This is a genomic window from uncultured Aquimarina sp., from assembly GCF_947495315.1.
In the GTDB taxonomy this organism is placed as follows: domain Bacteria; phylum Bacteroidota; class Bacteroidia; order Flavobacteriales; family Flavobacteriaceae; genus Aquimarina.
In genome coordinates, this window is sequence record NZ_CANLYD010000021.1 from 1 (window position 1) to 110,007 (window position 110,007).

The window sequence follows — 110,007 nt, forward strand, 5'->3', positions numbered from 1 at the left end:
GCTAGAAGAAGACTCGGTAATGAAGTATTTAGTGCATCAGGTTTAGAAGGTTTAAAGGACAATTTTGATCCTAATCAAGATTATTTATTCCCATTACCCGCAGAGGAATTAGCAAGAAATCCAAATCTAGAACCGCAAAACCCTGGATATTAATTGATATCTATGCTATGATAAAGGAAAAAAGATTTAGAGCTCATATCGCACTAATGTTAATCATGCTAACATTTTGTGTAGGATGTAAAGATGCTTCATCAGAAAATAAGGAAGAAATAATAGAGCAAGATACTGTTCTTAAATATGCTGATAGGTTTTCTTATTTACTAGAGTATCCATTAGATTCATTAGCTTTTCCGAGAAGTGCTGATGAAAATGGAACCATAAAAAAAGTACCATCAAAGGATTGGACAAGTGGTTTTTTTGCAGGGAATTTATGGCTTATATATAAAATAACCGGTGATGCTAGATACAGTAATAGAGCCAAAGAGTGGACAGCTTTTATAGAGAAAGAAAAATATAATGATAGAACCCATGATATGGGGTTTAAAGTGTTCTGTAGTTTTGGAAATGGATATAAGATAACTAATGACGAATCTTACAAGAACATTATTATAGAAAGTGCTCAGACGCTATTTACACGATACAATAGTACTGTTAGATCCATCCGATCGTGGGATTTTAATAAAGAAGAATGGCAGTTTCCGGTGATTATTGATAATATGATGAATCTGGAATTACTTTTTGAAGCATCTAATTATTCCGAAGACTCTAAATATTATGAAATAGCAGAGCAACATGCCAAAACAACATTAAAAAATCACTTTAGAGGTAACAATAGTAGCTATCATGTGGTAGATTATGATACTATAACGGGAGATATAAGATCTAAGGTTACACATCAGGGGTTTGGAAATGAATCTTCCTGGGCACGTGGACAGGCTTGGGGGCTTTATGGATTTACAATGGCATATAGATACACCAAGAATGTTGAATTTCTGGAACAGTCTAAAAAGATCGCCAGTTTTTTAATGAATCACGTAAATCTACCTAAAGACGCTGTACCCTATTGGGATTTTGATGCACCTAATATTCCTAGTGAACCTAGAGACGCTTCTGCGGCAGCAGTAATTGCTTCAGGATTGATTGAGTTGTACGAATATACTGGTGATAAAAAATATTTAGATTTTTCTGATCGAATTATGGGTAATCTTTCGTCGATGAAATATGTGATACAAAATGAATCAAACATACCGTTCATTCTAAATCATAGTACAGGAAACTGGCCAAAAAATGACGAGATTAATGGCCCAATTAGTTACGCAGATTATTATTTTTTAGAAGCAATTCTAAGAAGAGCAAATATTAAATAAAGCTTTAGAACCCTATGAATAATGCTATTTTGTCTTCTTGTAATTTAATTAGGATTGTAGTGCTTGTTTTTCTCTCTACATATGGTTCTGCACAGGAATTCAGATCAAAAGAGAATATTAATAATGATTGGGAATATCTGGAATTGAATTTAGAAAGCATAGATCAGGTACATAAACAAACCGATTGGGTGTCAATTAATTTACCGCACACCTGGAATAATTTTGATACCATGGATCTTCAACCTGGTTATAGAAGAAGTGCCAGTTGGTATCGAAAATATATCCAAATAGACGCTATAGATAAGGAACTAGTGTATCAATTGTATTTTGAAGGTGCAAACATTACTACTCAGGTGTATGTAAATGGTGAACTTTCTGGAGAACATATTGGAGGTTATATCGGTTTTTCCTTTGATATTTCGGATCAGTTAAAGATTGGAAAAAATGAAATATTGGTTCGTGTAGATAACAGCTATAATCGGGAAATAATACCTTCTCAGAAAAGTGATTTTTTTATTTATGGAGGAATTACCAGGGATGTATGGCTTATTAAAAAGCATACATCTAGTATTGCGAATCTAAAAATTACCACTCCAGATGTTTCTAAAGAAGAAGCATCACTGAAATTAGATTTAGAAATAGAAGGTATAACGGCAAAAGAGAACTATGATTTAGTAGCCAATTTATTTGAACCAAGTGGAAAAAAGATACAAACTGTTTCGAAAAAAGTAGATAACAGCCAATTAACAATAGATTTCAAAAACACAAATAAACCATTACTCTGGGATATTAACGCTCCTAATTTATATAAAATAGAAGTTTTATTATTAAAATCCGGAAAGCAAGTTGATAAGTTAATAGATCGGTTTGGTTTTCGTTGGTTCGAATTTAAGAAAAACGGACCATTCTATCTAAACGGTAGGAGAGTACTATTACGGGGAACACATCGTCATGAAGAGCACGCAGGATATGGTGCAGCTATGCCTAATACATTACATCGCAAAGATATTAAGGCTATTAAGGAAATGGGGGCTAACTTTATAAGGTTAGCCCATTATCCGCAAGATCCTGAGGTTTATAAAATGTGTGATGAATTAGGAATTCTGGTATGGGATGAATTGCCATGGTGTAGAGGAGGAATAGGGAATGAAAAATGGAAAACCAATACTAAAAATATGTTATCGGAGATTATTAATCAGAACTATAATCATCCAAGTGTGATTATATGGTCTTTGGGTAATGAAATTTATTGGTTACCGGATTTTGAAGATGGTGATAATGAAGAGAAACTAAATAACTTTTTAATAGAATTAAATACATTGTCTCACACCTTGGATCCCACAAGAATGACAGCTATCAGGAAATATTACGCAGGTTCTGATATTGTTGATGTATTCTCCCCCTCAATCTGGTCAGGTTGGTACTCTGGTAGCTATACAACATATGAGAAAGCATTAAAAAAGTATATTAAAGAATATCCTCATTTTCTTCATGCAGAATATGGAGGTTCTAGTCATTATGGTAGACATACTGAAAATCCAATTGATGGTCAAGGAGCTGTGGATTCTGATGGATGGACAGAAGCAATAACCCAAACTTCTGTCACCAATATTGCAAAGATTGGTGATTGGAGTGAAAATTATATTGTAGATCTTTTTGACTGGCACCTAAAAATAGCAGAAACTAATGAATCTTTTGTAGGTAACGTGCAATGGGCATTTAAGGATTTTGGAACTCCATTAAGACCAGAAAATGATATTCCATACATGAATCAAAAGGGTATTATGGATCGGGAAGGAAATCCTAAAGATGCATACTATGTTTTTAAAAGTTATTGGGCAAAAGATCCTTTTGTATATATAGAATCTCATACATGGACAGAAAGACAAGGCCCTAATGATACACCAAGAACAGTGAATATTTATAGTAATTGTGATAACGTAGAGCTATATTTTGAGGGTAAGACTTTAGGTACAAAGAAAAAAGACATAAGTGTATTTCCTGCTTCTGGACTTACCTGGGAAGTGCTTTTTAAAGAGGGCGCTAATAAACTAAAAGCGGTTGGTTTTAAAGATGGGAAAAAAGTTACAGATAGTCTTAATATTAATTATAGATATAAAAAGAATGATGTCGCTAATTCGTTAGCACTTTCTTATAAAAAATTAGAAAACGGAAACTATTTGGTCATTGCTACTGCAAGGGATAAAACTGGATTACGATGTTTAGATTATGAAGAAAGAATATATTTTCAATGTTTGTCTGGAGGAAAAACCAAAAAGCATTTAGGTACTCCGATGGGTAGTGAATCCATAAAAATGTCTAATGGACAAGCTTCTATTGAAGTTATTCCTGATAAAGGAAGTACTGCGATGGAAATGACGGTGCTAAACCAAAGTTTTAAAGGAACATATTTAACGATACTTAAATAATAATAAGAGTTTACATTTTGTTAGTTTTTGAATTGTTTGTAGGGGAGGTTTTTGTGATACCTTCCCTACTACTTTTAAAAAGGAAAATACTCTTTGGCGTTATTATAACAAATATCAGAAACAATTTTTCCTAACCACTTTTCATCGCTGGGCAACATTCCATTTTTTACATCTTCGCCAAGTAGATTACAAAGAATACGGCGAAAATAATCATGTCTTGGAAACGATAAAAAACTTCTTGAGTCGGTAAGCATTCCCACAAAACAACTTAGCATGCCAAGATTGGATAAAGTGTTTACATGTTTTTCCATACCATCTTTTTGATCTAAAAACCACCACGCAGCGCCATATTGAACTTTTCCTTTAACGCTCCCATCATTAAAATTACCTACCATAGAGGCAAAAACTTCATTGTCAGAAGGATTTAGATTGTAGATAATGGTTTTAGGTAATTGATCTGTTTTGTCCAAAGAATTTAAAAAACCACTTAGATTTTTGGCTTGAGAATAATCTCCGATAGAATCAAATCCGGTATCTGGTCCAAGCTTTTGCAAAAGCCTTTCGTTGTTGTTTCTAATAGCGCCTAGGTGGAATTGTTGCACCCATCCTCTTTTATGGTAACAAGTACTTAGATAAGATAAAACCTCGAATTTAAAATAATGAATCTCTACAGTGTTGAGTGGTTTTTGAGATGTTACTTTTTTGAAAATTTGATCAATATTATAAGCTTTTGCAGAGAAGTAATATAAATTCTCTAAACCGTGATCGGATAATCTACATCCAGCACTGTGAAAATAATCAATTCGATTTTCAAGTGCTAACAGAAGATCTCCAAAACTTTTAATCTGGATATTGGATTTTTCACCGAGTTTAGTAAGATAGTCCGTGTAGGACAAAGAATTTTCTACAGCATATGATTTGTCTGGCCTAAAAGTAGGTAGTAGCTTCATTGGTTTTTCTTGAGTAGCGTATGTGCTATGAAAATCAAGAGTATCAATTGGATCATCGGTAGTGCAGACTACATCAACGTTGTTCATTTTTAGTAAGCCTTGAGTTGAATGATTAAGATTTTGAAGTTGTTCATTACTTATTTCATAAATTTTTTCGGCTGTATTTGGTGACAATAAATCGTTGATCGAAAAGTGTTTTTTAAGTTCCATATGTGACCAATGAAACAATGGATTTCTTATCGTATATGGAACGGTTTCTGCCCATTTTAGGAATTTTTCTTTATCAGTAGATTTTCCTGTGATAAAATCCTCACTAATACCCAATGTTCGCATAGCTCGCCATTTATAATGATCTCCTTGTAGCCAGGCTTCGGTAATATTATTAAATTTTCTGTTTTTGCAAATATCTTCTGGAGATAAATGATTATGATAATCTATGATAGAAAGATTTTTAGCATACGTATGATAGAGAATTTTGGAAAATTCATTTTGCAGTAAAAAGTCATCAAGGATGAAAGTAGATGTTGCTTTCATATGGTTAGAAGGTTTGTTTTTATATTACAATTGCAATATACCTAGCGTTTGGTGTCTAATGATGTGTTTTTAGGTAGAGAATTGTACAATGCTTGTAAATCTTCTTAAGTAAAATAGCTAGAATGATTATTTTCAAATTAATAGCTTTTGTTCTCGTCGTAAAACAAAAAAGGCCTCATTAAAATAGGCCTTTTTTGTTTGTATGATTATTTAACATTATGAACATGAATATCTCTTTGCGGATAAGGGATCGAAATTCCAGCAGCATCCAATGCGTTTTTAGAATCTTCCAGAGCTCCAAAGTAAACATCCCAATAATCTGCTACATTTACGTTAGGTCTTACTACTAGATTTATTGCATTATCACCAAGTTCACTAACAGCAACTGTAGGAGCAGGATCTTTTAAAACTTTAGGATTGTCTGTAAGGACTTTCATAATAACGTCCTTTGCCTTTTTAATATCGTCTCCATATCCAATACCGATATTTAGATCTACTCTTAGTGTTCCCTGAGAGGAATAATTAACAATATTTCCGTTTGATAATGTTCCGTTAGGAATAATAGCTTCTTTGTTTTCTGGAGTAGACAATTTAGTAGTAAAAATTTCTATTTCTTTTACAACACCTAAAACTCCTTGAGCTTCTATTAAGTCTCCAATTTTAAAAGGTTTAAAAATCATAATGAGTACACCTCCGGCAAAATTTGCCAAAGATCCCTGCAAAGCTAAACCAACGGCTAAACCGGCAGCGGCTAATATCGCAGCAAAAGAAGTGGTTTCTACACCTACTGTGCCAAGTACGGCAAGTATTAATAAGATTTTTAAGATCCATCCTAGTAGATTGGTAAGGAATTTTTGTAGGCTTTCATCATAATTTCTTATGGTCATTATTTTAGAGATTCCCTTCATTAATTTTTTAATAACCCAGGAACCTATAATCCATATAAGAATTGCGCCTATAACCTTAGGTCCAAAATCTACAATAAAATCTAACCCTTTATCTAACCATTTTTGAATATCCATATACAAGTTTTTTAAATTTATGATTTGTGAATCTTAAAATTAGTGATTTATGTTTTTGAAAGACCAATACGCTCTTTAAGAATAATAAAAATTCGATAAATGACCATTCAATTACTTTAAATGGTTAATATTCCTAAAATTTTTATAAGACTTCTTACAAAACTTCTAGATTGTTCTTTTTAATTGTACATTAGACCACCTCAAAACCCTAAAATTATGTCAGAATTTTGGCTTTATGTAAAGCTCGGCTTATATCACGTTCTGGATTGGCAGGCCTATGATCATATCCTATTCTTAATAGTGCTTACTGTTGCGTATACTTTTGATAACTGGAAAAGGATTCTTTTACTAGTAACTTTATTTACGCTAGGTCATACTACTTCTTTGTTTTTAGCAGTATATGATGTGGTTTCTGTAAACTCTAAACTGGTCGAGTTTTTAATTCCTCTAACAATTTTAGTAGCAGCAATATTTAATGTTTTTACCGCCGGAAAAACCGCAGGTAAAAACAAAATAGGTGTCTTATATGCCACTACAATTTTCTTTGGACTAATTCATGGATTAGGCTTTTCTAGTTTTTTTAATGCAGTTAGTAGTAATGTTAGTTCCAAAATTTTACCATTGATAGAATTTGCTTTGGGGATAGAACTCGCACAACTTATTGTAGTGATCATAGTTCTTATAATCAGTTTTATTATTCAAACGATTTTTAGATTCTCTAAACGAGATTGGATGCTAGTCGTTTCTTCAATAGTGATAGGGATGGTTATTCCAATGATAATTTCAAACAAAATATGGTAATTTATTGTCAGTTAGGGTTGTATTTGACACATAGTCATAATATATTCGTATTTTAATAAATATGGATACTATCCAATTTTTTATATGTCAAAAAAAAAACAACTAAAATATGACAAAGCGTATCTTAGGATAGCAAGAGAGTGGGGAAAGTTATCTCATTGTGACAGAAAAAAAGTTGGTGCGGTTATTGTTAAAGATAGAATGATTATTTCTGATGGATTTAATGGAACTCCCACGGGTTTCGAAAATCCTTGTGAAGATGAAGAAGGATATACAAAATGGTACGTGCTTCATGCAGAAGCTAATGCAATTTCTAAAGTTGCTTCTTCGACACAATCTTGTAAGGGAGCCACGTTATATATTACGCTATCACCGTGTAAGGAGTGTAGTAAACTGATTCATCAGGCCGGAATTAAGAGGATAGTATATCAAAAAGGATATAAAGATAATTCAGGGCTTTCATTTTTAGAGAAAGCCGGAGTAGAAATAGAACAGATTAGTGATTTAGACGATTAATGGGTTATTCAAAAAAATACTTGCCATTATTTATTGGTTTGGCGATGGGAGCGGGAGTTTTTTTAGGAAGTAAACTCGATTTCAGCAATCCATCAGCTAAGTTATTTTCCTATAACGCAAAAAAGGAAAAATTAAACCGCCTTATTGATTACATAGATTATGAATATGTAGATGAAATCAATACCGATAGTATTGTAGATGTTACCGTAAACAGAATTCTTGAAAATCTGGATCCACATTCCGTATACATACCTCCAGAAGAACTAGAAGGGATCACAGAAAGCATGCAAGGTGATTTTATTGGTATTGGAGTAAGTTACTATCCTTATAGAGATACCATTTCTGTGATTAATACCATAAAAGGTGGTCCAAGTGAACGATCAGGAATTATGGCCGGTGATCGAATTCTTATGGCAGATAATGATACCCTTTATGGAGAACGTTTAAGAAGAGATGGATTAGCAGATAAGCTAAAAGGAGAACTAAACAGCCAGGTTCAGTTAAAAGTTTATAGAAAAGGGAAAGGCATATTTGATGTAGTTGTGAAACGGGGTAGAGTGCCACTACGAAGTGTAGATGCTAGTTATATGCTAAAAGAAAACTTAGGGTATATAAAAGTAAATCGCTTTGCAGAAACTACATACAAGGAGTTTAAAAATGCATTGGATTCCTTACAGGATCTGGGAGCAGAGACTTTAGTTGTTGATCTCAGAGATAATGGAGGTGGTTTTATTGCTCCTGCTTTAAAAATGGCAGATGAGTTCTTAGAAAATGATAAACTTATCATGTTTACCAAAAACAAAAAAGGATCCATAGAGAATAATTATGCCACGCGTAACGGAAGTTTCGAAAAAGGAAAAGTCTATGTGTTAATTAATGAGAATTCTGCGTCTGCAAGCGAAATTTTTGCGGGAGCCATTCAGGATAATGATAGAGGAACAATTGTAGGAAGACGTTCTTATGGAAAAGGATTAGTTCAAAGAGAAATGGCGTTAGGAGATGGTAGCGCGATTAGATTAACAATTTCCAGGTATTATACCCCAACAGGACGATCCATTCAGAAACCATATGAGAACGGTAATAAGGAGTATTTTAATGAATATTTAGAGCGCTATAAAAACGGTGAATTGCAAAATGTAGATAGTATACAAGTTGCAGATTCTTTGAAATTTAAAACACCAGGAGGCAAAACCGTATATGGAGGAGGAGGAATTATACCCGATATATTTGTAAGTAAGGATACCACTAGAGTTGGAGAGACACTGGATTATATGCTAAGATCCGGAAGAATGGGCGGATACATATTCGAAGAGCTTGATAAAAAAAGAGATTTTTATAACAAGTTAACTGAAGAACAATTTAAGCAAGAAATAGAAATTGATGATGATTTTGCAGATGGATTTCTGATGTATACTAGAAAAAGAGGGGTGGATATTAATTTACAAAATTATAGAGATCAATTAAAGAAATATCTAAAAGCTATTATGGCTCAGCAGTTATTCGGAACTAGTGCGTTCGAAAAGATTATTAATAAAGATGATAAAATGATTCAAAAAGTTTTATCTATATCTGATAGTACTTAATTAAAAGAAAGAGATATGTTAATTTCTGATGATTTTCTGGTTGTTACAGCATTTATATCTTTTATTGCTGCTGCGGTACTTCGGTTAATGGATAATAGTGGTTCTATTTTGCTTAAACATAGCATCTATATAGAATCCTCGTACGTATCTCGATCATTACTAAAAGAGTATATCTTTAATGAGAATGGAATAGATTTCAAAAAAAGTTTGAAAAGAGTGCTCGTAATTAGAAGTATTCATAATTTTTGTTTGCTAGTATCGATAATGACTATTGGTTGGGTGATTACAAGAAATATTTTCTTCGGGTAGTTTTGGCAAAAATAGAATACAAGTGTAAATAAATATAAGCCCCCAAAATATGTCAGAATTAACAGAATATCTGATAGCAATTGCAATTTGCTCTCCACTTTTTTTCTTTATTGTAGCTGTAGCATTTAGGCTCTTAGATAATAGTGCTTCTATCTTTTTAGATAATGAAATTCTTGTAGATTCTTCATATGTGTCCGGAGATTTAATTAGGGAGCATATTGAGAATACCGAAGATGTAAAACTAAAAAAGTCTTTAAAAAAGGCACTTATCTTTAGAAAATTGCATAACCTGTTTATGATTCTTGCAGTCATATCACTACCGCCAGTAATCATAGCCTGTTTCTTAATACCATTTATTGCTTAGATATCTTTATTAATCTATCTATTTCCACGTTTTTGTTGGATAGCTCTGGAAACCAATAAAATCAATAGTAAAATAATAACACAGGCAGAGGCCAGAATACTAATAAGCGCAGTTTTACTATCTCCTTCTAGGAGATTATTAAAATCTAAAACGGTAGCATTGTATATAATCAAAGAAGTAGCTACTATAATCAGGAGGTAAATAAAATACTTCATTTAGAATAGGCCTTTTATATTAGTTGCAAATAATTTTACGGCAATAGCCAACAAAATTACACCAAATATCTTACGGATAACGTTAATTCCTTGTTTACCTAATACCTTTTCAATTTTTCCAGAAGATTTTAAAACTATATAGACAAAAATGATATTGATAACAATGGCAATTACGATATTAATTGGTTGGTATTCTGCTCTAAGAGATAGAATAGAAGTCATGGTTCCAGCTCCGGCTATAAGTGGAAATGCTAGCGGGACAACCGCAGCCGTTTCTGGTTCATCATCTTTATACAATTGAATACCTAGTATCATTTCTAATGCTAGAAAGAATATAATAAATGCACCAGCTACTGCAAAAGAATTCACATCGATACCTATAAGATTAAGGATCTCTTTCCCTACAAATAGGAATAGAATCATTAATATAGCTGCTACCAGAGAAGCTTTTTCACTTTGTATATGTCCTACTTTCTTACGCAGATCAATAATAATAGGAATGCTACCTACAATATCAATTACTGCAAAGAGGATCATACTCGCAGTCAGTATCTCTTTTAAGTTAAAGTTCATTTTAGTAGATTTTTAAGGTTGGCGCAAAAGTACATAGACTTCGCAAAGTAAAAGTAGCATAAAAAGATAAATAATCAGTAAAATTTATCTTTCATAAAAACTATCTTCGCAATATGTTTCAATTAGGAAAAACCATAGTTTCAGAAGAAATCATAGAAAAAGATTTCGTGTGTAATCTTTCTGCATGTAAAGGAGCCTGTTGTATTGATGGCGAAGCAGGAGCACCATTAGAAGAGTCAGAGGCACAAAAACTTGAGGAAATCTATCCTATTCTAAAATCGCACCTTCGGAAAGAAGGAATTGAAGCGATTGAAAAACAAGGAACGTATATCAAAACGCCACACCAGGAATTAGAGACTCCACTAATTGATGGAGCTGATTGCGCGTATGTAATATTTGATAAAAAGGGGACAGCATTGTGTGCTATTGAAGAAGCCTATAATCAAGGAGAAGTAGATTGGAAGAAACCAATATCCTGTCATTTATACCCCGTTAGAGTCCAGGATTACACAGAGTTTTCTGCTGTAAATTATCATAAATGGGAAATATGTGATGATGCCTGTACACTTGGAAAAGAACTACAAGTACCGGTATATAAATTCGTAAAACAAGCATTGATCCGCAAGTTCGGAGAAGATTGGTATATGGAATTAGAAAAAGTAGCTGAAGATCTTAGAAAATAAAATTTCTACTATATCAGAGGTAACATTTGTATTACTTAAGACATCTATAAGTAATAACCTTTAATATTTATAATATGAAAAAATTAAATGTATTGGGCCATACTGTTTAGTATTGGTTTGTTTGCTTCGTGCTCTACTGCGGAAATTGAGGAGGAAGTTGGATTAGAAGATAATCTCGAATTAAAATCAACTGAAAGACCCAAAGGTCCGCGACTTCCACCTGTTCCACCACCACCATTGCCAGGGCCTTGTGGATTTGCTTTTAATTGTCTGCCAAAATATTGATGGATATTGAGTTTTCTATAAATTTAGAGTCCTCAAGAAATCATTCTTGAGGATTTATCTATTATAACTTTGGTATGACTCATTTTTCAAAAATTCAAAATAATAGTTTCAGGAAATAAATTTCATTATTTTTATTGTCGTCAATGTTAACCTTGTAGGGAAAAGGGGTACTAACAAAAAAACCAAAACAATAATTTTATGAAAACAATTCAAGTATGTATCGGACTTTTTATGCTCGCTGTAGTTCCTTTTGGCTGTAGTGATGATGATTTAGAAATAGAAGTTATCGAAGAAATTGCAAATGGGGAAACTGTTTTAGAATTACAGTTTGAAGATTACGCATTAGGTGTGGAAGAAATAGGTCTTAACCAAAGAAAAGAAGAGCTTCTTATTATTTTGGAAAATGATCCTCAAAATGATAATGCGCTCGGAGAATTAGAAATTGTAAACAATAGATTAAGTTTTATTGAAGAACGAGGTGGCATGATCGAAGCAAGATTGGTAGGGTTTGGTCTCGGTCCAATTCCTCCACTTCCTCCATGTTTCGATCCAGGGCCAGATAATAACTGCCCCATACTACTTAATGTTGTGAACAAAATTTTGATAGAACAGAATCTTAATGGGTTTGGTTTTCAGATTGTTGACCCTCAAAGTGAAGAAGTTTTATTCGCTTTAGAAGAGTTTGAAGCTAGTGAATTAAATGAAAATTTATTACAAAGTCCATTTAATACAGAGGGCATACAACTTCCAGAAGAGTTTTTGGTGGTTGTTAAGAAATTTGAGGGAGAAATGGATCTATCATATAATTTCTATGGCACTCTATAGTTGATAAATTATTATTAACTATAAATCATTAAATTAGCCTTTGTTCATACAAAGGCTTTTTTTATGAAATATGTACTACTTGTGATTTATTGTTTTTTACCGAGTCTTTTATTTTCTCAGCAAGAAACTCGGATAGATTCAGTTTTAATTAAGAAGATAGAAAAACTTAACCAAAAGGGGATGAGTTTTTTGTATAGAAACCCTGATAGTACTCGTTTTTATTTACAGAAGAGCTATGGTCTGTCCAATCAAGATATTAATGGTTTAGACAATAAGTTAGGAGTGCTTAGTTTGTTGATTAATTCCGATGGTTTTCATTTTGATTTGAAAAATCTAAAGAAAGATATTAATACCATGGATTCAATTATGGTTAATGATCCTCTAATTAACTCTTTAGTTTCAAAAAATGATTATCTGAAATTTCTAAATACTAATAAAGGAAATTATCATTTTAAATTAAATAACTTATCGAAAGCAAAAAAGTATTTTGAAGAACTTTTGGATACGTTTTATACAAACGTAGATAGTTTAACTCCTTTTGATATTGAAACAAAAATTAATATACAACAATACTTAGCATCAATTTATAGAAGAGAAGGTAAAAATGATTTAGCAGAAGAATATTACAACAGAATAATAAGTGATATAGAAAATCATAAAATCCCAAGATGGCAAAAACAATCAGTTGGTGTTAAATATAGGCTTTCTCAGGTTTTAATGGCACAAAAAAAGTATGATGAAGCAAAAAAAATACAACTAGAATCGTTAGATTTTTTTGAAACGATGGAGAATAAGCCTGGAACCATTAATTCAATAAAAGCTATTTCTCAACTTTTAATCAAAAACTACCTAGCGCAGGATAGTGTTCTGGTTGCTATAAAGTATATTGAGAAGAGTAAGAACCTTTATAAAAAAGAAGATATTTTGTTCGCTAAATTAGAGGTGTTAACAGGTGATGCTTTTTTGCAAAATATGGAATTCGAAAAGGCAGAAACTTTTTACCAATCATATCTTTCTAAAACTAAAGTGTATAGCCAAAATCAAAAAAACCAAGATGTGGCAGATGCTTTTTCGAGATTAGGAAGCTTGTATCTAGCAAAAGAAAATCCAGAAAAAGCATTAGAGTTTTACCAAAACTCTTTAATACAGATAGCACCAAGTTTTAATGATACTGATATTAAAAGTAATCCTAACCCCAAAAAAGTGTTATCTAAATTGGAGTTAGTCAAGCTGTTGAAAGAAAAACTAGAGGCGCTACAACTATTATATAAAAAAGAGAATCAATTAGAAGATCTTAAAATAGCGTTAGCAACGTCTTATGCCATTATAGAAGCATTAGATTTGTTAAAACCTGAGTTCGAAAGTAAAGTGGATAAACAATTCCTGATATCAGAGATGTACCCTGCTTTTCATAAGATGGTAGAAGTGGCGTATGATCTTTATAATAGTACTAAAGAATCATCCTATATTGCTGATGCTTTTTACTTTACTGAAAAAAGTAAAAGCGTTCTGTTGTTAGAAGCTGCCAGAAGCGCACAAGCCAATTCTTATGGAGGCGTACCCGAAGAAATTATAGATAAAGAGCAGCAGCATAGAGCAAATATTATTCATTTAGAGAAAAAGTTTTTTAATCAAAAATCTAACATGGTAGTTTTTGATTCCTTATTTCAACTTAAGAATAGATATTATAATTTCATCTCGGATCTGGAACGTGATTATCCAAAGTACTATGATCTAAAGTATGACAATGAAGTAGTAAGTTTAGAGGAGGCTACCTCTAAGATTATAAAAAATAAAGCATTAATAAGTTATTTTGCTACAAACACTGATTTCTATGTTATTACTTTAGAAAATCAAAACAAAAATTTCTACAAAATACATTTAGGAAATGATGGGCGAGAAAAAATAACAAGTTTTTATTCTTTGTTATCCAAGCTAAATATAAAAGAACTGCCTGATATTTATGGAATTGGTAATTCCATTTACGAACAAATTCTAAAGAAACCTTTAGAAACAATTGAATCAAAAGAATTAATAATAATTCCAGATGATATTTTGAATTACCTGCCATTTGAGGCTTTATCAACCTCCAAGAGTGCTGGTGACTATTTGATTAGAGAATATCAAATATCCTATACAAATTCTGTGACTTTACTTAGAGAGCAACAAAATAAATTGAAGCTAGAACAGAACAAGTTATTGGCATATGCTCCTAGTTTTGAAAATAGTAATGAAAATGTTTCTCAAAACAGACCGAATTTCGGACCGTTACTTTATAATACTGATGAAGTTACACAGATAACGGAATTTTTTGATGGCAAGGCTATTACCGGAAAAGAGGCCTCGTTGGCATCTTTTTCTAAAAATTCACACGCCTATAATATGCTTCATTTTGCTTCACATGCGGCAACTAATGATGAGTATCCGGATTATTCGTATTTAGCATTTGCTAAAGATGATAGTAGCGAAAATGGTTTATTATATGTAAAGGATCTTTACGGATATAGTATCAATGCTGATTTAGTAGCACTAAGTGGTTGTCAAACGGGATTAGGGAAACTTCAAAAAGGGGAGGGAATGCTTAGTTTAGCAAGAGGATTTAGTTATGCCGGTGCTAAATCTCTAGTCACCACGTTATGGAAAGTTAACGATCGGACTACTTCAGAATTGATACAAGAATTTTATAAAAATCTAGATGCATCATTCCCAAAAGACAAAGCGTTACGTGAAGCGAAACTAACGTATTTAAAAACAGCCGAAGACAAGTTGCTGACTCATCCTTATTATTGGTCTGGATTTATGATTTCAGGTGATACTACAGCGCTTCAAACGGATGCTTCTTATCTTTGGTGGCTGCTATTGTTGGGAATTCCAATACTTTTTGTAACCATTAGAAAAGTAAGAAGTTTGCTGTAGCTTTATTATTTTAACTGTTTTAGAAGTTTTTCGGCTGTACCTTTTTTGAAACTTCCTTTTTCTACAATTTCTTCTAATAAAAGGATAGCTTCATTTTTCCTGTTCTCTTTTAGGTAAGCCAGGGATAAATACCATTTTCCTCTTTCTGATAGTTCATCTTTTAGCGCAATATGTTGTTCTAATAATGGAATTGCCTCCTTGACATTGTCGGATGCTAGTAAAGAATTTGCTTGATATAAAAGAAAATAAGGTCTTTTTGTTGTTTCATACAATTTTGCAAACTGATCAGTAGCTAGTTCGTATTCTTTGCTTTCGTAAGAAGTGAATGCAATAATTTCTTCATTTTCATCATTCTCACCACGAACAATTGGAGTTACCACGTTTTTATAAGGTTCGAAATTATCTGCATACAATTCATTAGTGTTTACCGAAAAAGGATTTAGGAACATAATTCCACCAATGGCTACTACTAATAATATGGAAGCTGCAACCAATAATTTTTTGTAATTAAACAAGGGCACAACTTTAGTTTCATTAGCTGCAATTTTAGCTTCAAAATCTGCCATACTTTTTCTTAACTGATCTCTATCTTCAGCGCCAGAAACTATCTTTAAGTTCTTATGTAATTCAACATCTTCTCTGAATGATGGGTCATTTTCTAATAAGCTGTCAAACTGATCTTTTTCCGCCGGAGTCAGTTCTGACTGTAAATACTTGTCTATTAACTCTTCTCGTTCCATTTATGCGGGGGTTTTAATTAATTCTTTTAGGGATTTTAAGCAACGAGATTTCTGGCTTTTTACTACATTTTTACTTTCATAGCCTAAGCTTTCAGCAATCTCATCAATAGTTAGTCCCCGATAATAGAATAAGGTTAACATTTCCTGACAACGTTTCCCCAGGTTTTTAAAATGCTGTCGTAATAATTGTTGTTCTGGAGTTAACTGTGGTTCTTCAAAAATTTCTATTGTATCAGAAGTTTCTTTATAATCCACGCTATTTTCATAAGAAATAGTTTTTTTCTGCTTTTTGAGCTGATCGTAGATCATGTATTTCCCAATACTGAATAAATATGTTTTGACAGAGCTTTTTATATGATCTAGTTTCCCATTTATCGCATGCTCGCGTAATGCAATAAACGCCTCTTGGTATATATCTATAAGAGCATCGTGATCTAGATCAAATTTTTTAGCAAACTGCAAAAAAGCATTACGGTATTCATTGTAAATCTTTTCTAAAGCTTGATTATGGCCTTTTTTTAGCGTTAAGAGTTCTTCCTTCATACGTTGTAACCTGACTATAGGGTAATAGGTTCATTCTTATTTTCCGAAGATAAAGTTAACCTTTTTTATAAAAAGCACACAAAGAGATAAAACCAAACATAAGAATTATGAAACGAACATTAATAAATTTTAAAAATTCCTTTGGGAAAGAGGATGTTTAAAATTTTTAATGTGAGAGCGTAGCGGTTACATACGTTCTCAATTTTTTAATCAATAATTAAAAAGATTTAAACGTATGAAAACTGTAAAACAAATAATAGGAATAGCCGTGTTGCTTTTACTCTTGTTAGTGCCTCAACACGCAGAAGCTCAGTTCTGGAAAAAAGTGGCAAAAACTGCAGAAAAAGCTGCTGAGAAAACCGTTTTGAAGAAAACAGAAGAGAAAGTATCAAAAAAAACAAGTAAGACTATTGACGATACAGTTGATGGAAAACCTAAAAAAAAGAAGAAAAGCAAGAATAAAAAAAAGAAGAAAAAAGGAGCAGTCATTTCTTCTGATAATGAAGAAGAGAGCGTAATAAATGAAACCGAAAGTCGAGAACCTTCTTTTGCTGCATATTCTAAGTTTGATTTTGTGGCAGGAGAAAAGATAATTGCCTTCGAAGATTTTAGTCAGGATGAAATCGGTGATTTACCTGCACGTTGGAATTCTTCTAATTCGGCAGAGGTAGTTACGCTGAATAATCAAGAAGGCCGTTTTATCCAAATAGGAACTGGAACCGGATCTTATGTTCCCGAATTCATAGAAGAATTTCCTGAAAATTTTACTTTAGAATATGATGTAGTGTTTGATTTTGATGTCTCTAAATATGCTTATAAGCGAGATCTTTACGCTATTTTTTCTGATGTAGAGAATTCAGGATATGAGTTACAAAAAGGGACTCCTGGAAAAAATGGATTCTCTTTTATTATTAAAGGAGGAATAAGCGGAGGCGGACAGGTTGATATTCAGAAATACTGTTCAGATCGTAATTTAAATCTACGTTCTGAGAAAAAATTCGGAAAACTAAATAAAGATAATAGTGGTAGAGGTAAAAAGATGCACGTTTCCATTTGGAAACAAAAGCAAAGAATGAGGGTATATATAGATGAACAAAAGGTATTTGATATACCTAGAGCATTTGAAAAAAGTACAGTAATTAAAAATTTAAAATTTTTCTCAGAAACAACAACCGAAAACACATTTTACTATCTAGGTAATGTTAGATATGCAGTTGGTAAACCTGATATGCGAAATAAGTTAATTACAGAAGGTAAGTTGGTTACTTACGGAATTACTTTTGATACCGGAAAAGCTACCGTGAAACCTAAGTCTTACGGTACAATCAAAAAAATTGCCAATGTCCTTTCTGAGAATGCTGAGGTAAAAGTTCTAGTCACAGGTCATACCGATACAGATGGAGATGATACTTTTAATCAAAAGCTTTCCGAAAAAAGAGCAACATCAGTCAAAGAAATACTTGTTAATGAATTTGGAATTGATGCTTCTAGATTAAAAACGGATGGTAAGGGTGAAAGTGATCCGATTGCTACAGAAAATACTCCAGAGGCTAAAGCGAAGAATAGAAGAGTAGAGTTTAAAAAGATTTAATTTTTTCTAAAAAATACTATCAAAATGTTTACCTCGGAATTTCTGAGAACACTAAACAGTAAACTGCTTCAAGGCAAGCCTCAGAGCATTTAAATCTCGATTATCGAGTAAATTATCTAACAATTAAAATAGAAAACAATGGACTCAAAATTAAAGAAAGTAAGTATATTATTAATGATCGCAATTGCCGCTGTATTTCAATCTTGTAGTAGCGAAGATGATGGATTAGTTATAGAGAACGAAAATCAATTGGAAAATGTTCAAGAGCGCATAGAACAATATCAGACATCTATCGAGAATATTAAAGTTCCTGATCGCATGCTGCAATATGCGGAGGGAAACACCTATGCATATAGTGCTGGTTTCTCACTTACAATATTACAAACACAAGCGTTAACATATTCATCTATTTTTCTATCAATTCCGAATGATGCAGAACAACAAAATAGTATTGGTAAAAGCGGCAGAAGTACTACTACTTGGGTTTGGAGTGCTGGAGGAGTAACACTTTATTATACAGTAACATCAGATGCTACTTTTTATTATTTTACTTACGATATTGAAGAAGGTGGTGTTCGTAGAACTTTTTATGAGGGGAGAATTAGTAAAGATGGTAATTCTTATGAGGTTAGATTTAATGCAGAGGAAGGAGAGTTCTTGTTAATGACATATAATAAAACAGGAAGTATAATTGATCTTACAATTGAAAATAGTAATAATGAGAAAGCTGAACTCGTTTTCAATGAAGCAGATCGATCAGGATCTATCAAGATATATGAGTTCGGAACCTTGACCGAAAGTTTTGTTTGGTTATCTGATGGAACGGGTTATTATATAAACCATGCTACAGGAGACACTTTTTCTTGGCCTTAGAATTGAAAATATACTAAAAAGATTATTAGGAAAAATCATATGCATCATTTGTATATGATTTTTCCTTTTTTTGCAGTAAATATTAAAAAAAAGTAATTTTTTTTCGCATTTATTAACCTGTGGTTTTACCGTAAAATTGATGGTTTTTAAGTTTTATTTTTTTAGTATAAAAAACCTTGTTAGCAGGTGAAAAATAAGTAGTTGATGAGGTTACTAACAACGTTGTTTATATCTTTTGGTTTATGGTTAAATATCTTAAGATCAGGGTTTTAAATAGAAGTGGTGAATTGTTGTGTTTTAACCGTTAATTCCCGTCGTGTTGAAAACTTTGTTGAAAACGTTTGCTAACTTTTTGTGAAACTTCTAGCACATTTTTTGATCTTTGTTAGTCCGTAGCGGAAAAGAAAAAAACATAAAACTAGCTAAAAGAAAAAAGATGAATGCAGTAGAGCCAATCTTGCAAGAAAATAAAGACCGATTTGTAATTTTTCCTATCAAACATCATGATATTTGGGATTGGTATAAAAAATCAGAGGCTAGTTTCTGGACAGCTGAAGAAATTGACTTACATCAGGATATTACTGATTGGGCAACTAAGTTAACAAATGATGAACGATATTTCATTAAACATATTTTAGCATTTTTTGCTGCTTCAGATGGAATTGTAAATGAAAATCTTGCGGAGAACTTTGTAAACGAAGTTCAGTATAGTGAGGCAAAATTCTTTTATGGTTTTCAGATTATGATGGAGAATATCCATTCTGAAACTTATTCTTTATTGATCGACACTTATGTGAAGGACGAAAAAGAAAAGGATATTTTATTTAGAGCAATTGATAACTTTCCTGCCATTAAGAAAAAAGCAGATTGGGCACTGAAATGGATAGAATCTGATTCTTTTGCAGAGCGTTTGATTGCTTTTGCTGCGGTAGAAGGTATATTCTTTTCTGGAGCATTTTGTTCAATTTTTTGGTTAAAGAAACGTGGTTTAATGCCAGGTCTTACTTTTTCTAATGAGCTAATTTCTAGAGATGAAGGAGTTCATTGTGATTTTGCAGTGCATTTGCATAATAAGCACTTGGTAAATAAAGTGCCGAAAGAAAGAATTCGCGAAATTATAGTGGATGCTTTAAATATAGAAAGAGAATTCGTTACAGAATCACTTCCTGTAAGTTTGATAGGAATGAATTCTAAATTAATGACTCAGTACTTAGAGTTTGTTACCGATAGATTATTACTAGAACTAGAATGTGAAAAGGAATATGGAACTGCTAATCCATTTGATTTTATGGATATGATATCATTACAAGGGAAGACTAATTTCTTTGAAAAACGAGTTTCAGAATACCAAAAAGCAGGAGTACTTAATAAAGATACAGAAGAAAATAAAATAAGTTTTGATGCCGATTTTTAATTAGAAAGATTTTTACCGATTAGGGTGAATATCCAATAATTTGTCATTCCAGCGTAGGCTGGAATCTGAAATCATTTCAGAATTAAAGATACATTCATTCTGAGCTAATCAGGAATAGGACTTCTATTTAAATAACGATTAGCTCAGTTTGATAAAGCTTTCTATAAGCTTTATAAAAAAAACAAAAGAAGGCGAAAGTCATATAATTATATTTTACTTAATAAGAATAACTCTGGTTATTGTAATACAGAGGTTTCTTTTTAGTATCTGATTTCTGGGGGAGTCATTTATAATTATCTATTACGGATTTCAGTAAAGGAGAAAAATAACACAAATTAATATTACGTTCTTCAGAAGGAGAATTTTATAAAAACCAAAAGCGTATGTATGTAGTAAAAAGAGACGGTCACAAGGAGCCAATTATGTTTGACAAAATTACCGCAAGGGTAAGAAAGTTATGTTATGGGTTAAATGCTCTGGTCGATCCGGTGAAAGTAGCAATGAGAGTGATAGAGGGATTGTATGATGGAGTAACTACTAGTGAACTGGATAATCTGGCTGCAGAAATTGCTGCTACGATGACGATTGCGCATCCTGATTACGCTAAATTGGCAGCTCGTATTTCGGTTTCAAATCTACATAAGAATACGAAAAAGACATTTTCTGAAGTAGTTACTGACTTATATGAATATGTAAACCCGAGAACAGAGAAAAAAGCTCCATTGATCTCTGATGAGGTGTATGAAGTGATTATGGCTAATAAAGAGAAGTTAGACTCTACAATTATCTACAATCGCGATTTTGGTTATGATTATTTTGGTTTTAAAACATTAGAGCGTTCGTACTTGCTAAAAATTAATGGTAAGATTGCAGAACGTCCTCAGCATATGCTAATGAGAGTTTCTATAGGAATTCATCTAAATGATTTGGATGCAGCCATAGAGACTTATGAGTTAATGTCCAAAAAGTATTTTACACACGCTACACCAACATTATTTAATTCTGGAACACCAAAACCACAAATGTCATCTTGTTTTCTTTTGTCAATGAAAGATGATAGTATAGATGGTATATATGATACGCTAAAGCAAACCGCTAAGATTTCTCAATCTGCAGGTGGAATTGGATTGTCTATACATAATGTACGTGCTACAGGTTCATATATTGCAGGTACGAATGGAACCTCTAACGGGATTGTTCCGATGTTACAAGTGTTTAATGATACTGCACGTTATGTGGATCAAGGTGGAGGAAAACGTAAAGGTTCTTTTGCAATCTATGTAGAGCCTTGGCATGCTGATATCTTTGATTTCCTTGATCTTAAGAAGAATCATGGTAAAGAAGAAATGCGAGCACGTGATTTATTCTATGCGATGTGGATTCCGGATTTATTCATGAAACGTGTACAGGACGATGCAGAATGGACTTTAATGTGTCCTAATGAATGTCCTGGATTGTTTGATATCCATAGTGACGAGTTCGAAAAAGAATATTTACGTTTCGAAGCTGCTGGGAAAGGTCGTAGAACTATAAAAGCAAGAGAATTGTGGGAGAAGATTCTGGAATCTCAAATCGAGACTGGAACGCCATATATGCTATATAAAGATGCTGCGAACCGTAAGTCTAATCAGCAGAATTTAGGTACAATCCGTTCTTCTAACTTATGTACCGAGATTATGGAGTACACAAGTCCTGATGAAATAGCAGTTTGTAACCTGGCTTCTATTGCATTACCGATGTTTGTGAAAAATGGGGCATTTGATCACGAAGAACTTTTTAAAATTACAAAACGAGTAACTAAAAACTTAAATAAAGTAATAGATCGTAACTATTATCCTGTAAAAGAAGCAGAAAATTCTAATATGCGTCATCGTCCTATTGGATTAGGTGTGCAAGGATTGGCAGATGCATTTATTATGTTACGTCTACCTTTTACTAGCGATGAAGCTAAGAAATTAAACCAAGAGATTTTTGAAACTTTATACTTTGCGGCTGTTACTGCGTCTATGGAAGAAGCTACGGCAGACGGGCCTTATCAGAGTTATGAAGGATCTCCTATTTCTAAAGGAGAATTCCAGCATAATCTATGGGGAATTAAAGATGAAGAGTTAAGTGGTCGTTGGGACTGGGCTGGTCTTCGTAAGGAAGTTTTGGAAAATGGAGTGCGTAACTCATTATTAGTGGCACCAATGCCTACAGCATCGACTTCTCAGATTTTAGGAAATAATGAAGCCTTCGAACCATATACAAGTAATATATATACAAGACGTGTGTTATCAGGAGAGTTTATCGTAGTAAATAAACACCTTTTAGAAGATCTTGTACAATTAAATCTATGGAGTGATGATCTTAAGGATGCGATTATGCGTGCCAATGGATCTATCCAAAATATAGATATCATCCCTCAGGATCTTAAAGAGCTTTATAAGACAGTTTGGGAGCTGAGTATGAAAGATATTATCGATATGTCTCGTCACAGAGGATATTTTATTGATCAATCTCAATCACTGAACTTATTTATGGAAGGTGCTACGATGGCAAAACTTACTTCGATGCATTTCTATGCCTGGAAGAGTGGATTAAAAACAGGTATGTATTATCTAAGAACAAAATCTGCGGTTGATGCTATTAAGTTTACACTTAAAACGGAAAAGAAAGAGCAACCACAAGCGGAACAAGTAGCGGTTGCAGCGGCACAAGTGATGGAAGCGCAATCTGCTACTAAAACACAACCAGAACCTGAAGCAGTGCAAGTTGCTGCTGAAGGCACAGCGTTAACTCCAGAAGAACTTCGTGCAATTATTGCACAATCTAAAGAAGCCGAAGGAGATGATTGTTTAATGTGTGGGTCGTAGTGATACGTTGATTTCAAAAGTGTAATAAGCGAATTGAAATCAATTAGTAGCATTAATCCTGATAAAAATTGGGAGTTTTTGAAAGTATTTATCGTTTATAACTTGAAATTATAGGGATCAAGTATAGACATTTATATAGGGCAAAAGGGGAGTTTTCTATATAGAAGCTTCCCTTTTTTGTTTTAGTATAAATTGTTTTTAAATACCAATTGTAATTTTTTTATATCAAAATACGATAGTAACAAATCTTGTATTTATGACACTTACATAATAGAAGAGCTTTTTTGATTCTTTGACTAAGAACAAAGAAAGAAATATTTTACTATTTTTGAACACCCTAGATTTAATATAACTTACTCATATGGAAGAAATTACTATCCAACATCCATTGTGCTCACAGTGTAGCACTGAGATTACTTCAGAAACAAAATTTTGTACACATTGCGGTTTCCCGGAAAACGGAGATGAAAAAGAAAAAGCTGTTTTTCATGCCAAAAAGGCGATGAAGAAAAATCAAACCATAGACGATCATAAAAAAATTAACTCTGCTAGAAACACACTGTATTGGATAGCTGGAATAAATCTTGTGTTTGGGTTTATTTATTTCTTTACGTCACAAGATGTAGCAAGTCTTATCGTGCAAATTATCGTTGGAGCCATATACTTAGTATTGGCATATTGGTCTCAGAAAAAGCCATTTGCAGCTATACTATCGGGATTGTTGTTCTATCTAACAATGATTGCAATTCTTGCTATCGCAGAACCAGCTACTATTTTTAGTGGTATTATATTTAAGGTTATTATTATTGCTTTTCTAGTAAAAGGAGTATACTCTGCATCCCAAAATTCTAAAGAATAACATTAGTATGGTTTGTAAAACGTGCAATGAATCATTAGAAGCAGTGGTGAATTTTTGTCCTAGTTGCGGAACATCTGTGACAAAAATCGGGAAAAGAGATAAAAGTGAACATCTTAATTTGGTGATTGCTTTTTATATAGTGATGCTGGTTTTTTTGGTAATTAATTTCTTTTTATACCAAGATGACAGCTCATTAATGCAAGAAATTGCTACAGAAAGTATTTTTGCACTTATAATCATTGGCTTTACTTTTTTTGATTTTAAAAACATCATTAAGCTATATAGATTTCCTAAGATTGATCTTTTACCACTTTTGGGATATATAACAATACCTTTTGCCAGTGCTTTTCTTGTCTATTACGCTGTAGAATTTATCAATGTTCAATTGTCTGATGAAACCTATAATTATTATTTTGGATATGTAGATTATCCAAACCCTATGTTCTGGGCGGTTCTTTTTGTGGCTATTTTTCCTCCTATTTTTGAAGAATTAGGGTTCAGAGGGTTTTTGTACAATCAATTAAATAAAATTGCTAGCACTAAGGTCACTATAATTCTGACTGCATTTATTTTTGCTTTGGTTCATTTTTCGGTGATATCGTTATTGTGGATCTTTCCGTTTGGACTGTTATTAGGGTATTTAAGACATAAATACAATACTTTATGGATCGGAATGATAATTCATTTCATACATAACTTCATAGTGTTATATTTGGACTATTATTATTTTGATAGCACATTGTTAGAATTCTGATTGTATGATGAACTGGGAACAGCTCCTATCTTTAAAAAGACAAGGAGATACGAATAAAAGATTACGTAAAGAACAAGATGAAACTCGATTAGGTTTTGAAGTAGATTATGACAGAATCATATTTTCTTCGGCGTTTAGAAGTTTACAGGATAAAACACAAGTAATCCCTTTGTCCAAAACCAGCTTTGTACATACCCGATTAACACATAGTTTAGAAGTTTCTGTCGTAGGGCGCTCCTTAGGTAGAGTAGTGGGGAAAAAGATTTTAGAAAAACACCCGCATCTTTCCACTATACATGGATACCAGTTTAATGATTTTGGAGCCATCGTCGCAGCAGCGTCACTGTCACACGATATCGGTAATCCTCCATTTGGACATTCAGGAGAAAAAGCTATCGGAGAATATTTTGCTACAGGAAAAGGTAAGAAGTATCAAGAGTTTTTAACTCCAAAGCAATATCAGGACCTTATAGATTTTGAAGGAAATGCTAATGGATTTAAGATCTTAACCGAGTCCAGACAAGGAATAGAAGGAGGATTGCGATTGTCTTATGCTACACTAGGTGCTTTTATGAAATACCCAAAGGAATCCTTGCCTAAAAAGCCAACTTCGCATATTGCACATAAGAAATTTGGATATTTTCAGAATGAAAGTTCTTTTTTTAAAGAAGTAGCACAGGAAGTAGGTTTACTTGCACATCAGATAGGAAATGAAACTACCTATAGTCGACATCCATTGACGTTTTTGGTAGAAGCGGCAGATGATATTTGTTATACAATTATCGATTTTGAAGATGGTATTAACCTGGGATTGATACAAGAAGAATATGCTTTAGAATACCTTATTAAGTTAGTAAAAGACACGATTAATACTGCAAAATATAATAGTCTGGCCACTACCGCAGATCGTCTGAGTTATTTAAGAGCATTGGCCATTAATACATTGATACAAGAAGCTGCACGTACTTTTGTTCAGTATGAAGAGGAAATATTATCAGGAAATTTTGATATGGCATTAATTGATAAAAGTAAATATCAAGCTCAAATTGATGATATTATTCGAATTAGTATAGATAAGATATATCAAAGTTCAGAGGTAGTAGAGAAAGAGATCGCAGGATATGAGATTCTTGCTACTTTATTGGATCGATATTGTACTGCAACGGATAATTTTAATAATGAGCGAGCGTCTAATTATGATAAGCTTATTCTAAAAGCCGAAGGAAACAATTTCGATCATAAAAATGATAATCTGTATACCAGATTAATCAGTATTAGTAATTATGTTGCCAGTCTCACGGATGGAAATGCATTACTGAAATTTCAGAAAATCAAAGGATTAGAGATTTAGTATTTTATTTTTATAACAACTTTCTAATTGAGAATAATGGTTGTTTCTCTAATGCGTCTGAGGACGGTTGGGTGTTCTGATCCTAAAAGTGATCAGTTTGAAGAAGGTTTAGTGGTATTTGGGCCTATAAACACATTCTATAATACAGTTGATACTCAATACAAAAAGGACTATAATAAGTTAATCTTCTATAACTAATTGATCTAGTGTCATTATTAAGAGCGTTGATGATTCTTTTGATTTAGGTATATTTCGTTGAACATATGTTAATTTTTAAGGCTTTTTGGCCTTATAAACAAAAAATATTCAATAAAAGTGGGTAGTTGAAAGGGAATTATATATTTTAGCGATTAAAATTTAGTATTTTTTTAAGAGAATTTTGGTTAGTCAATTCTTAAAAAAAAATATTTTGTCATAAAAATTTAATTACTTTTTTTGTTATGAATAAAAATTATTTTAAACTCTTCATTTTTATAATTGGAGTACATCTTGGTTTTGCCCAAAATCAGGATAACGTAAGTATTATTAAAGACTATTTAGTCACATCTGGAATGGATCAAAAAGATATTCTTGATCTTGAAATACAGTCAGAATCTTTTTCAAAAAGCATGAACTTAACGAATGTTTATGTGGTGCAAAAATACAATGGAATTCCCATTAAGAATAATGTAGGTAATTTTGCTATTAAAAATGGGAAAGTTGTACATTTTTCTGGTAAACTTGTTAATGATGTACAATCTAAGGTTAATACCAGAGCTGCACAGTTATCTGTAACGAGTGCGGTACAAAAAGCTGCAGTAGCGCTTAATCTTACTGATGTAAGTAGCGTAGCGATTTTAAAAAAGTCTAGTAGTTCTAAATTTACAGTGTCTAAGTCTAATATCTCGGTTGATGAAATTCCTGTAGAGTTAATATATGAACTAAAAGATGATCAATTAATATTATCTTGGGATTTAAGTATACACGCTAAGGATGGTAAGAATTGGTATAGTGTTAGAATTGATGCTAACAGTGGAGAAATGATTAGTAAGATCAATTGGATGACTAAGTGTACTTTTGATCACAATACTTCTATTAAAAAAGAAACAAATAATAATAAAGCACATTCATTTGGTTTTAGTGCTAAGTCTGAGAGTTCACCATTAATAATGGATGGTACATACAATGTGTTTCAGGTTCCAGCAGTAGAGAGTCCTAATCATGGTAGCAGAACAATGGTAACCAATCCGGCTAATACAGCTGCTTCTCCATTTGGATGGCACGATACAAACGGAGTAGCTGGTGCAGATTTTACAACTACAAGAGGGAATAATGTAATATCATCTGAAGATTTTGATGGTAATGATGGTGTAGGTTATATGCCAGATGGTGGAGCAAATTTAATATTTGATTATGTATATGATGGTAGTGCAACCGTAGCTGATAATAGAGACGCATCAATAACAAATTTATTTTATGTTAATAATGTAGTTCATGATGTTTGGTATCAATATGGTTTTGATGAAGCTTCAGGAAATTTTCAGTTTAATAACTATGGAAATGGAGGGTCAGATTTTGATCAAGTCTTTGCACAAGCTATTGATGGATCAGGAGTTAATAATGCTAATTTTGGAACACCGCCGGATGGTAGCAATCCTACCATGCAAATGTTTCTTTGGAATCCAGAACCAAATGTTCCGACTTTAACTATAAATAATACAGGCGTAGCTGGAGAATATACTGCGCTAGATAATAATTTCGACCCTGGTCATGTTGACGCACCACTTTTTCCTGATGGAATAACAACGGACTTGGTTCTAGCTATTGATAATAATGCTACACCAGATCCTAATGATGCTTGTACTGCAATAACTAATACTGCTGAAATGGCTGGTAAAATAGCTGTGGTTAGAAGAGGAAGCTGTAATTTTAGTGCTAAAGTGGTAGTTTGTCAGAATGCTGGCGCAGTTGCAGTGCTCGTTGTGAATAATGAAGCTGGTAATATTGTATTAGGTGGAGGAGATGCATTAATAACCATTCCTGCCTATAGTATTAACCAAGCAGAGGGAGAAGCTATAATTACAGAAATGGCTTCAAATACGGTTAATGTTACTCTTACTAATGTTGGTCTTAATTTAAACGCAGAAGATGGTTCTTTTGATAATGGTATTGTAATTCATGAATATGGACATGGTATATCTACGCGTTTGGCAGGAGGTCGACTTAATTCTAATTGTCTTGTAAGGTGTGCCCAAGAGGATGCAGAAGGAAATTGTATTCAATTTACTGAGCAGATGGGAGAAGGTTGGTCTGATTGGTTTGCATTGATGATGACTATTGAAGCTGGAGATACTGCTGAAGATATTAGAGGAATTGGGACTTATGCTGTAGGACAACCAACTAATGGAGGAGGAATTAGACCTTTCCCTTATAGTACAAATACAACAATAAACCCAGTTACTTATGCTGATACTAATAATACAGCTTCGTTTTCCGCACCTCATGGAGTTGGATCTGTATGGGCAGCTATTTTATGGGACATGACGTGGGCTCTTATTGATAGAGATGGATTTGACCCGGACTTATATAATGGAACTGGTGGAAATAATTTAGCAATGCAGTTGGTTATTGATGGTTTAAAATTACAAGCTTGTAATCCAGGTTTCGTGGATGGTAGAGATGCAATTCTTGCTGCTGCTGATAATCTTCCAAATAGTGAAGACAATAAATGTCTTATTTGGAGTGTGTTTGCAAAAAGAGGAGTTGGTTATAGTGCGGATCAAGGTTTTACGAATAGTAGAACAGATCAGACAGAGGCTTTTGATTTACCACCAACATCTGAATTAGATTGTACCACTTTCACTTTAGGTGTTGGAGATGTGAATGCAGGTGTATTCCAAATCTATCCAAACCCTTCTGATGGAGCTTTTGATATTAGAGTTGCCGAAAATGTAGGAAATAGTACAATATCAATATTTGATATAAAAGGAAGAGTAGTTTATAAGGATGAAACTATACTTACCAATACACATAGAATAGAAACTAATCTTAGATCTGGAATCTATTTATTAAGGATAGAAGCAGAAAATGGTACTGCCATTTCAACTTCTAAAATTGTAATTCAGTAAGGTATTCTTATGATTTAATATAAAGAGGTTGTCTTGTAAAGACAGCCTCTTTTTTTATGAAATATATTTTAGGATAGTGTTGGTGATTCCTTTAGTTGAAATACCACATATTTCTTGTAATTCTTGTGTTGTTCCGTGATGAATGAATTGATCAGGAACTCCAAGATTAATAATTTTTGTCGAAAAATTGTTTTGATTAGCAAAAGCTATAATTGCATTTCCAAAACCGCCCTTAATCGCACCATCTTCAACAGTAATAACGGTTTTGTGTTTTTGTAATATTTCATGTAGTAAATCTGAATCCAAAGGTTTTATAAAACAGAAATGATAATGACTTATTTTTTCTTCAATAGATTGTAAAGCATTAATAACATTGGTTCCAATGGTACCAGTTGATATTGTAGCAATTTCTGATGCTTCTTCAGTGAGAGACCTTCCTTTACCAATAGGCACTTCTTTCATAGGTACCTGCCAATCTGTAATCGTACCTCTTCCTCGTGGATATCTAATAGAAATAGGATGTTCTAATCCCAAAGAAGCGGTGTAGAGAAGGTTTCTTAATTCAATTTCATCAGCAGGAGCCGCTATAAGCATATTCGGTATACAGTTTAGATATGAAATATCAAAAATGCCATGATGTGTTGCTCCATCAGCACCAACTAACCCAGCGCGATCTACACAAAAGATAACAGGTAGATTTTGCAGAGCAACATCGTGGATCAATTGATCATAAGCACGTTGTAAAAAAGTAGAGTAGATAGTGCAAAATGGCACTAATCCTTGGGTGGCCATTCCTGCAGCTAGTGTAACTGCGTGTTGTTCGGCGATGCCTACATCAAATGCTCTATCTGGCATTTCTTCCATCATATATTTTAATGAGCTTCCAGTTGGCATAGCCGGAGTGATACCAATAATCTTTTTGTTTTCTCTTGCTAATTCTAAAATTGTATATCCAAAAACATCCTGAAATTTAGGGGGTTGTTGTGTATCTTTTTTAGGAAGTAAATCACCTGTAGTTGCATCAAATTTTCCAGGGGCGTGATACGTTACCTGATTTTCTTCAGCTTGTTTTAATCCTTTGCCTTTGGTAGTTATAATATGCAAAAGCTTCGGTCCTTTTATTGTCTTTAATTTTTCTAAAGTCTCTAGAAGTTTAGGTAGATCATGCCCATCAATAGGTCCGAAATATGCAAAATTCAATGCTTCGATAATATTATCGGTTTTGGGTTTGTAGCCAACTTTTGCCTTGGTTAAATATTCTTTTAATGCACCCACACTTGGATCAATTCCGATAGAATTATCATTAAGTATGATCAGCATATTGGCATCTGTAACTCCTGCATGATTAAGTCCTTCAAAAGCCATTCCACTTGCAATAGAAGCGTCACCAATGACAGCGATGTGTTGTTTTTCAATCGCTCCGTTTAATTTTGAAGCAATTGCCATACCTAAGGTAGCAGAAATAGAGGTTGAAGAGTGCCCAACACCAAAAGTGTCATATTCACTTTCACTACGTTTCGGGAAACCGCTAATACCTTTTAATTGTCTGTTGGTATGAAAAGATTTTTTTCTGCCGGTAAGTATTTTATGCGGGTATGCTTGATGTCCCACATCCCAGACTAATAAATCATTCGGTGTGTCAAAACAATAATGTAAAGCAATCGTAAGTTCTACAACACCTAGACTTGCTCCTAGATGACCTTCCTTGGTTGCTACGATGTTAATTACAAAATCTCGTAACTCTTTTGCTAAATCAGGTAGCTGATCCACAGAAAGTTTACGAAGGTCTTCAGGGTAATCAATATGTGAAAGTAATGTGTCTTTCATACTGTAAAAGTACTATTTTGAAATGAGCTGTTATAATTAAGTTTATAACGGCTGAGGTAGTTTGTTGACTAATAATATGTGATCTTAGAAATGTTTTTGAAAATAATTGATGGAATAGTTCTAGATAAACTTTTATTCAATGGAAATAAGAAGGATTATATTTATTAGTTTTACTTAAAATTCAATAATATATGTTCGACCCATATGACGATTCACATTTTATGAGAAAAGCACTTCAGGAAGCTGAAGCAGCTTATGATAAAGGAGAAATACCTATTGGAGCGGTAGTAGTGGTTGCTGATAGAGTTATCGCAAGAGCGCATAATCTAACCGAACTATTAAACGACGTTACAGCTCATGCAGAAATGCAGGCAATTACAGCAGCAGCTAATTTTTTAGGAGGTAAATATCTTAAAGAATGTACATTGTATGTAACTATTGAACCTTGCCAAATGTGTGCAGGAGCCTTATTTTGGTCTCAGATAGGTAAAATTGTTTATGGAGCCAGAGACGAACAACGTGGATGCATAAACATGGGGACAAAACTACATCCTAAAACCAAAATGACAGGTGGTATACTTGAGGAAGAGTGCGGCGATATACTGAAACGATTTTTTGTTGAAAAACGTAATTTAAATTGATGTCAGTTTTAAAACTATGAAACGAACATTAAGAAATTTAAAAATTACTTTGCAAAAGATGATGTTTAAAATTCTTAATGAGAGAACGGAGTGGTTACACGCGTTCTTAATTTTATAATTAGCTTATTATTGCATGATTACTAAAATTTAAACGTGTGAAAAATACAATTGCAGAGCGGATTCAGGATTTTCTAAAACAGTTTCCTCCTTTTAGTATGTTAGAAAAGGAAGAGCTTCTTATGGTTTCCAGTCAAATCAGAGTATTGTATTTAGAAAAAGACGAGTATGTTTTTAGGCAAGATGAAAAATGTCATGATGAGTTTTATATTGTAAGAGAAGGGGCGATTGGATTATATCGTAATGCAGATACTGAGCAAGATTTAGTTGATATATGTGATTCTGGAGATCTTTTTGGTCTTCGTATTATGATTATAAAGAAAGATTACAGAATGTTTGCTAAGGCGGATGAAGAATCTATTGTGTATGCAATTCCATCTATGGTTTTTAAACCTTTTATTGACGAAAATAAAGAGGTAAATAAATTCTTGTTAGAAACGTTTGCAGCACATGCCAGGAACTATTATACAGAGACGGCAAAAGGCAACAGAATTGATAATACAATCTCTATTGATACAGCAAAAGACCTTTCTACACTACGTACTATTTCTTATCGAAAAAAACCACTTACTTGTTCACCAAATGCCATTGTAAAAGATATTGCCTTACAGATGAATCTTCATAAGGCAAACTCTATAGTGGTAGTGGACGAAAATAAATATCCTTTAGGTATTATAACTGACAGTAACCTTAGAGCAAAAGTGGCAACAGGTTTGTTCCCCGCTACATCTATAGTTACTGATATAATGACCGCTCCTGTAAAAACATATTCTAAAAAAATTACTGTTGCCGAAGCTCAGATTGCATTGATCAAAAATAATATTAGTCACTTGTGTATTACCAAAGACGGAACTCGCAACACAAAATTGGTTGGTGTTTTTTCTAATCATGATTTGTTAGTGTCTTTTGGGAATAATCCTTCGGTATTGATAAAGGAAATTAAGCGTGTAAAGAAAATAGAAAGGCTTCGTTACATAAGAAAACAAGTAGAAAAGTTACTTAAAACATATTTAGAGCAGGATATACCAACACTACATATATTAAATCTTATTTCTGAAATCAATGATGCGTTGGTAGTAAGAACCATAGAATTATCATTAAAAGAAATGTCTTCACCGGCACCTGTGAAATTTAGTTTTTTGGTATTAGGAAGCCAAGGGCGAAGAGAGCAGTTATTAGTAACGGATCAGGATAATGCGATTGTATTTGAAGATGTTAGTGAAGAGAAACATGAAGCTACTCAAGAGTACTTTTTAGAGCTAGCCAGAAAAGTTACTAAAAGTTTGCATACTATTGGTTTTGAATATTGTCCTGCAGAAATGATGGCAAGTAATCCAAGATGGTGTATGTCAGTTTCAGAATGGGAAACACAATTTAGGGACTGGATGACAACTCCTACAGAAGAAAGTACATTATTATCATCTATTTTCTTTGATTTTCAGTTGGTTTATGGAGATTCGAATATGGCAAATCAGTTATCAGATGTCATTTTTGATGGTGTAAATAAAAGTAACAGATTTTTGGCTTTATTGGGAGTTAGTGCATTACAAAAACCATCCCCCTTAGGATTTTTTAAACAGTTTTTAGTAGAGCAAAATGGAGAACATAAGGATACTTTTGATATCAAAATCAGGGCAATGATGGTACTCATTGATGGTGCTCGAATTTTAACCTTGTATCATAATTTAAAAGGAGTAAATAATACATTACTTCGGTATGAAAAACTTGCGGAACTAGAACCTAATAATAAAGAACTTTTCGAGAGTTGTGCTAAAGCATTTAGGGTGTTGCTTAAGTTTAGAACCCGTCAAGGATTAATGCATAAAGACTCTGGCAGATTTATCAAGTTAAGTACACTTAGCAAAAGAGATAAACTAAGACTTAAAAGATGCTTTAGACCTATACGGGATATACAAGAAGTATTAAGAGTTCGTTTTCAGCTTAAAACATTCATGTAGATGGGTTTATGGTCGAGAAAAAATAATAAAGAATTTCCTGGTTTCTGGGTAGATTATCTTGCCCTTTTTGATAATAAACAACAAAAATTACCGATTGAGAAAGCTCGCTTTATTGCTTTTGATACAGAAACTACCGGTTTTGATTATATAGATGATAGAGTTTTGTCTATTGGCGCTGTCGCCATCAATAACACTTCCATTGATGTAGCGGATCAATTGGAATTATACTTAGAGCAGGATGTTTTTAATTCAGATACCGTAGAGATTCATGGAATTCGAAAAAACAATAATTTAGATGCCATATCAGAGTCTGAGGCAATTGAGATGTTTATTAAATATATTGGAAATTCTATTTTGATAGCACATCATGCTAATTTTGATAAGATGATGATGAATAAGGTTCTACAGAGACACGGATTAGGTGCATTAAAGAATAAGTTTTTGGATACAAGTATTCTTTTTAGTAAAACGAAGCATTTGGTATATCGTAGTCATCGAAAACACATGCATTACAGTTTAGATGAATTGTGCGATGATTTAAAGATTTCTAAAAGTGATAGACATACCGCCTCTGGTGATGCATTTATTACCGCTATGGCATTTCTTAAAATTATGGCAAAATTAAAAATAGATAAAACAGATAAAGTATCGATTCTTTTCTAATATTCGAATAGTTAAATGCTATTTGCAACTGTGCCTGAAGATCTACGTCTTTTTTGTAGAATCAACTTGAATGCAAAAGGCACTATATTTTGTAATTTCTTTATTAAATTTTGTTGGGTTTTCTCAAGATGCAGACATATTGCGTGGTAAAATAGTAGCGGATACGCTGCAATCTAAATCCATAAACATTATAAACGTTACTAAAGGTATTGGAACGATTAACGATCGTTCCGGTTTTTTTCAGATAAAAGCTACAAAAGGAGATACGATTGTTTTTTCTTCTGTTCAGCATCAACGAAAAACGCATATTGTAACTAAAAAAGATCTAAAAGAGGCTAGCCTATCAATTCGACTAGAAATCAAAGTAAACGAATTAGATGAGGTTACTGTTTCACAATATGATCTTACGGGAGAATCTAAAGAAGATGTAAAGAAAATAAAGACATACGAGGATATCTTACCGCTATATAGTGCTAAGGTGTTGGATCTAACGCCTTTTATTCATGAAAAGGGAGCAAAAACAGTTAAAAATACAGTCATCACTGATGAAATGGATGCAACACCAGTTAATATCATTGCAGTTGGTAGAATGATTGCAAGTCTTTTTAAGAAAAAAGATACTCGAAAATCAAAAGAGATACGTATTCCAGAGGTGTCAGATTTTTATAATAGTGACTTTCTGGTTAGCGAATTAAAAATACCCCAAACAGAAGTATACAATTTTCTTGACTATATAAATCAGCAGTCAGAAACAAAGGAAATACTTACATCAGGAAACAAATTAACAATTCTCGAATATTTAATTAATCAAAGTAAAATTTTTAATAGCAGTAATAGCTTGAAAAATTAAAGACAGATGCAACCATATATTATTTAGCCAATGCAAAAAATTACCTGTGTTTCTTTATTATTAATTACTTTTTCAAGCTTTAGTCAGAAGTCTTCTGAGCTTAAAGGAAGGATCATTGTAGCTGGATTGGAATTAGAATTCGTAAATATTGTAAATCTTACCAAGGAAATAGGTGCTATAAATGATGAATTAGGATATTTTAAAATACTTGCAAGTGTAGGAGACGCAATTGTGTTTTCTTCTGTTCAATTTCAATTAAAAAAATATATTGTCACAGAAGAAGATTTACAATCGGGTAATTTGCGCATTTTTTTGGAGCCAGCAATTAATGAATTGGATGAAGTGCACATATCTCAGTATTCTTTATCTGGACATATACAGAAGGATATTAATGAGATTCCAACTTATGAAAAAAATCTTCCCTTATGGAATGCTAAACAGCTCAAACAAATGGGAGTTACCAGACCAGATGACGCACAATCACCAGTAGAAAATTTGGTTTTAGGAGGTGGTAATAGTCAGGCAAGGGTATCTATAGACCTGGGGTTGTTAATCAATCTAATTTCCGGAGTTTTTAAGAATAAATCAATACAAATTGATTCAAAAACCCATATCCTAGATTTTTATAGGGAAGAGTTTTTTATTAATGAGTTGAAAATTCCTGAAACAGAGTTTTATAATTTTCTAGATTTCTTGGATGAAGAAACAGGAATAAAGTTTATTCTTATGTCAAAAGATAGTCTAAAAATATTAGAATTTTTAATATATCAAAGCGAGAAGTTTAAAGAAAAATATAATATTGGTGAATAAAAAAAGCGCTATAAAATAGCGCCAGTGAAACTTAGAGATTTTTATCTTAGTCGTGAATTACGCGAACCTGAGCTGCTATAATTCCTTTTCTTCCTTCTTCTTCTTGGTACTCTACTTTGTCACCTTCATTAAGTGCTTCGCCATTTAATCCTGATGCGTGCACGAAGATGTCTTTGCCTGTTTCGTCGTTGGTAATGAACCCGTAGCCTTTGGATTCATTGAAAAATTTTACTGTTCCTTCCATTGTAATGAGATAATAATATGAGTTATAAAGGTAACTTTTAAAACAATAAAATTTGTTATCAAAATGTAAACATTTGCATAATTTTAGTTTTTGTCAGATTTTTCTTCATTATTAAAATCTCTCATTTTTTTGAGATTTTCTTCAGTTAACATATAATCTTTTACCTTTTTATTTTTCCACCTATGATAGATAAACAAAGGCATTAGAATAAAAGTAGCACCCAATATTCCGATTCCAACCCATTTATCTCCATTAGTGTGATCTCCAGAATTTTTATAATAATAACCAACGGCAACAAGGATAACAACAGCGATAAATAATAGTCGAATAAGGTATTTCATGATATATGATTTACTTTTTTTTAATGATTTTAGGATAATTTATTAACAATCAAAGGTTTTCGTAAAAATCCAATTTAATAGATTCATAAAAAAGGCGTTTCCCTAAATGGAGCCATATAGGTATCCAAATGTGATTCAAATTTAAACTAATTCGACTTTATACATAAATCAAACACAAACTAAAATTAAAAATTCACACAATGAAAAAAAATTTACTAATTGGGGTAATGACCATGCTTTCTACATTAAAATGGGGTTATTCACAAGCTGATAAGAATTTACCATTTGTTTGGGAAAGCGCAACGGTGTACTTTGTTCTTACGGATCGTTTCGAAAATGGTGATACTACTAATGATTTTGCATATGGCAGACCACAAGATGGACCTCCTTTAAGAAATTATGAAGGAGGTGATCTTCAAGGATTGATCAATAAGATAGAAGAGGGGTATTTTGATGAATTAGGAGTAAATGCTCTTTGGATTACGCCACCTATCGAAAATATTTATGGATCTGTTCCAGGTGCGGGATATGGTTTCCATGGCTATTGGGCAAAAGATTGGACCAATATAGATGCAAATTTAGGAACCAATGTACTTTTTGGAACCTTTGTAGATACTGCTCATGAACACGGAATTAGAGTATTACTAGATGTGGTATTAAATCATGTTGGACCTGATACAAGTACGGATCAGAATCAATCTTGGCCGAATGAGTGGGTACGAAGAGATCCTGATTGTAATTTTCAAGGCCCTGAAGGTACAATACCTTGCGAATTGGTGAACAATCTACCAGATATTAGAACGGATTCTAATGACAATGTAAGTTTACCTGGATGGTTACTGGATAAATGGAGTCAAGAAGGGCGAAAAGAGCTACAGGAAAGTGAACTCAACGACTTTTTTACAAGAACAGGAAAGCCGAGATCTCCTAGAAATTATATTATCAAATGGCTAACCGATTACATTAGAAAATATGGTGTTGATGGATTTAGAGTGGATACAGTAAAACATGTAGAAGAAGCTGTTTGGAAAGAGCTAGAAACTGAAGGTGTTATCGCTTTAAGAGAATGGAAGAGTAATAATTCTGATAAAAAATTGGATGATCTTGATTTCTGGATGACCGGTGAAGTTTTTAATTATAATGCTCCAACTATGGGAAGAAATTTTACAGGAGATGGTTTTAATGTGGATTACTACGATAATGGTTTTGCCAATTTGATCAACTTTGAGTTTAGATTTAATGCAAACGATGGTTTAGAAAGCATCTTTAGTAGATACGATAATCTATTACAAAATCAACTAGGAGATGGTAAAAGTGCCATGAATTTTTTAACGAATCACGATACGGAACAAGTGTTTGATCGAAATCGACAAAAAACTTTTGAAGCAGGGACTAAGCTATTACTAACACCAGGACCAGCACAGATTTATTATGGAGATGAAACCGCTAGAACATTAACTCCAGGAGGTGGTGCTAGTGGAGATGCTACATTACGATCTAATATGAATTTTGACGAATTGAATAATCCAAATTCTTTGGCATCTCAGACCTTAGTACATTTTCAGAAAATCGGAAAGTTCAGAAGAGAACATGTTTCTGTAGGAGCAGGAAAACACACTAAATTGCAGGATAGCCCATATACATTTAAAAGAGAATATAATAAAAATGGGTTTGAAGATGAAACCCTTGTTTACACTGGTAATGATAATGATTTTACTGGAGTATTAGATGTATTTGGGATTTGGACTGATGGAACAGAATTACAGGATTACTTTTCTGGGACATTAGGAACAGTTTCTAATGGAACGGTTACATTCGGAACAACTTTTGGATTAGTGCTAATCGGAGAGCCTACATCTCGAACTCTCGGAGTTGATGAAGTTGATACATCGAATCCAAGTCTTGTAAAAGCTTGGCCTAATCCTTTTACAAATTCTTTGAAAGTCTCTTTTCCCTCAGCAGATATAAAACTTGACGAGGTACAAGTAGAAATGTATGATATTTTGGGTAAAAAAGTTTTAGGAAATGAGCAGATTGATATTCAGGAAAATACTATTGCTGTAGTAGCACCTAATCTAACAAAAGGAATGTATTTGATGAAAATAGTTTTTAATGGTCGAACACAAGTAGTCCAATTAATCAAAAAATAATTTCAATTTTTATTAAGTGTTGAAGAAACCTGCTGAGAAAAGTTTTCAGCAGGTTTTTTTGTGATTAATCTGATAATAGCGTCTGAAATAATATTGAAAACTAAAACATTTATGTATCGTTTAAATTATTATTCTTAAAACTTCTGTGATTTAGAATTAGTTTTAAGGGAAATTTCGGTCAATTCAAATTAAAAAATTACATTTGATTATTCCAAAACTCAAAATATTATATGGCAATACAAGCTAAATTCTATATTGATGATGTAGAAATAAATGTTCTTGAATCTAGTTTCTCATTTAAGCAAAATAGTGATAATACTGGAAGACCAACCTCAAAACCTATTTATGTAGGATTATATCTAGTAGTAGAAACCAGAAAAGATTTCAATTTTATGGAATTGACAATCAATCCAGACCGTAGTAAACAATTAGAACTACATTATTTATCAGCTAATTTTAGTGGGAAAACGAGAAAAATCAAGTTTGTAGATTCTCATTTTGTTCAGCATACTACACAATATTCTTCAGATGGTGTTACCCCTATGACTGAAACTCTTTTTATTAGAAGTGGTGGTGTAATTGATTCAAATTCTGGGTCAGAATATTCTTCACATTGGAGAACAACTTTTCCAAGTTCAGTGCCTGTTACAACTGTAAATGAAGAACAAGAAGAGAAAAAAGTTATTGATTATTATATCACAGATTTGAATAATAAACGGATTGATAAAATTTTGGCAGGTGATAAAATATTACTTAATATTCATAGCAGAAATATGATAGATGAATTATTCACTATCAAACTAAGTAATCAAACAATTGATTTTAAGTATAATGGAGAGGTTTTAATTGATGATACCCTAAGTAATTATAAAATAGGTAGTAATCAAGAAAAGATAGAACTAGAAGCTATTAAACAAGAAGTATAAGATATGGGTAAGAATGTTTTTAAATTAGAAGTAGCAGGGATAACAAAAACTGCTGAATTGGAGGTTTTAGATGACTACCCTATTATTAGAATCACAAAACAAAAAACAGGTAAACAGGTAAAACAAAAAATTATTGGTTCTTATAGTGGAGGACTCCAATATGTAGATGTTGATTTGTATAAAGTTTTGGTTACTGATAATGAAGATGCTAGTTTTAAAATGGAATTTTCAGTTGCTCGTGACGCTGCTGCTGTAATACCTGGCAATGATAAAGGAACGACAATGATTCTATCTAATATGTCATTTGAACCCAAAAACGGTAAAATAAATCATTATTCAGGAAAGTATATGAGTGCTTATCCAAAAAAGAATGATACACCTGCAATAAAATTAATGCAAAGCGGTTCTGAACAAATGCATGCGCAAGCTAGACCAGATGCATTACTTTTGGATTATAGATTCAAGGAAGATATTGCTAGAGGTGTTATGATTCACGTAGGTGGTAGTTATGATAATGAAAATTATGGTCATTCTATTTCGGCTTCTGAAGGATGTTTTGGGATTGTTAATGATAATAATTCTCCAACTAACACTTCTGATAAATTAACAAAGAAAGTTATAAATACAATTTGGGAGCGAGCAAAAAAAAGTAAAGCTCGCCCTAATCATATTAGAATAATAATAGAAAAAAGAGATGAAAAAACTATCCCAAATAATGTTGTTTTTACTAAAAAATAGCCTTCTATTAATTTTATTAATTATTTCATCCTGTAGTGGACAATTTCATTTTGATGAAGTATCTTCTGGTAAATTAATCCCAAAAGGAGAAAATATTGTTTATAATAGAGAGTCAATTAAAAAAATTGGTGATAATACCATTTTTATAAAAAAGATTGAACGATATAATGATGATTTAGAATTATTAGAAGTTGATATTGCTAAGGCAGAAGGTTTTTTAACTTATTCAAGAAAAGAGTTAGAAGACGATAGTGTTTTGATTGATTCTTATAAGATATCCAGAGATAGAACAAAAACAACTATGGATAATGATTTTATAATTGATAATGGTGAAAAATATAAAATTGTTTACAAGACAAAAGATACCATTCTATGCTTAAGAGATAAGAATATATTATTATTTACAAAATCATAAATCATTAAATTATTTTAAACCGATTATGGGTATAAATTTCTTTTCTTAATCACTAATAAAGAACTCTCTATTAAAGTGTTTTTAAAGAAGTTTTTAAATATTTACCTCTTTTTTCCGGTTTTTTGAATTATGATTTTGTATTGTAGAAAATTAGGCATCCCAAGGTTGAATAGCTTTAAAATTATTTTCAATTGACAAGCTATTCGTTAAACCCTCTAACATTCCTAATCTATAAGTGTTTTTTAGTTTAGTTAATATGCTCTAAAGAGGTAAGATAATAATATATGAACAACCAATTATCTTGTAAAATTAATCAGCTTTCTTCTGTAAGCAGTTAATAATTTGGATTTAGAGATAAAACCGTGATATTTTCCATCTTTAATGACGGGTAAGTTCCAGGCTCCGGTATCCTGAAATTTACGCATAGCAATTTTAGGATCATCATCTTCATAAATAATTGCCGTAACTACCTGTGTCATTACCATTTCGACAGTAGTTTTATGATATAGAGAAATGTCAAACATAATATCTCTTATATCATCGAGTGTAACGATTCCTATCAAGATATTTGATTCATCAATAACAGGGAATAAGTTTCTATTAGATTTAGCAACTGCTTCACTTAGTAAGTGTTTCAGCGTATGTTCGGGGTTTACAGGGATGAAATTAGTCTCTATACAGTCATCTAATTTCATAAGGGTAAGCACAGTCTGATCTTTGTCGTGAGTCAGTAAATATCCTTGCTCTGCTAGTTCTCGAGTATAAATATTATGTTCAAGTCTATTTTTGGAAATAATAAAGGATATCGCTGTTGTGATCATTAGTGGCACAAACAGTTCATAACTGGAAGTAATTTCTGCAATCAGAAATATCGAAGTAAGAGGTGCATGTAATACACCAGCAATTAATCCAGCCATTCCTAATAAGGTAAAGTTGGCTTCAGATACTTGAAACCCCATACCTAGATTATTTATTATTTTAGAAACCACATTGCCTAAAGCACTACCCATAACCATCGTAGGGATTATAATTCCTCCTGATCCTCCCGCGGCAAAGGTAGCCGTCATCGCAATAGCTTTGAATATTGTAATTCCTGTTAATAATGCTATGGTCATCCAAATACTACTAGTCATATCATCAAAAGGAGTATTTCCAATTGCAGCTAGGTGGTTTCCATTAAGAAGATCATTGATAAAGCCTAAACCTTCACCATAAAGTGGAGGGATAAAGTATAGCATAACTCCAATAGCAACCCCACCAATTAGTAAGCGGTGAATTTTTTTAGGAAAGCGATCAAAAAAATGCAGAATCCCAAAATACATTTTGGTAAAATAAATGGAAGCAATAGCTGTTCCAATTCCCAGAATTATATAAAAAGGAGTATCATAAATGTCAAACTTTTCTATGACATTAAAACTAAACAGTACTTCATCTCCAAGAAAGAAATAGGAAGTAATAATCGAAGATACTGAAGCAAATAATAGTGGTAACAACGAAGCTAAAGTTAAATCAAGACTAAATACTTCTACCGCAAAAACCAAACCGGCTAAAGGAGATTTAAATACAGCAGAGATAGCACCTGCTGCTGCACAACCAATTAATAAAAATCGGGTTTTACTGTCTAATTTAAATAGCGAACTAATATTTGAACTCAAAGTTGAACCTGAGCCTACTGCGGGTCCTAATAATCCAACAGAACCTCCAAAACCAACAGTTATTGGAGCGAGAAGAAGTGGCAAGTATCCGCTCAATGGTTTTATCTTCCCATCTTTTTTGGAAAGAGAATATAAAATCAACGGAATGGCTGATTTAACATCCTTTTTGATTATAAATTTAGTAACCACATATACAATAAGAAGTCCAATTATAGGAATGACAAAATAGAACGATGTTTGCCAAGAGATAATATCACTTTCTAGAACTACCTGGATTAAATGGGTGATGTTCTTTAGCAGAAGAGATATGAGGCCAGCACAGAATCCAACAAGTATGCTAAGTATAAGGACAAAGTTTTTATTAGAAATGTGACGATATCGCCAAATCAAAAACCTATGAAGTAGTGTCTTTTTTTTAGTTGGCATTGTATAGGTTAGTCTTGGTTCAGACTAAAGGTAACAAAAAATCCCGCTTTTGGCGGGATGTTTTGTTTTATAAATCTAGTTGAATATGTAATTCCTTAAGCTGTTCCTTGTCAATATTAGCAGGAGCGTCTATCATTACATCTCGCCCACTATTGTTTTTAGGGAATGCGATAAAATCTCGTATAGTTTCCTGACCTCCAAGAATGGCGACTAATCGATCAAACCCAAATGCAATTCCTCCATGTGGAGGAGCGCCATATTGAAATGCATCCATCAAGAAACCAAATTGTTCTTTTGCCTCTTCCGGAGTAAATCCTAAATGATCAAACATTAGAGCTTGAGTTTCTTTATCATGAATACGAATGGATCCACCTCCTATTTCATTACCGTTTAATACTAAATCATATGCATTAGCTCTTACATCGCCGGGTTTAGAGTCTAAAAGAGGAATGTCTTCTGGTTTTGGAGAAGTAAAAGGGTGGTGCATCGCGTGATAACGCTCTGTATCCTCATCCCATTCTAATAATGGAAAATCTACTACCCATAATGGAGCAAACTCTTCTGGATTCCTTAAGCCTAGTCGCTCAGCAAGTTCCATTCTCAAAGCACTTAACTGTCCTCTAACTTTATTTGCTTGTCCAGAAAGCACACAAATAAGATCTCCAGCTTTTGCACCAGTAGTTTCTGCCCATTTTGAGAGATCTTCCTGATCATAGAACTTATCTACGGATGATTTAAAGCTTCCATCTTCATTACATTTTACATATACCATTCCAAGTGCTCCCACTTGTGGACGTTTTACCCAATCAATAAGCTTATCGATCTCTTTTCTTGTGTATGAAGCACCGCCAGGAACGGCAATTCCAACTACCAATTCAGCATCGTTAAAAACCTTAAATTCTTTATGTTGAGAGACTTCATTAAGTTCTCCGAATTTCATGCCGAAACGAATATCTGGTTTGTCATTACCATACGTACGCATAGCGTCGTCATAGGTCATTCTTGGGAAATCGCTAATTTCCTGACCTTTTATATCCTTAATCAAATGACGAGTAAATCCTTCAAAAATATTCAAAATATCTTCTTGTTCTACAAAAGCCATTTCGCAGTCAATCTGTGTGAATTCCGGTTGTCTGTCTGCTCTAAGATCTTCATCTCTAAAACATTTTACAATCTGGAAATACTTGTCCATTCCACCAACCATTAGCAGCTGTTTAAATGTCTGAGGAGATTGAGGTAACGCGTAGAATTGACCTTCATTCATACGAGAAGGTACTACAAAATCACGTGCTCCTTCGGGAGTTGATTTGATAAGATATGGTGTTTCTACTTCGATAAATCCCTCTTCAGATAGATAGTTACGAACTTTCATCGCTACCTGATGACGAAACATTAAGCTATTTTTCACAGGATTTCGTCTAATATCCAGATATCGATATTTCATTCTGATATCTTCACCACCATCGGTTTCATCTTCTATGGTAAATGGAGGAACCAGAGCTCCATTAAGAACTTGTAATTCTGTAACTAAAATCTCAATATCGCCTGTTAGCATATTTGGATTTTTAGATTCACGTTCAATAACAGTTCCTTTAACCTGTATTACAAACTCGCGACCCAGAGTTTTGGCCTTTTCTACAACATCAGCGGGTGTACGTTCTTCATCAAAAATTAATTGTGTAATACCATATCGATCTCTTAGATCTACCCAAATCATAAAACCCTTATCTCGTGCTTTTTGCACCCATCCCGATAAGGTTACTTCTTTATTAATATCTGAGGTGCGTAATTCACCACAAGAATGACTTCTATACATAGCTAGTTGTTAAGGCTGCAAAAATAAGAAGTTTAATATTAAATGTATGGAGTTTTTGCGAAAATGAAGATGTAAAGTAAAAATGAATTGACTATTAAAACAACTATGGTTTTACTATAGTTTTGTTATGGTTTAAACTTATATTAATTTGAAAATCAGCTAGTTCTGGACTAACATATGTTAGCTTTAACTTTTTTTTGTAAGAATGTTTTAATAGATTTAGCCAAACTTATAAACAAATCATTATGAAAAAAAAATCACAAATTAGCAAGGGGCTTTTGCTATTCTTGTTTTTCTTTCCGGTTGTGTTACTAGCACAAGAGACAATTACAGGGAAGGTAATCAATGAAAGTACCGGAGAAGGGGTCTCTTTTATCAACATCGTAGAAGACGGCACCAATAATGGAACTTCCAGTGATATTGATGGTAGTTTTTCACTTACTGTCAATAATTTTCCAGTAACACTACGGGTGTTTTCTATCGGATTTACAACTAAAATGGTTAATGTTGATAGTGCAGGGCCTATTACAATCCAGGTGGAAGAATCATTAGAAGCATTGGATGAAATAGTTGTAACTGGATTGGCAACTTCTGTAAAAAGAAGTAACTCCGCTAATGCAGTAGCATCGGTATCTGCTGAAGAATTAGCTGGTTTAACTCCACCTCAGACTTTAGATGGTGCTTTAGCGGGTAAATTTGCAGGTGCTTTGATAACAAAGAGTTCTGGTGCTCCAGGAGGAGGTATATCTGTTAAGTTGAGAGGGGTAACTTCTATTAATGGTAATTCTCAACCTTTATATATTGTAGATGGAGTATATGTGAATAATAATAGTATCTCAGGAGCTGGTTTAAATGCAGTTTCTGGTGCAGCTTCTGGAGGAAATGCTTCTAGTCAGGATAATCCGTCTAACAGAATTGCGGATATCAATCCTGATGATATTGAAAGTGTAGAAGTATTAAAAGGAGCATCTGCGGCTGCAATTTATGGAGCCAGAGCAGCAGCTGGGGTAATAATTATTACCACTAAAAAAGGAAAAAGAGGGAAAACTAAGGTTTCTTTTTCACAAGATTTTGGATTTAACGTAATTCTTAACCCTTTAGGGCAAAGAAATTTCACAGAGGCAACTGCAGAAACATCATTTGGTGCAGGAAATGGGGCATTATTTATTGCTGCTAGGGATAATGGAACACTCATTGACTATGAGGACGAGATTTATGGAGAAGAAGGTTTTATCTCCAATAGTAGCGTTAATATATCTGGAGGATCTGATAATACTCTGTTCTATGCTGCTTTTTCTAATAATGAAGAAGATGGAATTGTTGATAATACAGGATACAACAGAAAATCTATTCGTTTTAATTTAGATCATGATTTTTTAGATAAAAGAGCTAAACTTACCTTGACGAGTAACTATGTCGATTCTCAGTCAGATAGAGGTTTTTTTAATAACGATAATACAGGAACTACTATTGGAGTTTCGTTGACATCTACACCACCTTGGGCACAATTATTTCCAGATGCTAATGGAAATTATCCTGATAACATATATGGTTCTTCAAACCCACTACAGACAAGGGATTTAATTACGAATAGAGAAGATGTAAATAGATTTATTGTTGGGGGTACATTAGACGTTAAATTATTTGAAAATGATAACTCTAACTTAAAGTTGATTTTAAGAGGAGGGGTTGATTATTATGAATTAATAACAACAGCAATTTTTCCTGAAACATTACAGTTTCAAAGACCAGACCAAGGAGGTTTAAACGGAGTTAGTGCTTTGGGAACTACAGAAAATAAAGATGCTAATTATTCTGCCTTCTTAGTTCATAACTATACGACTAGTAGTGATCTTAACTTTAGAACACAGGCAGGTATCACAAAACAAACATTTTCTAGGAATACGGTTAGAAATGTGACAAGTGATTTAATAGCAGCCCAAACCAATTTGGATCAGGGAGCAAATGTTAGTGTAACTCAATTTAGATTGGAACAAGAAGACGTTGGTTTCTTTGTTCAGGAAGAGTTAAATTATCAAGACAAAATTATTGGGACAATTGGTGTAAGAGGAGATCAATCAAGTAATAATGGCGATGCTAATGAATTGTTTTATTATCCAAAAGCTTCTGCCGCTATAAATTTACACAAATTTGATTTTTGGAAAGTTCCTGTTTTAAATCAGTTTAAGATTAGAGCAGCGTATGGTGAAGCTGGAAATTTTGCTCCTAATGGTGCTTTATTTACTGCATACACTAATTCACTAATTGATGGAAATGTAGGGATAATTGTTCCACTTACTCTTGGTGATCCGGATATTTCTCCAGAAAAGCAAAAGGAATTAGAGGTAGGTTTTGATGCTAGCTTTTTGGATAGCAGGGTTAATCTTGAGTTCTCATATTATAATAAATCAGTAGACGATTTGATTCTTCAAGCAAACGCAGAACCATCTTCTGGTTTTACAACTAGATTTACAAATGCCGGTAATTTAGAAAACAGAGGTATTGAGATAGCTTTGAATGCAAATGTTTTGCAAAACGAAGATTTCGATTGGAGTACTAATTTATTGTTTTTTACGAATACTTCAGAAATTACAAAATTAGAAGTCGCTCCTTTTAACTTAGGAGGTTTTGGAACAGGTCTTGGTACTTTTAGAATTGAAGAGGGGAGAAGTGCTACACAAATTGTTGGTAACAATGCTGATGGAGATTTAGTAGTTTTAGGGGATGCTGAACCTGATTTTCAAATGACTTGGACAAATAATTTGCGATATAAGGATTTTACACTATCGTTTCTATGGCACTGGAAAAAAGGAGGAGATAATGTCAATCTTACTAGTTTGTTAACCGATTTTGGAGGAACCAGTGTTGATTATGATGATTTTGATTTCGATCCTAACGTTGCTAATGGAGATTTTAGAGTTGCTGCATTCTTTGCAGGAAATGCAACCCCTTTTGTAGAGGACGCCTCTTATCTAAGATTAAGAGAAATAGGATTATATTATAATTTCCCAAGCAAAGTAAGAGAAAAAATTTTTAGAGGATATGTTTCAAATTTAAAAATCGGTTTTTCTGGAAATAACTTGATTAATATTTTTGATTACAATAGTTATGATCCAGAGGTTTCTAATTTCGGATCCAACGGATTATCGACAGGAGTGGAAGTTACACCATTTCCATCTGCTAAACGTTACTTACTTCATCTAGCAGTTGATTTTTAAACCAAAAATTATAAGAAAAATGAAAATATTTAGAAATATATTTATAATGATGCTGTCTTCGATAACTATTCTATCCTGCGATATCGAAGATGCAACTAATTTAAATGGACCTACGACTGATTCAGTATCTTCTGATCTGTCAAGAGCTGAATTAATACAAACTATATCTGGAGTGCTTTCTGATATGAGAACTCGATTAGGTACTCAAGTGGATGCTCAATCCGTTGCAGGGAGAGATTATTGGAGAGTGCAGAGTTCTGATCCTAGATGGACTGCTGATTTATTAACAGGTACAGTAGACAATAATACATTTTATACTACTGCACCTTATTCTTCGAGGTATGCCACAATTAAAGGGGTTAATTTAATTTTGGAAGGGTTGGCAAATACTTCGGCAGATTTTACAACCGAAGAAATCGCTGCAACTAAAGGTTTTGCAAATACAATAATGGCGCATGAGTTTTTAATGTTATTGAATCAGCAATTTCAAAACGGTATAAGAATTGACGTTTCAGATCCTAATAATTTGGGCCCATTTGTAAGTTATGATGAGGGATTAACAGCTGTATTTAACATGTTAACGTCTGCGGCTACTGATTTATCTAATGGTGGAACCGAGTTTCCTTTTACAGTACCTTCTGGATTTGATGGTATAGAAGGTGCTTCTGGGATTCCTGATATGCCTGAAAATGATGTAGTATCACCTGCTGATTTTATAACATTTACTAATGCAATAGCAGCGAGAGTAGAGGCATATAGAGGTAATTATGCTTCCGTGAACACCCTACTACAGAATTCTTTTATGGACATGGGAGGAGATTTATCCGCAGGTGCTTATTTTACTTTTTCACTAACGGGTGCGGATATTGCTAACCCTTTGTTTTTTGCTTTGAATTCTACGATTGCGAATGCAAGATTAGCTCATCCATCTTTTATTGCAGATGCGGAAGCAGGAGATACTAGACTTAGTAAGGTCGTTCTTAGGGATAGTGCTTTAGAAGTAAACGGACCGGATGGAGTTTCTAATTCCTCAGATGATCTAATCGGAGAATATGATGTATTCATTTATGAAAGCAATGTAGATCAAGTTTCAATTATAAGAAATGAAGAATTAATTTTGTTATCTGCTGAGGCAAATCATATAACGAATCCGGCAGCAGCAGTGGCCGCAATTGATGTGATTAGAACATCAGCGGGACTACCTGCTTATAGTGGGGGTACTTCTCCTTCAGAATTAGTAGATGAGATTCTTATTCAAAGACGATATTCTTTATATGCAGAGGGACATCGATGGGTAGATGTTAGAAGGTTTGATAGATTAGGTGATTTACCTATTGACAGACCTGGTGATGCTGTTTTTGAGCAGTTTCCAACACCTGATAATGAGAATCGTAATTGATCAAACAAAAGATTTTTTAAAAGAAACGCCGCTAATTAGCGGCGTTTTTAATTCTATGATTTAAAAGTAAAAGATTTAAACAGTTGCTGTAACTGGAGTTTCAGATTTTATAGTTTTTTTACTACTAAATCTTACTTTTACTTTATGGACTATAAAGAATAGACAAGGCACGATGATTAAGGTTAGGAATGTTGCGATAATCAAACCATAAATAACAGCCCAAGCTAATGGTCCCCAAAAAATTACGTTGTCACCTCCAATATAAATCTTAGGGTCAAATTCAGTAAATAGCGAGAAGAAATCGACATTAAATCCTACGGCCAAAGGAATCAATCCTAATACTGTAGTTATAGCTGTTAATATTACAGGCCTAAGACGTGCTCGACCTCCTTGAACTATCAATTTTCTAACTTCGTCATTTGGGAGTAGTTCATTCTCATCAAGATCGAGTTCTACTTTTTTACGGTCAATAAGCAATTGTGTATAATCTAATAATACTACTCCATTGTTTACCACAATTCCGGCTAATGAAATGATTCCCATCATCGTCATCATAATTACGAAGGCCGCTCCGGTAATTAAAATACCACCAAATACACCTATAAAACTAAGGAAAATGGCAATCATAATGATCGTTGGTTTAGATATTGAGCTAAATTGAAAGATCAGTAATAACATAATTAACCCCAATCCGGAGAAAAATGCACCCATTAAAAATGACATTTGTTTATTTTGCTCTTCTATCTGACCGGTATAATCTATTTTAACACCTCTTGGCAATTCCTTAAAACTAGCCATTTCTGTTTGTATTTGAGCTACTATAGCTCCTGCATCCGTGTATCCTGGTTGTAAGCCTGAATATACAGTCACCACTCGTTTGGTATCTTTATGTTTAACCGCACTAAACGACGAGGTGTTTTTTTGAGACGCAACAGCAGAAACAGGGATCTCTTTTATTTTACCTGAAGCTTGGTCTCTAAACGTGATATTTTGATTAAATAATGCACTGGTGTTATATCGATTGTTTTCATCAAAACGAACATAAATATCATAATCTTCACCTTCCTTTTTGTAAACTCCTGCTTTCTCTCCAAAAATAGAACGACGTAATTGATTACCTACTTGACCCGCAGCCACACCTAGCTCACCTGCTTTTTCTCGATCTACTACAACCTGCATAGCTGGCTTTCCTTTATTAACATCAATTTTTAGCTCTTCAATACCAGGAATATTTTTTTCATTGATGAAATTTCGCATCTGCTCGGCTATAGTTATTAATTCATCATAATCCGATCCTTCGATTTCTATATTAATAGGATATCCAGCTGGTGGCCCAACAGCATCCTTTTCTACCGATATTGCTACACCAGGATAAATTCCTTTTAATGCATCTTGTACTTTTTGTCGGAGTATTTCAGAATCTTTTCCATTTCTGAATTTATATTCTCTCATCGCGGCAATGATCTTAGCACGATGTGGCATTTCTGCACTGCTACCTCCATCTGTCAAAGGATTTCCGGCACCTTCTCCTACTTGTGATACCGCAGCTTCCACCAAGAAATTATAATCTTCACCTTCTACATATTCTTCGTCATTTATGACAGCATATACACGGTTTTCAATTTCTTTGGTAATTTTATTAGTTTTTTCAATATCCGTTCCTTGGGGATATTCGACATAAACAATAATTTGATTAGGTTTATTATCAGGGAAAAATTCGATTTTAGTACGTTGACTTGCTACAGATGCTCCAAACATTCCGAATACAATAAATAATAAAAGGAAAGTTCCAGCTATAAATGCGTAGGTACGCCATCCTCTTAAAGCGAAGGTTAAAAATCTTTGATAGCTGTTTTCTAACCATGTTAAGATTCTTTTTTGGAAGAAAAGAGCCGATTTTTTTAGCGCAAAACGATACACCCAAAACATAATCGCAGTAAAAATCATTAATGTCCCCAAACCTCTGACAACACCTCCGAAAATCAAGATAAAGATTCCAAATCCGCCAAGTATAATACTTATTCTGATGAGTTGTTTTACTGTTAATACTTTTTCTCCGATCTCCATAAATCGGGATACTAACATAGAATTAATAAAAATTGCCACGAACAAAGAGGATCCCAAAACAACCGAAAGTGTAATTGGGAAGTAGATCATAAATTGTCCCATTACACCTGGCCACATACCCAGAGGTACAAAAGCGGCAACAGTAGTTGCGGTAGAAATAATAATAGGATATGCTATTTCTCCGATTCCTTTTTTTGCTGCTTCAATTCTGGACAGACCTTCTTCTTCCATCAATCGATATACATTTTCAACCACTACGATACCATTATCTACGAGCATTCCTAGTCCCATAATTAATGCAAATAGAATCATAGTATTCATAGTATATCCTAGTAAGGATAAGATCATAAAGGACATAAACATCGACATTGGGATTGCAAATCCAACAAATAATGCATTTCTAAACCCTAAAAAGAATTGTAATACTCCTACTACCAATATAATCCCAAAAATAATATTGTTTACAAGGTCATCTACCTGATTAATCGTTTTGGAAGACTGATCATTAGCAATACTAATATTTAAGTCTGTTGGAAATATATTTTCTTTAGCATCTTCAACAATAAGATTAATCTTTTCTGCAGCTTCCACCATGTTTTTACCAGAACGTTTTTTAACCTCTAGCATCACCACATTATCGCCAAATTCTCTGGCGTACGTAGTTTTGTCTTCTTCTTTAAAAGTTACTTTAGCAATATCTCGCAAGTAGACTGCACCGTTCTGAGATTTTACAACAAAATTGTCAAGTTCTAATGGCTGATCAATTTCTCCTAGGATTCTAATGGTTCTTCGTTGACCACTACTAATCATATTACCGGCGGACATGGTAACATTACCATTTCGGATCGTATTAATAACATCATCGAAACTTACTTTTGCGGCCATCATTTTATAGATGTCCACCGCAACTTCAACTTCTTTTTCCTGAGCACCCCTGATGTCAACACCTTTAATTTCCTTTAGATCTTCAATTTCATCTTCTAGATATTCTCCAAATAATTTTAACCTATCCACTGGGTAATCTCCTGTTATATTGATGTTCATTATCGGAGTTTCTTCAGAGATACTTAGATCAAAAACATTAGGTTCTACCTTTGCTCCGTTAAATGTAGGCCAATCTTCGTTTGCAGTTTCAGAATCTACTTCGTCTTTGACTTTTTGCTTGGCTTGTGGTACCGTAAGATCTTCATCAAATTCTACAGTAATAATACCGTAATCTTCTTGCGAAGTAGATACTATTTCTACAACATTACTTACATTTTTTAGTTTATCCTCTAAAGGATCAATAATCAGTCTTTCTATATCTTCCGCCGTGTTTCCTGGGTAAGGAACACTAATATAAATTTTGGTTTCATTGATCTCAGGAAAATTCTCTCTAGGCATTGAGAAATACGCTGATAATCCTAAAACTAGAAAGATACCAATCATTACATAGATGGTGGTCGGATTGTCTATCGCCCAAGACGATAATCTAAATTCCTTATCTACTTTTTTCTTACTGACTTCCATAGGATTTAGTTTATGATTTCTACTTTTTGACCATCTTTAACACTTCTCGCACCTTCGCTTATGATAGCATCTCCGCTATTAATCCCATCTAGAATTTCGATTAAGTCACCTTGGGTTTTACCGGTTTTTACGATAACTCTTTTGGCTTCAGCAATATTATTAGCATCCTTACCAGAAGTAATATAGGTATACTGATCTCCTTCAGAGTTTTCTGAAATGATACTTTGTGGGATCAAAATAGCTTTTTCACTGGTGTAATCATTAATTTTTACCTTGGCAGTGAGATTAGGTTTAATAGTTCCATTTTTATTAGGTATCGCAACTTCCACTGTAAAAGAACGGTTATTAGGATTGATGTAATTTCCTACCTGACGAATTTTAGTGTCTATTGTTTTTCCTAAAACAGGAAAGTGTACTTTAGCTTCTTTTCCTTTAACGATATTGGCAATATAATTTTCAGGAACTTCTGTCTCTATATACATTTCATCCAGATTAACAATACGAATCAATTCAGTCTGGCCAGGAGCCACTACACTTCCTTGCTCGGCAATTACATCATCCACGATTCCAGAAAATGGTGCGCTTACAGTAGCTTTTGCTAGCTGTCGTTTCATTTGTTCAACTCCATTTTTTGTGGATTCGTAACTTGTTTTAGCTTGTAGATACTGAATTTCAGATCCTATTTTTTGTTCCCATAGTTTTTTCTGACGTTCAAAAGTAGTTTTTGCTAATGCAGCTTGAACTTCCATTTGCGCTACTTGTTGGCTAAGACCACCATCATCAATTCTTGCTAATGCCTGACCTTTAGAAACACGTTGTCCTTCTTTTACAAAAACTCGTACCAACGTTCCTGAAGTTTCAGGGTATAGGACAATATTCTTTTTAGTTTCTACGCTTCCTTGTAACTCCAGATAATGAGTAAATAAAGTATCCTTAGCGGTAATCGTAGTTACCAGTGGAAGTTTTTTGATAGTATCTAAAGATGCAATGGCTACATCTAATTGCTTTAATTTATCAGCAACGGCTTGCTGTTCTGCAACAACTTCACTTCTTTTAGCTCTAATTGCCGTCAAATCACCTTTTTCGATGACTTTTTCTATAGATTTTCCGCCTTCTTGCCCACAAGAAACGATAAGAAGAAATACAGATAATATGATAAGTATCTTTTTCATGGGTATATTTTAGTTATTTGGTGTGTTTAAAATTGATTCCAGTTTAGCTTTGTTGTTTATGATCATCAGCATTGCCTGGAGTACTTCTTGCTGTACGCTGTATAACTGTAATTGAGCTTGTCTTAATTCAAAACTGGAAGCCAATCCTTCAGTGTATTTGATTTGATTTTTGTTTTCTATTCTTTCTGCTAGCAAAAGGTTTTGTTTAGAAGTTTCATAAGTTTCCAAAGAAAGTTGATAATCGCTTAGTGTACTGTTATATTGAAGTTGAATCTGTTGTTGCGCCTCTACAAAAGATGTGTTTGCTTGTTCAAAAGCGATTTTGGCTCTTTGTGTTTTTGCACTTCTTCCTAATGAACTAAAAATCGGAATGTCAAGACTGACTCCCAAAACAGAGGATTGAAACCATCTGGTTTCACTTTCAAAAAAAACAAAATCATTATCGAAAGCAGCCGTTCCATAATTTACAAAAGCAGATAATTTGGGTAGAGCTTTACTTTTTTCTAGCTTTAGTTCCAATCTTCTTTGTTCTGTTAGTAAATAACCTAATCTATAATCAATGTTGTTTTCGATCATAAAAGGTTTATTTCCTATTGATTGGTCTACATTTTTAACAGTTAGGCTATCTAAGTTGTCAGATAAGATAGTATTAGAGTCAACATCTACACCAATAGTAAGATTAAACATTTGTAATGCTATTTTAGCTAATCTTTCGGAATTCTTTAATTGATTGGTGATTTGTAACAATGTAATTTGTAATTGTTCTACATCTTCTTCTTCTGCCAAACCATTTTCGAAAATCTTTTTTCTCTCTTCATAGTTTTTCTCTAAAGCAGCTTTGTTATTTTGAAGAATCTTTACACTTTCTTCAGAAACCAAAACACTTCCGTAGGCATTAATAACACTTTCGCGAACATTAAGTTGTGCCTTTTCCTGAGAATTGTTACTGTATTGTAAAAAACTTTTAGCAGCTTCTAAACCTACAAGATAGGATCCATCAAAAAGGAGTTGCGATAGTGTAGCAGTTGCAGAGGCTTGTTGCTGAGGTGTAAAAAATTCTTGAAATTGACCATCAATTGGTTGACCAGTTGATTGATCCACCTCAGGGAATAAAATCGGTTGTTGTTTTAATTGGTTTTGATAATCAATCACTGCACTAATTTGTGGTAGACCGGTTGCCGTGGTTTCCCATTTTTGTTTTAAAGCTTTAGCCACATCACGCCTGGCGTTGATCGACTGATAACTATTCTCTAGTGCAAATTCAATAGCTTCATCCAGTGTAAATGAATATTGAGAGGAAACCGGAGTTTCCTGTGCAAAACCAAATACTGTGAATAGGCTAAAGAAACATAAAGACCAAAGGTTGTTTCTCATAATTTATTGTTCTTTTATTAGCTTGTTTAAAATTTCTAATCCTTTTTCTGTGGCGATACCACGTACATGGTACTCGAGGTAATCAGCCATTAATTTTGATACAGGGAAAATTTGTCTTGGAAACATTTCCTGATCTTTTATCCCAACCATTCCCATAAAATAGAGTCTTGATATAATTTCGATATCAATATTATCTCTAAAAACTCCTTTTTTAATGCCTCTTTCTAGGTTTTCGATAACACATTCTTGCATCGCCTCGAACTGTTTTACTTTAAGGTTGTTATGTATTTTTGGATAATATTTTTGAAGCTGGTATTGGGGAGATGTTTTCTCATCCTTCAAGTGATACATCACGAATGCTTTGATTGCATATAATTCTTCAATAGGTTCTTTACTTTCTTCTAAAATAGCATCTATGCCGTCACTAATTGTACAAAAAAGATGGTCAGTAGTAGCTTCTACTAATTTTGTTTTATTCTGAAAATGTGCATAAATAGTTTTTTTAGAAATACCCATTTCTGAAGCAAGATCATCCATAGTAACACTTTTGAAACCAAAGTTCAAAAACATATCATTTGCTTTTTCAATTATTTTTTCCTTCATCTAGGGGTAATTTTATTTTGGCAAATATATGTTAGGAAACTTTAAAAACATTAAAAGTTTCCTAAGTTTCACAATTTTTTAACACTGACTTAATATGTTGTTTATTAAACCAATAGAGTTGAAGTTCGTTTTTAGCATATATCAATTGAAAAGATTCGTTTACTTTAGCATAAAAAATTTACAGTGCATACCATTTCAGATTATCAAGGATATTTTTTAGAATACCTATCAAGAAATACGATACAGAAAGAGCCAAAAAACCTTTATGAACCCATCTCATATATTCTAAATCTTGGAGGAAAAAGACTTAGGCCAACATTGGTATTAATGACTTCTGAGATTTTTGGAGGTTCATACCAGAAAGCGCTTGATGCGGCTTTGGCGATAGAAGTTTTTCATAACTTTTCTTTGATACATGATGATATTATGGATGATGCTCCATTACGAAGAGGCAAGGAAACAGTACATGAAAAATGGGATATTAACACAGGTATTCTTTCAGGAGATGCCATGTTGATTAATGCGTACCAGCTTTTCGAAAACTATAATGGAGATACGTTTAAAGAATTAGCTAAATTATTCACTAAAACTGCTATAGAAGTATGCGAAGGGCAACAGTATGATATTGATTTTGAAACCAGAGACGATGTCACCATTCCAGAATATCTAAAAATGATTGAATATAAAACTGCAGTATTAGTGGCTGCTGCTATGCAGATGGGTGCAATCATAGCTAATGCTTCTGAAACTTGTAAATCGGCAATTTATGATTTTGGAAGGCTGTTGGGGCTTGCATTTCAATTGCAAGATGACTACCTAGATGCTTTTGGTGACCCTGCTACATTTGGCAAACAAGTTGGTGGAGATATTATCGAAAACAAAAAGACTTTTCTGTATCTTAAAGCAATTGAAGATGCAGATAGTAGTGTGAAGAGGCAATTAGAAGGTTTGTTTTCTTTAAACCCTGAAAATCCATCAGAGAAGATTCAAGCTGTTAAAGGTATTTTTGAAACTACTGGAGCTAAAGAAAAAACAAGATTGGAAATCGAAAAGTATACAAATAAGGCTTTCGAAGTTTTAGATGATTTGTCTATTTCAGAGGATAAAAAGAAGATTTTGCAGGCTTTTGGAGAACAATTAATGAATAGAAGTGTCTAAACACCCTAATATTGTATTGATTGAGCAGTTGATGGAGCAGGTTTCTGAATCTGATCTATATCCTCAATTAATTTTACAACTTCAGAAGGATCTTAATCGAGCCGGAATTGATTATGAAGTAAACAAGAATTCAACTTTTAAAGAACTTTTTTTAGAGATTGAACAATTGCTTTTAGAAAAAATAAACAATGCGTTTAACGATTTTTTAAATTTATTATATGCTGTTGATGTTTCTGAAAGAGATATAAAAAATTGTGATTCTGAAGAAAGTATTACTGTTGGACGATATGCCACATATCTGATTTTAAAAAGAGAATGGCAAAAAATATACTATAGAAATATATTGTGAAAATTTATTAAATCTATGAAGATTTGTAGTGGTATTTTATTTTTGTTCATATTAAACGTTGGCTATTGTCAGGAGGTTTTTGATAAGACCAATGAGGTATATGAGGCTTTCTTAGGGAGAATAACTGACAAGGATACCCTAATAAAAAACAGGACCAAGTATTATAAATGTTCTGAAGACTTATCAGGAAGAATAGAATTTTATTATCAAAACGAAGGGTTAAGATTAATGACTCATATTTATAAACAGGGTTTTGGTAACGAAACATTTTTAGAAAATTATTTTATTGAAAATGATACGCTGAGAATAAAGACTTCAGTTTCTGAAGAGATGTATATGAATACATTGTATAAAGAAAGTAGCCAAGGAATATCATCAACAAGTGTAGAGAAAGTGGTTGAGGTTACGGAGCAAAGAATGTTTTTCGAAAAAAATAACAGCAAAGTATGTTTCGAAAGGAAGCACGGAGAAAAACTCTCAGAGTGGGATCAAGAGTATTTCAGTACTCTTCCGTTTGGAAAAAGCAACTGTATTGAAGACGCTGAAGAAATACGTTATAAGTATAGATTACTCAGAAAAGCAGAAAAGAAATTAGTGAATTATTCTAATCGAAAACGTAGATGTATTTTTCACATTTGGTAGTTTGATCTAACTTTTAAAAGTCAGACACTTGGGTGTTCACTTTTTTGTTGTTCTTAGTTATTTTCACGGATTCAAATTTAAGATCAGTAGATCCTATAAAAGTTTTACCATTTCTTACGTTCATAAATTTCCAATGATATCCAGAATCTGTTAATGTTATTGGGGATATAGCAATAGAAGATATAGAAATACCAAGGTGTTTTTCTATAATAGTATTAATTTTGCCTTGTACCTTTGGGTCGTTTACTTCATTTAATCCTTTTTCTTCTTTTTTTACATAATAAGGATTGTTAGCGGGATCAAATTTTGTGGTTACCGTCTTTTTGTTACTAGAGCAAGATGACATTGCTATCCCAATCGATAGTATTAGAATATATTTTTTCATTGTATTTTGGGGTTTTAATCGTAAATAATACCTAAAAGTAGAGAAAATACAGTAAATCTGTAGTTATTCTCCTGTATATTAGATAACTGGTGTTTTTTTATAGATAAAAAACGCACTTTTGATGATGTTATTATGCTTTGTTTAAAAAAATACTCTTATAAAGGGTGCATATGCACTGGCATAAATACTTTTATCATCATCATACAAAATATCATAGCGAAGCCCCACACTTACAAATCCAACTCTGTAACCTGCTCCAATAAATAGAGCAGGATACCAATAATCATCATTAATATCTAGTCCTTCAATCTCAAAACTTCTACTAACTCCCATTTGCTCAAATTCTGCGGATAATTGTAATGAAGGAAAAGGATTATATAACGTGATCAGGCTAGCACCATAATTAGTAGCAGTAAAATTGCGTGAATCTGTATATCCAAAATTAAGTCCAAACCCCATACTGAATTGATTATTAAAATCATAGACTGCAGAAGGGGCTATAATGCCATTAAAAGTGTCTTTAGTAAATCCAATTCCTATATTTCCCCCAAATCTAACATGAGACCAAAAAGTATCATCTTGAGAATACCCATTTTGTAAGGAAAAGAAAATTAAGGAAACTAAGATCAAGAATCTGATTTTCTGAATAAGAAACACTTTCATTGTTAAATCTCTAAAAAAATGTTACAATAAATATATATAATTCGATACTCAATATACTGTAATTATTGTATTTTTGTGTTGTTTTATAATAAAAAGACGGTTGAATACTTACATATGGATAAATATTCATTTTTGAATGCGGCTAATACCGCATTTTTTGCAGATTTATATGATCAATATTTGCAAAACCCAGATAGCGTAGAACCTAGTTGGAGAGCATTTTTTCAAGGATTTGATTTTGGATTAGAAAGTGCAGATGACTCCGGGGAAACCATTTATATAGAGAAAGACTCACAGGGTACAGTTACCGTTCCCGAGAATGTCCAAAAAGAGTTTCAGGTAGTACGTCTTATTGATGCCTACAGAACTCGTGGACATTTATTCACCAAAACAAACCCAGTAAGAGAACGAAGAAAATATCATCCTTCTCTGGCCTTAGAAAACTTTGGATTAAGTCAAGGTGATCTTAATACAGTATTTAATGCTGGAGAGATTATCGCATTGGGGCCGGATACGTTAAGCAATATTATTGTTCATCTAGAACAAATATATTGTGATGCAATTGGGATTGAGTATATGTATATTCGTAATCCTGAAGAGAGAGAATGGATACAATCTCGTATAAATTTCAATACCAATAGAACTAAGTTTTCTGCAGATCAGAAAAAACATATTCTTAAAAAATTGAATCAAGCAGTTTCTTTTGAAAGTTTTTTACATACTAAATATGTTGGTCAAAAACGCTTTTCTCTAGAAGGAGGAGAGTCATTAATTCCTGCTTTGGATGCTTTAGTAGAGAAAGCTGCAGATATGGGAGTTAAGGAATTTGTTATGGGAATGGCACATCGTGGTCGTTTAAGTACACTGACTAATATTTTTGGAAAAAGTCCTAAAGATATCTTTAGCGAGTTTGATGGTAAAGATTATGAGGAAGCAGTTTTTGATGGAGATGTGAAATATCATTTAGGATGGACTTCTAAACGTGAAACCGATTCTGGTAAGGCAATTAATATGAACATTGCTCCAAACCCATCACATTTAGAAACCGTTGGTGCAGTTGTAGAAGGTATAGCCAGAGCAAAACAAGATAAACATTATAAGGATAATATATCACAAGTTTTACCTATTGTAGTTCATGGTGATGCCGCTATTGCAGGACAAGGATTGGTATATGAAATTGTGCAGATGGCGCAATTGGATGGATACAAAACAGGAGGTACTATTCATATTGTCGTAAATAACCAAATAGGATTTACTACTAACTACCTAGATGCGCGTTCATCTACCTATTGTACGGATGTTGGTAAGGTGACATTATCGCCAGTACTTCACGTAAATGCGGATGATGCTGAAGCTGTAGTACACGCAACTAATTTTGCATTAGATTTCAGAATGAATTTTGGGCGTGATGTGTTTATTGATCTTTTAGGATATAGAAAATATGGTCATAATGAAGGTGATGAACCTCGTTTTACCCAACCAAAATTATATAAAGCAATAGCCAAGCATAATAATCCAAGAGATATCTATGCAGAAAAGTTGATTTCGGAAGAAATCATCAATAAAGATTACGTAAAACAACTTGAAAAAGAATATAAGGCATCTCTAGAAGAAGAATTAGAGGATTCTCGTAAGCAAGAGAAGACAGTGATCACGCCATTTATGAAAGATGAATGGGATGGGTTTACTCGAGTTCAGGAGGATGAAATGATGGCAGTTGTGGATACTACATATTCTAAAGAAGGCCTTACTGAAATTGCAGAAGTAATAACTAATTTGCCAGAAGATAAAAAGTTCTTGCGCAAGATTGATAAAATTATAAAAGATCGTAATAAACGATTTTTTAAGACAGATCAATTAGATTGGGCGATGGGAGAATTACTTGCTTATGGATCTTTGCTTAAAGAAGGGTATGATGTCCGTATGAGCGGACAAGATGTAGAAAGAGGGACTTTTTCTCATAGACATGCGGTTATCAAAGTAGAGGATAGTGAAGAAGAGGTTGTCTTGCTTAATAACTTGAAAGGAGATCAAGGTGATTTCTATATTTATAATTCATTACTCTCAGAATATGGAGTAGTAGGTTTTGATTATGGATATGCTATGGCAAGTCCAAAAACTCTAATGATTTGGGAAGCTCAATTTGGAGACTTTAGTAATGGCGCCCAAATTATGATTGACCAATACATTTCTTCTGCAGAGGATAAATGGAAACTACAGAATGGACTGGTAATGCTATTACCGCATGGATATGAAGGCCAGGGAGCAGAACATTCTTCTGCAAGGATGGAACGTTATCTTCAGTTATGTGCAAAAGACAATATGTTCGTGGCAGATGTAACGACACCTGCTAATATGTTTCATTTGTTAAGAAGACAAATGAAAGCAAATTATCGTAAGCCTTTGGTGATTTTTACACCTAAGAGTTTATTAAGAAAAGATAATGTAGTGTCTACGGTAGAAGAATTCGCAAATGGAAGTTTCCAAACAGTTATAGATGATTCGGACGCCAAGGCAAAAGATACTAAAACATTGGTATTCTGTACAGGTAAGTTTTACTACGATTTGTTAGAAACGAAAGAAAAGTTAGAGCGAAAAGACGTAGCTTTAGTAAGATTAGAGCAATTGTTTCCACTTCCAGTAAAAGAAATGGATTCGTTGATCAAAAAATATAAAGCAGCCGATGTTGTTTGGGCGCAAGAAGAACCTCGTAATATGGGGGCACTTAGTCATATCTTGATGCATTATGATGATGCAAGTACATTTAGGTTTGCAAGTAGAAGACCTTATGGAGCACCAGCAGCAGGTAGTGCTACAAGATCTAAAAGAAGACATCAGGAAGTGATTGATTTTGTTTTTGACAAAGCAAAGGATAATCAAAAAAGAAAAAAGTAACTATAAATAGAAATATTTTCGCGAAAGCGATATAAAGTATAAACTTAGAATTATGGCTTTAGAAATGAAAGTCCCTTCTCCGGGAGAATCCATTACAGAAGTAGAAATAGCTCAATGGCTTGTAGAAGATGGTGATTATGTAGAAAAAGATCAGGCAATTGCAGAGGTAGATAGTGATAAAGCAACATTGGAACTTCCTGCAGAAGCTAGTGGTATTATAACACTAAAGGCAGAAGAGGGAGATGCCGTAGCTGTGGGTGAAGTTGTATGTCTTATTGATACAGATGCTGCTAAACCGGATGGCGATACTTCAGCACCAGCAAAAGAGGTTAAGAAAGAAGAGGCGCCTGCTCCTGCGGCACCAGTAACTCCAACTAAAACAGAAACATACGCGACAGGCACTGCTTCTCCAGCTGCGAAAAAAGTATTGGCAGAAAAAGGTATTGATGCTTCTCAGGTTAAAGGAACCGGACGTGATGGTCGTATTACCAAAGCAGATGCTGTAGACGCCACTCCATCGATGGGAACACCAGGACCTGGAAGTAGAGGAGAATCCCGTAAAAAACTATCAATGCTACGTCGTAAGGTGGCAGAAAGATTAGTTTCAGTTAAGAATGAAACAGCTATGTTAACCACTTTTAATGAAGTGGATATGCAGCCTATTTTTAACTTAAGAAAACAGTATAAAGAAGCTTTCAAAAGTAAGCATGGTGTTAGTCTAGGGTTTATGTCATTCTTTACATTGGCTTGTGTACGTGCATTAAAAATGTATCCTTCTGTAAATTCTATGATAGATGGTAAAGAGATGCTTTCTTTTGATTTTCAGGACATCAGTATTGCAGTTTCCGGACCAAAGGGATTAATGGTTCCTGTAATAAGAAATGCTGAAAACTTAAGTTTTAGAGGTGTCGAGTCTGAAGTAAAAAGATTGGCGATTAGAGCGCGCGAAGGACAGATTACTGTAGATGAAATGACTGGAGGAACTTTTACTATTACCAACGGTGGAGTTTTTGGTAGTATGTTATCTACACCAATCATTAATCCACCTCAGAGTGCTATTTTAGGGATGCATAATATTGTAGAAAGACCAATAGTAAGAGATGGACAAATTGTAGTAGCTCCTATTATGTACGTAGCACTATCTTATGATCACAGAATTATTGATGGTAAGGAATCTGTTGGATTTTTAGTAGCAGTAAAAGAAGCATTAGAAAATCCAGAAGAATTATTAATGGATAATAATATAGGCAAGGCACTAGAAATGTAATATTGTATTATTTAATATATTATGAAGACCTCAGTTCCCTTAGGAATTGAGGTTTTTTTATTTAAGGAAAGTTCTATTTTAAGAAATTAAATGATTTAATAAATGAGGTGTTTATTCTAAGTATTACTAATAATCTTTCTTTGTAATAAATTAAAGATTAGGAAAAATTAAAATTAAGGGTGTTTTTTTTTGTTTTAAAACGATTTTTGTTAAAAAATTAACTAAATTGATTTTTTTGTATTGTTTTAGTATTTCATTACTTTTTTAAAGCATTATTGTTTATTAGGGCTTTGTGAATTTCATAAAATGATAAATTAAGGAGTTCAATAACGCATAATAAAACATAATGATGTCATATACAATAGAAGAAATCAATACTATTTTACAAGGAAAGTTAATAGGTAGTACAAAGCAAAGAGTAACAGGGCTAGATCAATTAAAGAATGCAAAAAGTGACCAGATTACGTTTGTAAGAAGCATAAAATATGCGCGTTTATGGGATACATCTAATGCTTGTGTTGCTATTGTGAATGAAACTTTAGATATTGAACCTGGTCCGGATCGAGCATTTATTATGGTGAAGAATGCGGATTTTGCAATGTCTAAATTATTAGAAATATTTCGTCTTAAAGATCCAGTTTTTGATATTGATATTCACCCAACGGCAGTGATCGATAAATCTGTTATTGTAGGTGCTGGAAGTAAAATTGGTGCGGGTTGTTATGTGGGTAAAGATGTTGTTTTGGGAGATGGTGTTGTACTTTATCCTAATGTAACTGTTTTTGATGATTCTATAATAGGTAATAATACCATTATCTGGTCTGGTACAGTAATTAGAGAGCGTTCTAAAATTGGTAGCGATTGTATTTTTCATAATAATGTGAGTATTGGTGCAGATGGTTTTGGATATCTCCCTAGTGAAGATGGTCGTGGACTTATGAAAATACCTCATATTGGTAATGTTATCATAGGTAACGGAGTTGAAATTGGCGCTAATTCTTGTGTAGATCGTGCTAAGTTTAGTTCTACCATACTAGGGGATGGTTGTAAAATTGATAATTTAGTGCAAATAGGCCACAATTGTGTGTTAGGTCGTTTCTGTATTATGGCAGGGAGTAGTGGTTTGGCAGGTTCTGTTACCTTGGGTGATGGGGTTGTTATTGGTGGAAGTGCTTCTATAAAAGATCATACTACAATTCATTCTGGAGCTATAGTAGGAGCTGGGTCAGGTGTTATGAATGATGTTCCTGCGGGAAAAACCGTTTTGGGTTATCCAGCTTGTGATTCAAGAGAAATGCTTAAGCAATGGGTTACTTTGCGTAAGCTTTCGAAATAGTAATCTCTCTTTAAAATATAAAAGGCTCAAAACATATTTGTTTTGAGCCTTTTTAGTTATAATTTTGATAGTATTGTTTTCTATAGCCCAGGCTTAAGAAGGGTGCGTTACAATTTCTTCTATAGTTACATCTAGTGTCGGCGGTAGCTCACTATAAAAATCATTCTATTTAATATGGCTATTCTAATACTTTAGAGTTCCGTCGCTAACTCAGGTTTTACTGTTTTATGATTTTCGTGGTATAACTGCGACCTTCAGTAGTTATTTTTACTAAATAAAGCCCAGAAGTTAGATTGCTAATGTCTATAGTAGATTCTGTGTCTTGCAATTGTTTAGACAAGATTTTTTTGCCTTGAATCGAATATATCTTAATATTGGAAGATCCCTTAGAAATAGGAAATTTTATATTTAAAACCTGACTTGTTGGATTTGGAAAAATTTTAAATATTTCTGAAACTTCTTCAAAAGTGTCAACCGATAAAGTAACAGCTTGTTTTTGATAGAAATCTAAAGCGTGCATCACATAGACCAAAGGCGCGTTCCAGTTAATGGTAATTTCGTTTGTAGAATAAGAACACCAATGATCTACATATTTTGAAGCCGGTAGATTCGATGGAAAACTCACTCCAGAACCAGAACAATCCCCTGTGTCTGGATTGTTTTCATTTTGTGGTCCACCTACAATCATTCCAGGAATTGGCGCGGAAATACCATCCGCATCGGATATTCTATGATGAGGTTCGAATACTTGTCTGTCTCCAAACCCAGTTACATAAGAGTACCCAGTTCCATTTCTACCAAAAATATAATCCATGGATGTATAAGCAGCATTTAAATATGACTCATCCAGAGTAAGCTCATATGCTCTTATCAGTATTATCAATTGATTACCAACAGCCCCATTACTACCCCAAGCATAGTCATTAGAGCCCATAGTAATTTTCATAGGAGAAGAATTAACTCTGTCTCTTAATTGATCAGCTGTACCCAATAAGGTATTATTGGCGGCAGTAACATTAATGGAACTTCCTAAACTGGTAGTATGTTGAGCGATTGAAATTAACGCTAATGGATCACTGTATGGCCAGCTTGGAGTTCCACCTCCAATAGAATTTACATCAATATCATCTCGGTAAGTGTTTTCTCCAGTTGTAATAAATAACTCAACTGCTGCCCATTGAAATTCATCGGTTACGTTATTATCTCCATATTCTCCTGTAGAGATATCAGAAACAGGTGTTCCATTACCTTGGCTATAATAAATAGCGGGATTAGCTTTTGCCCAAGTATATGCATCTTTTGCAGCTTGTTCTAACTGTTCACTAAATCCAGGTCTCACACTTTCATAATCAGAAAATATTCTAGATGCTACTGCGGTCACTGCAGCAAAATTTAAAGCAGCAGCTGTAGATTTTTGTACAACGAATCTTTCTAAGTTGTAATCAGTAGGCATAATCCTTCCAGAGAAGTTTTTAGCAGTTAATTTATGGTATACTCCACCATCATTTGGATCTTGCATATCGAGCATCCAATCTAAGTTCCATAAAGCTTCATCTAAGATGTCAGGAAGATCTCCACCTTGTTCAGGAATGTTATATTGTAAGCTTTCCCATTCAGTTCTGTAGTGTTCAAAAGCGGCTAATAGGGTATAGGTGCTGATTCCACTATTTACAATGTATTTGTTGTAATCTCCAGCATCATACCAACCTTTTGGAGCAGAAATTACTGTTCCCTCAGGTCTTGCTGATGTAGCTGCGGACGAATGTACTCGGACAACATTATCAGGAGTTCCTTCAGCTCTTGCATATATACCTGCTTGAGCTGATTCTAGTGCGGTAGAAGAACGATTATAATAGTAATATTTAAAGGCTTCTTCTCTAAGCTCGGCATATCCATCTGTACTTACGTTAAAAGTGATTTCTTCCTGATCGATTTGAAAACGATAAGTCCCTTCTGCATCCACTTCCGATATGTCTACGTTTGCAATATGTTCTCCAGAATCATTCCATAAAGATGATGCTCCTGTGGTTCCCGATAGTATCACATTGTCAGAACTATTTAGGATAGTATATGTTTGGTTACTAAAACTACTTTGAGCTGCAATACTAATCGTTTTGTCTCTGCCTGTTAAATATGCTACCTGATTATAACGGATATCAAAAGTAGAAGGTGGTGGTAAAGCTTCTAAAGGCTCTCCGAAAGAAATCCAGTCGATTTCAATAGTTCCGGAATATCCTCCTTGGGCAGCGTTTACAAAAAATTGAACAAAAGCTATTTTAGAAGGATCTACAGGGCAAGGAGCTGTAGCTTGCGTACAATCAGAACCTCCATAACCTCCGTCTTGTAAATTGGCAGAATAATCTAGTTCGTAAATGGTAAATCCGTTGTTTATTCTAATAGATTGCGGACTTAGATTAGTGACAAAACCATCTTCATCTTGTATGTCGATTCTCAAATCGGGATTAGAAGTGCCTTTTACTTTAATAAAAAGTTTGATTTGATTTGATATATCTACAGAGGTTTCAGAACCATTATTATGCAATGTATAGGTAAAGGGGCTAAACATTCCTGCCGTGCCGTTAGCATCGATTAATAGATTGTTATTGGATAATGAAGCGGAATAAGCAGATGTTGATTCTACTGTTAGTATGGCTTCATTAAAATTATCACTGTAGATAACTTGTCCGTTAATCAACGGAACTACAAATAATAATAAGGCAGTAGTGAACAGAATTCTCTTTTTCATTGGGACATTTTTTTGAGATTTTAAGAATAACTTTTTAAGCTTTTGATTTAAAAATATTTAATACCTCATAACTGATATGTGAAATTAGACTATTATCAGGTCATTAGAAAAGTAAAATTTAAAGAATCACGAAAAATTCTATTTAATTTTAAGTAAATATTTGTTTCCAATATTTGTTTTTTCTTCCTAAAAAAAACCTGTTTAACTTTATATTTGGCACACTAATTAATAAGTATTGAGGTTAAGCTAAGAAGTAAAGTTAAAAAAGAATAACAGGATTGTATTTATATTAATATCTTAACATTTTATGTACACATAGTTTTTTTTAAAACGATGTAACAAAAATTCACCTATTAGCTAATTTCTTTGGGGTTTCTAAAAAAAAATGTTAGAGATGTGAAATGTATAAATTAAAGATATTTTATATAAAGAAAGGATGCACTTAATAATAAAAAAGCCGTAATAAGTACTCTTGTTTTACTCGAAATAAGTTGATCATAAAACCATTTCTGCATAAGCGATTATTGTATTGTACCCTTTATTTTTGAAATATTCCATGTCTGATACAGAACCTGTGGCTAAGACAAAATCACCTCCCCAGCCACCTAGGCTTTTAATGCTACCTATATAGTCTGGGAATAAGGTAGATTTTACGGTTGGTGTTTTAATGATTTTAGAAATCACTTCTTCATGCTGATCGATAAGTTCACAGAATTCTGTTAATGAAGAGCAATTTAATATAGCATTGGTTATTTTTTTTACTGTTTCTGCAGCTTTATCAAAATCTTTAAGCGGTAATGACTGATAATGTTTAATACACTGTTTACTATCCTGTTTTTGATTTAAATACACGAAAAATAGATGGTTTTTAAAAACTGGATTGAAGTTAGCTTCTTCAATCAAAGGTTTATCTTCTTTACGTGTATAGAGTATGGGAGTTTTGTACTGTGCACTCGCAATATCATAACCACTTCCTCCAAAGCTTTTCTTTAGTAATAAGAAAGCATCTACCTCTGCCCATTGAGCAATATTGTTGATAAGAGTAGAAGAGGAGCCTAATCCCCATTTACGGTTAAATTCTAATCGAGTTTCGATGGTATATCCTTTTTCGTTAGAAAGAAAATCAGGATTCAATTCTTTAGCGACTTGCAATATTTCCAGAAGTGTTTCAGAAATACCTAGCCCTTCTTCATCGGTTAGAATTGATTTTTCGGATGTGTTAGTGGCTTCAGATAGATGCAGAGGTAGCTGAATTTTAGTTTCAAACCAACAGTTACCTTTGTTATTAAGACTTTTCCAAATAATGCTTTTTGAATCATTTTCCTCAACAACTAACCATTGCCCTTTTTTTGTTGGTAATGCAAGTGCTTTGATCCCATCAAGAACAAGATATTCTGAAGTTAGAAGAAGTTTACCGTGGCTATAAAAAGATTTTTTCATCAACTTGTTAACGTCTCAGTTTTTCAATTTGTTGTACTACTTCGCTATGTGTTACGGTATTGGTCTTAAAATAGTCGACTAATTGCTCTTTTTCTTTATTGGTAGCCTGAAACTGATTTAGGATGTTCATTAGATGCATTTTCATATGTCCTTGTTGAATTCCCGTTGTAATAAGTGAGTTGATTGCGCCAAAATTCTGCGCAAGACCTGCCACCGCTGTAATCTCCATAAGTTTTTTAGCGTTCGGATTTCCAAGTAGATGTAAAGCTAATTTTACCAAAGGATGTAGTGCAGTTAGCCCGCCAACCGTACCAAGAGCCAATGGTATTTCTATTGAGAAATGAAAAACATCATTTTCAATTTTAGCATTTGTTAGACTTGTATATTGTCCATCTTTTGAAGCAAATGCATGTGCTCCAGCTTCGATAGCTCTAAAATCATTTCCAGTTGCTAACACAACTGCATCAATACCATTCATGATGCCTTTATTATGCGTTACGGCTCTATAAGGTTCTACTTTTGCAATTTGGACTGCTCTTATAAATTTCTCTGCGTATTGAAGAGAAGATAATTCTCCCACTTTAGGTAACTCACTTATAGGACAAGAAACATATGCCTTAACCAGGCATTCTGGAACATAATTAGAGAGAATGCTCATAATAATTTCTATGTTCTTTTCCGCTTCAGAAAAGTCATTATAATTAGAAGCTGCTTTGGTTAGAAAATCAGCAAATTGTTCTAAACAAGAATTGATAAAATTTGCTCCCATGGCATCAGCGGTGCCAAATGTGCAGTGCAGCTGATAGTAATTTTCAATTTCCGAAGATTTATCTCTAAGTTCTATATGGATGATACCGCCACCACGTTTCTCCATATTTTTAGTGATGTGAGAAGTAGAGGAAATAAGATGAGGTTTAGTGCTTTCGAAAAATGTTTTTAGTTTTTTATAATCTCCTGTATATGTAAAATGTACTTGCCCAACTTTTACAGTTGATAGTACTTCAGCTTTAAATCCGCCTCTATTCTGCCAGAACTTAGCTGCTTTACTTGCAGCAGCGACTACGGAACTCTCTTCTATAGCCATTGGGATCGTAAATCGCTTACCGTTAATCAAAAAATTTGGTGCTACAGAAAAAGGTAAATAATAGTTAGAAATGGTGTTTTCTGTAAATTCGTCGTGCAATTGCTGAAGCTTATTATCAGAATTCCAATACGTCTTCAGGATGTCAACCGTATTTTGATCATTGTTAAAATGATGTTCAACCAACCACTTAATTTTATCAGATTTAGAAAGCTTAGAAAAGCCAGAAACCACTGGAGTCATATTATTTTTTTACTATCAGGCTCCAAAGATACTATTCTGTTTTTTATCAAACAGTTTTACTAATTCTTAAAATGCTTTTGCTTACTTATTTTCAAATTATAGTATTTGGTAATTTATAGCGGTTTGGTTGATGATATGCTAATAAATATTCGTTTCTCGAGGAGCTTTTTATTGTATTTAACGTCAATTGTTGTATTTTTCACGGATTTTTTAGTATTCTTGGCGCTAACAATTTTTTATAAAAGTATAATATGAGAATAACCAGATTGTTTTTTGGAATTATAGTATTATTAAGCTCTGTGACAATTGCACAGGAGAAAGCTTTCACTTTAGAAGAAATATGGGGAGGAACTTTTAGAACAGAAAGGTTGCAATCTTTACATTCTATGAATAATGGTAAGGAGTATTCTGTTTTAGAAAGAGACAATACTAGTGGAGATACATCCATTGAAGTCTATGACTATGCAACTGGAGAAAAAGCAAATACATTAATAAAATCATCTAACATAGAAGACCTTAAGTATATTCAGGGATATGAATTTAGTAAAGATGAAAAAAGAGTGCTACTTGCCAGTGAATTAGAGCAAATCTATCGCCGTTCTTCACGAGGGATTTACCATATTTTTGATGTTCCTTCTAATAGTAGTTTTAAAATTAGTGATAAGAAAATACAATCTCCAGCTTTGTCTCCGGATGGAAACAAACTAGCATATGTATTTGATAATAATATTTATGTACTCAATTTTGTAAGCGGAGAGGAGATTCAGTTAACTGATGATGGTAAGAAAAATGAGATCATTAATGGTATTACGGATTGGGTTTATGAGGAAGAATTTGCTTTTGTAAGAGCATTTGATTGGAGCGCAGATAGTAATAAAGTTGCATTTATTAGATTCGACGAGAAAGATGTTCCAGAATTTTCTATGGATGTATATGGTGCTAAGCTATACCAAAAACAAGATGTGTTTAAATATCCTAAAGCCGGAGAAAAAAACGCAGAAGTCTCATTACATATAGCGGATTTAGGAAGTATGTCTTTAGATAAAATAAATCTGGGTGATTATAAAGATTTCTATATCCCTAGAATAAAATGGTCTGCTAATCCAGATATTTTGAGTGTACAAGTTTTAAATAGACACCAAAATAATCTGGATTTAATTTTTGTAGATGCTAAAACAAAAACTCCAAAGGTTGTTCTAAATGAAAAAGATGAGGCTTATATTGACATTACAGATAATCTTACGTTTTTAGAAGACAATAGCTTTATTTGGACGAGTGAAAAGGATGGATACAATCATATTTACCATTATAAAGAAACAGGAGAATTGATTAATCAGGTTACCACCGGTTCTTGGGAAGTAACGGATTACTATGGATATGATGCTAAAAATAAAACTATTCTATATCAAAGTGTTGAGAATAAAAACATCAATAGAGATATTTATTCAATTGGTTTAGATGGAAAAAACAAAAAGAGATTAAGTACTAAAGAAGGTACAAATGATGCAGATTTTAGTGCGGATTTCAGTCAATACATTAATTATTTCTCAAGTGCATCTACTCCTTTTGAGTTTACTTTAAATAATGCTGCGAATGGAGAAGTAATTCGTGAGATTAAAAACAATCAAGGGTTAAAAGACAAGCTTGCACAATATAATGTAAGACCAAAAGAATTTTCTACGATAGATATTAATGGCGAAACATTAAATATGTGGACGATCAAGCCAAAGGATTTTGATCCTTCTAAGAAGTATCCACTGTTTATGTATCAATATTCTGGACCTGGATCTCAATCTGTTAGTAATTCCTGGAACAGAAGTAACGATTATTGGTATATGATGTTAGCGCAGCAAGGATACATTGTTGTTTGTATAGATGGAAGAGGTACTGGTTTTAAGGGAGCAAAATTTAAGAAAGTTACTCAGAATGATTTAGGGAATTTAGAAGTTCAGGATCAGATCGCGGCAGCAAAACAATTAGGAGCTCTAGACTATATTGATGCGTCAAGAATTGGAATATGGGGATGGAGTTACGGAGGTTTTATGTCTAGTAACTGTTTGTTTAAGGCTCCGGATACTTTTAAAATGGCGATTGCTGTAGCTCCGGTTACCAGTTGGAGGTTTTATGATACGATCTATACGGAACGATATCTGATGACTCCACAGGAGAATGCAAAAGGATATGATGATAATTCTCCAATCAATTTTGTAGATGGGTTAAAAGGTAAATTCTTATTAGTACATGGTAGTGCAGATGATAATGTACATGTGCAAAACACCATGCGTTTGATTGAAGCATTGGTACAGAAAAACAAAGATTTTGATTGGGCAATATATCCTGATAAGAATCACGGTATTTATGGAGGTAACACCCGATTACACCTGTATAATAAGATGACTAATTTTATTAAAACGAACTTATAATAACTAAACAACTCATTTAATTAAACTAACATAATGGCAAATACAGTTAAAGCAGCTCATCAAAAAGAGCTTTTTGGACATCCGGTAGGTTTATACATATTATTTTTTACAGAAATGTGGGAACGTTTTTCGTACTATGGTATGAGGGCACTTTTTGTTTTATATCTTACGACTAAAACTGTAGATGAAAATCCAGGTTTAGGTTGGTCATCAGGAGAAGCTTTGGCGCTTTATGGTTGGTATACTATGTTGGTATATGTTGCATCTATTCCTGGTGGGTGGATAGCGGATAAATTCCTGGGGCAAAAAAAATCTGTACTTATTGGGGGATTACTGTTAGTAGCTGGTCATAGTATTTTAGCGGTTGAAGAAATGTGGGCTTGGTATTCTGGTCTAGGTTTAATTATTGCAGGTGTTGGGATGTTAAAACCAAATATTTCTACAATGGTAGGAGGATTGTACAAGCAAGGAGATATAAGAAGAGATAAAGGTTTTACGATTTTTTATATTGGAATTAACTTAGGAGCGTTTTTATCTAGTATAATAGTAGGATACGTTGGTGAAGTTCACGGATGGCATTATGGATTTGGACTTGCAGGTATTGGAATGGCTTTAGGGCTTTTGCAATATTTACTAGGTCAGAAATATCTTGAAAATGTAGGTAACTTCTTAGGAGCTTCTGAAAATATTGAGGATAAAGAAGCTATGAAAAAGCCATTAACAAAGGTTGAAAAAGATAGAATTGTAGTATTACTTATTTCTTTCTTGTTAGTTATTGTTTTCTGGGGAGCTTTCGAGCAAGCAGGTGGATTAATGAACTTGTACGCAAGTGGAAAAACGGATAGAATGTTTATGGGTTGGGAAGTTCCGGCTTCTTGGTTTCAATCCTTAAATGCAATGTTTATTATTTTCTTAGGAACTTCCGTTGCGTGGTATTGGGCTAATAGAAAATTAAAAGGAAAAGTATCGAGTTCTTTGTTTAAAATGATTTTAGGCCTTATAATAATGGGAACAGGGTTCTTTTTTATGACAGCAGCTTCTATGGAATTTGAATCAAATGGTTCTTCAGCTATGTATTGGTTGGTATTAGCATATTTATTCCATACAATTGGTGAGCTTTGTATATCTCCTGTTGCATTATCGTTTATTACCAAATTGGCTCCTGTTAAGTATGGAGCTTTAATGATGGGTGTTTATTTCGCAATGACCGGATTTGGTAACAAATTAGCAGGTTTACTAGGTGAGTCTGCTGAGAGTTTGGGAGAGTTTACCATATTTACAGGTATTGCTGTTTTCTGTGTAGTATTTGGCCTTTTGGTAATGTTATTTAGAAAGAAATTAGAAGTGTTGACACATGGAGTAGAGGATAAAGAAGGTACTATACATGAAGAAGCAGAAGGTTTTGAATTAGCAGATGCTGCTGAATAAATACAAAATCTATGAATACTGATATCGAAAACTTATTTAAGGATAAGGTTTTAGGACATCCAGCAGGTCTTTTTGTACTTTTTTTTACAGAAATGTGGGAGCGATTTTCATTCTATGGAATGAGAATTCTCTTGGTGATATTTCTAACTCAACCATTATTTGGAGAAAACCCTGGATGGGCTAATTGGCCACGAGAACATGCCTTAGCATTATTTGGTACGTATGCATCTTTATTGTATTTAACACCGATATTAGGTGGATACATTGCGGATAAGATTACTGGATATCGATGGGCAGTGACAATTGGTTGTTTGATTATGACATTAGGACATGCTTCTATGGCATTTGAAACAGAAACTACCTTATATATTGGATTAGGTTTATTAGTAATAGGAACTGGCTTATTTAAACCGAATATTACTTCTATCATCTCAGAAATGTATAAAGGTAATGATGCTAAGAAAGATGGTGCATATACCATATTTTATATGGGAGTGAATGCAGGAGCATTTTTTGGTATTATGCTTTGTGGGTATTTGGGAGAAAATTTTAGTTGGGCATTAGGCTTTGGATTAGCAGGGATTTTTATGTTTCTGGGAATGATTCAATTTTGGTTGGCAAATCCTTTATTTGGCGAAATAGGAGCGAAACCTAATAAAGAAGCAAAAACACAAGTTATTCTGGAAAAAGGAGATAAACTTAACCCATTTACCGTTATAGATAAAATTTTAATTGCGGTTAGCGCAACAATAGGATTAACTTGGTTAATCAATGACCCAATGTCTAAAATAGGGAATATCAATTTGTTTGATTTTACCTTAGGGAGTTATGAGGGTCCTACTATCGTAATTATTCTTGGGGTGTTTTTATTTTTATTTTTGATTATCTCAAGAATTGCTAGATACACCACTACCGTTAGAGATAGAATGATTGCAGTAGCTATTTTTGCATTTTTTACTGTGTTCTTTTGGGCTGCATTTGAACAAGCTGCGGGATCTTTAAATATTTTTGCTCGTGATTATACGGCAAGGGATCTATCAGGCTCTTCTGCACTAATTTTTAAAACTATAGATGCTATTCTTACGGTCGTACCTTTAGTTATTATTTCTTGGGTTCTATATTTATTATTTAAAAAAACATTTTCTAAGATTGGGGTTTCTAATGTGGTACTATCCGTATCTTTTATAATTATTTGGGGAATTGTGATCTGGAAATTGAATAATGAATTCAGTAAAGATACTACAGAAGTTGGTGCTACTTGGTTTGGAATTTTAAATTCATTCTTTATTATAGCATTAGCACCATTGTTTTCTAAATGGTGGGAAAGTAAATATAACCCTAGCGCAGCTTTTAAATATGGTTTCGGACTTGGATTACTAGGTATTGGTTTCGCATTCCTTGCCTATGGATCTTCGGGAATCCCACAGGGAGCAAAGACAGCTTCAGTGAGTATGATTTGGTTAATTTTAGCATATCTCTTGCATACTTTAGGAGAGTTATGTTTGTCTCCTGTTGGTTTATCATATTTAAGTAAATTAGTTCCGGGTAGAATGATTGCGTTTATGTTTGGTATCTGGTATTTAGCAATAGCAATAGGTCAGAAAGCCGCAGGAACACTAGGAGGAATGATTGATGAGGTTACTGCCAATTATAATTTATCAACATTTTTCCTGATATTTACAATAGTTCCTATAGCAGCTGGGGCATTAATTATAATTTTGAATCCATTGCTAAAGAGGCTAATGCACGGAATCCGTTAATACTAAAAATACTACTTTATCCGTTACCCAAAACGGGTGAAGTTTTTGATAAGGAACAGTTTTTGTTTCGACTAATATGTAAATACAAATTTTAAACACATGAAAAACCTACTTTTTCTAATTGGATTTCTCTTTGTTTTGCCTATCCAGGCACAAGAAATCAAATGGATGTCGATGAATGAAGCACTGGAAGCACAAAAGAAAACTCCTAAGAAAATTTTTATGGATGTGTATACCAATTGGTGTGGTCCTTGTAAATTATTAGACAAGAATACTTTTCATAATAAAGATGTGGTTGAATATGTGAATTCTAATTATTATGCTGTGAAGTTTAATGGCGAGGGAACTGAGGAAATTCGTTATAATGATTTTACCTATACCAATCCTAATCATAATCCAGATAGAAAAGGAAGAAATAGCCAGCACTTTTTTGCGAATGCATTAAAAATCAGCGGATATCCAAGTATAGTTTTCTTTGATGAAAAAGGTAACTTAATAGCACCTGTAGTAGGATATAAAACACCACAACAGTTAGAAATTTATCTGAAGATGATCCATACTAATGATTATAAAAAATTGACCAGTGCAGAAGCTTGGCAGCAATATGAACAATCATTTGTAAGTACATTTAGTAATTAAAAAAAATATTTTACTTGAAAAAACTTCTTTTGCCATAATTGGTGAAAGAAGTTTTTTTTTGAATTGTATTTTGTTGGTTTTGTGACTTCTAGTTCATGTTTTACTGATTGCTTAAAAAACATAGTAATATAATCTGCTTTCTTGATACTGTACTATTCCATTACTTTCCATTCTATTTCATAACTGATTATAGAAAATAAAATAGTTAAATGAAATTGGAATAATTCCTAATTTTGTATCTTTGTTTTGGAATAATTCCTAATCCTAGGGATTCGTTAAACTTCATTAAAAGAATCTTAAAAATACATTTATGGAGTGCTTGTTGCTATTATAGAGTAAAACAAAGTGTATGTATAGCACCAATACCTAATTGAAGAAATATATCATATGAGTGGTATTAAGTATGAAATACAGAACAGGAAGCTTAGATCTTATAAGCACACATTCGATTATAACTTTTGTAAGCAAAAGTATGATGAATATGCTCTTATGGATTTAAATGAGTTTAAAAAATGTTTAAAGAAGCCTGAGAAATTAGGGGAGATAGGGCATTTGTGTAGTTTTATTCTTTGGGTAAAAAATAAAGATCAGGATGAGTATCGCGATTGTTTAGGAGATTACGGGTTAATTCACTTATTGTTTCACTGTCTTGAGAGTAAACATAATGCAGATATTCATGCAGAATATATCCATACGCTTTTTAAAGAAGATATTAAATTGGCATAATGCGGTCTTTAAAGTGTAGTAACTGGTAACTAGATTAATGAAGGTTTATTCTTACAAAATAATATTAAAAACACTAATTTTTGAATTAATAAATGTTAAACTTTGTAAAAAAACGTATTTCAACGATGATATTTGCATATAATCGTTATATTTGGTCAGAATTAAAATAAATAATAAACCAAATCGTTTAATAAAAGTATTTAAAACCCTCCCTAATTTTTTAAAGTTTTAAATATTCATCTGAGCTTAACCTATTATGAAAAAACGCTTCATCATTGCCCCTTCAATGTTGTTACTAATTGCATTGCTTTTCCCCCTTATTTCTGCAAATAAGATAGAGCCTCCTAAAACGTCTAAAGAATTAAGTCAAGTTCAATCATCTACTGACTTTTTTAAGAATCCGATTTCGGATATGCAAAAAGAACTTTTGGTGGAAGCTATAGAGTCTTATTTTAGCCAAGCATTAAAACAACATAAAATTATAGGAGCAGGTGTTGGTATAGTAAAATGTGATTCGGTTATCTATTTAGGTGGTTTTGGAAAAAGAAATGCTTCCCTAAACGATACCATAAATGAAGAAACTCTTTTTAGAATTGGATCTGTTTCTAAAGGTTTTGCTGGTGTACTTTCTGGTATGTACGTAGAAGAAGGATTACTTAATTGGGAAGATAAGGTACATGATTATGTTCCATCTTTTCAGTTAGCAAGTAGAAAATGGACAGATAGTGTAACGCTTTCGCATATATTATCTCATTCATCTGGACTACCTTACCATAGCTTTACTAATCTGGTTGAAGATGGTGTAGACTTAAACACAATTGCAGGTCAGTTTAAAAGTATTCCAACAATTGATAAGCCAGGTAAAATATATAGCTATCAAAATGCTGTATTTGCGCTTAGTGGCGAGATGATAGAAAAAGCAACTGGTAAATCATATGGCGAGGCAATTGCAGAAAAGATTTTTAAGCCACTAAAAATGACCACTGCATCTACAGATTATAATTCCTTAAAAATATCTACTAATGTAGCGATGCCTCATAGAAAATATGGTAGACGTTGGAAATCCTTAAAACTAAATCAAAAATATTATAATGCTATTCCGGCCGGAGGAGTGAATGCCAGTGTAACAGATATGGCTAAGTGGATGCGATTTTTGTTAGGTCATAATCCTAATGTGATGAGTGCAGATGGTTTAAAGAATGTTTTTAATCCCGTGATTAATCTTCCTGGTAAAAGTAAATATTACCAGAGATGGGATGGACATCAAGGATCACACTATGCGCATGGATGGCGTATTCACGATTTTAAAAATAGAGAAACAGGAGAATCAAATAGAATGATTCATCACGGAGGCCATGTAAATAGTTATAGAAGTGAGATTGCTATATTTCCTCAGGAAGATCTTGGGATTACGATCCTTTTTAATAGCCCTACTAAATTAGCAAGAACAGTAATTCCTGACCTTCATAAAATTGTTAAGCAAGTTATGGAAATGCCTGAAGAACAACTATTGGCCGAGGTATCTGATCTAAAAGATATATTGTAACTTATATTTATTTAAAAATATATGCTCCCTTTTTATCAGTACGATGAAAAGGGACTTTTTTTTGTCTACAAGTTAGTTCCCATTTATCAAGATAACTTCTGTAGCTGCTTCCATCAGCAATAATCTGTTTGGGTTGTAGTGTTTCAATTACCCTGTTTAAATGAATTTTTGGAGAGTTGGTTAAAATAACAACATCAGGATGTAATTCTTTGATATTATAAATACCAATACTATCTATTATTAGTATTGTTTTCTCTTTATAACTATAAACATTGTTTAGCTTTTTATTAGCGGTAAATCGAGAATTATTTTCGATGAGATAACCATTTAATAAAAATTTTTTGGAGATTGTCGAAACAGAATCTTTACTATAAATAGTGAGACATTGGTTTTGGAGAATGCCTAGAGTTGTATTACGTTGGTTGTGAAAAATAACAAGCTCTTCCTTCTCACTATTTTGTTGTTTTTCATAAATCAAACTAAACGATAGCAGTGTTATACTTACTATAACTGTTAAGATTCTCCTTAGGTTAAACTTTTTAAACGCAAATATCAATGAGATTATAAGAATATAACCAATTATGAGCATTCTCCAGGAAAATGAAATGTGTGTTACTAAAAAATCTTCTTGTTTTGATACCCAATGAACAATATAATTCATTGCATTTATACAACCTCCAAAAGTTGATGCTATCCAATTAGGTAAAATATGGACTTCTGCTAATATGATTATTAATATTCCAAAACTAAGTATGATTCCTAATACCGGAATGATGATTAGGTTTGCTATAAAAAACAAAAGTGGAAATTGATGAAAATAAAATAATGTTAAGGGCAAGAGACCAAGTTGAGCAGCTATAGTAACGGTGAAGGTTTCCCATAATACCTTGTCAATATAAAATCTAGGTCTATACAACTTGGCAAAAGATGGTTGTATCCAGACGATTGCAAATACAGCTAAATAGCTTAACTGGAATCCAACGGAAAATAGTAACAACGGACGTATACATAATAGGATAAACATCGAGACAGTCAGGGCATTATAAATACTGGTTTTAGATCGAATATGAATTCCTATAGCGATAAAAGAAAACATAGTTACGGCTCTAAGGACTGATGGAGATAAACCGGCGATAATTGCAAAACACCAAAGTAATAAAATGACAATAATGGTTTTGATAATCTTACCATTCTTCCTGAATCGGTTTAGAGGTGTAAGGATAAGATTTAGTATTATTAGAAGTATACCGACGTGTAATCCCGAAACTGCAAGAATATGAATGGCTCCCGCATCTCTGTAATCTGCAAAAGTTTCATTGTCAATATTTTGTCTTTGTCCTAAAAGTAATGCATTGATAATTGATAACTGTTTTTGGGTAAAATGGTAATTAGCAAGTTTTTGATTAATGTCAGTTCTGATATAATCGGCTATACGATAGATAGAAAACACAGAGGCGTTCGTGTATATTAACTGGTTAAAACCTGTCGTGACTTTATGGAAAATATATTGTTGAGATAGATAATGCGCATAATTAAATTGATTGGGGTTTAAGGGTTTTGGGACGGACTGTATTTGAGAATAAGTTATATAGGACTCTCCGGTGATGAGGGCGGTCTGTAAGTCGTTTTTAGGTATTTGCAATAACAGGTTTCCAGTTACATTTTTATTTTCGATTGATTGAAGAGTAATTACATATTTTTCATAGTAGGAGGTAGGTTTTAATCTTTCCTTAATATAAAAACTGATAGTTATAGGAGTTTCTTGGTATTCCTCAGTAGATAGGTTCGTGTAATGGTTAGGACTGTTTTTAGGATTGTGAACTTGTACTAAGATGATTCCGAGAAAAATAAAAGTAATGATTACAAAAACACTAAAAATATGAGAATTACGGAATGTCTTTTTTGCATGCCACCAGGAAATTGCTAAACCTATAACAATTATTGTTTGGGATATGAGCGCTAACCTAAGGTTAATTGAAGTGTAATGACCCAAGACGATTCCAATGATTAATGAAAAAGTAAGAACCAAAAAAGGAATATTAAGTAATCTATGCACAGAGTTTAACGGATTAATTGTGGAAGGTTTTTAGTCCCTACAATTAATCGTGTTATCTAAGAGGCATATGTTACCAGTAAAATCCTTATTTTTTTACGAAAAGTTGTAAATGAAGGCTCTAGTCTATATTAATATAAAGTGAGTTCGATCTAAGGACAAGGTTTAAAAAAGCCGTCAAATTGAGTGATTTTTCATAGTGAAATGAAGAAAAATTGTATCGAAATTAGGCTTTTGATTGAAAATCTGACTGACGTAAATTTTCTTAAACTCACGTTAATGTAGATAATTATAATACGATTCCGTGTTCGATATATTGAAATATATCCAATCTAAATTCTTTATAAAGGAAAGTACTTTTTGGCCGCCTTCTTTAAGGGAAGGGAGTTAGGAATGGATGAAAGATTTGTTTATTAAAAATGGCAATGTTATTTCAAAAATACTAAGTGTTTTTAGTAAACCTATCATAATGCAATTAAATAATATAACAAAGCATTATTATCCATGGCTCTGGTCGCAATCAGGATTACAATGTAACCGACCAGATTAGAATAATAATCAGAAATATCTGAAAACTTCTATTAACTATTTATGTTTTTAGGAGATAGGATAAAATGGATAATCTGTTTGTATGATGATTATCTTCGTGCGGGTCTTAACCCTCTTCTTGTTTGTACCATTTCTCTATCCGTAATGGCAACCCTTCCGGTATCTATTTTTATGGTATAATCCGGATGTGGTCCGTGAGGATCTACGTCCAGGAGAATGTGTAGAGATGAATCAGATGTTCTACCAAAATTATAGGTTTCTTGATATCCTTCATGAGTCAATGCATCGATTCTTTTTCCATCATGACGAATGATCATTTCAAACTCACCACCAATGCCAGTTTCATTATCAGGACGTAAGAATTTTCTACTATAAGGCTGGAATCCAAGAAGACTAGCAAAATATTGAGGTTTAGGAGTATGAAACCAATTTTTAAATCTTGGAGCTTCCTCCCAAATGAAACCCCTATTGTCTCTAAATTTATTACTCATAAAATGGGTCAGTGTGGTAACCTCTTTTTTTACATTAAAATGATTTCTATTCAGATGGTAGTAAATAAATTGTTCTTCATTATATTCTTCTCCATTTACTTTGGCATCGATAATTTTTTTTACTTCTGAAGGTGCTAAAGAGTATTCCATAATAAAAATGAGTTTTATAGTACACTAATATAAAAGTATTTAGGGAAATAAAACAAAAAAGTTACTAAGAAATAGAAGTTTTGTTAATTATAGAATCCTTCTAATTCCTGCAAAACATTTATTCCAATATCTTTCTTCAAGACTTGATATGGTTACTCCTTTAGAAGTGGATGCATGTATAAATTCAATACGCTTTCCAGTAGCGACAACCAGTCCTACATGATTTATTACGTTTTTATTTTTGTTAGTTTTAAAAAATAAAAGATCGCCAATCTCCACATTTTTTAGAGAAATTTTGTTTCCTTGTGTAGCCATAGCTCTAGATGTTCTTGGAAGCACAACTTCTCCTTTCTTAAATGATGTGTACACCAATCCCGAACAATCCATTCCTTTTTTAGTGGTTCCACCGTATTTATATCGGGTTCCTTCAAAAGTTTTTGCGTAGTTTATAATACTTTTGATCTTTTTGCCTTTAGGATTTACTCGGGCTTTCTTGCTAGACGTGTTTTTAGTTCTTTGAGTAACAGAAGAGCTTTTTTTAGCGCCTCCACAAGAAGAAAGTGTTATACAGATTACAAGTAAAAAATAAAATAGCTTATTCATTTTGGGGTGCTTTATTTTGTGGTTTCTACAATTAAGTTAGCAGTTTTATCACTAGCTCCTTTTCCGCCAAGTTTCTTTTCTAAATCGTAATAATCTAAAAACATGACAGCCCTGTTATAATCATCTAATATTTTTGTAAGCTCTTCTTTTAATCTTTTTGTATTGAAATCATCTTGAATTAACTCTGTAACTACAGCTTTGTCCATTATTAAATTTACTAAAGAAATATACTCCAAATTGATAATTCTTTTGGCAATATGATATGAAATAGTATTTCCCTTGTAGCAAACCACCTGTGGAACCTTAAATAATGCAGTTTCTAGTGTTGCCGTTCCAGAAGTTACTAAAGCAACATTGCTTAAGCTTAAAACATCATAAGTACGATTCATAATTAAATGTACTCCTTCTTTTTTTATAAAAGGCTCATAAAATTTTTCCTCTTGACTAGGAGCACCAGCAATTACAAATTGATACGATGGGAAATCATCGACTATACTAAGCATAACTTCCAGCATTTTTTTTATTTCTTGCTTTCTACTTCCTGGTAATATTGCAATAATTGGTCGCTCATCTAAGTGATATTGTTTTTTAAAAACATCAGGCATTATTTGATGATGGTCAGCGATAGCATCTATAAGTGGGTGTCCAACAAAATTTACTTCATAGTTGTATTTTTTATAAAAATCTGACACAAATGGTAGTATGACATACATATGATCCACATTGGCCTTAATAGTTTTAACTCTTCCAGCTCTTGATGCCCATACTTGAGGGCTAATATAGTAATGAGTAATATAGCCTTTTGGTTTAGCCCATTCGGCAATACGAAGATTGAAACCGGAGTTGTCAATTAAAATAAGTGCCTCAGGATTATATTGTTCAATGTCTTTTTTACATTGCTTTATAAAACCTAAAATTTTAAATAGATTCAGAATAACTTCAAAGAAACCCATGAAGGCTCTTTCTTTGTAGTGCAGGACCATAGTACCACCTACTGATTGCATTAAATCTCCTCCCCAAAACCGGAATTCTGCATCAGGATCTTCTTTAAGGATAGATTTCATAAGGTTGGCACCGTGTAAATCTCCTGATGCCTCTCCTGCTATAAGATAATATTTCATCTTCAATAAACTTTCTTCATGTATTAACTAAATTTACTAATTGCTATACAAACAGCCGCAATAAGTGTAGCAAGAAGCACACCACGTGCTCTATACGGTTTGTTTTGTTTTAAAAATAAAAAGAAAATTATCAAATTAAGAATCGCTCCTAAAGCAATTAAACTTCCTAAAAAATTATTTTCTCGTGCGGCTTTTAAAGTTTCGAAGATACTTAATTCAGAAAATAATAAAATGTATAAAATGATACCAATGCTATTTGCAAATATTCCCGTAAAAAAACCAATAAGAATTTCTTTCTTAATCATGTAATGGCCAGTTGTTTAGTTCTTGTATAAAATGATGTGCGGTAAGATCAAATTGAGTAGGAACAATGGACACATATCCGTTGTGTAATGCCCATTCATCAGTGTCTTCTCCTTTATCTTCATTAATAAATTTTCCTGACAGCCAATAATAATCTCTTCCCATAGGATTGGTTCTTTTATCAAATTCTTCTACCCAATGTGCATTGGCTTGTCTACAAATTTTAATGCCTTTTATATCTTTTTCGTCTAACTTTGGGATGTTAACATTGAGGACAATACCTTTTGGTAGTCCGTTTTTAAGTACATTTTCTACGATTGCTTTTACAAACTTCTTAGAAGGTTCAAAGTTGGCATTCATACTATAATCTAATAAGGAAAAACCAATGGCAGGAATCCCTTCGATTCCAGCCTCTACAGCAGCACTCATGGTACCAGAATAAATTACATTAATAGCAGAATTAGAGCCATGATTGATTCCACTGACACATAAATCCGGTTTTCGCTTCAATATTTCTCTAGTTGCCATTTTGACACAGTCCACAGGAGTTCCGGAACAACTATATTCCTTCTGGGGAGCATTTTTGTCAATAGTGATAGGATCACAGTATAATGTGCTGTTTATTGTAATTGCATGACCCATAGCACTCTGAGGACTGTCCGGAGCCACGACAAACACATCGCCGATTTCATTCATGATGCTAATCAGAGTCCTTATTCCAGGAGCTGTAATGCCATCATCATTTGTTACTAAAATCAACGGTTTTCTTTGTGACATAGAATTGTTTTTTTCACTGGTAAAAATACATTTTTTTTATTCTAAATATATTATTCATAATCAGTAGTGTAGATTATTAGTTCTTTTAAGAAAAATTTAGTATTATTACCTGATATTGGCACGATTTTTAATGTATTTTGCCAGGAACACCCCTAAATTAAAAATGAGCGTATGAAAAAGAGTTTTTTGGTATTGATGCTTACCATAATTGTATCAGCTGCTTCCTGTAGCTTTACAACAAAAGTTGACAATGACCCTGATAAAGATCGAATACTGATTGATTTAATCAGTTATGTGTTAAGTAAAGGTCATTATGACGCAAAGGATATTAATGATGATTTCTCTAAGAATGTTTTTGTTGATTATATAGATGCATTAGACCCTTTGAAAAGATATTTTTATAAAAGCGATATAGAAGAGTTTAAGAAGTTTGAAGCTTTAATCGATGATCAAATCAGAGATAAGGAGATCGATTTCTTTAATCTTACATATGAGAGACTGCAACAAAGAATGACTCAGGCCAGATCTTTGTACAAAGAAATATTAGAACGTCCTTTTAATTTCGAAAAGCAGGAAGATATAAATACAGATTATGATAAGTTGTCATATGCTAGTAATAAAGAGGAAATGAAGAACCGCTGGAGATTGCAGCTTAAGTTCAATGCATTATCCAGCTATTATGATAAAGTTGATGAACAAGTAGATTCTATAACAAAAAACAAAGAGTTTAAAAGAAAGTCTGCTGTTGTGTTAGAAGAAGAGTCTCGTGAATTGACAAAAACTTCGTTAAAAGAATATTTTGAGTTTGCTGATGATTTAGAGAGAAAAGATTGGTTTTCTATCTATATCAATTCTATTGTAGAAGAATTTGATCCACATACCTACTACTTTGCTCCACAAGACAAAGATCGTTTTGATATTGCCATGTCTGGTAAGTTAGAAGGAATAGGAGCTAGACTACAGAAGAAAAATGATAATGTAAAAATCGTTGAGATTATTTCTGGTGGACCTGCTTGGAGAGGAAATAAAGTAGAGGTTGGAGATTTCATTATGAAGGTAAAACAAGAAGATGAAATTGAACCGGTAAGCATAGTAGGGATGAGACTTGATGACGCTGTAAGTCTTATCAAAGGTCCTAAAGGAACTAAGGTTGTCTTAACTGTTAAAAAAGTTGATGGAACAATAGAGAATGTGGAGATCGTGAGAGACGTTGTTGAGTTAGAAGAAACCTATGCCAAGTCTTCTGTGGTTAAGAAAAATGATAAGAATTTCGGGATAATCAATTTGCCAAAATTCTATTTTAATATGCAAGATTACAATCAACGTAATGCTGCGAAAGATGTGAAACAAGAAATTATTCGTCTTAAAGAACAGGATATGGAAGGTCTTGTTATAGATCTTAGAGATAATGGAGGAGGATCTTTACAGACTGTTGTAGATATTGCAGGTTTATTTATTGATAAAGGACCGATTGTTCAGGTTAGAACGAAAGGAGAATCTCCAGAGGTTTTAAGTGATAAAGATCGAAATGTTTTATGGGATGGACCATTAGTTATTTTAGTTAATGAACTTTCGGCTTCCGCTTCAGAGATTTTGGCTGCCGCAATGCAAGATTATAAAAGAGCAATTATCATTGGAAGTAAGCAAACGTATGGAAAAGGAACTGTACAGAATGTTATGGACCTTAATCGATGGATGCGTAGTAATGATTTTGGAGATTTAGGAGCGTTAAAATTAACAACTCAGAAATTCTATCGTGTAAACGGAGGTTCTACACAATTAGAAGGAGTAAAAAGTGACGTAGTAGTTCCGGATCGTTATAGTTACATTGATATTGGTGAGAAAGATCAAGAAAATCCACTTCCTTGGGATAAAATACCAGCTGCAGATTATGATTTATGGGATGGTTATATTGATTTTGATCAAACTATTAATAATAGTAAAGCTCGTATGGCAACTAATGAGCAATTAAAACTGATTGAAGAAAATGCGAAGTGGGTAAGAGAAAAGAGAGATATAAATAAATACTCGCTAAATTATAATGAATACAAAGCGAATATCGAGTTAAACGAAAAACAAGCGGAACGTTTTGAACGCTTAAATGATTACAAAACTAATCTTACTTTTGAATCATTACCATATGAAAAAGATCTTATGGAAAAAGATTCTATCCTTAAGGAAAAAAGAAACAGATGGCATCAAAGCCTAAGTAAGGATGTATATGTAGAGGAGGCATTGAGCGTACTTGAAGATATGAAAATCAACAACATACGTAAATCAAAAAATCCACTTACAATAAAGAATTAATTTGCTTTAATGCAAAAGACAAAATCAAATTCATTATCAAAGCTAGCGCTCCAAAGATTTAAGAAAAATTTTTGGGGCGTTTTGAGTTTTTGGTTTATCGTTATTTGTGCTTTATTGGCTATTATGGCATATGTATTAGCACCTGATAATTCTAAGAATGCAAATCAGATGCATTTATCTATTCATTCTAAAGAACCTGGTTTTTCGGTAACGATGTTAACCATACCTTCAGGAACTGAAAATGATCAATCTTATCTTAATAGAATATTATTTGGTACAAAAAACATGGATACCGAAATCCCTATTGAAGCGTATAGTTTCAAAGAGGCATCTATAGAAATTACCCCGTATACGGAAGGAGAGCTTACGGGAATTACTAAAAACATTGAATTCACAAGTTTTCCTACTCACTTTCAAAAAGAAGAAATAGAACAGGAATTTATTAAAAACCGAACCTTTATTTTAGGGACGGATAAATATGGAAGAGATTTATTAAGTAGAATGCTCATCGGAATTCGGATTTCTTTTTCGATTGGTTTTGTCGCTGTATTGATCTCCTTACTGTTAGGGATATCTTTAGGAGCTATAGCAGGTTATTTTGGAGGTAAGGTAGATGTTTTCATTATGTGGTTGATTAATGTAACCTGGTCTATACCTACGTTACTTTTGGTTATTGCTATTACATTAGCCTTAGGAAAAGGTTTCTGGCAGGTTTTTATTGCTGTTGGGTTAACTATGTGGGTAGAGGTAGCTAGGGTTGTTAGAGGGCAGGTTTTAAGTATAAAGCAAATGCAATATGTAACTGCGGCAAAAGCATTAGGATATGATCATTTTAGGATAATAACAAAACACGTATTGCCTAATAGTTTAGCACCGGTAATTGTAATTTCTGCGGCCAATTTTGCTGCAGCAATTCTAATAGAAAGTGGGTTGAGTTTCTTAGGTATTGGAGCCCAACCGCCAATGGCTAGTTGGGGAGCTATGATTAAAGATCATTATTCTTATATCATTCTAGGGAAAGCTTACCTGGCAATTATACCTGGTTTAGGTATTATGAGTCTTGTAATGGCATTTATGCTTATCGGTAATGCATTACGAGATGCATTGGATGTGAAGGGACAATAGGTTTTATTGTGTCTAAGCAGCTTATTTATAAATGATTAACAATTTATTAATGGGGAATTTTACGTATTTTTATTATTTTTGAGATTAACTTAAATCTTAAAACTATGTTACAAAAAATTTTAAAAATCAAGGGAATTAAAGAACTGAATTATTTAGAAAAAAAAAGTGTCCTAGGTAATGGTATAGGTCATGTTTGTGGATCTTGTCATAATTGTTCAGGTTTCTGTGAGGCAGTGTTTACTGGAGGTGCAGGATGTGGTTCTGGAGGATGTTGTCACACTTGGGTGTGTATTACCGGGTCTGACGAGTAATTATGGTTAGAATGCTTTCGGAAAAAAATAGCAATAATCGTAATTTTTCTGTAAAACATTACCAGAGAAATTAGGATTATTGTTTTAATAATTATAATATAAAGCAGGTTAAATAGATGTCATAGAAGTGATTTGTAAATATATAGAAGCTGTTTGAATACCTTTCAAATAGCCTCTTTTTAGTGGATTAAGGTTTCCTGAAGGATTAAATTCATTATAGTAACCATTTTTGGATTCCAGATTTTATTTCATCCGGTTTTTAAATACCTTTTTTTACTATTCACAAGTTTTATAGCTTCGTCTTTACAATAAATATTTAGTTTTTCGTAAATGTTTCTTATATGGTATTTTACAGTGTTACGACTTACATAAAGTTTTTCTGCAATAGTAGAGTAACTTTTACCTTTAGTTAATAATTTAAGTATTTCATTTTCTCTTTTAGTAAGTTCTTTAAAATCGTGATCTTGAAAAGATTCAATAACCATTCGTGAAATAGTAGTACTCATCGGAGCACCACCTTGTTCTAATTGTTCTAAGGCCTCAATAATTTGGAGGTTGTCGTTTTTTATTAGATACCCACGAACACCAGAAGATAGTACATCAAAAACGAATTTATGTTGTTGATTATTTGTCAAAATAATTATCCTGATTTCAGGAAATGTGTTTCTAATATGTTTTATGTAATCAATGCTATTGATAGCCGGTATATCCATATCTATAAGGATAATATCGGGATGTAATTTTTCGATGTTTTGTAATGCTGATTCGTAGTTTTTAAAATTGGCAATTACTTTAAATCTTTTAGAGCCATTTATTATGGATGTACAATTTGTCTGTAAAAAAGTATCATTTTCGATTAATACAATTGTTTTCATACTGTGGATTAACGTTTTTTGATTGATGAATAATGGGTTCAACCATATAAGTGGATACTGACCATCTATATAGCAGTTATCTGTTTTGTGATTTCTTACCCACTAGAAAGTGTTAAAATGAGAACAAGTGTATTGAAAATAGGTTCCATACGCTTTTTAAAGTAGATAGTAAGGTTTTATTCCTTTTAAGAATCTTTCTTTTTGAGTTTTCTATAAATAATTATAAAAGCAAAGAGCATTGGAAATAATAGGATTAACCAATATACAGATGCATTAGAGTAACTCTGAATTGGACTAGTATCTCCTAATAAAACAAACGTAGCCCAAAAATGTGGAGAGCTTTCTGATAAAGAACTATTCCTAATATATTTTAGTTTAGCCTCTCTTAAAGCTTGTGATTTAGTTTGTTGATTTTTTAGGTTTTTATAAAACTCGTTCATTATATAGGAGGTAGATCTATCATCAACATTCCATAAAGAAGAAACTACACTTTTTGCTCCAGAATGAAAAAAACCTCTGGCCAGACTCATCACTCCTTCTCCAGTTTCTTGTTTGCCAAGTAATGTATTGCAACCACTTAGCACTACCAGATCAGCATGGTTTTTAGTAAGATATAATTCTTCAAGGTCTAATTTATTATCGCTAAAAGCAATCCAAGGCGAAATAGAATCTAAAGCATCAGCATGTGTTGCCAGATGTATGATGTTTTGGTTTTCTAGTTTAGCAAGAAAATTTTCTTTAGTAGCATTATCATTGATCAATGCTTCTCCAGAAAATAGGCTATTGATATTATTAACCTCATTCTTATTGTTCTCTATTGGAGTTAGGTTGTATTTGTCAAAATTACCAGGTGCAAAACCCAGAAAAGAAACTTCACCTTCAGAGGAAGCAATATGTGATGAATTTTTCAGGAAGAAATTTGAATATCCATAACTGATTTCAGAATCTTCAATTAGATATTTAGGTGTTTTATCTAAGTCGTTAGAAGTAACTAATGCTTCAAAAGGAATATAGTTTAAATAATTATCCGGAATAATAATTAGTTTTTTTCCAGATATAATTTCCTGAATCTTTTTATCCGGAAACAAGTACTTAAAAACTTTATATCCAATCTCAGAGTAAGACACAATATCTTTTTCAGTACCGAAAGGAATAGCAGCTTTTTTGATAAATAAATCAATAGTAGTTTTTAAGTCATCAATATTGGGCAATTGTACAAAATGGCTCTCATTGTTAGTGATATAGACAAGGTATCCTTTAGAATATTCTTTTTTACCATAATCACTTCCTTCATAAATTGGAGTATAATTATTATCATTATCAATAGATTTAAAATCAACATGACTAGATATGTTATATTCTATAAGAACGGTTTGATGATCAAGCTTTTTTTGGATAGATTTAAGGCTGGTAATAGGAGAAGATTGAGTGTTAAACTTTGAGTAGTCCGAAAAAATATCTTTTATGCTATCTTGTAATGTTTTTAGATTTCTTTTAAGATCTAGAGTCCTTATGGTAATAACATCGAGCTCTTTTTTATTGGAACCATTATTTTTTATTTTATTAAGTAAGTATATACTTTTCTTAAGTTCAATTTCTCTGTTTACAATGTTTTCCGGGAGTAAAATAGACTGTTTAAGTCTATTATTTGATATATCTTCCGTTAAAATTAACGCCTTATTTTTCTCCATAAAGTAAAAGGCATTGTCGATATCTTCAGCAAGAAAACAAGCTTCTATTGCTCGCCCATATAGGGTAGAACTATGTTTGCGCCAATATAATTTGGATTGAAATTCCTGACTCTCAATGCGAATAAGATCAATCATTTCGTCAGCGAGTAAAAATGTATTTATTGATTTATCAAGAGATGATTGGTCATCTGTAGATCGATAATGTTTTAAATACGCGTCAGCCAAATCTTCTAGAGTTGTTAAAAGATGCGATGAATCTAATGTTTCGGATAATATACCTGTTTGTGAGGAAGCTTCTTGATTATTCAGTTTTTGTCCTGTAAAATAACTGATGGCCTTTTGATAATGCTCAAACCCTTCTTTAAATTTCTCCTGCTCAACCATACAAAATCCAATATTGGAAATGCTTATCGCCAAAGACACAGAGTCATTTTTTGTAAAGTTTCGAATAGCTTTTTGATGATATTGAATTGCTAAATCCTGGTCTACAGTATTGTAAAGGTTCCCCTTAAGTTCGTAAGTTTTTGCTATTAAGATTGAATCCTTAAGATCTTTTGCTATAGATAAAGCTTGATCATAATAGAAAGAAGCTTTTTTCGTGTTCAGATTATCATCCTGATTATAAAGTGTACCTAAAATTATTTTTAGATTGTATCTCGTCGTTGCTCTTGATTTAATTTGTAATGATAAGGAGTCTGCGATTAAAGCATTTTCAATTCCTTTTTTTAAACTATTTACAGTACCAATTTTTATATATAGCTTACCAGAATTAATCGCATTGGCCACAATGCTCCTATAATCTTTATCATCCCAAAATAAGGAATTTGCTAGTTCAAAATGAACTACAGCATTATGATAATCGTAAGTATTTGTATAGCATCTCCCTAATTTAGAATATGCATCTGCAGCATAATCGTTTTTAGAATTAATAGAAATTATCTCTTCATTATATGAAATACTTTTAGAGTAATTGCCTTGTTTATAAGAGAAAAACCCAAGGTTTTTTAATCCATGCTGAATTAATAAAGGGTTAGTAGGAGTTATTTTTTTCTTTAATTCTAAGGATTGCTCCGCTACACGTATTGCAAGGTCTAAAGAAGTGTTTTTATAATGCCATATAGCATATTTATGCGTTATCCGTTCCAATAAAGAATCTTTTCCTTGTTTTGTGTAAAAACGGACTAAAGAATCAATTTTAATATGTTTTTGTTCTGTAGTAAGATCCGATGTTAAAATGTCTTCCCAGTTCGCAGTGATTTGAGAGTAGGAAAAAAAGTAAAAAGTAAAAAATACTAGAAATAAATAATAACTTCTTAAAGACATTAAAATAAAGGGTATATAATTTTTATCCAAGATAAAAATTATATACCCTTATGCCATCTATTTAGTATATTTTTAAAGTTTGTATGAAGTTTTGCTATTCGTGTAAACGTATTCTTGGATCTTGTCTAATTTCAGAAAGTATGTTTATGTATTCAAATACAAACTCATCTGATTGTGTTGGGTCGTCATCTTCCTCAGGTAAATCCTGAGCTCCCCTGGAATTCGTTCTTCCGTCTAACGATTTTAAGAACCATTGTTCTATTTCAGATGTTGTTGTAGCAACCTGAACTAGAACTAAGTCCGGATGTTTTTCAGAAAACTTTCTACGAACGTCTACTCGTATCTCATCATTTTCTGTAATATAAATTACTTCAATGATAAAATCTTGACCTTCATAACTATTATCGAAAGGCATTCCGTAATCTTGTATCTCTCCTTCTTCTTCTCCTCCTTCTCCAACGGTGTCGCTACTAAGCCAAGACTTATTTGTTATGTTTATTGTGTTTTCTAGATTTTGTGTCTTGTCGACAATGGAATCATCTGTAGAACAGCTTATAGTGATTAATGAAATTAACAATCCCCAAATTACCTTTTTTGTTTTCATACTAGTTTTTAAAATTTAAATATTAATACATTTTCATAATATAGTTATAACAAATTGAAATTCTTACCCTGAAAATTTGTGGTTTTTTCATTTTTAGGAGTGATTTTTGCTAAATGAATTATAGAAAGAATTGATAATATGTTAGTTTAGTCTTTCTTTAGAGTCAAATTATAGATAATATTAATAATAAATATCCTCAGAAGATTTCGAAAATGCAAAAATTAGCAAGTAAAAACTATTTAGAAGGTCTTTTATCTGGTGATCAATCTGTGATTGATGAGATTTATAAGAAGAACTTTCAACCAGTTTTATCTTTTGTAAGAAAAAATAATGGAAGTTATCAGGATGCAGAAGAGGTTTTTCAAGATGCTTTATTCCAGTTAATTGTAAGGTTAAAAGTTAGGAAATTTGAAATTAAATCTACATTCGAAGGATATTTATTTACAGTTTGCAAAAATCTTTGGCGTAAAGAATTAAATAAACGAAAAAAAAGGGTAAGAAATACAGATGTAATAGAACTAGTAATTGAAGAAAATAAACATAGCTCGTTTATTTTGGAACAAGAACGTTGGGAGCTTTTCGAGGAAAAGATTAATCAACTCTCAGATATTTGTATGAAACTTTTAAAAGATTATTTTAATAAAGTGTCATATGATGTAATTGTAGAGAAGTTTAATTATTCATCAGAAAATGTAGCTTTTCAGCAAGTTTTTAAATGTAAAAAACGCTTAGCAGAGCTTATTAAAAGAGATAGTAAATATCAAGATTTAAGTTAATAATGGACGAAGATATATATAAGAAAATTGAAGCCTATTTAGGCGGCGATATGACTTCTGAAGAGCAAAAACAGTTTGACCTAATGATGTCAGAGGATATAGAGTTGCAAAAGGAGGTGAAATTAGTCAATGAAATTAATCATCATTTAAATAAGGAAAGCTGGCTTTCTCTGAAGGAAACTAAAAACAAACAGGCAAGAAATGATATAGAAGATTACATTAAGAGTAATGAAGCTAATGAAATAAAATCTAGTATAAGTGCTGCAGGAAAAAGGTATAAAAAATCGCAGTATTGGTCAAGAAGAAGATCACTCATTGCTTCTATCGCTGGCGTTTTTGTAATTGTATTATTATCTACTGTTTTTTTTAATCAAAATTCGTCTACGACTAAGTTGTACTCAAAATATTATACAGAAAATGATCTGCCTTCTATAGTTAAAAGAGGCTCGCAAAATGAATTTTTGAATAATGGGATTACCGCTTTTAAAGCTAAGAGGTATGAAAAAGCAGTCACTTTTTTTGAAGATTATTTAAAAGAAAATAGTGATCCGTTAATATATAGTTACATAGGAATTTCATATCTTGAATTGGATAAGACAAAAGAAGCACTAAGTAGTTTTGATAAACTGTTGTATTCTGATTCTTTAGATAAGTCTAAGGCTTTATGGTATAAAAGCCTGATATATTTAAAGATGAATGATAAGATTGAATTAAAAAAAACACTTTCTAATATAGTCAGTGATTCCACTAATTTTAATTATAACAAAGCAAAAGAATTGTTACTAGTTGTGGACTAATACCGAAATAAAATTACCAAGTCAAAATATCAAAAGAAGAAAAAAAGGATTAAATCATTGATTTAATCCTTTTCTAAAATCTTATGTTTTGTTATACAGCAAAACGAATAACTTTTTAGAAACAAGGAGGTCCTTGTACCCAGGTATATCCATTATGATAGCAGCAACTTAGTGCTGGATCGCAACGTCGTCTTCTATTTTGATTTTTAGCAAGAATGTATACTCCGCCAGTTATATCCTGTTGTTGTTTCTTAGAGAGCGTTTTAGCTCCTTCTAACTTTTTAATCTGTTTCATAATTTCTAGGTTTTTTGAGTTTTGATATTGAAAAATATTGCATTCTAACAAGAGAAGTAAATGTACTTACTTCGGTAATGTTAGCAATCATAACAAACACCTTCCATACATGTACCAGGATTGCCAGAAGGAGTGTCGTAACAGGTTTGTCCATCGGTCTCCATAGTACAAATAATGATGCCTCCACCGAAGCCGCCATTCACCGAGTGTTGTTCTTTTTTACTTAGTGTTTTTGCTTTTCTAATTTGCAGAATTTGATTCATGATTTTTAGGTTTTAAGAGTTTCTATTAGATAATATCAATGTCTTCTTTATTGGCTTAATAAGGCCCACCCGGATACGTGCAAATACAACCTACACAAATTTTTCCGGGACAACAATTACTATCAGTAATGCACTCTGTAGGACATCCTGAACTACTTCCATTAATTGATTTTTGATCTTCTTTTTTAAGAAGCTTGATTCCGTTTAATTCTAAAAAATCGTTTAACATAATTAATTTGTTTTTAAAGTTTTGATATTGAAAAGGAGTAAATCCAATAAGTATGGCAATGAAAAACCACACCGACATTCTTCACTATAATCGAATTGATTATTGAGAAGACAAAACAGTTTACGTTTTACTTAATCAATTGGTATTGGGGTTAAACTATTTCCTGATTTAAGGGTTTCGAAAATATTTTCTGCTTAGAATTGTAGCTTACCAAGCTCCACCACCATTACATACATCGTCACTGCAAGTATAGTATGGGTCATTGCCTAAAAAGGGGTAGTGCTGAAGCCACCATCCCTGAGAACGAGGTCCGCAGCAGAATTGTTCTAAGGTAGGTATATAACCTCCAGAAATTAATTTTTGTTGTGTTTTGTTTAATGTTTTAACCTTGGTAAGGTTTAGAATTGATTGTAACATAATTATAGGTTTAAGAGTTAAAAAAAATACCCCCCGAAAGTTTAAAGACATTCGGGGAAATATCTGAGTGAGTGTGTGAAGAAAAAGAGTATACAATACTTCTTTTCGTAATATAACTTTTCTTAAAAGAAAAGTTTCTTTTCTGGGTTTAGGAAACCCTTAAGTGTTTAGAACCCTAAACCACCAATTGGATCAGTGCCATCAGGGCATGTGCTGCTACAGGATACTGCGATAATTTCAAGATATCCGTTACGTCCCATAACAATACATCCGCAATCATCTGATGAAGGAAGTGTAATACCTCCTTTAACCGATCTTTGTTGCTTTTTGTTCAGTTCGTGAACACCTTTTACTGCTAGAATTTTTGATAACATATAATTCGATTTAAGTTGGATTGGATTTTAATTAAACACCCACTGATTTTTCTTCTATTTCATAATCATGCTCATTTTGATTTTCAATCATCATGCTAGTAAAGTGAAAAAACTCATCATAACTATACTTTTTAGGATATATAGAGGTATTTATAAGAGAAGCGGGGGTATAGAATAAATTATTCTTTTCTGCCCATTCGGATTGATTTTTAAGGACTTCAATATGGTGTTCGCTGTTTTTTGGAGTTCCATACTTTTTTATCCAAGTACTAAAAGTCCTATCATTAAACCATTCGCTATATGCATTAATAAAACTATCAGATCCGTTATCGCGATATATCTCCATTAATCGTAAACTTATCTGAGTCGCTTGATTATCAAGATCATCTAATGATACTTTCAATCGTATAATGATTTGTAATTGCTCGCTCATCGTTCTTAGTACGCGAGTGTATGCTTCAAAAGCACCTTTACAGTAGCCGCACATCGGATTGGTTAGACTTATAATCTTAAATTTAGCATTAGGGTTACCTAAGACAATTTCATTTGTAATTGAAGTATTATCTTCTATTTTATCAGATATACTTAATAAATGATCAAATATCTGTCTATCACGCTTAAAGTGATTAAGTTTTATATTGTCACTTTTGTAATCTTTATTCTCGATCATATTTTCTTTTACATGCATATAACCTAATGTAGCCAATGCGGAAACCATGACAAAAGCAGCAATTGATACTAAGGCAAACTCAAAAGAAAGACCAAGTAAAGCAACTACAATTAAACCAGTAGATATAGTACTGATAGCAATACATATTGCACACCATTTTTTTATAATGAATGCTTGAGAATATATGGAATACACAATAAATGGAATTCCGATAAGTGTTGGCAATAATAAGGTACTATCAAAGCCATAAAATAGTTGATATATAGTGAGAATACCAAAAAATACAATACTCGCATCTGCTAATGAAAAATTCTTAAACAATTTTCCTGTATTGTTATTAATTACATCTCCACAGTTAGAATTCCCTACAGATGTACAAAACTGATGCATAGTATTGGACTGTATGCCTAGGCTTTCTCTAACGGCAAAAAGACTAAAAATAACTCCAGAAATTGATAATAATAAAAATAGTATTTGGTAAAGATCAAATGGTTTAAATACTAAGGCTACAATTGAACTTACCAACAGAGCTCCAAACAGAATATTCTGGATAAGAGATTCTTTTGAGAAAATGGCACTCTTTCCAGTATTATGCTCTACGGCTATTACCTTAGGAACCCATATTTTCTTAAATTCTTCATAGGTAAACTTCGTATTCTCAAGATCCGAATGTTTCAGTTGAATACTTCCATTTTTATTAATGACAGAAACGATCTCCTCTGAGGTATCCTTTTTTACTAATGAAACAAAACTTTTAGGGAGTTGGTCTAAAGCTTCTATAGGAACTTCTACAGCAATATTATCAATATTAAAATAATCCAGTGTATCCGTAATAGATTGAAAACTCGGATAATTAGGATGTATCTGTAATTGTAATTCTAAATCCTTTTTGTCGTAGTTGCTGATCCTATTCTGAATCAAAACAGTTTCAACTATATTTTCAATGTTATTTTTCATGTATCCTTTAAGATGATTTTGTTTTCGTGTGCTTAACTTCTGATAAAGATACTATAAAAGTTGATCGCCCCATATCAACTTATATGCTGATTTTTCTTTGTATCAGATATTTTGAAAAATTATTTTTCAAAATTAAAAGCCTTCTAAATTAGAAATTTTAAAACGTATACTCGACGAGGATACTACATAAAATAGAAATGGAATAACCGTAATTTTAGAGTTTATTTATGTTAATTTTTCATCTTAAAAACCTGCTATTCAGGGTTTTGAATTTTATCAAAACACTCCAAAAACCTAACACTTAATTTGTGTTAAAGTTTGATTTTGCTCTACACTTTACGCTTCATTCAATAGTTGATAGTAGTTTTCCTGATTAATTATAGTCTAAAAAAAATAAACCGTATCTGAATATAGGTTGATTTTGATACTTTTGTGAATTGATTAGTAATAATTATAAAAAAACCGAAATTTGAAAAGAAAGTTTATATATCCGTTATTGGTTCTTATTGTTACCGTTGGCTTCTATTACATAGAAAAAAAAATAGATGCAACTGATATGAAAGATGCAACTGAACGGATAGGTAAAAATAAAGAACTGAGCTTTTTTTATCTTCCAACATCCACAACAAATATTGTAGTGTCGCATAATAATTACTCTTTATCGTATTCCGAAAAACATGAGCAACCAGAATGGGTAGCTTATGAATTAAAAAAAGAACATCTAGTCAAAAATGAATTCAAGAGACCGTTTTTTGAAGTTGACAATAAGGTAAGGTCTTCTTCGGCAGATTGGAGAAACTATAAAAACTCAGGATATGACAGAGGGCATCTATGTCCTGCGGGAGACAGGAGATTTTCGTATGATGCTTTTGAAGAAACTTTTCTTACATCTAATATTTCTCCTCAGAATCACCAATTTAATGCAGGTGTTTGGAATAATTTAGAACAAAAAGTTAGGTATTGGGCAAGTAAGTATGATGGTGTTTATGTGGTAACTGGAGGAGTTTTAACGGATGATCTTAAGACAATTGGTTACGAAGCGGTTTCTGTACCGAAATATTTTTATAAAGTGATTCTCAATAAGAACTCTCAAAACTCAAAAATGATAGCATTTTTGATTCCTCATAATGATACGGATAAACCATTAGAAGATTTTGTTGTTACTACTGACAGTATCGAAAAACTAACGGGGATTGATTTTTTCCACGAATTACCAGATACTATAGAAAATAAACTTGAAGCGTCTTCTAATAAGAACGCCTGGAAATTCTAATAGCTACCACTCGTTAACTCTGTTAGCATCAAGTTTAATAAAGATGAAAAGGAGTAGTGTAAATCCCCATAATCCTGAGCCACCATAGCTAAAAAACGGAAGTGGGATTCCTACTGTAGGAAGTAAGCCTGTAACCATCCCTACATTTACGGCAAAATGTACAAATAGAATACCTACTACGCTATATCCATACACTCTACTAAATTGAGATTTCTGTCGTTCTGCTAAATAGAGAAGTCTTATAAGCAAGCCGATAAATAGTATAATCACTGTGGATGCGCCAAGAAAACCCCACTCTTCTCCAACTGTGCTAAAAATATAATCTGTATGTTGTTCCGGTACAAAACCACCTTTAGTTTGTGTACCTTCTTTCCACCCTTTTCCGGTCCATCCTCCACTACCAATAGCAATTTGACTTTGATTTGTGTTATAGCCAATACCCTTAGAATCTACTTCTTTTCCCAGAACAATATTAAAACGATCTCGATGCCTTTGTTCGAAAACATTATTAAAAATATAGTTTACAGAAAAGCAAAATCCTGTAATTACAACAATAGTCAGCAAATATCTGGAGTATCTTGGTTTTTGTTTCCTGTTTTTAATTAGAATTAGTAGCATAACGGCTCCAATGCCAAGAACTACCCATAAAGGGGTAAATAATAAAGTTAGTATGAATAGGGCAGCGGCAGATGCTCCAATAATTAGATAGGTAGCTGCCAGACCTTCTCTATATAATGGAAAGAAAAATGCAGCATACACTAATGCACTTCCAGGATCCGGCTGAGGTATAATAATCAACGCCGGTAACGCTATAATTAAGAATGCTCTTAGCTGATGGTTAATCAAATTGATATTTGTTTGCATATCACTTAAGAATTTAGCCAGAGCTAATGCAGTAGCAGCTTTCGCAAATTCTGATGGTTGCAATCCTACAGGTCCGAAAGCATACCATGAAGTAGCACCGTTAACATTCTTTCCGAATAAAAACAACCCTAGAAGTGAAGCGATGGATATAACGAAAATTAAACCGGCAAATCGTTCATAAAATTTGGTTTCGATAGCTTGTGTAATAATTATGATTATAACACTTAGGGCGATCCAGTATAATTGTTTTACGTAAGGTCGAGAAAAATCAGTCAAAGAGAAAACTTCATCACCATAAGAGGCGGAATATATATTGCCCCATCCAAAACCAATTAATAATAAAAATAGAAGTACAGTCAACCAATCTATGGCTACAATAGTTGATCTAGCCATTATTGATTGATTTTAAAAGGTTCGCCGCTATATGGTTTTGCATATTCTTCTTCAAGGCTATGTGTTAAAACCCAATCCTCTAAATCTGTTCTGCTAATAGAGTCTTTGAGGTGTTTTTCAATCAATAAACTTGCTATTTTTCCGGCATATCGAGATCCCCAATACCCATTTTCTATAAAGACTGCAAGAGCAATTTTAGGATTATCTTTTGGTGCAAAAGCAATGAAAACAGAGTGATCCGTTAATTGCATTCGTTTACCATCTACCTTGGTGTAATTTTCAGCGGTTCCTGTCTTACCGCAAATATCTATTCCTTCTACCTGTAATAATGAAGCGGTACCTTGGGTGTATACTTGATGTAGACCTTCTATTACCGGCTCAAAATGTTCTTTATTGATTGTGGTATATTTTGGTTTGGTAAAATTTTCTTCTTGTATTGGTTGCCCATCAATTGCTTTTATGATATGTGGTGTGAAATAATAGCCTCTATTGGCAATTGCAGCGGTCATATTGGCTAATTGTATGGGAGTAGCAAGTACTTCTCCCTGACCGATTGCATTGGAAATTGTTCTAGTTGCATACCACTTGTATGTAGGATAATTGGATACTTTATTGTAATATTCTGCAGTAGGAACCGAACCTTTATTACCACTTGATAAATCATTCCCTAGATAATTACCAAATCCAAAACTTTCTACATGTTTTCTCCAATTTTCAATACCTTTTTGTGGAGTCGTATATTTGTTAATTGTTCTGAGATATACATTCGCAAAATAAGCATTGCAGGATTGTGCTATGCCTGGGATCATATTAAGAGGGCTTCTATGAGAATGGCATCCAAGCTTGGCTTTTTTTCCATATCGAAACCCATGATAACAAGAGAAACTTTCCTGGGTATTTACAACTCCTTCTTGTAATCCAATTAATGCAGTTACTGCTTTGAATGGAGATCCTGGCGGATATTCTCCCTTAACTCCTCTGTCGAATAGAGGTTTGGCTATAGTGTCATAATATAATCGTGTAAAATTAGGGGATCTTTTTCGTCCAACAAGGAGTTCAGGTTTGTAACTTGGAGCAGTAATTAATGCTAAAATCTCTCCACTTGATGGTTCGAGTGCTACAATACCACCACGTTTGTTCTCCATTAGCTTTTGTCCATACGACTGTAGTTCTTCATCAATAGTAATGGCTATATCTTTTCCATTAACAGGTAGTGTATCATATTTACGGTTTTTATAGGGGCCAATATCTCGGTTAAATCTATCTTTCTGAATACGTTTAATCCCTTTTAGTCCTCTAAGTTCATTTTCATATTGCTTTTCAACACCTTGCATTCCGATAAGATCTCCAGATAGATAGTATGGATCTTTTTTAATTAATCCATCATTTACTTCTGCAATATATCCTAATACATTCGAAGCACTTTCTGTATGATAATCTCTTAGAGAACGTTTTTGAATATAAAATCCATCAAATTTTCGCATTTTTTCTTGTAAATAAGCATATTCATCTTTTGTTAACTGAGGGATAACTACAGAAGGAACACGAGGAGAATACACTCTGGCTTTATTCAATTGTTTTACAAGCTTCTCTTTTGTTATTTTAAGGATAGAACAAAACTCTAAAGTATCAAAAGGCTTTAATTCTCTTGGTATTACCATAACATCATACGAGGGTTGATTGGTTACCAAAAGTTTACCATTCCTGTCATAAATTGCTCCTCGTTGAGGATAATCGTATAATACTTTGATAGCATTATCATCAGAGAGAGCAGCAAAAGAAGTGTTGTAAATTTGCAGATAAAAGAGTCTGGCAACAAAAACAATACCAGTGCTCATTATAATAAGATAAAGTAATAATTTTCTCATGAATCTTTTCTTCTAAACAATACCAAAACCAACATAATTACGATGATGGAGAATAGACTAGAAAATAACGTTTTTTTTCCTATTAATAGTGTATGAGAATAGTTAAATATTTCTAATGAAAAAAGTATAATATGGTGCATGAAAACCATTAAGGTAACATACGCTAATCGTTGCCCAAAACCAACTTTACTTAGCTTGACGGTTTGAAATTCATAGCTTAAACCAAAAACTGACCTTAGGACTACCGGACGTATATAGGTTATAACGATACACGCTGTGGCGTGAACACCTCCAGAGTCACCAAACATATCTACCGTAAGCCCCAGAATAAAGCTAAGGAAAAGGAATAAGCTTTTGTTTATATTAATTGGAGCTAATAATATAAAAATAATGTATATGTATGGATTGAGGTATCCCAGAAAATTAATATGATTGAGAATGAAAACCTGAACCAAAACCAAGCTAAAGAATCTGCCAATATATAAAAGAACGTTGTTATTCATCTATTTTTGGATTTTCTAAAGACTTAATTTCTAAAACATCATTACTTTTTATGGCGTATAGGAAGCCAATATCGGTCATATCATTAAATAGTTGAACATCAATTAAAAAATAACTCTGATTTTGGTCTAACTTATAATTTAGTATAGTGCCAATTCCTATCCCGCGTGGGAATATCGTTGAGCGACCATTGGTAATGATTGTATCTCCTTTTTGTAAAATTGCTTGCCTGGGCACTGTCTCTAATTGTACAATGTTAGGGTCTTTACCATTCCAGACTAACGACCCATATTGATTTGAATTCTTTAAACCAGCATTAATTTTGGAATTGCTGTTTAAAATAGAAATAACTCTACTGTAGTTTTTTGAAGTGTTTTCTACAATACCAATAATACCTTTATCAGTAATAACTCCCATATCCTCCTCAATTCCATCTTTTTCTCCTTTATTGATTAAAATGTAATTGTCCATTTTACTGTAATCATTCCTAAATACGTTTCCTTTTATGAAAGTAAAAGGCTTATTAAATGATGTAGTGTCTATATACTTTGTGGCAATGGTGTCTGCGGTAAGCCAACTTATTTGATTTCGGAGTTGTTCATTTTCTTGTAGCAAACGCTCATTTTCACTTTTAAGTCCAAAATAATTATTTATAGAGTATCTCCATCCATAAACTCCACCTGTAAGGAAATTTGTAGAACTTATAAATTTACTCTTATGATAACTATGCGATTGTATGGTTAGAATGAGAGATAAAAATAGTAGAAGCAGAAATAATAGGAAGTTTTTATTCCGTATTAAAAAATTGATAATCTGCTGCATGGGTTATGAGGTACTAAATTCTAAAAATAATGATTTCGTTATTTTTAATAGTGTTTTTGACATAATTAAAAACAATCAAAGGAGAATAACGTAAAAAATAGATTTTAGGTATATTCTAATTATAATTTTCTGAAAACTATTATTTAATTAATACGCTCTTATAACGATTAATATTTTTCAGAGTAATTCCTGTTCCTCTAACTACCGCTCTTAATGGGTCTTCAGCAATGTAAACCGGTAAATCGGTTTTTTGAGACAATCTTTTATCAAGTCCTCTTAACATAGATCCTCCACCTGCTAGGTAAATTCCGGTATTATATATGTCCGCGGCAAGCTCAGGAGGAGTTTGCGATAGTGTTTCCATAACTGCATCCTCAATTCTAAGAATTGATTTATCCAAAGCTTTTGCGATCTCACGGAACGAAATCTGTACCTGTTTTGGTTTTCCTGTTAGAAGATCACGTCCTTGAACGTTCATTTCTTCCGGCGGTAATTCCAGATCTTCTGTTGCTGCTCCGATTTGTATTTTTATTTTTTCTGCGGTACGTTCACCTACATATAAATTATGTTGTGTACGCATATAATATATAATGTCGTTCGTAAAAACATCTCCTGCAATCTTTACAGATTTGTCACAAACGATTCCTCCCAGAGCAATTACAGCAATTTCAGTTGTTCCTCCACCGATATCTACTATCATGTTTCCTTTAGGCTGCATAATATCGACACCAATACCAATAGCCGCCGCCATAGGTTCGTGGATAAGATATACTTCTTTACCATTAACACGCTCAGCACTTTCTTTCACGGCTCGCATTTCTACTTCTGTAATTCCAGAAGGAATACAGATAACCATACGTAGCGCAGGAGTAAATATTTTTTTCTTCAATGCCGGAATATCTTTGATAAACATGCTTATCATTTTTTCACTGGCATCAAAATCTGCAATTACTCCATCCTTAAGCGGTCGAATGGTTTTTATATTTTCGTGTGTTTTTCCTTGCATCATTGCCGCCTCTTTACCAGCAGCAATTATTTTTCCAGTAACAATATCACGAGCAACAATAGATGGACTATCGACCACCACTTTATCGTTATGAATAACTAAGGTATTCGCAGTACCTAAATCTATAGCAATTTCTTCAGTAAAGAAGTCGAAAAATCCCATATAAAACAATAAAAAGGGTTAGAATTGAGTAAATGTACTAAAATTAATGTTTAAAATGACGTGTTCCGGTCATTACCATTGCAATTCCGTTTGCATCACAGTAATCTATACTTAATTGATCTTTTATAGAACCACCTGGTTGTATTACGGCTTTGATTCCGGCATTGTCTGCAAGTTCCACACAATCAGGAAACGGGAAGAATGCATCACTCGCCATCACCGCTCCGTTAAGATTAAAATTAAATGATTTTGCCTTTTCTATAGAATGTGTTAAAGCATCAACTCTAGATGTTTGACCTGTTCCACTTGCTAACAATTGCTTTCCTTTAGTAAATACAATAGTGTTAGATTTGGTATGCTTACAGATTTTAGAAGCAAATAATAAATCTTCTACCTGCGCATCGGTTGGAGCTACTTTAGTAACAGTGTTTAAATCTTCTTTAGCATCAGTTTTTAAGTCTTTATCTTGTACTAAAGCTCCATTAAGACAAGAACGCACTTGTGTTTTTGGTAGCTCAATATCTTTTTGGATCAGAATGATTCTGTTTTTCTTTCCTTTTAAAATTTCTAAAGCTTCATCACTATAAGAAGGAGCGATTACTACTTCACAGAATAATTTGTGAATTTCTTCTGCCGTAGCGGTATCAATTTCAGAATTACTAACGAGTACTCCACCAAAAGCCGAAACAGGGTCACCTGCTAATGCATCTACATATGCCTGATGTACTGTAACGCGCTGCGCTAATCCACATGCATTGTTGTGCTTAAGGATTGCAAAAGTTGGTGCTTCTCCTTTAAATTCATTCATCAAGTTTACAGCTGCATCTACATCAAGAAGGTTGTTATATGATAATTCTTTACCGTGTAGTTTGTCAAACATTGCATCAAAATCTCCAAAGAAAAATCCTTTTTGGTGTGGATTTTCTCCATAGCGTAATACCTTTCCTTCGGTTTCACTGATTTTAAGTGAAGCGATTTCATGATTACTATTAAAATAATTGAAAATAGCACTGTCATAATGCGAAGAAACATTAAAAGCCTTTGCAGCAAAACGTTTACGATCTTCCTGAGAAATACTACCATTGCCCTCAGAAATAACTTCTAAAAACTCTGCATAGTCGTCAACGGAAGCTACACAGGTTACATCAGCAAAATTCTTAGCAGCAGCTCTAATTAAAGAAATTCCTCCTATATCTATTTTTTCAATGATATCTTGCTCCGAAGCTCCAGAAGCAACTGTTTTTTCAAAAGGGTATAAATCAACAATGACAATGTCAATCTGCGGAATTTCATACTGTTCAAGTTCTGCAACATCACTATCGTTATTTTGACGATTTAGAATTCCACCAAATACTTTAGGGTGTAAAGTTTTTACTCTACCACCAAGAATTGAAGGATATGAAGTAACATCTTCTACCGGGATGACCTCAACTCCTTGATCTTTTATGAATTTTTCAGTACCACCTGTAGAATAAATAGTAATACCAAGTTCATCTAATTTTTTTACGATAGGTGCCAATCCATCTTTACTGAATACAGAAATTAATGCGGATTTAGCGGTTTTTGTGTTGCTCATGACAGTTTTTAGTTAGTAAAACGCAAAAGTAGCAATTTAGTTACCAATTAGACAACCCATTATCCGTAATTGTTTTAGATATTTTGTAACAAAATTATAAGGAAAACGTCCTATCTTTATATTGTTCAAAAAATAGCACATGCTTATCTATCTTAGAGTATTAAAAGAGAGTTTTAATTTTGCAATTAATGCTCTTAGAAACAATAAATTAAGAACTTTTCTTTCTTTGTTAGGAGTAACGATTGGTATTTTCTCAATCATTGGGGTGCTGGCTGCTGTTGATTCTTTGGAAAAAGAAATAAAAGGAAGTATCAGTTCTTTGGATAATAGTACCATATATCTTACCAGAATTTCGTTTGGCCCTACAGATGTGCCTGATTGGAAAAGAGAACAATTTCCAGATGTTACTTTTGAGGAATATCAATATGTGAAAAGAACTATGCCGGATTTAAGAGCAGCTAGTTTTTTATTGAATGTAGGTCAGGAAACTTTGAAATACAATGATAAAAGTATTAGTAATGTAGATATGATACCTGTTACTAGTGATTATTATGATATAGAAGAATTACAGGTAGTTAAAGGAAGGTTTTATAATGAGCAGGAATCCGTTGGAGGTGCACCGGTTATTATAATTGGAGACGAAATAGCAAATAGCTTATTTGGATCAAGTGATCCTATTGGTAAAAAAGTTCGTGTGTACGGAAGAAAGTTTACGGTAATAGGTGTTCTGAAGAAAGAAGGAAGTGGTCTCTTTGGAGGTTCTAAGGATACAGCAGCAATACTGCCGGTTAATATTGTTAGAAGGCTTTATGGGGATAATAATAAATTTACGTTTCCTATGATTATTATTAAACCTGAATCTAATAGTGATGTTCCAGAATTTGTGGCTTCCTTAACTCAAAAAGTTCGTTCTTATAGAGGTTTAAAACCTGATGAAATTGATGATTTTTTCATAAATCAGTTACAAGGGTTTACTGATTTTATTGATAATATTACAGGAACCATGTCTAACATAGGAGGATTCATAGGTATGTTTTCCCTTTTAGTAGGAGGTTTTGGTATTGCTAATATTATGTTTGTAAGTGTAAAAGAGCGAACAAATCTTATCGGAATCCAGAAAGCATTGGGAGCTAAAAGGAAATTTATTTTACTTCAGTTTTTATTTGAAGCTGTGATACTTGCAGTTTTTGGAGGTTTAATAGGACTGATTTTGGTTTGGTTAATCTCAAAAGGAGCTTCTAGTATGACAGGCGATTTCGAATTTATACTTTCTACTTCCAATATGTTTTGGGGAATGTTTTGGTCTACTTTAATAGGTTTGATTGCAGGTATTTTTCCAGCTTGGATGGCTGCTAGATTAGATCCTGTAGAGGCTATTAGAACTGGAATGTAAAGTGCACAAATCTCGATAATAGGTAAATATTCATACCTAGAGCGATCAATATGATTACCAATACGGCAATCGGAATTACTTTCATCATAATATTACTTTTTTTGTTTGGGGCCATTATAGCTGTTATCATAGTTCAAAGATACTATGAATCAGAGCTTAAGGAAATAGGTAGAAATACTTGTTTATATTAATGCATTCTTATTCGATCCAGTTTTCATGCTTTTACTATTGCACATACATCATTTGAGCGCTGTTTTTCTGATCCCTAAATTCTTGAATATAAAAAAGTCGAGGTTTTACCTCGACTTTTTAAATACGATATTAAAAGTGTGTTTACTGCTTAATAATTCTTTTAGTTGCTGATCCTGTTTCAGAATGTATAGTCATTAAGTAGAAACCAGAACGAATTGAAGAAATATCAATCGTATTGATAATACTACTTGCATTCAGTTTCTGAGAAAGAACTAATTTTCCTTGAATATCAAAAATATCAGCACGCTTTATAGCTAAACTAATTTCTCCAGATATATTAATGATGTTGCTGGATGGTATAGGATAAATAGCTAGTCTATTTGCCAATATTTCATCTTGTACACCTAATGTACTGTCAAAATTAATACTAAATTGAGTTGCAGCTGTATTTCCGTTTCCTGCGCTATCCAATACAACATCTGCATTAACATCCACTGTAATAGTCAGAGGTCCTGCTCCAGAAGGTGTTATGTCTGTCGTGTAAATATTATCCGAACCTGCAAAGTTGCCTGCTGTTCCGTTTGATATTATAAGATCGCCTATCTCAAATCCAGTTACACTTTCAGAAAAAGTAATGGTTACTGGAATTGGACTGGCATCAGTAGGTCCAGGGCTTTCGGATGAGGTAATAGTAACGGTTGGTTGTAAAGTGTCCTTAGTTCTAACGTCAACAGCAGATACACTTTCAGTATTACCAAGAGCGTCAGTTAGAGTAACTATTAATGTAATTAGCCCATCATTTAATCCACTTAGGTTTATTCCAGTGATTTGATCTGTAGCAGTAGCAATGATTCCTGAACCAGTTACATTGGTACCACCACCATTACTTTCAAACAAATAATTATATGTAGCTCCAACTTCAGCAGAACCAAAAGTAAAATCAATTCCTGTTTCATTTGTTAAGTTTATAACGGTCTGATCAATGCTAACAGTAAATCCGGTTGGACCGGTATTATCTACATTAAAAGTAGCACTTGGTCCAGCAGCTAATGAGGTATTTCCAGCAGTATTACTTGCAGTTCCTGCAGCAATAGAAATTCCGATGGTTCCATCACCAGTAATACTACTAATTGTTACTATTCTTGTATCCGTTCCTGATCCTGTTACAGTTATGGAGCCTGTCGCATCTCCAGTAGTATTTAGAGATATATCACTAGTAGTTAAAGTTACTGCATCTGCATCTGTATATGTTATTGTATAAGTAATAGGTCCTGTACTTGTACCTGTAGCACTAGGTGCTCCAATTGCTATTGTTGGAGTAGGGGCAATTATCGTAATAGTAAATGTTTGATCATCAGAAGTGTCATCACCACCGTTGGCAGTTCCGCCATCATCAGAAATACTTACTGTTACCGTCGCACTGCCATTAGCATTAGCAGCAGGAGTGTATGTTAGATTTCCAGTTGCATCAATAGCTGGTTGTGCACTAAATAGTGAATTATTGTCATTTGACACATTAAAGCTCAATGTCTGTACTGCATCAGTATCTCCATCATCTAATGCTGTTGCCCATCCGTTTACGGTTTGCGCTCCTGCATTTTCGTTAACGGTTTCATTCGCACCCGCAGTGAAGCTAGGTTCGTCATTTACGGAGTTCACAGTAATGGTAAACGTTTGATCATCAGAAGTGTCATCACCACCGTTAGCAGTTCCCCCATCATCAGAAATACTTACTGTTACCGTCGCACTACCACTAGCATCTGCAGCGGGAGTATAGGTTAGATTTCCAGT

The 110,007-nt window shown here is 33.1% G+C and carries 92 protein-coding genes; 50 read left to right on the forward strand and 42 right to left on the reverse strand.

The window, feature by feature from the left end:
- From Q0910_RS28695 to Q0910_RS25655, 3 genes are all read left to right on the forward strand, one after another.
- Nucleotides 1-153 (forward strand): RagB/SusD family nutrient uptake outer membrane protein (locus Q0910_RS28695; protein ID WP_366142704.1); only part of this gene is annotated, 153 nt, incomplete at its 5' end.
- Between the two features lie 14 nt (nt 154-167).
- Entirely contained in the window at nt 168-1,367 is a 1,200-nt protein-coding gene (locus Q0910_RS25650; RefSeq protein ID WP_299223018.1) for a glycoside hydrolase family 88 protein, read from the forward strand.
- 14 nt (nt 1,368-1,381) lie between these two features.
- On the forward strand, nt 1,382-3,796 hold the full coding sequence (locus tag Q0910_RS25655; RefSeq protein ID WP_299223020.1) for a glycoside hydrolase family 2 TIM barrel-domain containing protein: 2,415 nt from the start codon (nt 1,382-1,384) through the stop codon (nt 3,794-3,796).
- A gap of 74 nt (nt 3,797-3,870) precedes the next feature.
- Here Q0910_RS25655 and uxaC read toward each other — a convergent pair whose 3' ends face one another.
- Nucleotides 3,871-5,280 (reverse strand): glucuronate isomerase, encoded by a 1,410-nt coding sequence (uxaC, locus tag Q0910_RS25660; RefSeq protein ID WP_299223022.1) that lies wholly within the window; start codon nt 5,278-5,280, stop codon nt 3,871-3,873.
- A 206-nt stretch (nt 5,281-5,486) separates the two neighbouring features.
- Entirely contained in the window at nt 5,487-6,302 is an 816-nt protein-coding gene (locus tag Q0910_RS25665) for a mechanosensitive ion channel domain-containing protein (RefSeq protein WP_299223024.1), read from the reverse strand.
- A gap of 216 nt (nt 6,303-6,518) precedes the next feature.
- On the opposite strand from Q0910_RS25665, the gene Q0910_RS25670 reads away from it, so the two are divergent.
- The 5 genes from Q0910_RS25670 to Q0910_RS25690 all read left to right on the forward strand — a co-directional run bounded on the left by Q0910_RS25670 (nt 6,519) and on the right by Q0910_RS25690 (nt 9,875).
- The gene (locus tag Q0910_RS25670; protein WP_299223026.1) at nt 6,519-7,103 is read left to right on the forward strand and encodes a HupE/UreJ family protein; all 585 of its coding nucleotides are present in this window, start codon (nt 6,519-6,521) and stop codon (nt 7,101-7,103) included.
- A gap of 84 nt (nt 7,104-7,187) precedes the next feature.
- Nucleotides 7,188-7,619 carry a dCMP deaminase family protein gene (locus tag Q0910_RS25675; protein WP_299223029.1) on the forward strand — a complete coding sequence of 144 codons (432 nt, stop codon included), beginning with the start codon at nt 7,188-7,190 and terminating at the stop codon, nt 7,617-7,619.
- Nucleotides 7,619-9,202: a S41 family peptidase gene (locus Q0910_RS25680; protein ID WP_299223031.1), complete on the forward strand. Its 1,584-nt coding sequence runs from the start codon at nt 7,619-7,621 to the stop codon at nt 9,200-9,202. Before Q0910_RS25675 ends, Q0910_RS25680 begins: the two co-directional genes overlap by 1 nt.
- A 15-nt stretch (nt 9,203-9,217) precedes the next feature.
- Nucleotides 9,218-9,511: a hypothetical protein gene (locus Q0910_RS25685; protein WP_299223033.1), complete on the forward strand. Its 294-nt coding sequence runs from the start codon at nt 9,218-9,220 to the stop codon at nt 9,509-9,511.
- A 49-nt stretch (nt 9,512-9,560) separates the two neighbouring features.
- The gene (locus tag Q0910_RS25690) at nt 9,561-9,875 is read left to right on the forward strand and encodes a hypothetical protein (protein ID WP_299223035.1); all 315 of its coding nucleotides are present in this window, start codon (nt 9,561-9,563) and stop codon (nt 9,873-9,875) included.
- A gap of 14 nt (nt 9,876-9,889) precedes the next feature.
- Here Q0910_RS25690 and Q0910_RS25695 read toward each other — a convergent pair whose 3' ends face one another.
- Both Q0910_RS25695 and Q0910_RS25700 read right to left on the reverse strand, forming a co-directional pair.
- Nucleotides 9,890-10,090, reverse strand: a complete 201-nt coding sequence (locus Q0910_RS25695; RefSeq protein ID WP_299223037.1) for a hypothetical protein — start codon at nt 10,088-10,090, stop codon at nt 9,890-9,892.
- Nucleotides 10,091-10,663 (reverse strand): MarC family protein, encoded by a 573-nt coding sequence (locus tag Q0910_RS25700; RefSeq protein ID WP_299223039.1) that lies wholly within the window; start codon nt 10,661-10,663, stop codon nt 10,091-10,093.
- A 113-nt stretch (nt 10,664-10,776) separates the two neighbouring features.
- Between Q0910_RS25700 and Q0910_RS25705 the strand changes: the two genes are divergently transcribed.
- From Q0910_RS25705 to Q0910_RS25720, 4 genes are all read left to right on the forward strand, one after another.
- A complete protein-coding gene (locus Q0910_RS25705) occupies nt 10,777-11,346 on the forward strand; it encodes a DUF3109 family protein (protein ID WP_299223041.1) in 570 nt (189 codons plus the stop codon).
- A gap of 87 nt (nt 11,347-11,433) precedes the next feature.
- Nucleotides 11,434-11,631, forward strand: coding sequence for a hypothetical protein (locus Q0910_RS25710; protein WP_299223043.1), 198 nt, complete (start codon nt 11,434-11,436; stop codon nt 11,629-11,631).
- Between the two features lie 198 nt (nt 11,632-11,829).
- On the forward strand, nt 11,830-12,456 hold the full coding sequence (locus tag Q0910_RS25715; RefSeq protein ID WP_299223045.1) for a hypothetical protein: 627 nt from the start codon (nt 11,830-11,832) through the stop codon (nt 12,454-12,456).
- 180 nt (nt 12,457-12,636) lie between these two features.
- Nucleotides 12,637-15,372 carry a CHAT domain-containing protein gene (locus Q0910_RS25720; protein ID WP_299223047.1) on the forward strand — a complete coding sequence of 912 codons (2,736 nt, stop codon included), beginning with the start codon at nt 12,637-12,639 and terminating at the stop codon, nt 15,370-15,372.
- Nucleotides 15,373-15,377: 5 nt separating this feature from the next.
- Here Q0910_RS25720 and Q0910_RS25725 read toward each other — a convergent pair whose 3' ends face one another.
- Entirely contained in the window at nt 15,378-16,112 is a 735-nt protein-coding gene (locus tag Q0910_RS25725) for a hypothetical protein (RefSeq protein ID WP_299223049.1), read from the reverse strand.
- Nucleotides 16,113-16,655: a sigma-70 family RNA polymerase sigma factor gene (locus Q0910_RS25730; RefSeq protein WP_299223051.1), complete on the reverse strand. Its 543-nt coding sequence runs from the start codon at nt 16,653-16,655 to the stop codon at nt 16,113-16,115.
- Nucleotides 16,656-16,890: 235 nt separating this feature from the next.
- Here Q0910_RS25730 and Q0910_RS25735 point away from each other — a divergent pair, with 235 nt between their 5' ends.
- From Q0910_RS25735 to Q0910_RS25770, 8 genes are all read left to right on the forward strand, one after another.
- A complete protein-coding gene (locus Q0910_RS25735) occupies nt 16,891-18,246 on the forward strand; it encodes an OmpA family protein (RefSeq protein ID WP_299223053.1) in 1,356 nt (451 codons plus the stop codon).
- 138 nt (nt 18,247-18,384) lie between these two features.
- Nucleotides 18,385-19,119, forward strand: coding sequence for a hypothetical protein (locus Q0910_RS25740; protein ID WP_299223055.1), 735 nt, complete (start codon nt 18,385-18,387; stop codon nt 19,117-19,119).
- Between the two features lie 436 nt (nt 19,120-19,555).
- Nucleotides 19,556-20,533 (forward strand): ribonucleotide-diphosphate reductase subunit beta, encoded by a 978-nt coding sequence (locus Q0910_RS25745; protein WP_299223057.1) that lies wholly within the window; start codon nt 19,556-19,558, stop codon nt 20,531-20,533.
- Nucleotides 20,534-20,916: 383 nt separating this feature from the next.
- Nucleotides 20,917-23,388, forward strand: coding sequence for a ribonucleoside-diphosphate reductase subunit alpha (locus Q0910_RS25750; protein ID WP_299223059.1), 2,472 nt, complete (start codon nt 20,917-20,919; stop codon nt 23,386-23,388).
- 361 nt (nt 23,389-23,749) lie between these two features.
- Nucleotides 23,750-24,247, forward strand: coding sequence for a zinc-ribbon domain-containing protein (locus Q0910_RS25755; RefSeq protein ID WP_299223061.1), 498 nt, complete (start codon nt 23,750-23,752; stop codon nt 24,245-24,247).
- A gap of 7 nt (nt 24,248-24,254) precedes the next feature.
- A complete protein-coding gene (locus Q0910_RS25760; protein WP_299223063.1) occupies nt 24,255-25,001 on the forward strand; it encodes a CPBP family intramembrane glutamic endopeptidase in 747 nt (248 codons plus the stop codon).
- A 7-nt stretch (nt 25,002-25,008) separates the two neighbouring features.
- The gene (locus Q0910_RS25765; protein WP_299223195.1) at nt 25,009-26,352 is read left to right on the forward strand and encodes a deoxyguanosinetriphosphate triphosphohydrolase; all 1,344 of its coding nucleotides are present in this window, start codon (nt 25,009-25,011) and stop codon (nt 26,350-26,352) included.
- A 440-nt stretch (nt 26,353-26,792) separates the two neighbouring features.
- Nucleotides 26,793-29,459 (forward strand): T9SS-dependent M36 family metallopeptidase, encoded by a 2,667-nt coding sequence (locus Q0910_RS25770; RefSeq protein ID WP_299223065.1) that lies wholly within the window; start codon nt 26,793-26,795, stop codon nt 29,457-29,459.
- Between the two features lie 54 nt (nt 29,460-29,513).
- Here the strand turns inward: Q0910_RS25770 and Q0910_RS25775 are convergent, their stop codons facing one another.
- A complete protein-coding gene (locus tag Q0910_RS25775) occupies nt 29,514-31,286 on the reverse strand; it encodes a 1-deoxy-D-xylulose-5-phosphate synthase (RefSeq protein WP_299223067.1) in 1,773 nt (590 codons plus the stop codon).
- A 191-nt stretch (nt 31,287-31,477) separates the two neighbouring features.
- Between Q0910_RS25775 and Q0910_RS25780 the strand changes: the two genes are divergently transcribed.
- The 5 genes from Q0910_RS25780 to Q0910_RS25800 all read left to right on the forward strand — a co-directional run bounded on the left by Q0910_RS25780 (nt 31,478) and on the right by Q0910_RS25800 (nt 36,325).
- The gene (locus tag Q0910_RS25780) at nt 31,478-31,927 is read left to right on the forward strand and encodes a nucleoside deaminase (RefSeq protein WP_118459288.1); all 450 of its coding nucleotides are present in this window, start codon (nt 31,478-31,480) and stop codon (nt 31,925-31,927) included.
- 155 nt (nt 31,928-32,082) lie between these two features.
- Complete coding sequence (locus tag Q0910_RS25785) at nt 32,083-34,002, forward strand: DUF294 nucleotidyltransferase-like domain-containing protein (RefSeq protein ID WP_299223070.1); 1,920 nt, start codon at nt 32,083-32,085, stop codon at nt 34,000-34,002.
- Nucleotides 34,003-34,665: a 3'-5' exonuclease gene (locus Q0910_RS25790; protein WP_299223072.1), complete on the forward strand. Its 663-nt coding sequence runs from the start codon at nt 34,003-34,005 to the stop codon at nt 34,663-34,665. It begins immediately after the preceding gene.
- Between the two features lie 70 nt (nt 34,666-34,735).
- A complete protein-coding gene (locus tag Q0910_RS25795) occupies nt 34,736-35,515 on the forward strand; it encodes a hypothetical protein (RefSeq protein WP_299223074.1) in 780 nt (259 codons plus the stop codon).
- Between the two features lie 30 nt (nt 35,516-35,545).
- Nucleotides 35,546-36,325: a hypothetical protein gene (locus Q0910_RS25800; RefSeq protein ID WP_299223076.1), complete on the forward strand. Its 780-nt coding sequence runs from the start codon at nt 35,546-35,548 to the stop codon at nt 36,323-36,325.
- 46 nt (nt 36,326-36,371) lie between these two features.
- Here the strand turns inward: Q0910_RS25800 and Q0910_RS25805 are convergent, their stop codons facing one another.
- Both Q0910_RS25805 and Q0910_RS25810 read right to left on the reverse strand, forming a co-directional pair.
- Nucleotides 36,372-36,569, reverse strand: coding sequence for a cold-shock protein (locus Q0910_RS25805; protein ID WP_118459283.1), 198 nt, complete (start codon nt 36,567-36,569; stop codon nt 36,372-36,374).
- An 83-nt stretch (nt 36,570-36,652) separates the two neighbouring features.
- Entirely contained in the window at nt 36,653-36,910 is a 258-nt protein-coding gene (locus tag Q0910_RS25810) for a hypothetical protein (RefSeq protein ID WP_299223078.1), read from the reverse strand.
- A gap of 200 nt (nt 36,911-37,110) precedes the next feature.
- Here Q0910_RS25810 and Q0910_RS25815 point away from each other — a divergent pair, with 200 nt between their 5' ends.
- The 4 genes from Q0910_RS25815 (at nt 37,111) to Q0910_RS25830 (ending at nt 41,139) form a co-directional block, all read left to right on the forward strand.
- Complete coding sequence (locus Q0910_RS25815; RefSeq protein ID WP_299223080.1) at nt 37,111-39,060, forward strand: alpha-amylase family glycosyl hydrolase; 1,950 nt, start codon at nt 37,111-37,113, stop codon at nt 39,058-39,060.
- Nucleotides 39,061-39,290: 230 nt separating this feature from the next.
- A complete protein-coding gene (gene tssD / locus Q0910_RS25820; RefSeq protein WP_299223082.1) occupies nt 39,291-39,986 on the forward strand; it encodes a type VI secretion system tube protein TssD in 696 nt (231 codons plus the stop codon).
- 3 nt (nt 39,987-39,989) lie between these two features.
- Nucleotides 39,990-40,724, forward strand: a complete 735-nt coding sequence (locus Q0910_RS25825) for a hypothetical protein (protein ID WP_299223084.1) — start codon at nt 39,990-39,992, stop codon at nt 40,722-40,724.
- Nucleotides 40,681-41,139, forward strand: coding sequence for a hypothetical protein (locus Q0910_RS25830; RefSeq protein WP_299223086.1), 459 nt, complete (start codon nt 40,681-40,683; stop codon nt 41,137-41,139). Before Q0910_RS25825 ends, Q0910_RS25830 begins: the two co-directional genes overlap by 44 nt.
- Nucleotides 41,140-41,435: 296 nt before the next feature.
- On the opposite strand, the gene Q0910_RS25835 is transcribed toward Q0910_RS25830, so the two are convergent.
- Together Q0910_RS25835 and aspS are read right to left on the reverse strand one after the other, a co-directional pair.
- Entirely contained in the window at nt 41,436-43,220 is a 1,785-nt protein-coding gene (locus Q0910_RS25835; RefSeq protein WP_299223088.1) for a chloride channel protein, read from the reverse strand.
- Between the two features lie 67 nt (nt 43,221-43,287).
- Entirely contained in the window at nt 43,288-45,036 is a 1,749-nt protein-coding gene (gene aspS / locus Q0910_RS25840) for an aspartate--tRNA ligase (protein WP_299223090.1), read from the reverse strand.
- 245 nt (nt 45,037-45,281) lie between these two features.
- Between aspS and Q0910_RS25845 the strand changes: the two genes are divergently transcribed.
- Nucleotides 45,282-48,254, forward strand: coding sequence for a SusC/RagA family TonB-linked outer membrane protein (locus tag Q0910_RS25845; RefSeq protein ID WP_299223092.1), 2,973 nt, complete (start codon nt 45,282-45,284; stop codon nt 48,252-48,254).
- Nucleotides 48,255-48,273: 19 nt separating this feature from the next.
- Complete coding sequence (locus Q0910_RS25850) at nt 48,274-49,653, forward strand: RagB/SusD family nutrient uptake outer membrane protein (protein WP_299223094.1); 1,380 nt, start codon at nt 48,274-48,276, stop codon at nt 49,651-49,653.
- Nucleotides 49,654-49,728: 75 nt separating this feature from the next.
- Here Q0910_RS25850 and Q0910_RS25855 read toward each other — a convergent pair whose 3' ends face one another.
- The 4 genes from Q0910_RS25855 to Q0910_RS25870 are packed head-to-tail and all read right to left on the reverse strand — an operon-like array spanning nt 49,729 to nt 56,378.
- Complete coding sequence (locus Q0910_RS25855; protein ID WP_299223096.1) at nt 49,729-53,229, reverse strand: efflux RND transporter permease subunit; 3,501 nt, start codon at nt 53,227-53,229, stop codon at nt 49,729-49,731.
- A gap of 5 nt (nt 53,230-53,234) precedes the next feature.
- The gene (locus tag Q0910_RS25860; protein WP_299223098.1) at nt 53,235-54,401 is read right to left on the reverse strand and encodes an efflux RND transporter periplasmic adaptor subunit; all 1,167 of its coding nucleotides are present in this window, start codon (nt 54,399-54,401) and stop codon (nt 53,235-53,237) included.
- Nucleotides 54,402-54,410: 9 nt separating this feature from the next.
- Complete coding sequence (locus Q0910_RS25865) at nt 54,411-55,775, reverse strand: TolC family protein (RefSeq protein WP_299223100.1); 1,365 nt, start codon at nt 55,773-55,775, stop codon at nt 54,411-54,413.
- 3 nt (nt 55,776-55,778) lie between these two features.
- Nucleotides 55,779-56,378, reverse strand: coding sequence for a TetR/AcrR family transcriptional regulator (locus Q0910_RS25870; protein ID WP_299223102.1), 600 nt, complete (start codon nt 56,376-56,378; stop codon nt 55,779-55,781).
- 183 nt (nt 56,379-56,561) lie between these two features.
- Here Q0910_RS25870 and Q0910_RS25875 point away from each other — a divergent pair, with 183 nt between their 5' ends.
- From Q0910_RS25875 to Q0910_RS25885, 3 genes are read left to right on the forward strand one after another with little or no spacing between them, the layout of a single operon-like run.
- Complete coding sequence (locus tag Q0910_RS25875; RefSeq protein WP_299223104.1) at nt 56,562-57,536, forward strand: polyprenyl synthetase family protein; 975 nt, start codon at nt 56,562-56,564, stop codon at nt 57,534-57,536.
- Complete coding sequence (locus Q0910_RS25880) at nt 57,529-57,885, forward strand: hypothetical protein (RefSeq protein WP_299223106.1); 357 nt, start codon at nt 57,529-57,531, stop codon at nt 57,883-57,885. Before Q0910_RS25875 ends, Q0910_RS25880 begins: the two co-directional genes overlap by 8 nt.
- A 15-nt stretch (nt 57,886-57,900) precedes the next feature.
- Nucleotides 57,901-58,527 carry a hypothetical protein gene (locus Q0910_RS25885; RefSeq protein ID WP_299223108.1) on the forward strand — a complete coding sequence of 209 codons (627 nt, stop codon included), beginning with the start codon at nt 57,901-57,903 and terminating at the stop codon, nt 58,525-58,527.
- Between the two features lie 13 nt (nt 58,528-58,540).
- Here Q0910_RS25885 and Q0910_RS25890 read toward each other — a convergent pair whose 3' ends face one another.
- Complete coding sequence (locus Q0910_RS25890) at nt 58,541-58,912, reverse strand: hypothetical protein (RefSeq protein WP_299223111.1); 372 nt, start codon at nt 58,910-58,912, stop codon at nt 58,541-58,543.
- 141 nt (nt 58,913-59,053) lie between these two features.
- Entirely contained in the window at nt 59,054-59,575 is a 522-nt protein-coding gene (locus Q0910_RS25895; RefSeq protein ID WP_299223113.1) for an alpha-ketoglutarate decarboxylase, read from the reverse strand.
- Between the two features lie 114 nt (nt 59,576-59,689).
- On the opposite strand from Q0910_RS25895, the gene Q0910_RS25900 reads away from it, so the two are divergent.
- The 3 genes from Q0910_RS25900 to lpxD all read left to right on the forward strand — a co-directional run bounded on the left by Q0910_RS25900 (nt 59,690) and on the right by lpxD (nt 65,073).
- Nucleotides 59,690-62,470: a 2-oxoglutarate dehydrogenase E1 component gene (locus Q0910_RS25900; RefSeq protein ID WP_299223115.1), complete on the forward strand. Its 2,781-nt coding sequence runs from the start codon at nt 59,690-59,692 to the stop codon at nt 62,468-62,470.
- 52 nt (nt 62,471-62,522) lie between these two features.
- The gene (odhB, locus tag Q0910_RS25905; protein WP_299223117.1) at nt 62,523-63,737 is read left to right on the forward strand and encodes a 2-oxoglutarate dehydrogenase complex dihydrolipoyllysine-residue succinyltransferase; all 1,215 of its coding nucleotides are present in this window, start codon (nt 62,523-62,525) and stop codon (nt 63,735-63,737) included.
- 346 nt (nt 63,738-64,083) lie between these two features.
- Nucleotides 64,084-65,073 carry a UDP-3-O-(3-hydroxymyristoyl)glucosamine N-acyltransferase gene (lpxD, locus tag Q0910_RS25910; protein ID WP_299223119.1) on the forward strand — a complete coding sequence of 330 codons (990 nt, stop codon included), beginning with the start codon at nt 64,084-64,086 and terminating at the stop codon, nt 65,071-65,073.
- Nucleotides 65,074-65,290: 217 nt separating this feature from the next.
- On the opposite strand, the gene Q0910_RS25915 is transcribed toward lpxD, so the two are convergent.
- The 3 genes from Q0910_RS25915 to Q0910_RS25925 all read right to left on the reverse strand — a co-directional run bounded on the left by Q0910_RS25915 (nt 65,291) and on the right by Q0910_RS25925 (nt 70,583).
- On the reverse strand, nt 65,291-67,819 hold the full coding sequence (locus Q0910_RS25915; RefSeq protein WP_299223121.1) for a glycoside hydrolase family 9 protein: 2,529 nt from the start codon (nt 67,817-67,819) through the stop codon (nt 65,291-65,293).
- A 495-nt stretch (nt 67,820-68,314) separates the two neighbouring features.
- Nucleotides 68,315-69,259: a GYDIA family GHMP kinase gene (locus Q0910_RS25920; RefSeq protein ID WP_299223123.1), complete on the reverse strand. Its 945-nt coding sequence runs from the start codon at nt 69,257-69,259 to the stop codon at nt 68,315-68,317.
- A 7-nt stretch (nt 69,260-69,266) separates the two neighbouring features.
- Nucleotides 69,267-70,583, reverse strand: a complete 1,317-nt coding sequence (locus Q0910_RS25925) for a hydroxymethylglutaryl-CoA reductase, degradative (RefSeq protein WP_299223125.1) — start codon at nt 70,581-70,583, stop codon at nt 69,267-69,269.
- Between the two features lie 251 nt (nt 70,584-70,834).
- Here Q0910_RS25925 and Q0910_RS25930 point away from each other — a divergent pair, with 251 nt between their 5' ends.
- The 6 genes from Q0910_RS25930 (at nt 70,835) to Q0910_RS25955 (ending at nt 79,105) form a co-directional block, all read left to right on the forward strand.
- A complete protein-coding gene (locus Q0910_RS25930; protein ID WP_299223128.1) occupies nt 70,835-73,006 on the forward strand; it encodes a S9 family peptidase in 2,172 nt (723 codons plus the stop codon).
- Nucleotides 73,007-73,039: 33 nt separating this feature from the next.
- The gene (locus Q0910_RS25935) at nt 73,040-74,434 is read left to right on the forward strand and encodes a peptide MFS transporter (RefSeq protein ID WP_299223130.1); all 1,395 of its coding nucleotides are present in this window, start codon (nt 73,040-73,042) and stop codon (nt 74,432-74,434) included.
- An 11-nt stretch (nt 74,435-74,445) separates the two neighbouring features.
- The gene (locus Q0910_RS25940; protein WP_299223132.1) at nt 74,446-76,194 is read left to right on the forward strand and encodes a peptide MFS transporter; all 1,749 of its coding nucleotides are present in this window, start codon (nt 74,446-74,448) and stop codon (nt 76,192-76,194) included.
- A 99-nt stretch (nt 76,195-76,293) separates the two neighbouring features.
- Nucleotides 76,294-76,833, forward strand: coding sequence for a thioredoxin fold domain-containing protein (locus tag Q0910_RS25945; protein ID WP_299223134.1), 540 nt, complete (start codon nt 76,294-76,296; stop codon nt 76,831-76,833).
- A 387-nt stretch (nt 76,834-77,220) separates the two neighbouring features.
- Nucleotides 77,221-77,559, forward strand: a complete 339-nt coding sequence (locus Q0910_RS25950) for a hypothetical protein (protein ID WP_299223135.1) — start codon at nt 77,221-77,223, stop codon at nt 77,557-77,559.
- A gap of 256 nt (nt 77,560-77,815) precedes the next feature.
- Nucleotides 77,816-79,105, forward strand: coding sequence for a serine hydrolase domain-containing protein (locus tag Q0910_RS25955; RefSeq protein ID WP_299223137.1), 1,290 nt, complete (start codon nt 77,816-77,818; stop codon nt 79,103-79,105).
- A gap of 7 nt (nt 79,106-79,112) precedes the next feature.
- Here Q0910_RS25955 and Q0910_RS25960 read toward each other — a convergent pair whose 3' ends face one another.
- The 6 genes from Q0910_RS25960 to surE all read right to left on the reverse strand — a co-directional run bounded on the left by Q0910_RS25960 (nt 79,113) and on the right by surE (nt 85,152).
- Nucleotides 79,113-81,161, reverse strand: a complete 2,049-nt coding sequence (locus Q0910_RS25960; RefSeq protein ID WP_299223139.1) for a ComEC/Rec2 family competence protein — start codon at nt 81,159-81,161, stop codon at nt 79,113-79,115.
- 635 nt (nt 81,162-81,796) lie between these two features.
- Nucleotides 81,797-82,348, reverse strand: a complete 552-nt coding sequence (locus tag Q0910_RS25965) for a hypothetical protein (protein WP_299223141.1) — start codon at nt 82,346-82,348, stop codon at nt 81,797-81,799.
- Nucleotides 82,349-82,435: 87 nt separating this feature from the next.
- Complete coding sequence (locus Q0910_RS25970) at nt 82,436-82,951, reverse strand: C40 family peptidase (RefSeq protein WP_299223143.1); 516 nt, start codon at nt 82,949-82,951, stop codon at nt 82,436-82,438.
- 11 nt (nt 82,952-82,962) lie between these two features.
- Nucleotides 82,963-84,072 carry a lipid-A-disaccharide synthase gene (gene lpxB, locus Q0910_RS25975; protein ID WP_299223145.1) on the reverse strand — a complete coding sequence of 370 codons (1,110 nt, stop codon included), beginning with the start codon at nt 84,070-84,072 and terminating at the stop codon, nt 82,963-82,965.
- Nucleotides 84,073-84,095: 23 nt separating this feature from the next.
- On the reverse strand, nt 84,096-84,377 hold the full coding sequence (locus tag Q0910_RS25980; RefSeq protein WP_299223147.1) for a hypothetical protein: 282 nt from the start codon (nt 84,375-84,377) through the stop codon (nt 84,096-84,098).
- A complete protein-coding gene (surE, locus tag Q0910_RS25985; protein ID WP_118459251.1) occupies nt 84,370-85,152 on the reverse strand; it encodes a 5'/3'-nucleotidase SurE in 783 nt (260 codons plus the stop codon). The genes Q0910_RS25980 and surE overlap by 8 nt, the downstream gene beginning before the upstream one ends.
- 171 nt (nt 85,153-85,323) lie before the next feature.
- Between surE and Q0910_RS25990 the strand changes: the two genes are divergently transcribed.
- From Q0910_RS25990 to Q0910_RS26000, 3 genes are all read left to right on the forward strand, one after another.
- Nucleotides 85,324-87,459: a carboxy terminal-processing peptidase gene (locus tag Q0910_RS25990; protein ID WP_299223149.1), complete on the forward strand. Its 2,136-nt coding sequence runs from the start codon at nt 85,324-85,326 to the stop codon at nt 87,457-87,459.
- 9 nt (nt 87,460-87,468) lie between these two features.
- Nucleotides 87,469-88,584, forward strand: a complete 1,116-nt coding sequence (locus Q0910_RS25995; protein ID WP_299223151.1) for an ABC transporter permease — start codon at nt 87,469-87,471, stop codon at nt 88,582-88,584.
- Nucleotides 88,585-88,688: 104 nt separating this feature from the next.
- Nucleotides 88,689-88,895 carry a hypothetical protein gene (locus Q0910_RS26000; protein ID WP_299223154.1) on the forward strand — a complete coding sequence of 69 codons (207 nt, stop codon included), beginning with the start codon at nt 88,689-88,691 and terminating at the stop codon, nt 88,893-88,895.
- Nucleotides 88,896-89,143: 248 nt separating this feature from the next.
- Here Q0910_RS26000 and Q0910_RS26005 read toward each other — a convergent pair whose 3' ends face one another.
- From Q0910_RS26005 to Q0910_RS26015, 3 genes are all read right to left on the reverse strand, one after another.
- Nucleotides 89,144-89,770 carry a response regulator transcription factor gene (locus Q0910_RS26005; protein WP_299223156.1) on the reverse strand — a complete coding sequence of 209 codons (627 nt, stop codon included), beginning with the start codon at nt 89,768-89,770 and terminating at the stop codon, nt 89,144-89,146.
- Nucleotides 89,771-89,955: 185 nt separating this feature from the next.
- The gene (locus Q0910_RS26010; RefSeq protein ID WP_299223158.1) at nt 89,956-92,784 is read right to left on the reverse strand and encodes a CHAT domain-containing tetratricopeptide repeat protein; all 2,829 of its coding nucleotides are present in this window, start codon (nt 92,782-92,784) and stop codon (nt 89,956-89,958) included.
- Between the two features lie 94 nt (nt 92,785-92,878).
- Nucleotides 92,879-93,388 (reverse strand): hypothetical protein, encoded by a 510-nt coding sequence (locus tag Q0910_RS26015; protein WP_299223160.1) that lies wholly within the window; start codon nt 93,386-93,388, stop codon nt 92,879-92,881.
- A 212-nt stretch (nt 93,389-93,600) separates the two neighbouring features.
- On the opposite strand from Q0910_RS26015, the gene Q0910_RS26020 reads away from it, so the two are divergent.
- Nucleotides 93,601-94,164: a sigma-70 family RNA polymerase sigma factor gene (locus Q0910_RS26020; protein WP_299223161.1), complete on the forward strand. Its 564-nt coding sequence runs from the start codon at nt 93,601-93,603 to the stop codon at nt 94,162-94,164.
- Between the two features lie 2 nt (nt 94,165-94,166).
- Nucleotides 94,167-94,961, forward strand: coding sequence for a hypothetical protein (locus Q0910_RS26025; protein ID WP_299223162.1), 795 nt, complete (start codon nt 94,167-94,169; stop codon nt 94,959-94,961).
- Between the two features lie 115 nt (nt 94,962-95,076).
- On the opposite strand, the gene Q0910_RS26030 is transcribed toward Q0910_RS26025, so the two are convergent.
- The 6 genes from Q0910_RS26030 to Q0910_RS26055 form a co-directional block, all read right to left on the reverse strand.
- Nucleotides 95,077-95,256, reverse strand: coding sequence for a hypothetical protein (locus Q0910_RS26030; protein ID WP_299223163.1), 180 nt, complete (start codon nt 95,254-95,256; stop codon nt 95,077-95,079).
- Between the two features lie 80 nt (nt 95,257-95,336).
- Nucleotides 95,337-95,519 (reverse strand): hypothetical protein, encoded by a 183-nt coding sequence (locus tag Q0910_RS26035; protein WP_299223165.1) that lies wholly within the window; start codon nt 95,517-95,519, stop codon nt 95,337-95,339.
- A gap of 55 nt (nt 95,520-95,574) precedes the next feature.
- Nucleotides 95,575-95,748, reverse strand: a complete 174-nt coding sequence (locus Q0910_RS26040; protein ID WP_299223167.1) for a hypothetical protein — start codon at nt 95,746-95,748, stop codon at nt 95,575-95,577.
- Nucleotides 95,749-95,955: 207 nt separating this feature from the next.
- Nucleotides 95,956-96,165 (reverse strand): hypothetical protein, encoded by a 210-nt coding sequence (locus tag Q0910_RS26045; protein WP_299223170.1) that lies wholly within the window; start codon nt 96,163-96,165, stop codon nt 95,956-95,958.
- A gap of 167 nt (nt 96,166-96,332) precedes the next feature.
- Nucleotides 96,333-96,539 (reverse strand): hypothetical protein, encoded by a 207-nt coding sequence (locus tag Q0910_RS26050; RefSeq protein WP_299223172.1) that lies wholly within the window; start codon nt 96,537-96,539, stop codon nt 96,333-96,335.
- 31 nt (nt 96,540-96,570) lie between these two features.
- A complete protein-coding gene (locus tag Q0910_RS26055; RefSeq protein ID WP_299223175.1) occupies nt 96,571-98,166 on the reverse strand; it encodes a vitamin K epoxide reductase family protein in 1,596 nt (531 codons plus the stop codon).
- A 469-nt stretch (nt 98,167-98,635) separates the two neighbouring features.
- On the opposite strand from Q0910_RS26055, the gene Q0910_RS26060 reads away from it, so the two are divergent.
- Nucleotides 98,636-99,439, forward strand: a complete 804-nt coding sequence (locus Q0910_RS26060) for a DNA/RNA non-specific endonuclease (protein WP_299223177.1) — start codon at nt 98,636-98,638, stop codon at nt 99,437-99,439.
- 3 nt (nt 99,440-99,442) lie between these two features.
- On the opposite strand, the gene rodA is transcribed toward Q0910_RS26060, so the two are convergent.
- From rodA to purH, 6 genes are all read right to left on the reverse strand, one after another.
- A complete protein-coding gene (gene rodA / locus Q0910_RS26065) occupies nt 99,443-100,696 on the reverse strand; it encodes a rod shape-determining protein RodA (protein ID WP_299223179.1) in 1,254 nt (417 codons plus the stop codon).
- A complete protein-coding gene (gene mrdA, locus Q0910_RS26070) occupies nt 100,696-102,564 on the reverse strand; it encodes a penicillin-binding protein 2 (RefSeq protein WP_299223181.1) in 1,869 nt (622 codons plus the stop codon). The genes rodA and mrdA overlap by 1 nt, the downstream gene beginning before the upstream one ends.
- Nucleotides 102,561-103,067 (reverse strand): rod shape-determining protein MreD, encoded by a 507-nt coding sequence (locus tag Q0910_RS26075; RefSeq protein ID WP_299223183.1) that lies wholly within the window; start codon nt 103,065-103,067, stop codon nt 102,561-102,563. The genes mrdA and Q0910_RS26075 overlap by 4 nt, the downstream gene beginning before the upstream one ends.
- Nucleotides 103,060-103,887, reverse strand: coding sequence for a rod shape-determining protein MreC (gene mreC / locus Q0910_RS26080; protein ID WP_299223187.1), 828 nt, complete (start codon nt 103,885-103,887; stop codon nt 103,060-103,062). Before mreC ends, Q0910_RS26075 begins: the two co-directional genes overlap by 8 nt.
- Nucleotides 103,888-104,026: 139 nt before the next feature.
- Nucleotides 104,027-105,055 carry a rod shape-determining protein gene (locus tag Q0910_RS26085; protein ID WP_118459234.1) on the reverse strand — a complete coding sequence of 343 codons (1,029 nt, stop codon included), beginning with the start codon at nt 105,053-105,055 and terminating at the stop codon, nt 104,027-104,029.
- A 43-nt stretch (nt 105,056-105,098) separates the two neighbouring features.
- The gene (gene purH / locus Q0910_RS26090) at nt 105,099-106,631 is read right to left on the reverse strand and encodes a bifunctional phosphoribosylaminoimidazolecarboxamide formyltransferase/IMP cyclohydrolase (RefSeq protein ID WP_299223189.1); all 1,533 of its coding nucleotides are present in this window, start codon (nt 106,629-106,631) and stop codon (nt 105,099-105,101) included.
- Between the two features lie 139 nt (nt 106,632-106,770).
- Between purH and Q0910_RS26095 the strand changes: the two genes are divergently transcribed.
- On the forward strand, nt 106,771-108,024 hold the full coding sequence (locus tag Q0910_RS26095; protein ID WP_299223191.1) for an ABC transporter permease: 1,254 nt from the start codon (nt 106,771-106,773) through the stop codon (nt 108,022-108,024).
- Between the two features lie 333 nt (nt 108,025-108,357).
- On the opposite strand, the gene Q0910_RS26100 is transcribed toward Q0910_RS26095, so the two are convergent.
- A partial coding sequence (locus Q0910_RS26100; protein ID WP_299223193.1) for an Ig-like domain-containing protein occupies nt 108,358-110,007 on the reverse strand: 1,650 nt, incomplete at its 5' end.

Excerpts from the sequence above, each read along its gene's own strand:
- odhB (WP_299223117.1), top strand. The coding sequence starts at position 62,523 with ATGGCTTTAGAAATGAAAGTCCCTTCTCCGGGAGAATCCATTACAGAA.
- Q0910_RS25755 (WP_299223061.1), top strand. The coding sequence starts at position 23,750 with ATGGAAGAAATTACTATCCAACATCCATTGTGCTCACAGTGTAGCACT.
- Q0910_RS25745 (WP_299223057.1), top strand. The coding sequence starts at position 19,556 with ATGAATGCAGTAGAGCCAATCTTGCAAGAAAATAAAGACCGATTTGTA.
- Q0910_RS25675 (WP_299223029.1), top strand. The coding sequence starts at position 7,188 with ATGTCAAAAAAAAAACAACTAAAATATGACAAAGCGTATCTTAGGATA.
- Q0910_RS25865 (WP_299223100.1), bottom strand. The coding sequence starts at position 55,775 with ATGAGAAACAACCTTTGGTCTTTATGTTTCTTTAGCCTATTCACAGTA.
- Q0910_RS25655 (WP_299223020.1), top strand. The coding sequence starts at position 1,382 with ATGAATAATGCTATTTTGTCTTCTTGTAATTTAATTAGGATTGTAGTG.
- Q0910_RS25735 (WP_299223053.1), top strand. The coding sequence starts at position 16,891 with ATGAAAACTGTAAAACAAATAATAGGAATAGCCGTGTTGCTTTTACTC.
- Q0910_RS26050 (WP_299223172.1), bottom strand. The coding sequence starts at position 96,539 with ATGTTATCAAAAATTCTAGCAGTAAAAGGTGTTCACGAACTGAACAAA.
- Q0910_RS25685 (WP_299223033.1), top strand. The coding sequence starts at position 9,218 with ATGTTAATTTCTGATGATTTTCTGGTTGTTACAGCATTTATATCTTTT.
- Q0910_RS25750 (WP_299223059.1), top strand. The coding sequence starts at position 20,917 with ATGTATGTAGTAAAAAGAGACGGTCACAAGGAGCCAATTATGTTTGAC.
- Q0910_RS25815 (WP_299223080.1), top strand. The coding sequence starts at position 37,111 with ATGAAAAAAAATTTACTAATTGGGGTAATGACCATGCTTTCTACATTA.
- Q0910_RS25835 (WP_299223088.1), bottom strand. The coding sequence starts at position 43,220 with ATGCCAACTAAAAAAAAGACACTACTTCATAGGTTTTTGATTTGGCGA.
- Q0910_RS25890 (WP_299223111.1), bottom strand. The coding sequence starts at position 58,912 with ATGAAAAAATATATTCTAATACTATCGATTGGGATAGCAATGTCATCT.
- Q0910_RS26055 (WP_299223175.1), bottom strand. The coding sequence starts at position 98,166 with ATGAAAAATAACATTGAAAATATAGTTGAAACTGTTTTGATTCAGAAT.
- Q0910_RS25970 (WP_299223143.1), bottom strand. The coding sequence starts at position 82,951 with ATGAATAAGCTATTTTATTTTTTACTTGTAATCTGTATAACACTTTCT.
- Q0910_RS25780 (WP_118459288.1), top strand. The coding sequence starts at position 31,478 with ATGTTCGACCCATATGACGATTCACATTTTATGAGAAAAGCACTTCAG.
- Q0910_RS25680 (WP_299223031.1), top strand. The coding sequence starts at position 7,619 with ATGGGTTATTCAAAAAAATACTTGCCATTATTTATTGGTTTGGCGATG.
- Q0910_RS25790 (WP_299223072.1), top strand. The coding sequence starts at position 34,003 with ATGGGTTTATGGTCGAGAAAAAATAATAAAGAATTTCCTGGTTTCTGG.
- Q0910_RS26030 (WP_299223163.1), bottom strand. The coding sequence starts at position 95,256 with ATGAAACAGATTAAAAAGTTAGAAGGAGCTAAAACGCTCTCTAAGAAA.
- Q0910_RS25885 (WP_299223108.1), top strand. The coding sequence starts at position 57,901 with ATGAAGATTTGTAGTGGTATTTTATTTTTGTTCATATTAAACGTTGGC.
- Q0910_RS25805 (WP_118459283.1), bottom strand. The coding sequence starts at position 36,569 with ATGGAAGGAACAGTAAAATTTTTCAATGAATCCAAAGGCTACGGGTTC.
- Q0910_RS25870 (WP_299223102.1), bottom strand. The coding sequence starts at position 56,378 with ATGAAGGAAAAAATAATTGAAAAAGCAAATGATATGTTTTTGAACTTT.
- Q0910_RS25725 (WP_299223049.1), bottom strand. The coding sequence starts at position 16,112 with ATGGAACGAGAAGAGTTAATAGACAAGTATTTACAGTCAGAACTGACT.
- Q0910_RS25920 (WP_299223123.1), bottom strand. The coding sequence starts at position 69,259 with ATGAAAAAATCTTTTTATAGCCACGGTAAACTTCTTCTAACTTCAGAA.
- lpxB (WP_299223145.1), bottom strand. The coding sequence starts at position 84,072 with ATGAAATATTATCTTATAGCAGGAGAGGCATCAGGAGATTTACACGGT.
- Q0910_RS25670 (WP_299223026.1), top strand. The coding sequence starts at position 6,519 with ATGTCAGAATTTTGGCTTTATGTAAAGCTCGGCTTATATCACGTTCTG.
- Q0910_RS25895 (WP_299223113.1), bottom strand. The coding sequence starts at position 59,575 with ATGAAAGTGTTTCTTATTCAGAAAATCAGATTCTTGATCTTAGTTTCC.
- mreC (WP_299223187.1), bottom strand. The coding sequence starts at position 103,887 with ATGCAGCAGATTATCAATTTTTTAATACGGAATAAAAACTTCCTATTA.
- Q0910_RS26025 (WP_299223162.1), top strand. The coding sequence starts at position 94,167 with ATGGACGAAGATATATATAAGAAAATTGAAGCCTATTTAGGCGGCGAT.
- purH (WP_299223189.1), bottom strand. The coding sequence starts at position 106,631 with ATGAGCAACACAAAAACCGCTAAATCCGCATTAATTTCTGTATTCAGT.
- Q0910_RS25940 (WP_299223132.1), top strand. The coding sequence starts at position 74,446 with ATGAATACTGATATCGAAAACTTATTTAAGGATAAGGTTTTAGGACAT.
- Q0910_RS25825 (WP_299223084.1), top strand. The coding sequence starts at position 39,990 with ATGGGTAAGAATGTTTTTAAATTAGAAGTAGCAGGGATAACAAAAACT.
- Q0910_RS26095 (WP_299223191.1), top strand. The coding sequence starts at position 106,771 with ATGCTTATCTATCTTAGAGTATTAAAAGAGAGTTTTAATTTTGCAATT.
- Q0910_RS25770 (WP_299223065.1), top strand. The coding sequence starts at position 26,793 with ATGAATAAAAATTATTTTAAACTCTTCATTTTTATAATTGGAGTACAT.
- Q0910_RS25855 (WP_299223096.1), bottom strand. The coding sequence starts at position 53,229 with ATGGAAGTCAGTAAGAAAAAAGTAGATAAGGAATTTAGATTATCGTCT.
- Q0910_RS25740 (WP_299223055.1), top strand. The coding sequence starts at position 18,385 with ATGGACTCAAAATTAAAGAAAGTAAGTATATTATTAATGATCGCAATT.
- Q0910_RS26000 (WP_299223154.1), top strand. The coding sequence starts at position 88,689 with ATGTTACAAAAAATTTTAAAAATCAAGGGAATTAAAGAACTGAATTAT.
- Q0910_RS26015 (WP_299223160.1), bottom strand. The coding sequence starts at position 93,388 with ATGAAAACAAAAAAGGTAATTTGGGGATTGTTAATTTCATTAATCACT.
- Q0910_RS25705 (WP_299223041.1), top strand. The coding sequence starts at position 10,777 with ATGTTTCAATTAGGAAAAACCATAGTTTCAGAAGAAATCATAGAAAAA.
- uxaC (WP_299223022.1), bottom strand. The coding sequence starts at position 5,280 with ATGAAAGCAACATCTACTTTCATCCTTGATGACTTTTTACTGCAAAAT.
- surE (WP_118459251.1), bottom strand. The coding sequence starts at position 85,152 with ATGTCACAAAGAAAACCGTTGATTTTAGTAACAAATGATGATGGCATT.
- Q0910_RS25830 (WP_299223086.1), top strand. The coding sequence starts at position 40,681 with ATGAAAAAACTATCCCAAATAATGTTGTTTTTACTAAAAAATAGCCTT.
- Q0910_RS26045 (WP_299223170.1), bottom strand. The coding sequence starts at position 96,165 with ATGTTACAATCAATTCTAAACCTTACCAAGGTTAAAACATTAAACAAA.
- Q0910_RS25810 (WP_299223078.1), bottom strand. The coding sequence starts at position 36,910 with ATGAAATACCTTATTCGACTATTATTTATCGCTGTTGTTATCCTTGTT.
- Q0910_RS26010 (WP_299223158.1), bottom strand. The coding sequence starts at position 92,784 with ATGTCTTTAAGAAGTTATTATTTATTTCTAGTATTTTTTACTTTTTAC.
- Q0910_RS25860 (WP_299223098.1), bottom strand. The coding sequence starts at position 54,401 with ATGAAAAAGATACTTATCATATTATCTGTATTTCTTCTTATCGTTTCT.
- Q0910_RS25850 (WP_299223094.1), top strand. The coding sequence starts at position 48,274 with ATGAAAATATTTAGAAATATATTTATAATGATGCTGTCTTCGATAACT.
- Q0910_RS26020 (WP_299223161.1), top strand. The coding sequence starts at position 93,601 with ATGCAAAAATTAGCAAGTAAAAACTATTTAGAAGGTCTTTTATCTGGT.
- Q0910_RS25795 (WP_299223074.1), top strand. The coding sequence starts at position 34,736 with ATGCAAAAGGCACTATATTTTGTAATTTCTTTATTAAATTTTGTTGGG.
- Q0910_RS25690 (WP_299223035.1), top strand. The coding sequence starts at position 9,561 with ATGTCAGAATTAACAGAATATCTGATAGCAATTGCAATTTGCTCTCCA.
- Q0910_RS25720 (WP_299223047.1), top strand. The coding sequence starts at position 12,637 with ATGAGTTTTTTGTATAGAAACCCTGATAGTACTCGTTTTTATTTACAG.
- Q0910_RS25995 (WP_299223151.1), top strand. The coding sequence starts at position 87,469 with ATGCAAAAGACAAAATCAAATTCATTATCAAAGCTAGCGCTCCAAAGA.
- Q0910_RS25945 (WP_299223134.1), top strand. The coding sequence starts at position 76,294 with ATGAAAAACCTACTTTTTCTAATTGGATTTCTCTTTGTTTTGCCTATC.
- Q0910_RS25765 (WP_299223195.1), top strand. The coding sequence starts at position 25,009 with ATGAACTGGGAACAGCTCCTATCTTTAAAAAGACAAGGAGATACGAAT.
- Q0910_RS25980 (WP_299223147.1), bottom strand. The coding sequence starts at position 84,377 with ATGATTAAGAAAGAAATTCTTATTGGTTTTTTTACGGGAATATTTGCA.
- Q0910_RS25925 (WP_299223125.1), bottom strand. The coding sequence starts at position 70,583 with ATGACTCCAGTGGTTTCTGGCTTTTCTAAGCTTTCTAAATCTGATAAA.
- Q0910_RS25800 (WP_299223076.1), top strand. The coding sequence starts at position 35,546 with ATGCAAAAAATTACCTGTGTTTCTTTATTATTAATTACTTTTTCAAGC.
- Q0910_RS25700 (WP_299223039.1), bottom strand. The coding sequence starts at position 10,663 with ATGAACTTTAACTTAAAAGAGATACTGACTGCGAGTATGATCCTCTTT.
- Q0910_RS25710 (WP_299223043.1), top strand. The coding sequence starts at position 11,434 with ATGTATTGGGCCATACTGTTTAGTATTGGTTTGTTTGCTTCGTGCTCT.
- Q0910_RS25730 (WP_299223051.1), bottom strand. The coding sequence starts at position 16,655 with ATGAAGGAAGAACTCTTAACGCTAAAAAAAGGCCATAATCAAGCTTTA.
- mrdA (WP_299223181.1), bottom strand. The coding sequence starts at position 102,564 with ATGAGAAAATTATTACTTTATCTTATTATAATGAGCACTGGTATTGTT.
- Q0910_RS25900 (WP_299223115.1), top strand. The coding sequence starts at position 59,690 with ATGGATAAATATTCATTTTTGAATGCGGCTAATACCGCATTTTTTGCA.
- Q0910_RS26035 (WP_299223165.1), bottom strand. The coding sequence starts at position 95,519 with ATGAATCAAATTCTGCAAATTAGAAAAGCAAAAACACTAAGTAAAAAA.
- aspS (WP_299223090.1), bottom strand. The coding sequence starts at position 45,036 with ATGTATAGAAGTCATTCTTGTGGTGAATTACGCACCTCAGATATTAAT.
- Q0910_RS25845 (WP_299223092.1), top strand. The coding sequence starts at position 45,282 with ATGAAAAAAAAATCACAAATTAGCAAGGGGCTTTTGCTATTCTTGTTT.
- Q0910_RS25950 (WP_299223135.1), top strand. The coding sequence starts at position 77,221 with ATGAGTGGTATTAAGTATGAAATACAGAACAGGAAGCTTAGATCTTAT.
- Q0910_RS25955 (WP_299223137.1), top strand. The coding sequence starts at position 77,816 with ATGAAAAAACGCTTCATCATTGCCCCTTCAATGTTGTTACTAATTGCA.
- rodA (WP_299223179.1), bottom strand. The coding sequence starts at position 100,696 with ATGGCTAGATCAACTATTGTAGCCATAGATTGGTTGACTGTACTTCTA.
- Q0910_RS25775 (WP_299223067.1), bottom strand. The coding sequence starts at position 31,286 with ATGAAAGACACATTACTTTCACATATTGATTACCCTGAAGACCTTCGT.
- Q0910_RS25935 (WP_299223130.1), top strand. The coding sequence starts at position 73,040 with ATGGCAAATACAGTTAAAGCAGCTCATCAAAAAGAGCTTTTTGGACAT.
- Q0910_RS25695 (WP_299223037.1), bottom strand. The coding sequence starts at position 10,090 with ATGAAGTATTTTATTTACCTCCTGATTATAGTAGCTACTTCTTTGATT.
- tssD (WP_299223082.1), top strand. The coding sequence starts at position 39,291 with ATGGCAATACAAGCTAAATTCTATATTGATGATGTAGAAATAAATGTT.
- lpxD (WP_299223119.1), top strand. The coding sequence starts at position 64,084 with ATGATGTCATATACAATAGAAGAAATCAATACTATTTTACAAGGAAAG.
- Q0910_RS26075 (WP_299223183.1), bottom strand. The coding sequence starts at position 103,067 with ATGAATAACAACGTTCTTTTATATATTGGCAGATTCTTTAGCTTGGTT.
- Q0910_RS25930 (WP_299223128.1), top strand. The coding sequence starts at position 70,835 with ATGAGAATAACCAGATTGTTTTTTGGAATTATAGTATTATTAAGCTCT.
- Q0910_RS26005 (WP_299223156.1), bottom strand. The coding sequence starts at position 89,770 with ATGAAAACAATTGTATTAATCGAAAATGATACTTTTTTACAGACAAAT.
- Q0910_RS25965 (WP_299223141.1), bottom strand. The coding sequence starts at position 82,348 with ATGGAATACTCTTTAGCACCTTCAGAAGTAAAAAAAATTATCGATGCC.
- Q0910_RS25650 (WP_299223018.1), top strand. The coding sequence starts at position 168 with ATGATAAAGGAAAAAAGATTTAGAGCTCATATCGCACTAATGTTAATC.
- Q0910_RS25990 (WP_299223149.1), top strand. The coding sequence starts at position 85,324 with ATGAAAAAGAGTTTTTTGGTATTGATGCTTACCATAATTGTATCAGCT.
- Q0910_RS25715 (WP_299223045.1), top strand. The coding sequence starts at position 11,830 with ATGAAAACAATTCAAGTATGTATCGGACTTTTTATGCTCGCTGTAGTT.
- Q0910_RS26085 (WP_118459234.1), bottom strand. The coding sequence starts at position 105,055 with ATGGGATTTTTCGACTTCTTTACTGAAGAAATTGCTATAGATTTAGGT.
- Q0910_RS25760 (WP_299223063.1), top strand. The coding sequence starts at position 24,255 with ATGGTTTGTAAAACGTGCAATGAATCATTAGAAGCAGTGGTGAATTTT.
- Q0910_RS25665 (WP_299223024.1), bottom strand. The coding sequence starts at position 6,302 with ATGGATATTCAAAAATGGTTAGATAAAGGGTTAGATTTTATTGTAGAT.
- Q0910_RS25915 (WP_299223121.1), bottom strand. The coding sequence starts at position 67,819 with ATGAAAAAGAGAATTCTGTTCACTACTGCCTTATTATTATTTGTAGTT.
- Q0910_RS26040 (WP_299223167.1), bottom strand. The coding sequence starts at position 95,748 with ATGTTAAACGATTTTTTAGAATTAAACGGAATCAAGCTTCTTAAAAAA.